The sequence below is a fragment of the Bacillus salipaludis genome (genome assembly GCF_030938565.1).
Taxonomy (GTDB): Bacteria; Bacillota; Bacilli; order Bacillales; family Cytobacillaceae; genus Neobacillus; species Neobacillus salipaludis_A.
In genome coordinates this window covers 565,001-680,343 of sequence record NZ_JAVGVR010000001.1, presented here as the reverse complement: position 1 = coordinate 680,343, position 115,343 = coordinate 565,001, and the positions used below count along the sequence as shown (strand labels likewise).

The 115,343-nt window shown below is 41.3% G+C and carries 114 protein-coding genes, 9 tRNA genes, 8 rRNA genes, 3 pseudogenes and 2 other annotated features (1 of these 136 cut by a window edge); of the genes and pseudogenes, 1 reads left to right on the top strand and 133 read right to left on the bottom strand.

Features of this window, described 5'->3' with window-relative positions; all coding sequences use genetic code 11:
• Positions 1–208: 208 nt before the first annotated feature.
• The 121 genes and pseudogenes from truA to metG form a co-directional block, all read right to left on the bottom strand.
• Positions 209–949: a tRNA pseudouridine(38-40) synthase TruA gene (gene truA / locus RCG21_RS03375; RefSeq protein WP_133339200.1), complete on the bottom strand. Its 741-nt coding sequence runs from the start codon at positions 947–949 to the stop codon at positions 209–211.
• Between the two features lie 14 nt (positions 950–963).
• Positions 964–1,761 (bottom strand): energy-coupling factor transporter transmembrane component T family protein, encoded by a 798-nt coding sequence (locus RCG21_RS03370; RefSeq protein WP_133339202.1) that lies wholly within the window; start codon positions 1,759–1,761, stop codon positions 964–966.
• Complete coding sequence (locus RCG21_RS03365; protein ID WP_133339204.1) at positions 1,758–2,627, bottom strand: energy-coupling factor ABC transporter ATP-binding protein; 870 nt, start codon at positions 2,625–2,627, stop codon at positions 1,758–1,760. Before RCG21_RS03365 ends, RCG21_RS03370 begins: the two co-directional genes overlap by 4 nt.
• Entirely contained in the window at positions 2,603–3,442 is an 840-nt protein-coding gene (locus RCG21_RS03360; protein ID WP_133339206.1) for an energy-coupling factor ABC transporter ATP-binding protein, read from the bottom strand. Before RCG21_RS03360 ends, RCG21_RS03365 begins: the two co-directional genes overlap by 25 nt.
• Positions 3,443–3,811: 369 nt before the next feature.
• Positions 3,812–4,174 carry a 50S ribosomal protein L17 gene (gene rplQ / locus RCG21_RS03355; protein WP_026574310.1) on the bottom strand — a complete coding sequence of 121 codons (363 nt, stop codon included), beginning with the start codon at positions 4,172–4,174 and terminating at the stop codon, positions 3,812–3,814.
• Between the two features lie 65 nt (positions 4,175–4,239).
• Positions 4,240–5,184, bottom strand: coding sequence for a DNA-directed RNA polymerase subunit alpha (locus RCG21_RS03350; RefSeq protein WP_133339208.1), 945 nt, complete (start codon positions 5,182–5,184; stop codon positions 4,240–4,242).
• Between the two features lie 177 nt (positions 5,185–5,361).
• On the bottom strand, positions 5,362–5,751 hold the full coding sequence (rpsK, locus tag RCG21_RS03345) for a 30S ribosomal protein S11 (protein WP_026574109.1): 390 nt from the start codon (positions 5,749–5,751) through the stop codon (positions 5,362–5,364).
• A gap of 21 nt (positions 5,752–5,772) precedes the next feature.
• A complete protein-coding gene (gene rpsM / locus RCG21_RS03340; protein ID WP_026574108.1) occupies positions 5,773–6,138 on the bottom strand; it encodes a 30S ribosomal protein S13 in 366 nt (121 codons plus the stop codon).
• A 24-nt stretch (positions 6,139–6,162) separates the two neighbouring features.
• Positions 6,163–6,276, bottom strand: coding sequence for a 50S ribosomal protein L36 (rpmJ, locus tag RCG21_RS03335; protein ID WP_000868344.1), 114 nt, complete (start codon positions 6,274–6,276; stop codon positions 6,163–6,165).
• A 36-nt stretch (positions 6,277–6,312) separates the two neighbouring features.
• Positions 6,313–6,531 carry a translation initiation factor IF-1 gene (infA, locus tag RCG21_RS03330; RefSeq protein ID WP_034676129.1) on the bottom strand — a complete coding sequence of 73 codons (219 nt, stop codon included), beginning with the start codon at positions 6,529–6,531 and terminating at the stop codon, positions 6,313–6,315.
• 303 nt (positions 6,532–6,834) lie between these two features.
• Positions 6,835–7,485, bottom strand: a complete 651-nt coding sequence (locus tag RCG21_RS03325) for an adenylate kinase (RefSeq protein ID WP_133339210.1) — start codon at positions 7,483–7,485, stop codon at positions 6,835–6,837.
• A gap of 56 nt (positions 7,486–7,541) precedes the next feature.
• Positions 7,542–8,837, bottom strand: coding sequence for a preprotein translocase subunit SecY (secY, locus tag RCG21_RS03320; RefSeq protein ID WP_133339212.1), 1,296 nt, complete (start codon positions 8,835–8,837; stop codon positions 7,542–7,544).
• The gene (gene rplO, locus RCG21_RS03315) at positions 8,837–9,277 is read right to left on the bottom strand and encodes a 50S ribosomal protein L15 (protein ID WP_026574105.1); all 441 of its coding nucleotides are present in this window, start codon (positions 9,275–9,277) and stop codon (positions 8,837–8,839) included. Before rplO ends, secY begins: the two co-directional genes overlap by 1 nt.
• Positions 9,278–9,309: 32 nt before the next feature.
• Complete coding sequence (rpmD, locus tag RCG21_RS03310; protein ID WP_026574104.1) at positions 9,310–9,489, bottom strand: 50S ribosomal protein L30; 180 nt, start codon at positions 9,487–9,489, stop codon at positions 9,310–9,312.
• A gap of 13 nt (positions 9,490–9,502) precedes the next feature.
• Positions 9,503–10,003, bottom strand: a complete 501-nt coding sequence (rpsE, locus tag RCG21_RS03305) for a 30S ribosomal protein S5 (RefSeq protein WP_026574103.1) — start codon at positions 10,001–10,003, stop codon at positions 9,503–9,505.
• 24 nt (positions 10,004–10,027) lie between these two features.
• Complete coding sequence (gene rplR, locus RCG21_RS03300; RefSeq protein ID WP_026574102.1) at positions 10,028–10,390, bottom strand: 50S ribosomal protein L18; 363 nt, start codon at positions 10,388–10,390, stop codon at positions 10,028–10,030.
• 33 nt (positions 10,391–10,423) lie between these two features.
• Positions 10,424–10,960, bottom strand: a complete 537-nt coding sequence (rplF, locus tag RCG21_RS03295; protein ID WP_133339214.1) for a 50S ribosomal protein L6 — start codon at positions 10,958–10,960, stop codon at positions 10,424–10,426.
• Positions 10,961–10,991: 31 nt separating this feature from the next.
• Positions 10,992–11,390, bottom strand: a complete 399-nt coding sequence (gene rpsH / locus RCG21_RS03290) for a 30S ribosomal protein S8 (protein ID WP_026574100.1) — start codon at positions 11,388–11,390, stop codon at positions 10,992–10,994.
• Between the two features lie 30 nt (positions 11,391–11,420).
• The gene (gene rpsN / locus RCG21_RS03285) at positions 11,421–11,606 is read right to left on the bottom strand and encodes a 30S ribosomal protein S14 (protein ID WP_009499044.1); all 186 of its coding nucleotides are present in this window, start codon (positions 11,604–11,606) and stop codon (positions 11,421–11,423) included.
• 24 nt (positions 11,607–11,630) lie between these two features.
• Entirely contained in the window at positions 11,631–12,170 is a 540-nt protein-coding gene (gene rplE, locus RCG21_RS03280; RefSeq protein ID WP_026574099.1) for a 50S ribosomal protein L5, read from the bottom strand.
• 27 nt (positions 12,171–12,197) lie between these two features.
• Positions 12,198–12,506, bottom strand: coding sequence for a 50S ribosomal protein L24 (gene rplX, locus RCG21_RS03275; protein WP_026574098.1), 309 nt, complete (start codon positions 12,504–12,506; stop codon positions 12,198–12,200).
• 36 nt (positions 12,507–12,542) lie between these two features.
• Positions 12,543–12,911 carry a 50S ribosomal protein L14 gene (gene rplN, locus RCG21_RS03270; protein WP_026574097.1) on the bottom strand — a complete coding sequence of 123 codons (369 nt, stop codon included), beginning with the start codon at positions 12,909–12,911 and terminating at the stop codon, positions 12,543–12,545.
• A gap of 39 nt (positions 12,912–12,950) precedes the next feature.
• Positions 12,951–13,214, bottom strand: coding sequence for a 30S ribosomal protein S17 (gene rpsQ / locus RCG21_RS03265; protein ID WP_026574096.1), 264 nt, complete (start codon positions 13,212–13,214; stop codon positions 12,951–12,953).
• 21 nt (positions 13,215–13,235) lie between these two features.
• A complete protein-coding gene (gene rpmC, locus RCG21_RS03260; protein ID WP_026574095.1) occupies positions 13,236–13,436 on the bottom strand; it encodes a 50S ribosomal protein L29 in 201 nt (66 codons plus the stop codon).
• Positions 13,426–13,860, bottom strand: coding sequence for a 50S ribosomal protein L16 (rplP, locus tag RCG21_RS03255; protein WP_026574094.1), 435 nt, complete (start codon positions 13,858–13,860; stop codon positions 13,426–13,428). Before rplP ends, rpmC begins: the two co-directional genes overlap by 11 nt.
• A 1-nt stretch (position 13,861) precedes the next feature.
• Positions 13,862–14,518: a 30S ribosomal protein S3 gene (gene rpsC, locus RCG21_RS03250; RefSeq protein WP_026574093.1), complete on the bottom strand. Its 657-nt coding sequence runs from the start codon at positions 14,516–14,518 to the stop codon at positions 13,862–13,864.
• A gap of 3 nt (positions 14,519–14,521) precedes the next feature.
• The gene (gene rplV, locus RCG21_RS03245; protein WP_042453964.1) at positions 14,522–14,863 is read right to left on the bottom strand and encodes a 50S ribosomal protein L22; all 342 of its coding nucleotides are present in this window, start codon (positions 14,861–14,863) and stop codon (positions 14,522–14,524) included.
• Positions 14,864–14,880: 17 nt separating this feature from the next.
• Positions 14,881–15,159: a 30S ribosomal protein S19 gene (rpsS, locus tag RCG21_RS03240; protein WP_026574091.1), complete on the bottom strand. Its 279-nt coding sequence runs from the start codon at positions 15,157–15,159 to the stop codon at positions 14,881–14,883.
• Positions 15,160–15,219: 60 nt separating this feature from the next.
• The gene (rplB, locus tag RCG21_RS03235) at positions 15,220–16,050 is read right to left on the bottom strand and encodes a 50S ribosomal protein L2 (RefSeq protein ID WP_133339216.1); all 831 of its coding nucleotides are present in this window, start codon (positions 16,048–16,050) and stop codon (positions 15,220–15,222) included.
• 29 nt (positions 16,051–16,079) lie between these two features.
• A complete protein-coding gene (gene rplW, locus RCG21_RS03230) occupies positions 16,080–16,367 on the bottom strand; it encodes a 50S ribosomal protein L23 (protein WP_208025423.1) in 288 nt (95 codons plus the stop codon).
• Positions 16,364–16,987: a 50S ribosomal protein L4 gene (gene rplD, locus RCG21_RS03225; protein ID WP_133339220.1), complete on the bottom strand. Its 624-nt coding sequence runs from the start codon at positions 16,985–16,987 to the stop codon at positions 16,364–16,366. Before rplD ends, rplW begins: the two co-directional genes overlap by 4 nt.
• Positions 16,988–17,016: 29 nt before the next feature.
• The gene (gene rplC, locus RCG21_RS03220) at positions 17,017–17,643 is read right to left on the bottom strand and encodes a 50S ribosomal protein L3 (protein ID WP_133339222.1); all 627 of its coding nucleotides are present in this window, start codon (positions 17,641–17,643) and stop codon (positions 17,017–17,019) included.
• Between the two features lie 39 nt (positions 17,644–17,682).
• Positions 17,683–17,991, bottom strand: a complete 309-nt coding sequence (gene rpsJ / locus RCG21_RS03215; RefSeq protein ID WP_007085291.1) for a 30S ribosomal protein S10 — start codon at positions 17,989–17,991, stop codon at positions 17,683–17,685.
• A 441-nt stretch (positions 17,992–18,432) separates the two neighbouring features.
• Positions 18,433–19,620, bottom strand: a complete 1,188-nt coding sequence (gene tuf / locus RCG21_RS03210; protein ID WP_133339224.1) for an elongation factor Tu — start codon at positions 19,618–19,620, stop codon at positions 18,433–18,435.
• Between the two features lie 125 nt (positions 19,621–19,745).
• Positions 19,746–21,827: an elongation factor G gene (gene fusA, locus RCG21_RS03205; protein ID WP_133339226.1), complete on the bottom strand. Its 2,082-nt coding sequence runs from the start codon at positions 21,825–21,827 to the stop codon at positions 19,746–19,748.
• Positions 21,828–21,875: 48 nt separating this feature from the next.
• A complete protein-coding gene (gene rpsG, locus RCG21_RS03200; protein ID WP_026574084.1) occupies positions 21,876–22,346 on the bottom strand; it encodes a 30S ribosomal protein S7 in 471 nt (156 codons plus the stop codon).
• 39 nt (positions 22,347–22,385) lie between these two features.
• Positions 22,386–22,808 (bottom strand): 30S ribosomal protein S12, encoded by a 423-nt coding sequence (rpsL, locus tag RCG21_RS03195; RefSeq protein ID WP_071355942.1) that lies wholly within the window; start codon positions 22,806–22,808, stop codon positions 22,386–22,388.
• A 104-nt stretch (positions 22,809–22,912) separates the two neighbouring features.
• Positions 22,913–23,161, bottom strand: a complete 249-nt coding sequence (locus RCG21_RS03190) for a 50S ribosomal protein L7ae-like protein (RefSeq protein ID WP_133339228.1) — start codon at positions 23,159–23,161, stop codon at positions 22,913–22,915.
• A 145-nt stretch (positions 23,162–23,306) separates the two neighbouring features.
• On the bottom strand, positions 23,307–26,906 hold the full coding sequence (gene rpoC, locus RCG21_RS03185; RefSeq protein WP_133339230.1) for a DNA-directed RNA polymerase subunit beta': 3,600 nt from the start codon (positions 26,904–26,906) through the stop codon (positions 23,307–23,309).
• 127 nt (positions 26,907–27,033) lie between these two features.
• Complete coding sequence (gene rpoB / locus RCG21_RS03180) at positions 27,034–30,594, bottom strand: DNA-directed RNA polymerase subunit beta (RefSeq protein ID WP_133339232.1); 3,561 nt, start codon at positions 30,592–30,594, stop codon at positions 27,034–27,036.
• 254 nt (positions 30,595–30,848) lie between these two features.
• Entirely contained in the window at positions 30,849–31,448 is a 600-nt protein-coding gene (locus RCG21_RS03175) for a class I SAM-dependent methyltransferase (protein WP_133339234.1), read from the bottom strand.
• 100 nt (positions 31,449–31,548) lie between these two features.
• Positions 31,549–31,911 (bottom strand): 50S ribosomal protein L7/L12, encoded by a 363-nt coding sequence (gene rplL, locus RCG21_RS03170; RefSeq protein WP_026574078.1) that lies wholly within the window; start codon positions 31,909–31,911, stop codon positions 31,549–31,551.
• Positions 31,912–31,966: 55 nt separating this feature from the next.
• Positions 31,967–32,467 carry a 50S ribosomal protein L10 gene (rplJ, locus tag RCG21_RS03165; protein WP_133339236.1) on the bottom strand — a complete coding sequence of 167 codons (501 nt, stop codon included), beginning with the start codon at positions 32,465–32,467 and terminating at the stop codon, positions 31,967–31,969.
• A 32-nt stretch (positions 32,468–32,499) separates the two neighbouring features.
• Positions 32,500–32,645 (bottom strand) — a sequence feature (ribosomal protein L10 leader region).
• 49 nt (positions 32,646–32,694) lie between these two features.
• Positions 32,695–33,393, bottom strand: coding sequence for a 50S ribosomal protein L1 (gene rplA / locus RCG21_RS03160; protein ID WP_133339238.1), 699 nt, complete (start codon positions 33,391–33,393; stop codon positions 32,695–32,697).
• A 113-nt stretch (positions 33,394–33,506) separates the two neighbouring features.
• Entirely contained in the window at positions 33,507–33,932 is a 426-nt protein-coding gene (rplK, locus tag RCG21_RS03155) for a 50S ribosomal protein L11 (RefSeq protein ID WP_026565509.1), read from the bottom strand.
• 193 nt (positions 33,933–34,125) lie between these two features.
• The gene (gene nusG, locus RCG21_RS03150; protein WP_026574075.1) at positions 34,126–34,659 is read right to left on the bottom strand and encodes a transcription termination/antitermination protein NusG; all 534 of its coding nucleotides are present in this window, start codon (positions 34,657–34,659) and stop codon (positions 34,126–34,128) included.
• Positions 34,660–34,885: 226 nt separating this feature from the next.
• Positions 34,886–35,068 carry a preprotein translocase subunit SecE gene (secE, locus tag RCG21_RS03145; RefSeq protein ID WP_133339240.1) on the bottom strand — a complete coding sequence of 61 codons (183 nt, stop codon included), beginning with the start codon at positions 35,066–35,068 and terminating at the stop codon, positions 34,886–34,888.
• Between the two features lie 44 nt (positions 35,069–35,112).
• Positions 35,113–35,259 carry a 50S ribosomal protein L33 gene (gene rpmG / locus RCG21_RS03140; RefSeq protein ID WP_081810729.1) on the bottom strand — a complete coding sequence of 49 codons (147 nt, stop codon included), beginning with the start codon at positions 35,257–35,259 and terminating at the stop codon, positions 35,113–35,115.
• A gap of 118 nt (positions 35,260–35,377) precedes the next feature.
• On the bottom strand, positions 35,378–36,028 hold the full coding sequence (gene sigH, locus RCG21_RS03135) for an RNA polymerase sporulation sigma factor SigH (protein ID WP_026574073.1): 651 nt from the start codon (positions 36,026–36,028) through the stop codon (positions 35,378–35,380).
• Between the two features lie 68 nt (positions 36,029–36,096).
• The gene (locus RCG21_RS03130) at positions 36,097–36,606 is read right to left on the bottom strand and encodes an NYN domain-containing protein (protein ID WP_133339242.1); all 510 of its coding nucleotides are present in this window, start codon (positions 36,604–36,606) and stop codon (positions 36,097–36,099) included.
• A gap of 2 nt (positions 36,607–36,608) precedes the next feature.
• Complete coding sequence (rlmB, locus tag RCG21_RS03125) at positions 36,609–37,352, bottom strand: 23S rRNA (guanosine(2251)-2'-O)-methyltransferase RlmB (RefSeq protein WP_133339244.1); 744 nt, start codon at positions 37,350–37,352, stop codon at positions 36,609–36,611.
• Positions 37,349–37,774 (bottom strand): Mini-ribonuclease 3, encoded by a 426-nt coding sequence (locus tag RCG21_RS03120; protein ID WP_133339246.1) that lies wholly within the window; start codon positions 37,772–37,774, stop codon positions 37,349–37,351. The genes rlmB and RCG21_RS03120 overlap by 4 nt, the downstream gene beginning before the upstream one ends.
• A gap of 3 nt (positions 37,775–37,777) precedes the next feature.
• Positions 37,778–39,175, bottom strand: a complete 1,398-nt coding sequence (cysS, locus tag RCG21_RS03115; protein WP_133339248.1) for a cysteine--tRNA ligase — start codon at positions 39,173–39,175, stop codon at positions 37,778–37,780.
• Positions 39,156–39,827, bottom strand: coding sequence for a serine O-acetyltransferase (gene cysE / locus RCG21_RS03110; RefSeq protein ID WP_197031409.1), 672 nt, complete (start codon positions 39,825–39,827; stop codon positions 39,156–39,158). Before cysE ends, cysS begins: the two co-directional genes overlap by 20 nt.
• Positions 39,828–39,897: 70 nt before the next feature.
• Positions 39,898–40,125, bottom strand: a binding site (T-box leader).
• Positions 40,126–40,174: 49 nt separating this feature from the next.
• Positions 40,175–41,632, bottom strand: coding sequence for a glutamate--tRNA ligase (gltX, locus tag RCG21_RS03105; protein WP_133339250.1), 1,458 nt, complete (start codon positions 41,630–41,632; stop codon positions 40,175–40,177).
• Positions 41,633–41,766: 134 nt separating this feature from the next.
• A complete protein-coding gene (ispF, locus tag RCG21_RS03100; protein ID WP_133339252.1) occupies positions 41,767–42,249 on the bottom strand; it encodes a 2-C-methyl-D-erythritol 2,4-cyclodiphosphate synthase in 483 nt (160 codons plus the stop codon).
• Between the two features lie 2 nt (positions 42,250–42,251).
• Positions 42,252–42,941, bottom strand: a complete 690-nt coding sequence (gene ispD, locus RCG21_RS03095) for a 2-C-methyl-D-erythritol 4-phosphate cytidylyltransferase (RefSeq protein ID WP_133339254.1) — start codon at positions 42,939–42,941, stop codon at positions 42,252–42,254.
• An 84-nt stretch (positions 42,942–43,025) separates the two neighbouring features.
• Positions 43,026–44,114 (bottom strand): PIN/TRAM domain-containing protein, encoded by a 1,089-nt coding sequence (locus RCG21_RS03090; RefSeq protein WP_133339256.1) that lies wholly within the window; start codon positions 44,112–44,114, stop codon positions 43,026–43,028.
• Positions 44,115–44,215: 101 nt separating this feature from the next.
• Positions 44,216–45,289 carry a DNA integrity scanning diadenylate cyclase DisA gene (disA, locus tag RCG21_RS03085; RefSeq protein WP_133339258.1) on the bottom strand — a complete coding sequence of 358 codons (1,074 nt, stop codon included), beginning with the start codon at positions 45,287–45,289 and terminating at the stop codon, positions 44,216–44,218.
• A gap of 3 nt (positions 45,290–45,292) precedes the next feature.
• The gene (radA, locus tag RCG21_RS03080; protein WP_133339260.1) at positions 45,293–46,675 is read right to left on the bottom strand and encodes a DNA repair protein RadA; all 1,383 of its coding nucleotides are present in this window, start codon (positions 46,673–46,675) and stop codon (positions 45,293–45,295) included.
• 150 nt (positions 46,676–46,825) lie between these two features.
• Positions 46,826–49,267 (bottom strand): ATP-dependent protease ATP-binding subunit ClpC, encoded by a 2,442-nt coding sequence (gene clpC / locus RCG21_RS03075; RefSeq protein WP_133339262.1) that lies wholly within the window; start codon positions 49,265–49,267, stop codon positions 46,826–46,828.
• Positions 49,268–49,280: 13 nt separating this feature from the next.
• Complete coding sequence (gene mcsB, locus RCG21_RS03070) at positions 49,281–50,354, bottom strand: protein-arginine kinase McsB (RefSeq protein ID WP_308914242.1); 1,074 nt, start codon at positions 50,352–50,354, stop codon at positions 49,281–49,283.
• 21 nt (positions 50,355–50,375) lie between these two features.
• Positions 50,376–50,903: pseudogene (gene mcsA, locus RCG21_RS33745) on the bottom strand (protein-arginine kinase activator protein McsA); the annotation flags it as partial.
• A 26-nt stretch (positions 50,904–50,929) separates the two neighbouring features.
• Complete coding sequence (locus RCG21_RS03060; RefSeq protein WP_026574058.1) at positions 50,930–51,391, bottom strand: CtsR family transcriptional regulator; 462 nt, start codon at positions 51,389–51,391, stop codon at positions 50,930–50,932.
• Positions 51,392–51,717: 326 nt separating this feature from the next.
• Positions 51,718–51,834: ribosomal RNA gene (gene rrf, locus RCG21_RS03055) — 5S ribosomal RNA — on the bottom strand.
• 81 nt (positions 51,835–51,915) lie between these two features.
• Positions 51,916–54,852, bottom strand: a 23S ribosomal RNA gene (locus RCG21_RS03050).
• A gap of 196 nt (positions 54,853–55,048) precedes the next feature.
• A 16S ribosomal RNA gene (locus RCG21_RS03045) occupies positions 55,049–56,598 on the bottom strand.
• 173 nt (positions 56,599–56,771) lie between these two features.
• A tRNA-Ala gene (locus tag RCG21_RS03040) sits at positions 56,772–56,847 on the bottom strand.
• Between the two features lie 22 nt (positions 56,848–56,869).
• A tRNA-Pro gene (locus RCG21_RS03035) sits at positions 56,870–56,946 on the bottom strand.
• A 5-nt stretch (positions 56,947–56,951) separates the two neighbouring features.
• Positions 56,952–57,028, bottom strand: a tRNA-Arg gene (locus RCG21_RS03030).
• Between the two features lie 21 nt (positions 57,029–57,049).
• Positions 57,050–57,138 (bottom strand) — tRNA-Leu (locus RCG21_RS03025).
• 5 nt (positions 57,139–57,143) lie between these two features.
• Positions 57,144–57,218: transfer RNA gene (locus RCG21_RS03020), tRNA-Gly, on the bottom strand.
• 16 nt (positions 57,219–57,234) lie between these two features.
• Positions 57,235–57,319: transfer RNA gene (locus RCG21_RS03015), tRNA-Leu, on the bottom strand.
• A 13-nt stretch (positions 57,320–57,332) separates the two neighbouring features.
• A tRNA-Lys gene (locus RCG21_RS03010) sits at positions 57,333–57,408 on the bottom strand.
• A 64-nt stretch (positions 57,409–57,472) separates the two neighbouring features.
• A tRNA-Thr gene (locus tag RCG21_RS03005) sits at positions 57,473–57,548 on the bottom strand.
• Positions 57,549–57,586: 38 nt separating this feature from the next.
• Positions 57,587–57,662: transfer RNA gene (locus tag RCG21_RS03000), tRNA-Val, on the bottom strand.
• A gap of 10 nt (positions 57,663–57,672) precedes the next feature.
• Positions 57,673–57,789 (bottom strand): 5S ribosomal RNA (gene rrf, locus RCG21_RS02995).
• An 81-nt stretch (positions 57,790–57,870) separates the two neighbouring features.
• A 23S ribosomal RNA gene (locus tag RCG21_RS02990) occupies positions 57,871–60,807 on the bottom strand.
• A 196-nt stretch (positions 60,808–61,003) separates the two neighbouring features.
• Positions 61,004–62,553, bottom strand: a 16S ribosomal RNA gene (locus RCG21_RS02985).
• The 16S, 23S and 5S rRNA genes sit together here with 9 tRNA genes alongside, the layout of an rRNA operon.
• A gap of 352 nt (positions 62,554–62,905) precedes the next feature.
• Positions 62,906–64,390: a lysine--tRNA ligase gene (gene lysS / locus RCG21_RS02980; protein ID WP_133339418.1), complete on the bottom strand. Its 1,485-nt coding sequence runs from the start codon at positions 64,388–64,390 to the stop codon at positions 62,906–62,908.
• A 191-nt stretch (positions 64,391–64,581) separates the two neighbouring features.
• Positions 64,582–65,574: a tRNA dihydrouridine synthase DusB gene (gene dusB / locus RCG21_RS02975; RefSeq protein WP_133339416.1), complete on the bottom strand. Its 993-nt coding sequence runs from the start codon at positions 65,572–65,574 to the stop codon at positions 64,582–64,584.
• 19 nt (positions 65,575–65,593) lie between these two features.
• Complete coding sequence (locus tag RCG21_RS02970; RefSeq protein WP_026574007.1) at positions 65,594–65,806, bottom strand: helix-turn-helix domain-containing protein; 213 nt, start codon at positions 65,804–65,806, stop codon at positions 65,594–65,596.
• Complete coding sequence (gene folK, locus RCG21_RS02965; protein ID WP_133339414.1) at positions 65,758–66,285, bottom strand: 2-amino-4-hydroxy-6-hydroxymethyldihydropteridine diphosphokinase; 528 nt, start codon at positions 66,283–66,285, stop codon at positions 65,758–65,760. The genes RCG21_RS02970 and folK overlap by 49 nt, the downstream gene beginning before the upstream one ends.
• Before the next feature lie 2 nt (positions 66,286–66,287).
• Complete coding sequence (gene folB / locus RCG21_RS02960) at positions 66,288–66,647, bottom strand: dihydroneopterin aldolase (RefSeq protein ID WP_133339412.1); 360 nt, start codon at positions 66,645–66,647, stop codon at positions 66,288–66,290.
• Positions 66,640–67,485, bottom strand: a complete 846-nt coding sequence (gene folP / locus RCG21_RS02955) for a dihydropteroate synthase (RefSeq protein WP_133339410.1) — start codon at positions 67,483–67,485, stop codon at positions 66,640–66,642. Before folP ends, folB begins: the two co-directional genes overlap by 8 nt.
• A gap of 130 nt (positions 67,486–67,615) precedes the next feature.
• The gene (gene cysK / locus RCG21_RS02950; RefSeq protein ID WP_133339408.1) at positions 67,616–68,539 is read right to left on the bottom strand and encodes a cysteine synthase A; all 924 of its coding nucleotides are present in this window, start codon (positions 68,537–68,539) and stop codon (positions 67,616–67,618) included.
• Between the two features lie 148 nt (positions 68,540–68,687).
• Entirely contained in the window at positions 68,688–69,587 is a 900-nt protein-coding gene (locus RCG21_RS02945; RefSeq protein ID WP_133339406.1) for a peptidyl-prolyl cis-trans isomerase, read from the bottom strand.
• 23 nt (positions 69,588–69,610) lie between these two features.
• A complete protein-coding gene (hslO, locus tag RCG21_RS02940) occupies positions 69,611–70,489 on the bottom strand; it encodes an Hsp33 family molecular chaperone HslO (protein WP_133339404.1) in 879 nt (292 codons plus the stop codon).
• 14 nt (positions 70,490–70,503) lie between these two features.
• Entirely contained in the window at positions 70,504–71,289 is a 786-nt protein-coding gene (locus RCG21_RS02935) for a type III pantothenate kinase (RefSeq protein WP_026574014.1), read from the bottom strand.
• 373 nt (positions 71,290–71,662) lie between these two features.
• On the bottom strand, positions 71,663–73,612 hold the full coding sequence (gene ftsH, locus RCG21_RS02930; RefSeq protein ID WP_133339402.1) for an ATP-dependent zinc metalloprotease FtsH: 1,950 nt from the start codon (positions 73,610–73,612) through the stop codon (positions 71,663–71,665).
• Positions 73,613–73,729: 117 nt separating this feature from the next.
• Positions 73,730–74,275, bottom strand: a complete 546-nt coding sequence (gene hpt / locus RCG21_RS02925) for a hypoxanthine phosphoribosyltransferase (protein WP_026574016.1) — start codon at positions 74,273–74,275, stop codon at positions 73,730–73,732.
• Between the two features lie 26 nt (positions 74,276–74,301).
• The gene (tilS, locus tag RCG21_RS02920; RefSeq protein WP_133339400.1) at positions 74,302–75,687 is read right to left on the bottom strand and encodes a tRNA lysidine(34) synthetase TilS; all 1,386 of its coding nucleotides are present in this window, start codon (positions 75,685–75,687) and stop codon (positions 74,302–74,304) included.
• A gap of 317 nt (positions 75,688–76,004) precedes the next feature.
• A complete protein-coding gene (gene prkT / locus RCG21_RS02915; protein ID WP_133339426.1) occupies positions 76,005–77,006 on the bottom strand; it encodes a serine/threonine protein kinase PrkT in 1,002 nt (333 codons plus the stop codon).
• On the bottom strand, positions 76,975–77,712 hold the full coding sequence (locus tag RCG21_RS02910) for a VWA domain-containing protein (protein ID WP_308914241.1): 738 nt from the start codon (positions 77,710–77,712) through the stop codon (positions 76,975–76,977). Before RCG21_RS02910 ends, prkT begins: the two co-directional genes overlap by 32 nt.
• 96 nt (positions 77,713–77,808) lie before the next feature.
• A complete protein-coding gene (spoIIE, locus tag RCG21_RS02905; RefSeq protein WP_133339396.1) occupies positions 77,809–80,283 on the bottom strand; it encodes a stage II sporulation protein E in 2,475 nt (824 codons plus the stop codon).
• Between the two features lie 449 nt (positions 80,284–80,732).
• Entirely contained in the window at positions 80,733–81,170 is a 438-nt protein-coding gene (locus RCG21_RS02900; RefSeq protein ID WP_133339394.1) for a S1 domain-containing RNA-binding protein, read from the bottom strand.
• Between the two features lie 83 nt (positions 81,171–81,253).
• Entirely contained in the window at positions 81,254–81,649 is a 396-nt protein-coding gene (locus RCG21_RS02895) for an FtsB family cell division protein (RefSeq protein ID WP_133339392.1), read from the bottom strand.
• A 12-nt stretch (positions 81,650–81,661) separates the two neighbouring features.
• Entirely contained in the window at positions 81,662–82,294 is a 633-nt protein-coding gene (gene yabQ, locus RCG21_RS02890; protein WP_133339390.1) for a spore cortex biosynthesis protein YabQ, read from the bottom strand.
• Entirely contained in the window at positions 82,291–82,593 is a 303-nt protein-coding gene (gene yabP, locus RCG21_RS02885; protein ID WP_026574024.1) for a sporulation protein YabP, read from the bottom strand. Before yabP ends, yabQ begins: the two co-directional genes overlap by 4 nt.
• A gap of 80 nt (positions 82,594–82,673) precedes the next feature.
• Entirely contained in the window at positions 82,674–82,940 is a 267-nt protein-coding gene (locus RCG21_RS02880) for an RNA-binding S4 domain-containing protein (protein ID WP_133339388.1), read from the bottom strand.
• A gap of 15 nt (positions 82,941–82,955) precedes the next feature.
• Positions 82,956–84,419, bottom strand: coding sequence for a bifunctional methyltransferase/pyrophosphohydrolase YabN (gene yabN, locus RCG21_RS02875; RefSeq protein ID WP_133339386.1), 1,464 nt, complete (start codon positions 84,417–84,419; stop codon positions 82,956–82,958).
• Positions 84,406–86,037 (bottom strand): putative polysaccharide biosynthesis protein, encoded by a 1,632-nt coding sequence (locus RCG21_RS02870; RefSeq protein WP_308914240.1) that lies wholly within the window; start codon positions 86,035–86,037, stop codon positions 84,406–84,408. The genes yabN and RCG21_RS02870 overlap by 14 nt, the downstream gene beginning before the upstream one ends.
• Before the next feature lie 161 nt (positions 86,038–86,198).
• Positions 86,199–86,735, bottom strand: a complete 537-nt coding sequence (gene spoVT, locus RCG21_RS02865) for a stage V sporulation protein T (protein WP_026574028.1) — start codon at positions 86,733–86,735, stop codon at positions 86,199–86,201.
• A 203-nt stretch (positions 86,736–86,938) separates the two neighbouring features.
• Positions 86,939–90,474, bottom strand: a pseudogene (gene mfd, locus RCG21_RS02860) (transcription-repair coupling factor).
• Between the two features lie 136 nt (positions 90,475–90,610).
• Positions 90,611–90,841: an anti-sigma-F factor Fin gene (gene fin / locus RCG21_RS02855; RefSeq protein WP_026574030.1), complete on the bottom strand. Its 231-nt coding sequence runs from the start codon at positions 90,839–90,841 to the stop codon at positions 90,611–90,613.
• Positions 90,842–90,991: 150 nt separating this feature from the next.
• Positions 90,992–91,552 (bottom strand): aminoacyl-tRNA hydrolase, encoded by a 561-nt coding sequence (pth, locus tag RCG21_RS02850; protein ID WP_133339422.1) that lies wholly within the window; start codon positions 91,550–91,552, stop codon positions 90,992–90,994.
• A gap of 128 nt (positions 91,553–91,680) precedes the next feature.
• Complete coding sequence (locus RCG21_RS02845) at positions 91,681–92,316, bottom strand: 50S ribosomal protein L25/general stress protein Ctc (protein ID WP_133339382.1); 636 nt, start codon at positions 92,314–92,316, stop codon at positions 91,681–91,683.
• A 103-nt stretch (positions 92,317–92,419) separates the two neighbouring features.
• A complete protein-coding gene (locus RCG21_RS02840; protein WP_026574033.1) occupies positions 92,420–93,376 on the bottom strand; it encodes a ribose-phosphate diphosphokinase in 957 nt (318 codons plus the stop codon).
• 22 nt (positions 93,377–93,398) lie between these two features.
• Entirely contained in the window at positions 93,399–94,772 is a 1,374-nt protein-coding gene (glmU, locus tag RCG21_RS02835; RefSeq protein ID WP_133339380.1) for a bifunctional UDP-N-acetylglucosamine diphosphorylase/glucosamine-1-phosphate N-acetyltransferase GlmU, read from the bottom strand.
• Between the two features lie 197 nt (positions 94,773–94,969).
• On the bottom strand, positions 94,970–95,260 hold the full coding sequence (spoVG, locus tag RCG21_RS02830) for a septation regulator SpoVG (RefSeq protein WP_026574035.1): 291 nt from the start codon (positions 95,258–95,260) through the stop codon (positions 94,970–94,972).
• 196 nt (positions 95,261–95,456) lie between these two features.
• On the bottom strand, positions 95,457–95,831 hold the full coding sequence (locus tag RCG21_RS02825; protein ID WP_133339378.1) for a RidA family protein: 375 nt from the start codon (positions 95,829–95,831) through the stop codon (positions 95,457–95,459).
• A gap of 17 nt (positions 95,832–95,848) precedes the next feature.
• The gene (gene purR, locus RCG21_RS02820; RefSeq protein ID WP_026574037.1) at positions 95,849–96,670 is read right to left on the bottom strand and encodes a pur operon repressor; all 822 of its coding nucleotides are present in this window, start codon (positions 96,668–96,670) and stop codon (positions 95,849–95,851) included.
• Positions 96,671–96,925: 255 nt separating this feature from the next.
• Positions 96,926–97,798, bottom strand: a complete 873-nt coding sequence (gene ispE / locus RCG21_RS02815; protein ID WP_133339376.1) for a 4-(cytidine 5'-diphospho)-2-C-methyl-D-erythritol kinase — start codon at positions 97,796–97,798, stop codon at positions 96,926–96,928.
• Positions 97,799–98,012: 214 nt separating this feature from the next.
• Positions 98,013–98,189 (bottom strand): small, acid-soluble spore protein, alpha/beta type, encoded by a 177-nt coding sequence (locus RCG21_RS02810; RefSeq protein ID WP_026574039.1) that lies wholly within the window; start codon positions 98,187–98,189, stop codon positions 98,013–98,015.
• A gap of 143 nt (positions 98,190–98,332) precedes the next feature.
• A complete protein-coding gene (gene veg / locus RCG21_RS02805; protein WP_026574040.1) occupies positions 98,333–98,593 on the bottom strand; it encodes a biofilm formation stimulator Veg in 261 nt (86 codons plus the stop codon).
• A 208-nt stretch (positions 98,594–98,801) separates the two neighbouring features.
• A complete protein-coding gene (gene yabG, locus RCG21_RS02800; protein ID WP_133339374.1) occupies positions 98,802–99,680 on the bottom strand; it encodes a sporulation peptidase YabG in 879 nt (292 codons plus the stop codon).
• A 147-nt stretch (positions 99,681–99,827) separates the two neighbouring features.
• Positions 99,828–100,706 (bottom strand): 16S rRNA (adenine(1518)-N(6)/adenine(1519)-N(6))-dimethyltransferase RsmA, encoded by an 879-nt coding sequence (rsmA, locus tag RCG21_RS02795; RefSeq protein WP_133339372.1) that lies wholly within the window; start codon positions 100,704–100,706, stop codon positions 99,828–99,830.
• Positions 100,699–101,259: a ribonuclease M5 gene (gene rnmV / locus RCG21_RS02790; RefSeq protein WP_133339370.1), complete on the bottom strand. Its 561-nt coding sequence runs from the start codon at positions 101,257–101,259 to the stop codon at positions 100,699–100,701. Before rnmV ends, rsmA begins: the two co-directional genes overlap by 8 nt.
• Positions 101,260–101,476: 217 nt before the next feature.
• Positions 101,477–102,658, bottom strand: coding sequence for a G5 and 3D domain-containing protein (locus RCG21_RS02785; protein ID WP_133339420.1), 1,182 nt, complete (start codon positions 102,656–102,658; stop codon positions 101,477–101,479).
• 237 nt (positions 102,659–102,895) lie between these two features.
• On the bottom strand, positions 102,896–103,663 hold the full coding sequence (locus tag RCG21_RS02780) for a TatD family hydrolase (RefSeq protein WP_133339368.1): 768 nt from the start codon (positions 103,661–103,663) through the stop codon (positions 102,896–102,898).
• Between the two features lie 114 nt (positions 103,664–103,777).
• Positions 103,778–105,736 (bottom strand): methionine--tRNA ligase, encoded by a 1,959-nt coding sequence (gene metG, locus RCG21_RS02775; RefSeq protein ID WP_133339366.1) that lies wholly within the window; start codon positions 105,734–105,736, stop codon positions 103,778–103,780.
• 483 nt (positions 105,737–106,219) lie between these two features.
• Here metG and abrB point away from each other — a divergent pair, with 483 nt between their 5' ends.
• Positions 106,220–106,504: a transition state genes transcriptional regulator AbrB gene (gene abrB, locus RCG21_RS02770; RefSeq protein ID WP_133339364.1), complete on the top strand. Its 285-nt coding sequence runs from the start codon at positions 106,220–106,222 to the stop codon at positions 106,502–106,504.
• A gap of 42 nt (positions 106,505–106,546) precedes the next feature.
• Here the strand turns inward: abrB and rsmI are convergent, their stop codons facing one another.
• The 12 genes and pseudogenes from rsmI to RCG21_RS02710 all read right to left on the bottom strand — a co-directional run.
• Positions 106,547–107,422 (bottom strand): 16S rRNA (cytidine(1402)-2'-O)-methyltransferase, encoded by an 876-nt coding sequence (gene rsmI, locus RCG21_RS02765; RefSeq protein ID WP_133339362.1) that lies wholly within the window; start codon positions 107,420–107,422, stop codon positions 106,547–106,549.
• Complete coding sequence (locus RCG21_RS02760) at positions 107,400–107,687, bottom strand: GIY-YIG nuclease family protein (protein ID WP_133339360.1); 288 nt, start codon at positions 107,685–107,687, stop codon at positions 107,400–107,402. Before RCG21_RS02760 ends, rsmI begins: the two co-directional genes overlap by 23 nt.
• Positions 107,674–108,417: a tRNA1(Val) (adenine(37)-N6)-methyltransferase gene (locus tag RCG21_RS02755; RefSeq protein WP_133339358.1), complete on the bottom strand. Its 744-nt coding sequence runs from the start codon at positions 108,415–108,417 to the stop codon at positions 107,674–107,676. The genes RCG21_RS02760 and RCG21_RS02755 overlap by 14 nt, the downstream gene beginning before the upstream one ends.
• Positions 108,418–108,470: 53 nt before the next feature.
• Positions 108,471–108,838, bottom strand: a pseudogene (gene yabA, locus RCG21_RS02750) (DNA replication initiation control protein YabA).
• A 13-nt stretch (positions 108,839–108,851) separates the two neighbouring features.
• The gene (locus RCG21_RS02745; RefSeq protein WP_133339356.1) at positions 108,852–109,679 is read right to left on the bottom strand and encodes a PSP1 domain-containing protein; all 828 of its coding nucleotides are present in this window, start codon (positions 109,677–109,679) and stop codon (positions 108,852–108,854) included.
• Positions 109,672–110,679 carry a DNA polymerase III subunit delta' gene (holB, locus tag RCG21_RS02740; protein WP_133339354.1) on the bottom strand — a complete coding sequence of 336 codons (1,008 nt, stop codon included), beginning with the start codon at positions 110,677–110,679 and terminating at the stop codon, positions 109,672–109,674. Before holB ends, RCG21_RS02745 begins: the two co-directional genes overlap by 8 nt.
• Positions 110,680–110,906: 227 nt before the next feature.
• Positions 110,907–111,236, bottom strand: coding sequence for a cyclic di-AMP receptor DarA (darA, locus tag RCG21_RS02735; protein WP_026574054.1), 330 nt, complete (start codon positions 111,234–111,236; stop codon positions 110,907–110,909).
• 124 nt (positions 111,237–111,360) lie between these two features.
• Entirely contained in the window at positions 111,361–111,990 is a 630-nt protein-coding gene (gene tmk, locus RCG21_RS02730; protein WP_133339352.1) for a dTMP kinase, read from the bottom strand.
• Positions 111,991–112,013: 23 nt separating this feature from the next.
• The gene (locus tag RCG21_RS02725) at positions 112,014–113,441 is read right to left on the bottom strand and encodes an aminotransferase class I/II-fold pyridoxal phosphate-dependent enzyme (RefSeq protein ID WP_133339350.1); all 1,428 of its coding nucleotides are present in this window, start codon (positions 113,439–113,441) and stop codon (positions 112,014–112,016) included.
• 96 nt (positions 113,442–113,537) lie between these two features.
• Positions 113,538–113,756: a sigma factor G inhibitor Gin gene (locus RCG21_RS02720; protein WP_197031408.1), complete on the bottom strand. Its 219-nt coding sequence runs from the start codon at positions 113,754–113,756 to the stop codon at positions 113,538–113,540.
• A 275-nt stretch (positions 113,757–114,031) separates the two neighbouring features.
• A 5S ribosomal RNA gene (gene rrf, locus RCG21_RS02715) occupies positions 114,032–114,148 on the bottom strand.
• Between the two features lie 92 nt (positions 114,149–114,240).
• Positions 114,241–115,343, bottom strand: a 23S ribosomal RNA gene (locus RCG21_RS02710); it runs 1,834 nt beyond the window's last position.

The window sequence follows — 115,343 nt, the reverse complement described above, 5'->3', positions numbered from 1 at the left end:
ACCTTCAAAGCCTTAGCGTCCATTCTGTTCCGGGAATGAACCTTTAAGACAGGCGTGCGGCTATTTTTTAAATCATATATTTTCAATCACGATGAAGACTTTCCGGGGCTTTATCGTGGGATTAAAAACACACACATATAATATAATAAATACTCTGGGGCTATATGTCAAGAAAATGTTACACCAGGATGGGTTGTTACTCGAATTTTTATTTGTAAAATACCTTCCATAAGTACAATCCGTGTGCTGGAGCTGTTTTTCCAGCAAACTTTCTATCCCTCGCCTCTAAAACTTGGGGCAGATCAGATGGCTTTCTATCGCCGGAACCGACCTCTAACAATGTTCCAACTAAAATTCTCACCATATTATATAAAAAACCATTTCCTACAAAATGAAGGATAAGCATATCCTGATCAACCGTAATCTCAATCGATTCAATCGTACGAGTTTTATCTTCTACCTCCGTCTTCGCGGAACAAAAGCTTGTAAAATCATGTGTCCCCAGTAAATAGGGAACAGCCTCTCTCATCGCATCCACATTTAATTTATAGGGATACTGATAGGCATACTTTCGCTGAAACGGGTCTCTCTTAGTAGACAGTTGAAGAACATAGCGATATTCTTTTCCGACAGCATCAAAACGCGCATGAAACGAATCATGCACCTTCTCAACCGATAACACTGCAAGATCCTCTGGTAATAAAGAATTAAGAGCTGCCTCCCACCTATTCACAGGAATTTGAAGCGGTGAATCAAAATGAATCACCTGGCCCTTAGCATGAACACCAGCATCTGTTCTACCTGAGGCAGCAACCTTCACAACATTTCCCTTATGGATTTTTGTTAGGACATTCTCCAGTACCAATTGGACTGTGCGTTTATTCGGCTGAATCTGGTAACCGGAAAAGTCAGAACCATCATATGAAATAATGCATTTATAGCGGTGCATTTCGATTCGCCCCATTACGAACGTAATAAAATTAAAAGAATACATAGTATAACAAGAATCACGATTTGGCTGGAATCAAGGTTATTCCAGCTCAACTGCCGGTATTTCGTTCTACCTTCACCGCCACGGTACCCTCTTGCCTCCATCGCAACAGCCAACTCTTCTGCTCGTTTAAAGGAACTAACGAATAATGGAATAAGTAAAGGAATAACAGCTTTCATACGTTCCTTAATGGGCCCGCTTGAAAACTCAACCCCTCTGGCAATTTGCGCTTTCATGATTTTATCCGTTTCCTGCATGAGAGTGGGGATGAATCGTAGTGCGATAGACATCATTAAAGCCATTTCGTGAACCGGAAAGCGGACCTTTTTCAAAGGATGCAAAAGCGTTTCAAGTCCATCTGTAATTTCAATTGGTGTCGTCGTTAACGTTAATAAGGATGTCATCAATATTAAGAAAAAAAACCTTAATGAAATGAAAATCCCCATCCTAAGACCTTCTTCATAAACCTTCACTGGACCTATATGAAAAAGAAGATTCCCTTCTTTCGTAAATAGAAGCTGCATGACAAAGGTAAATAAAACAAGCCAAATGATCGGTTTTAAACCGGTGTATAAAAAGCGAACGGGAATCTTTGATAACCCAATCATAAAAAAAGTATAAATTCCAATAAGTGCATAGGTCATCCAATTGTTTGCCAGAAAAATAATACAGACAAATAAAAATATAATGATTAACTTAGAACGTGGATCCATCCTATGAACAGCGGAATTTGCAGGTACAAATCGCCCAAAAATCATTTTTTCCATCATACCCGTTCACCTCTGCTTATTAAATCTATTACGGCAGAAGAAAGCTGTTCAATGGTTAAATAGGTTTTCCCAAGCTTTTTACCCATTGTTTTTTCAAGCTTAAGCTGAAAACGGACCACTTCTGGAACATCTAGTCCCATTTGGAGTAACTCTTCTGTAGCGGTAAAAATCTCTTCAGGGGTTCCCGTTTTAACAACCTTTCCTTGTTGCATAATCACGATTTGTTCTGCATATTGAGCAGCATCCTCCATACTATGGGTAACCAAAATCGTAGAGAGTCCTCTTTCCTTATGCAAACGATAAAACATATCCATAATTTCCTTGCGGCCCCTTGGATCTAAACCAGCGGTGGGCTCATCCAAGACAATTACGTCAGGTTCCATGGCAAGAACGCCTGCAATGGCTACCCGGCGCATTTGGCCACCTGATAGGTCAAATGGGGACTTTTCTAATATTTCTTCCGATAGTCCAACTTGTTTAAGTGCAGTCCTTGCTCTTTCTTTTGACTCTTGTTCAGAAACCCCAAAATTCATGGGGCCAAAAATAATATCCTTTTCGACGGTTTCTTCGAACAATTGATGTTCCGGGAACTGAAAGACAATTCCCACCTTTTGCCGAATAGGCTTAAGATTTTTATTTTTTTGCTTGGCTTTTATTTCATGGGTTCCTATTACTACCAAGCCTGCAGTCGGTTGTAAAAGGGCATTTAAATGCTGTAATACGGTCGACTTTCCAGAGCCGGTATGCCCAATAACTGCCAGGTAGGTTCCCGTTTTAATATCGATTGAAACATCTTCAATGGCCAGCCGCTCGAAGGGGGTATTCACTTGATAACGATATTCTACATTCTGCAGTGAGATGTCCATATCTCTGTCACCAACTCTTCTTCCGTTAAATAATGTTTCGATAATTCAATTCCTTTTTGGCGGAAAGCTTTACTCATTTTCACGGAAAAAGGGATATCTAAACCCAATTGAATTAACTCTTCATCCATCGAAAAAATTTCCTCAGGGGTCCCCTCACGGTATACTTCCCCACGATTCATGACAATCATCCGATCAGCTTTAGCTGCCTCTTCTAAATCATGTGTGATGGATATAACAGTCAGCTGTTTTTCGTCCTTCAACGATCGGACGGTCTCTAACACTTCTTCTCTACCTCTAGGGTCAAGCATGGATGTCGCTTCATCTAAGATAATAATAGAAGGTCTAAGAGCTAGTACACCCGCAATGGCCACACGTTGTTTCTGGCCGCCTGAAAGATGGTGGGGCTCTTGATTAAGAAATTGATCCATTTTGACCTTTCGTAAAGAATCTTCAACCCTCTGGACCATTTCATCCCTAGGTATTCCATGATTTTCTAAACCAAAAGCCACATCATCCTGAACAGTTGTCCCCACAAATTGATTATCTGGGTTCTGAAATACCATTCCTAATTTTTCCCGAATATCCCAAACAGATTCTTCCGTTAACTTCAACCCACAAACAGTAATCTCACCTTGCTGCGGAAATTGGAGACCATTTAAAAGTTTTGCAGTAGTAGACTTCCCAGAGCCATTATGGCCCACAATGGCCAGCCACTCCCCTTCGAAAATATCAAAGCTTACATTTTGGAGAGCATAGCGGTCCTGCGAATCATATTTAAAAGATACATTGTCAAGGGATACAATTGGTTTTTTCATGAGTGATTTCCCCCTACTCAACTAAAACAGAACTAAACTCAACTCATATTTTACTACATACAAAAAAAGCCTGCACCTCTTCCCTGGCAGGAACGAATTTCATCTGCCGATTTAACAGGAATTCCATAATGGAAATGGGAGAGGTGCATGAGCTAGACAAGACGTGAAAAGAATAATCTAATAAGGCCAATAGATATTCCTCCAGAGAGGCATTACTGCTTCATATGTGCTCCTAAAAATATAGGGGTCACGCTCATCGTAACGCTCTTTTTGGCTTGGTTCGTACGTATATAAGATATTGATACAGCAAAAGGGCAAAGAACAAGTTTCATTATAAACTGTCCAGCGCCCTTGTTGTCTGATAAGGAATTAAACTAACTCGATAATTACCATTGGCGCACCGTCACCGCGGCGAGGTCCAAGTTTCATAATACGAGTATATCCACCTTGGCGCTCTTGGTAACGAGGAGCGATATCAGTGAAAAGTTTTTGTAATGCGCTTGTATTGTTCTCAACATCAGCAACCTCATTACGAACGTATGAAGCAGCTTGACGGCGAGCATGTAAATCACCACGTTTACCTAAAGTGATCATTTTTTCAACAGTTGAACGAATTTCTTTCGCACGAGTTTCTGTTGTTTCAATACGCTCATTGATAATTAAATCAGTTGTTAAATCACGAAGCATAGCTTTACGCTGTGCACTTGTGCGTCCTAACTTTCTGTATGCCATGAAGGGTTCCCTCCTTTGTTGAAGTCATTAAAAAATCATCGCAATCAGACGAATGCTTGAATGAACTAGTCGTCTTTACGCAAGCCTAATCCTAGTTCTTCTAGTTTCGCTTTTACCTCTTCTAGAGATTTGCGACCTAGGTTTCGTACTTTCATCATATCCTCTTCAGTCTTATTAGCTAATTCTGAAACAGTATTAATGCCAGCACGCTTTAAGCAGTTATAAGAACGAACGGATAGATCAAGTTCTTCTATTGTCATCTCTAGAACTTTTTCTTTCTGATCTTCTTCTTTTTCAATCATAATTTCAGCATTTTGAGCTTCGTCAGTTAACCCAACGAATATATTCAAATGCTCGGTCAAAATCTTCGAACCAAGAGCAATCGCTTCTTTTGGCCCAGTGCTTCCATCTGTCCAAACATCAAGCGTTAGCTTATCATAATTTGTCATTTGACCTACACGAGTGTTTTCTACCTGATAGGACACCCTTGCTACCGGAGTATAAATAGAGTCAATCGGAATCACACCAATCGGTTGATCCTCACGCTTATTTTGTTCTGCCGGTGTATAACCGCGTCCGCGTCTAGCAGTTAAACGCATGCGAAGATGACCGCTTGAAGATAATGTTGCGATATGAAGGTCAGGATTTAAAATCTCAACATCACTGTCATGCGTAATATGACTACCCTTGACAGGACCTTCACCTTGAACGTCAATTTCAAGTGTTTTCTCTTCATCAGAGTAGATTTTAATAGCTAATTTTTTAATGTTTAAAATGATGGATGTTACATCCTCTACGACGCCTTCAATTGTTGAGAACTCATGAAGTACCCCATCGACCTGAATCGATGTAACAGCGGCACCTGGGAGTGAAGATAATAGGATACGACGTAAGGAGTTACCCAAAGTGGTACCATATCCACGCTCAAGTGGCTCTACGACGAACTTCCCGTACTTGGCATCATCGCTGATCTCAACCGTTTCGATTTTTGGTTTTTCTATTTCGATCATCAATTAACCCTCCTTCAAAACGTCGAAAACCTCGATTAGGTAAATGATCTAACCGAAATTCCCCCATGTATACGTTCCCGTTTTGTGCACAACAACTGGAATAAATCTTCTGTATGAACGGAAAAATTAGTATCATATCCCATTATAGACAGGGATACGAAAGTCTATACAGAAAAATTAAACACGACGACGTTTTGGTGGACGGCATCCATTATGAGGAACAGGAGTAACATCTTTAATTGCTGTTACTTCAAGACCAGCAGCTTGAAGAGCACGAATGGCAGCTTCACGTCCTGCACCTGGTCCTTTAACCGTTACTTCTAGCGTTTTCATACCGTGTTCGATAGATGTTTTTGCTGCTGTTTCAGCTGCCATTTGCGCTGCGAATGGAGTAGATTTACGAGAACCTTTAAATCCAAGCGCACCTGCACTTGACCATGAAATTGCATTACCATGAACATCAGTGATTGTTACAATTGTGTTGTTAAATGTTGAACGGATATGTGCAATACCTGATTCAATATTCTTTTTAACACGACGTTTACGTGTATTCGTCTTACGTGCCATTTAAATAACCTCCTTTGCCGATTACTTCTTCTTGTTCGCAACAGTCTTACGAGGACCTTTGCGTGTACGAGCGTTGTTTTTAGTATTTTGTCCACGAACCGGTAAACCACGACGATGACGTAATCCGCGGTAGCAGCCGATTTCCATTAAACGCTTAATGTTAAGAGAAATTTCACGGCGAAGATCACCTTCAACTTTTAGTTTGTCGATGATATCACGGATTTTGTTTAATTCGTCTTCAGTTAGATCACGCACACGTGTATCTTCAGAAACACCAGCTTCTGCTAAGATTTTTTGTGCTGTATTTTTACCAATACCATAAATGTAAGTTAACGAGATAACTACACGTTTTTCACGTGGAATATCTACACCAGCAATACGTGCCATATTTTAGCGCACCTCCTTCAAAAATTAACCTTGTTTTTGTTTATGTTTAGGGTTTTCACAGATAACCATAACTTTTCCGCGTCTACGGATAACTTTGCACTTTTCGCAGATCGGTTTAACAGATGGTCTTACTTTCATTATCCTAACCTCCTTAGTAGTACGGAGTGCAAGCAATTATTTAAAGCGGTAAGTAATTCTTCCGCGTGTCAAGTCATATGGAGAAAGCTCAACAGTCACTTTGTCACCCGGAAGGATTCGAATGAAGTGCATTCGAATTTTACCCGAAACATGAGCTAGCACAGTATGACCATTTTCTAATTCTACCTTAAACATTGCATTTGGCAAAGTTTCAAGGACTTTACCTTCTATTTCAATTACATCATCTTTGGCCATTGGACACGTCTCCCTTCTCTTTTCAGATTGTCATTTATTTAAAAACTAGTGCAAGTGCAAATCAAAGCTCAACCATATGATTATAGCATAATGAATCACACCACGTCTGCTAGTAACAATTAGAAATTAAAATTTCTATTCCAGGCTTTAGACGCGGTCATCTTTTAACTTCCATCATCATGTAAGTTTTGCCAAACACGATGTCCGGCATACTCATATAATTGAAAACCGCTTGCATCCACAAAAGTTAGAATCTTTTCGGAGATGTTCGAGAGACATTTAGCCTGGTTATGCATTTGATCATTAGATTAAATACCCTAGCAATCGCTCAATGTCAGCAAATACTACATTAATATCCTGCTGCCCGTTGATCATACGTAAATATCCCTTAGTTTCATAGAAATCTAATAATGGCTGGGATTGTTTAATATTTACATCCAAACGATTTTGTACAGTTTCTGCATTATCATCTGCCCGTTGGTACAATTCTCCGCCGCAGCGATCGCATTTCCCTTCATGAGCTGGTGGGTTAAACACAAGATGATAAGTAGCGCCACAATCCTTACAGATACGGCGCCCTGTTAAGCGCTCCATTAGGATATTCTTGTCAACATCAATGTTAATACAATAGTCAATTGACCTGTTTAGTTCAACAAGAAGTGTTTCCAATGCTTCAGCTTGAGGTACTGTTCTAGGAAAGCCGTCGAGTAAGAATCCTTTTTGACAGTCTTCTTTACTTAATCGCTCACGAACAATTCCGATTGTTACTTCGTCCGGAACAAGTTCACCTTTATCCATGAAGGATTTAGCTTTTAAACCTAGTTCTGTTCCTTCTTTCATCGCTGCACGGAACATATCTCCAGTAGAGATATGAGGGATGCCGTATTTTTCAACTATTCTTTCGGCCTGTGTGCCTTTACCGGCACCCGGAAGCCCCATTAATACTAAATTCACACGTATTCCCCCTCGTGCTATTGATAGGTTTTAAGGGGACTCGAGCCCCCAAACCTTTATTTTATAAAACCTTTATAATGACGCTTAACCAATTGAGCCTCAAGCTGTTTCATCGTATCAAGGGCGACCCCGATAACGATTAGCAGGCTTGTTCCTCCAATTTGAGCTGATTGCGGAAGATTCCCTATCTTAATAAAGATAACCGGAAGAACCGAAATAGCAGCTAAGAAGAGCGCACCAACAAAAGTTAAACGATATAATACGCGCGTTAGGTACTCTTGTGTGCTTTTTCCAGGACGAATACCAGGAATATAGCCGCTCTGCTTTTGTAAGTTTTCCGCAGCTTGTTCAGGATTCACTTGGATAAAAGCATAGAAGTAAGTAAACGCGATAATTAAAGCAGCATATAAGATCATCCCAATTGGATGAGAATAATCAAATATTTTGTTAATCCATATTGTTACATCGTTTTGCGGGAAGAAAGAAGCAACCGTCCTTGGTGTTACAATAAAGGAAATCGCAAAGATAACAGGAATAACCCCTGCTGCATTAACCTTTAAAGGCATATGAGTCGATTGTCCTCCTACAGGATTTCGGCCTGCCACAACACGCTTAGCATATTGGATTGGAATTTTACGATTTGCTTGTTGGATAAAAATAACACCCACAACAATAGCAATAACAGCAATCGCAATGATCACAACAGTTACAATTCGTAAAAATAACGCCTCACCGGCATTTTCAAACTGTTGAACAAAAATTTGTTTCACAGTGGTTGGGATCCCAGCAACAATACCTGCAAAGATGATTATAGAAATTCCATTTCCAACACCTTTTTCAGTAATTTGCTCACCAAGCCACATTAAGAATGATGTACCTGCAGTAAGAACAACTGCAATTAATAAATAGGTACCAATTCCTGGGTTTTCAATTAATTGCCCATTTGCAAGGTTATTGAAACCGTATGACATACCTAATGCTTGGATAAATCCAAGCACGACAGTAGCATAACGGGTAAACTGAGCAGTTTTCCGACGGCCGGCTTCTCCCTGCTTGGACCATTCTGTGAATTTTGGAACAACATCCATTTGTAAAAGCTGGATAATAATTGAAGCAGTAATATACGGCATAATACCCATTGCAAAGATGGAGAATTGTTTTAACGCTCCACCTCCAAAAGTATTTAAAACACCGAATACACTAAGTTTATCCTGCGCGCTAAGTACATCAGCATTTACATTAGGCACAGGAATAAATGTACCTAGACGAAAGATCACTAACATTAAAAGGGTGAATAGAATCTTTCGTCTTATATCACCCACGCGCATAAAATTGGAGATTGTTCGGAACATTAGATCACCTCAACGCTTCCACCGGCAGCTTCAATTGCTTCTTTGGCGGCAGAGGAGAATTTATGAGCTTTAACAGTCAACTTTTTCTCTACGTTCCCTTTTGCAAGAATTTTAATTCCTGCTCTTTCGTTCTTTACAACGCCTGATTCGATAAGAAGTTCTGGAGTAACTTCTGTACCTTCTTCAAAGCGATTAAGAGCATCAAGGTTTACAACCGCAAATTCTTTACGGCTGAAATTCGTAAAACCACGTTTTGGTAAACGACGGAATAATGGTGTTTGACCACCCTCGAATCCTAAGCGAACACCGCCGCCTGAACGAGCGTTTTGTCCTTTATGACCTTTACCAGCAGTTTTACCTTGACCAGAACCGATACCACGTCCTAAACGTTTACGTTCTTTACGTGAACCCTCTGCAGGTTTTAATTCATGAAGTTTCATATTGGCACCTCCTTATGAAAGAAAACAATTAATTATTGTTCTTTTACTGTTACAAGGTGAGCAACTTTATTAATCATACCGCGAATAGCAGCGTTATCTTGATGCTCAACTGTTTGATTTAATTTACGTAATCCAAGCGCAGTAACTGTCGCACGTTGGTCTTCAGGGCGACCAATTAGGCTACGGTTGAGGGTAATTAATAGTTTCGCCATTTGAATTCCCCCCTTATCCTAACAGTTCTTCTACTGATTTACCACGTAACTTTGCTACGTCCTCAGCACGTTTTAATTGTTTTAAACCATCTACAGTTGCACGAACCATATTAATTGGTGTATTTGTTCCTAAAGATTTTGAAAGGATATCAGCAACACCAGCTAATTCAAGAACCGCACGAACTGGTCCACCAGCGATAACTCCTGTACCTTCAGAAGCAGGTTTTAAAAGGATTTCGCCAGCACCGAAACGACCAATTACTTGGTGAGGAACAGTAGTTCCAACCATAGGTACTTCGACTAAGTTTTTCTTCGCATCTTCGATAGCTTTACGAATCGCATCCGGTACCTCTTGAGCTTTACCAGTACCGAATCCGACATGACCGTTTTTATCTCCAACTACTACAAGAGCAGTGAAACGGAAACGACGTCCACCTTTAACAACTTTCGCAACACGGTTAACCGTAACTACGCGTTCTTCTAGTTCAAGTTTGTTTGGATCAATACGACGCATCTTTTTGTGTCCCTCCTTTGTCTATTAAAATTGTAAGCCGTTTTCGCGAGCAGCATCAGCTAATGCTTGAATACGTCCATGATAAAGGTATCCTCCACGGTCAAAGACAACGTTTGAAATACCCTTTTCAGCTGCACGTTTCGCAACTAATTCTCCGACCTTTTGTGCTGCGTCAACATTGCTTGAAGACTCAAGATTTAATTCTTTATCTAAAGTTGAAGCACTTGCTAAAGTAACTCCATTCATGTCATCGATAATTTGAGCATAAATATGTTTATTAGAACGAAACACATTTAGACGTGGACGAGCTGAAGTTCCGCTAAGTTTCGCACGTACTCGAGCATGTCTTTTACGGCGAACAGCGTTTTTATCAAGCTTCGTAATCATTTACGTCACTCCTTTCGTTTACCCATAAGGCGATTACTTACCAGTTTTACCTTCTTTACGACGAACGAATTCACCTTCGTAGCGAATACCTTTGCCTTTATATGGCTCTGGCGGGCGAACTTGGCGAATGTTAGCAGCTAACGCACCAACGCGTTCTTTGTCAGTTCCCTTTACAATAACTTTGGTATTGGAAGGAACTTCAATTTCAAGTCCTTTTTCAGGTTCAATTTCTACAGGATGAGAATAACCAACGTTTAAAACAAGCTTGTTACCTTGTTTTTGCGCACGGTATCCAACCCCGATTAATTCTAAACCTCTTTCGAAACCTTTAGAAACACCTTCAACCATGTTGGCAATAACAGCACGAGTTGTACCATGTAATGCGCGGTGTTCTTTTACGTCTGATGGACGAGAAATGTTGATCACATTCTCTTCAACGTTAATTGTAATATCAGGATTAAAAGTACGAGTTAATTCGCCTTTAGGACCTTTTACAGTAACGGTTTGATTATTTAAAGTAATTGTAACTCCAGCTGGAATTTCAATTGGTTTTTTTCCTACGCGAGACATTTAGTGCACCTCCATTCTTTCAGAAACTCTATTACCAAACGTAAGCTAATACTTCTCCGCCAACTTGTTTTGCACGAGCTTCTTTATCAGTAATAACACCTGTTGAAGTTGAGACTAGTGCAATACCAAGACCATTAAGTACACGAGGTACCTCAGTAGATTTAGCGTAAACGCGAAGACCAGGCTTACTAATACGTTTAAGACCAGTAATAACACGTTCGTTATTTGTACCGTACTTAAGGAAGATACGGATAATACCTTGTTTGTTGTCATCGATAAATTCAACGTCACGTACGAAACCTTCGCGCTTTAGAATTTCAGCGATTTCTTTTTTGATATTAGAAGCAGGTACTTCTAACTTTTCGTGACGTACCATATTCGCATTTCGAATGCGAGTAAGCATATCAGCAATTGGATCTGTCATGACCATTATTTTTACCTCCTTCCCAAACCTTTAGTTTTACCAGCTGGCTTTTTTAACACCAGGAATTTGTCCTTTGTATGCTAATTCACGGAAACAAATACGGCAAAGCTTAAATTTACGATATACAGAGTGTGGACGTCCGCAACGTTCGCAACGTGTGTACTCTTGTACTTTGTATTTAGGCGTGCGCTTTTGTTTCGCAATCATTGACTTTTTAGCCACGTTTTCGCCTCCCTTATTTAGCGATTACTTTTGGAATGGCATTCCAACTTGAGTTAACAACTCACGAGCTTCTTCATCGGTGTTAGCAGTGGTAACGATAACGATATCCATACCACGAACCTTAGTTACTTTATCGTAATCAATTTCTGGGAAGATTAATTGTTCCTTAATACCTAAAGTATAGTTACCACGACCATCGAATGCCTTCTTAGAAACACCACGGAAGTCACGTACACGAGGTAATGATACAGAAACCAATTTATCCAAGAATTGGTACATGCGCTCTCCACGAAGAGTAACCTTTGCGCCGATTGGCATACCTTCACGAAGGCGGAAACCAGCGATTGATTTTTTCGCACGAGTTACGACAGGTTTTTGACCAGTAATTGTAGCAAGTTCTTCTACAGCATTATCAAGTGCTTTAGCATTTTGAACTGCGTCACCAACACCCATGTTAATAACGATCTTCTCAATTTTTGGTACTTGCATTACTGATTTATAATTAAATTTGCTCATTAGAGCAGGAGAAATTTCTTTTACAAATTTATCTTTTAGGCGGTTCACTTATTGTACCTCCCTTCTTAATTTAAACTATTTATCTAAAACTTCACCGGATTTTGCTACGCGTACTTTTTTGCCATCAACCGTTTTGTAACCTACACGAGTCGGGTTACCTGATTTAGGATCGATAGGCATAACGTTTGATACATGAATTGGAGCCTCTTGGCTGATGATTCCACCTTGTGGATTCAATTGAGAAGGCTTAGTGTGTTTTTTCACGATGTTTACACCTTCTACAAGCACACGGGCTTCTTTAGGGTAAGCAGCTAGAATCACACCAGTTTTTCCTTTATCCTTACCAGAGAGAACTCTTACTTTGTCACCTTTTTTCACATGCATCATTAAGCACCTCCTTAAAGGCATATTAATTTAAAATTATAATACTTCTGGAGCTAAAGAAACAATTTTCATGAAGTTGTTTTCGCGAAGTTCGCGGGCAACTGGTCCGAAGATACGAGTACCGCGTGGGCTCTTATCATCTTTGATAATTACACATGCGTTTTCGTCAAATTTAATGTAGGTACCATCAGTGCGACGTGCACCGCTTTTTGTACGTACAATAACAGCTTTAACCACATCACCTTTTTTAACAACGCCACCTGGTGTTGCTTGTTTTACTGTACATACGATAACATCACCGATACCAGCAGTTTTGCGACCAGAACCACCGAGAACTTTAATAGTAAGTACTTCACGAGCACCAGAGTTGTCAGCAACTTTTAAACGTGATTCTTGTTGAATCATGCGTGTAACCTCCCTTCGGAATGAACATAATCCGAACAATTAAATAATAACTGCTTTTTCTACTACTTCTACTAGACGGAAGCGCTTTGTAGCTGAAAGCGGGCGAGTTTCCATGATACGTACGATGTCGCCAACTTTTGCCTGATTTTGCTCATCATGAGCTTTATACTTTTTAGAGTACTTAACGCGTTTACCGTATAATGGATGCTTTTTGTATGTTTCGACTAAAACAGTAATAGTTTTATCCATTTTGTCTGAAACAACGCGTCCAGTGTAAACTTTGCGTTGGTTACGTTCACTCATTATGTGAACCTCCTCTCACTATTACTTGTTTACGCTGATTTCTCTTTCACGAATCACAGTCTTCATGCGAGCAATCGCTTTGCGTACTTCACGGATACGAGCCGTATTTTCAAGTTGTCCTGTCGCCAATTGAAAGCGAAGGTTGAAAAGCTCTTCTTTTAAAGATTTAACTTTTTGTTCAATTTCAGCAGTGGTTAGGTCACGAAGTTCATTAGCTTTCATTTGATTCACCACCAATTTCTTCACGTTTTACAAACTTACATTTTACAGGAAGTTTGTGCATTGCAAGACGAAGTGCTTCACGAGCGATCTCTTCAGAAACGCCTGCGATTTCAAACATAATTTTTCCCGGTTTAACTACGGCTACCCATCCTTCAGGTGCCCCTTTACCAGAACCCATCCGCACCTCTAGAGGCTTAGCAGTATAAGGCTTGTGTGGGAAAATTTTAATCCAAACTTTACCGCCACGTTTCATGTAACGAGTCATTGCAATACGAGCCGCTTCGATTTGACGGTTTGTAATCCAAGATGCTTCTAATGCTTGAAGACCGTATTCACCGAAAGTTACTTCAGTGCCGCCTTTTGCGTTTCCACGCATTTTTCCGCGGTGTTGACGGCGATATTTTACGCGTTTTGGCAATAACATATTATTTGCCTCCTTCCTCAGTTTTCTTCTTAGTAGGAAGGACTTCTCCACGATAGATCCATACTTTTACGCCAAGTTTACCATAGGTAGTATCTGCTTCAGCTGTTGCATAGTCGATGTCGGCGCGAAGTGTATGAAGTGGAACTGTTCCTTCGCTGTAGTGTTCTGAACGAGCAATATCTGCACCGCCTAAACGACCGGATACCATTGTTTTAATACCTTTCGCTCCAGCACGCATAGCACGTTGAATTGCTTGCTTTTGTGCACGACGGAAAGATACACGGTTTTCTAATTGACGAGCAATATTTTCAGCAACTAATTTAGCGTCAACATCAGCTTTCTTGATTTCAAGAATGTTGATGTGTACACGTTTGCCAGTTAATGCATTTAATGCTTTACGAAGTGCTTCAACTTCAGTACCGCCTTTACCGATAACCATACCTGGCTTAGCAGTATGAACAGTTACGTTTACACGGTTTGCAGCACGTTCGATTTCTACTTTAGAAACAGAAGCATCTTTTAAACGTTTTGTGATGTACTCACGAACCTTAAGGTCTTCGTGTAAAAGATCAGCAAAGTCTTTACCTGCGTACCACTTAGATTCCCAATCACGGATGATTCCGATACGCAAACCGACTGGATTTACTTTTTGACCCACTGATTATCCCTCCTTCTTTTCTGATAGAACGATTGTGATATGACTGGTGCGTTTGTTAATTTGGCTTGCACGGCCCATTGCGCGAGGACGGAAACGTTTTAATGTTGGTCCTTCGTCAACAAATGCTTGTGCAACTACCAAGTTATTTACGTCCATTTCATAGTTATGCTCGGCATTTGCCATAGCAGATTTTAATACTTTCTCAACGATTGGAGAAGCAGCCTTAGGAGTGAGATTTAAAATCGCCACAGCTTCACCAACTTGCTTACCTCGAATTAGATCGACGACTAAACGTGCTTTACGAGGAGCAATACGAACTGTTCTTGCAACAGCTTTAGCTTGCATTTGGATGCCCTCCTCTCTTAACGTCTGGTTTTCTTATCATCATTACCATGGCCTTTGTAAGCACGAGTTGGAGCGAATTCTCCAAGCTTGTGTCCAACCATGTCTTCAGTTACATATACAGGCACATGTTTACGACCATCATAAACTGCGATAGTGTGTCCGATAAATTGTGGGAAGATCGTAGAACGGCGTGACCAAGTTTTAACAACTTGTTTACCTTCAGTTTCATTTAACTTTTCGATCTTTACCATTAAATGATCATCAACGAATGGTCCTTTTTTTAAGCTGCGACCCATGAATGAACCTCCCTTCGTGACAGTTCTACGGTTCTTCTTTTGAACCGTAGTTCAATCACGTTATTTTTTACGACGACGAACAATAAATTTGTCCGATTTATTTTTCTTCTTACGAGTTTTGTATCCAAGAGTTGGTTTACCCCATGGAGACATTGGTGATTTACGTCCGATAGGAGCACGACCTTCACCACCACCGTGTGGGTGATCATTAGGGTTCATTACAGATCCACGAACAGTTGGACGCTTGCCTAACCAGCGAGAACGACCAGCTTTACCAATGTTGATTAATTCGTGTTGTTCGTTTCCAACTTGACCGATTGACGCACGGCATTCAGAAAGAATCATACGAACTTCACCAGAATTCAAACGTACAAGTACGTATTTGCCTTCTTTACCAAGAACTTGTGCAGATGTACCAGCAGCACGTACTAATTGTCCACCTTTTCCTGGTTTTAATTCAATGTTGTGTACTACAGTACCAACTGGAATGTTTACTAATGGAAGAGCATTACCTACTTTAATATCAGCCTCAGGGCCAGACATTACTTCCATGCCAACCTGTAGATTTTTAGGAGCTAAGATATAACGCTTTTCTCCATCTGCATAGTTGATTAGTGCAATATTTGCAGAACGGTTTGGATCATACTCAATTGTGGCAACGCGTCCAGGAATGCCATCTTTTGTACGTTTAAAGTCAATTAAACGATATTGACGCTTATGGCCGCCACCTTGATGACGAACAGTTAACTTACCTTGGTTATTACGGCCGCCTTTTCTCTTTAATGGAGCTAATAGAGATTTTTCTGGTGTGCTAGTTGTGATTTCTGCGAAATCAGAAGTAGTCATACCGCGACGACCATTGGAGGTAGGTTTGTACTTTTTAATCGCCATTTTGTTTCCCTCCTCTTCTAGATAGATTCTTATGCTTCAAAGAATTCAATTTCTTTGCTGTCAGCTGTTAATTTAACAATTGCCTTACGACGTTTATTTGTGTAACCACCGAATTTACCCATACGCTTGAACTTACCTTTGTAGTTCATGATGTTAACTTTTTCAACATCAACGCCAAAGATTGTTTCAACAGCATCTTTAACCTGAGTTTTATTCGCTCTAACATCCACTTCAAATGTATATTTCTTTTCAGCCATTAGGTCAGTAGAACGTTCAGTGATAACGGGGCGCTTAATGATATCGCGTGCATCCATTATGCAAGCACCTCCTCTACTTTTTCAACCGCTGCTTTAGTCATGATCAACTTATCATGATTTACAACGTCTAATACGTTGATTCCATCAGCTGTTACAACAGTTACACCAGGAATGTTACGAGCAGATAATGCTACGTTCTCATCTAGGTCAGCAGTAACAATAAGTGCCTTTTTCTCAACAGAAAGACCACCTAATACTGATTTAAATTCTTTTGTTTTTGGTGCATCGAAAATTAGGCTTTCAAGTACCAAAATATTTTCTTCTACCACTTTAGATGAAAGTGCTGATTTGATCGCTAAGCGACGCACTTTTTTCGGTAATTTATAACTGTAGCTGCGTGGTGTTGGACCAAATACAGTACCACCTCCGCGCCATTGTGGAGAACGGATAGACCCTTGACGAGCACGACCAGTTCCTTTTTGACGCCATGGTTTACGTCCACCGCCGCGTACTTCAGAACGCCCTTTTACTTTATGAGTTCCTTGACGTAATGAAGCGCGTTGCATAACAATCGCTTCAAATAAAACGTGTTGGTTTACCTCAATACCAAATACTGATTCATTAAGTTCGATTTCACCAACTTGTGACCCAGTTTGGTTTAATAATGCTACTTTAGGCATGCTTTTGTTCCTCCTTTCTTATGAAGTAATTATGCTTTTACCGCACTTTTAATTTTTAATAGTGATTTTTTAGCTCCTGGAACATTACCTTTAATCATTAGTAAGTTGCGTTCAACGTCAACTTTTACGATTTCAAGATTTTGTACAGTTACTTGTTCTCCACCCATACGTCCAGGTAAAGCTTTACCTTTAAATACACGGTTTGGAGCAACAGGTCCCATTGAACCAGGACGACGATGATAACGGGAACCGTGAGCCATAGGGCCGCGAGATTGTCCGTGGCGCTTAATTGAACCTTGGAAACCTTTACCTTTTGAAATTCCTGTTACATCTACAGTTTCACCTGCAGCGAAAATATCAACCTTGACTTCTTGACCAACTTCATACCCTGCAACATCAACTCCGCGAATTTCGCGAACGAAGCGCTTAGGAGCAGTATTAGCTTTTGCAGCATGGCCCTTTTCTGGTTTGTTAGCTAGTTTTTCACGTTTGTCATCAAATCCGATTTGGATTGCTTCATAGCCATCAGTTTCAACCGATTTCTTTTGAAGAACAACGTTTGCAGCAGCTTCAACAACAGTAACTGGGATTAAATTGCCGTTTTCAACAAATACTTGAGTCATACCAATCTTTCTTCCTAAGATTCCTTTGGTCATTTAGTCACACCTCCTATAATTTATGTTCATTTATTTTTATTAAAGTTTAATTTCGATATCAACACCAGATGGTAAATCTAAACGCATTAATGCATCAACTGTTTGTGGAGTTGGATTAACGATGTCGATTAGACGCTTATGTGTCCGCATTTCGAATTGCTCACGAGAATCTTTGTACTTATGAACCGCACGAAGAATTGTGTAAACAGATTTTTCAGTTGGTAGTGGGATTGGACCCGAAACTGCCGCACCTGAACGTTTTGCTGTTTCTACGATTTTTTCTGCAGATTGATCAAGAATTCTGTGATCATACGCTTTTAAACGGATACGAATTTTTTGTTTTGCCATTATTTTCCCTCCTTTATCGCCTATTTTCTTAAATAGACATACTCAGTGAAAATTTCCCACACACTCGCCATGGCAAAGCGGCCGGGTGTGTCAGCAACCTTCCACATCATCGCAGTCAAAGACCAACATTGTCTATTATACATAAAACATAAAGTAAACGCAACATTAATTACGAATTTCTTTAATGTTTCTTGTGCCTAGCACACTTTTAATATTATAACTGCACATATCATTAATTTCAATAGCAAAAATGAATCTCCAATAATATCCTATGTGGAATTCAGGATTAACTTAGAAAATGCAAAATTCATAAAAGTAACTATGTCTATTATAATAGAAGAAACTCGTTTTTTTGTAGTGAATAACGGTTTCCCGGCTCTGGGTCATTAACATAAAAAAAAGCAGATGGATCGTCACCCATCTGCTTTTACTATTATCTAATTATGCTTGAATTGAAGTAATAGTACCAGATCCTACAGTACGTCCGCCTTCACGGATTGAGAATTTAGTTCCTTCTTCAATCGCAACTGGAGCGATAAGCTCAACAGTCATTTCGATGTGGTCGCCAGGCATAACCATTTCTGTGCCTTCTGGAAGATTACAAATACCAGTAATATCAGAAGTACGGAAATAGAATTGTGGACGGTAGTTTGTGAAGAATGGAGTATGACGTCCACCTTCTTCTTTTGTTAAAACATATACTTGAGCTAAGAATTTAGTGTGTGGAGTGATTGACTTTGGTTTAGCCAATACTTGTCCACGTTCGATATCTTCACGTGCTACACCACGAAGAAGCGCACCAATGTTGTCTCCTGCTTCTGCAAAATCAAGAAGTTTACGGAACATTTCTACACCTGTTACAGTTGTAGATTTTGGTTCTTCAGTGAAACCAACGATTTCAACAACATCACCAACTTTTACTACACCACGCTCAACACGTCCTGTAGCAACAGTACCACGACCAGTGATTGAGAATACATCCTCAACTGGCATCATGAATGGCTTATCAGTATCACGAGTTGGAGTTGGGATAAACTCATCAACAGCGCTCATAAGTTCAAAGATTTTTTCTTCCCATGCAGCTTCGCCTTCTAATGCTTTAAGAGCAGAACCTTTGATAACTGGAGTGTCATCGCCAGGGAAATCGTATTCACTAAGAAGGTCACGAATTTCCATTTCTACAAGTTCAAGAAGCTCTTCGTCATCAACCATATCACACTTGTTCATGAAAACAACAAGGTAAGGTACACCTACTTGACGAGAAAGAAGAATGTGTTCACGAGTTTGTGGCATTGGACCATCAGTAGCAGAAACAACAAGGATACCGCCGTCCATTTGCGCAGCACCAGTGATCATGTTTTTAACATAGTCAGCGTGTCCTGGGCAGTCAACGTGTGCATAGTGACGATTATCAGTTTCATACTCAACGTGCGCTGTAGAGATTGTGATACCACGCTCTCTTTCTTCAGGAGCACCATCAATTTGATCATATGCACGTGCTTCTGCTTTACCGGATTTAGCAAGTACAGAAGTGATTGCAGCTGTTAAAGTAGTTTTACCATGGTCAACGTGACCAATTGTACCAATGTTAACGTGTGGCTTTGAACGGTCGAATTTAGCTTTACCCATTAGAAAATCCTCCTCTAAATTATAAAATTTAAGTATATTTTTTGGAAACCGCAAGGTGGTTGTCCCAATCTTACAGTTTCCTAGCTTACATTAGTAGTTATACTTTAAAGATAAGTTAAAATCAATTACTCACCTTTATTTTTTTTGATGATTTCTTCAGAAACAGATTTTGGTACTTCTTCATAGTGATCAAAGTGCATAGAGAATACTCCACGACCTTGTGTACTTGAACGAAGTGCTGTTGCGTATCCAAACATTTCTGAAAGTGGAACCATCGCACGAACTACTTGTGCGTTACCGCGAGCTTCCATACCTTCAACACGGCCGCGACGAGCAGTGATTTGACCCATGATATCCCCTAAATATTCTTCGGGGATAACAACTTCTACTCTCATCATAGGTTCAAGGATAACCGGCTGACACTTAGAAGCAGCATTTTTAAGAGCCATTGAAGCGGCAATCTTAAACGCCATTTCAGAGGAGTCAACATCATGGTATGATCCATCGAACAATCTTGCTTTAATATCAACTAATGGATATCCAGCAAGAACACCACGATTTAGAGCATCTTCAAGTCCAGCTTGAACTGGAGCGATGTATTCACGAGGAACAACACCACCGACAATGCCGTTTTCAAATTCGAATCCTTTACCTTCTTCGTTAGGTGAGAATTCGATCCAAACGTGACCGTATTGTCCACGACCACCAGACTGACGTGCAAACTTACCTTCTACTTGAGCAGAAGCGCGGAAAGTTTCACGATAAGCAACCTGTGGAGCACCTACGTTCGCTTCAACCTTGAATTCACGACGCATACGGTCAACGATGATATCAAGGTGAAGTTCACCCATTCCGGCAATGATAACCTGTCCAGTTTCCTGGTCAGTATGCGCGCGGAAGGTTGGATCTTCTTCTTGAAGCTTTTGAAGGGCAGTTGTCATTTTATCTTGGTCTGCTTTAGACTTAGGTTCAACTGAAAGTTGGATTACTGGTTCTGGGAATTGCATAGACTCTAAGATAACAAGGTTTTTGTCATCACATAAAGTATCACCAGTTGTTGTATCTTTTAGACCTACAGCAGCAGCAATGTCACCGGCATAAACCTTAGAGATCTCTTGACGGCTGTTTGCGTGCATTTGCAGAATACGTCCGATACGTTCGCGCTTTCCTTTAGTAGAGTTTTGGACATAGGATCCAGACTCTAAAGTACCAGAATACACGCGGAAGAACGTTAATTTACCAACATAAGGGTCAGTCATAACTTTGAATGCTAGAGCTGAGAATGGCTCTTCATCACTTGAGTGACGCTCGATTACATCATCTTCATCATCAATCGCATGACCTTTGATTGCAGGTACATCTAATGGTGATGGAAGGTAATCGATAACAGCATCCAACATTAATTGAACGCCTTTGTTTTTGAAGGCAGATCCACAGATTACTGGGTAGAATTCAACATTAACAGTACCTTTACGAATTCCTGCTTTGAGTTCTTCTTTAGTGATTTCTTCACCACCAAGGTATTTTTCCATTAATTCTTCATCTAATTCAGCTACTGCTTCAACTAACTTTTCACGATATTCTTCAGCTTGAGCACGAAATTCTTCAGGGATTTCGCGAACTTCAATATCAGTTCCTAAATCGTTCCCGTAGAATACGGCATTCATTTCAACTAGGTCAATGATTGCTTCAAACTGATCTTCAGCGCCGATTGGCAACTGAATAGCATGCGCATTCGCTTGTAGACGGTCATGAAGTGTTCCTAGCGAGTAAAGGAAGTCAGCTCCAATTTTGTCCATCTTGTTTACGAATACAACACGTGGTACTCCGTAGGTTGTTGCTTGACGCCAAACTGTTTCAGTTTGTGGTTCAACACCTGATTGTGCATCAAGGACGGCTACTGCACCATCAAGTACACGAAGTGAACGCTCAACTTCAACTGTGAAGTCTACGTGTCCTGGAGTGTCAATGATGTTTACGCGGTGACCGTGCCATTGCGCAGTTGTTGCAGCGGATGTAATGGTTATTCCGCGCTCCTGTTCTTGCTCCATCCAGTCCATCTGAGATGCACCTTCATGTGTTTCACCGATTTTATGAATCTTACCGGTGTAGTAAAGTACACGCTCAGTGGTGGTTGTTTTACCGGCATCGATGTGAGCCATGATGCCGATATTGCGAGTGTTTTCTAAGGAGAACTCTCTTGCCATTGGGTCTTTCTCCTTCCTAGTATGAAAGTTTTTATATTGAAGGTTAAATTACCAACGATAGTGAGCAAACGCTTTGTTTGCTTCAGCCATTTTGTGTGTATCTTCACGCTTCTTAACAGATGCACCAGTGTTGTTAGCTGCATCCATGATTTCGTTAGCTAAACGCTCTTCCATCGTTTTTTCACCGCGAAGACGTGAATAGTTAACTAACCAACGAAGACCTAAAGTTGTACGACGATCAGGGCGCACCTCAACTGGTACTTGGTAGTTCGCACCACCTACACGGCGTGCTCTAACTTCAAGTACAGGCATGATGTTCTTCATCGCTGCATCGAAAATTTCCATTGGTTCCTTACCAGTACGTTCACGAATCGTATCAAACGCAGAATAAAGAATTTCTTGGGATTTACCTCTTTTACCGTCAACCATCATTTTATTGATTAGACGAGTAACTAATTTAGAATTGTAAAGTGGATCTGGTAACACGTCTCTTTTTGCTACAGGACCTTTACGTGGCATTTTATTTCCTCCTTTCGAAAAAGCTGTTAGTTAATGTACTTATTTTTTAGCTGCTTTTGGTCTCTTAGTACCATATTTCGAACGACCTTGCATACGGTTGTTTACACCCGCAGTATCAAGCGCTCCACGTACGATGTGATAACGTACCCCTGGTAAGTCTTTTACACGTCCTCCACGAATAAGAACAACACTGTGCTCTTGAAGGTTGTGACCAATACCAGGAATGTATGCAGTCACCTCAATACCGTTTGTTAAGCGTACACGAGCATATTTACGTAACGCTGAGTTCGGTTTCTTCGGAGTCATTGTACCAACACGAGTACATACTCCGCGTTTTTGTGGTGAAGATACATTTGTTTGAGATTTTTTGAAGCTATTGTAACCTTTGTTTAGCGCAGGAGATTTTGACTTCTCAGTAGTAGCCTGACGAGGCTTGCGCACTAGTTGATTAATAGTAGGCATGTTGTGTTTCCTCCCTTCATTATTTGTAAGCCCACACATCCAGGTGGTTCATTTTTTTGCAAAAACAAAGTTTTTGCAGACTACTCTATCTACAAAAACAGTTTTTAACGGATAATCGCAACAGCTGAGGCTCCCACTTCAACCCTGCATGCTTTTCCAAGCTTTTTGTTTGAATCAACATAGAGGATTGGTACGTTCATTCGCAAGGCTTGATTTACCACAGAATCTGTAATCTTCGGATCAGCATCCAGTGCTATAACGAGCTCTTGTACTTGACCGTTTTTAAGTGCTTTCGCTGTTTGTTTTGTTCCTATAACAATTTTGTTTGCCCGTAATACTTTTTCATAAGACATTTTCATATCCTCCAAAGTACTAGGTGAATAGGAGCACCTTTGATATATTAACATCTTAATAATGCGATGTCAACAAATCTTTAAAAAAAGTATTTTTCTTTAAAATGCGGTACCTGTAATTAGATAACAGGTACCGCTTGCCATCTTAGTCAATCGTAACGGTTTCGTCAGATTCAGCTTCTGCAAAAACAGGTTCTGCTTTGCGGTATCGCTGCATTCCTGTTCCTGCTGGGACTAGCTTACCAATGATAACATTTTCCTTAAGACCAAGTAATTCATCGCGTTTGCCTTTAATTGCAGCATCCGTAAGTACCCTTGTTGTTTCTTGGAATGATGCAGCGGACAAGAATGAATCCGTTTCAAGGGATGCCTTGGTAATACCAAGTAATACAGGTCGTCCTGTTGCAGGTAATTTACCAGATAACAACGCCTTTTCATTGGCATCCGTAAACTGATGAATATCGAGTAATGTACCAGGAAGTACTTCTGTTTCACCTGCATCTACTACGCGCACCTTGCGAAGCATTTGACGAACCATTACCTCAACGTGTTTGTCGCCAATTTCTACCCCTTGCATACGGTAAACCTTTTGTACCTCACGCAATAAGTATTCTTGAACGGCATTTACGTCTTTTACTTTGATTAATTCTTTCGGGTCGATTGAACCTTCGGTTAATTCTTCACCGCGTTCTACACGATCATCGATTGCTACCTTTAAGCGGGCAGTATACGGTGCATTGTAAGTACGTGATTCCACTTCACCTTGAACAACAATTTCATGTTGACGGTCTCGCCCCTCATTAATACCGACAACAACACCATCAATTTCCGAAATAACGGCTTGACCTTTAGGGTTACGTGCTTCAAAAATCTCTTGAATACGCGGAAGACCCTGTGTGATATCGTCTCCGGCAACACCGCCTGTATGGAATGTACGCATGGTTAATTGTGTACCCGGCTCACCAATGGATTGGGCTGCAATAATACCAACTGCTTCGCCCACTTCCACTTCCTGACCAGTAGCCAAGTTACGGCCATAACACTTTTTACATACTCCATGGCGGGTATTACATGTAAATACAGAACGAATTTTTACTTCTTCAACTCCGGCACCGACAATGACCTCTGCAAGGTCTTCAGTAATTAGTCCATTTTCAGGAACAAGAACTTCCTTCGTTTCCGGATGTTTAATTGGGTTGCGGGCATAACGGCCAATTAGACGTTCTTCTAATGACTCGATCGTTTCATTTCCGTCTTTTAATGCACTAATGAGCAATCCACGGTCCGTTCCACAGTCATCATCACGAACGATAACATCCTGTGCAACGTCAACAAGACGACGTGTTAAATAACCAGAGTCCGCTGTTTTAAGCGCCGTATCGGCAAGACCTTTACGGGCACCATGAGTGGAGATAAAGTATTCCAACACGGTTAAACCTTCACGGAAACTTGATTTAATTGGTAACTCAATGATCCGTCCAGCCGGGTTGGCCATCAATCCACGCATACCAGCAAGCTGTGTAAAGTTCGATGCGTTACCACGCGCTCCGGAATCAGACATCATGAAGATTGGATTGGTTTTATTCAAGGATTTCATCAGTTTACCTTGAATCGTATCTTTAGCCGCACTCCAAATCGCAATGACACGATCGTAACGCTCATCTTCCGTAATTAAACCGCGTCTAAATTGCTTCATAACATTATCAACTTTTTCCTGTGCTTCGTGAAGGATTTGCTGTTTCTCACCTAATACGACGATATCAGCAACACCAACCGTAATGCCGGCCTTGGTTGAATGTTTAAATCCTAAATCCTTCATCCGGTCAAGCATTTTTGAGGTTTCAGTAATTTTGAAACGTTTGAATACTTCCGCAATGATATTTCCAAGGATTTTCTTTTTAAATGGATCGACGATCGGCATTTCTTTGATTCTTGCACGGACATCATCACCTTTTTCAACAAAATACTTCTCAGGGGTTTTAACCTCTAAGTTATCTCTTGTTGGTTCATTGATATAAGGGAATGATTTCGGCAAAATTTCGTTAAAAATTAATTTGCCCACTGTTGAAATCAACAGCATATTGTTTTGTTCTTCAGTAAAGGTTTCATTGCGAAGTGAACCTGCATGAACAGCCACACGAGTATGGTAATGAACAAAGCCATTTTGATAAGCAAGCAGCGCTTCGTTGGTGTCTTTGAAAATCATTCCTTCTCCGACAGTACCTTCTCTTTCCAGTGTTAAGTAATAGTTACCAAGCACCATATCCTGAGAAGGTGTAACAACAGGCTTACCATCTTTTGGATTCAAAATATTTTGGGCTGCAAGCATTAACAATCTTGCTTCTGCTTGTGCTTCTGAAGAAAGTGGAACGTGAACAGCCATTTGGTCCCCGTCAAAATCAGCGTTATATGCTGTACATACAAGCGGGTGCAATCGAATTGCCCGGCCTTCAACAAGGGTAGGTTCAAATGCCTGAATTCCAAGTCTGTGCAACGTAGGGGCACGGTTTAATAAAACTGGGTGCTCTCTAATTACATCTTCTAAAACATCCCAAACTTCAGGAGAAACTCGTTCAATTTTCCGTTTTGCAGATTTAATATTATGTGCTAAACCTTTTTCAACAAGCTCTTTCATAACAAATGGCTTGAACAATTCAAGCGCCATTTCTTTAGGAAGACCACATTGATACATTTTCAAATTCGGACCAACGACAATAACGGAACGTCCAGAATAGTCAACACGCTTTCCAAGCAAGTTTTGACGGAAGCGGCCTTGTTTCCCTTTTAACATGTGAGAAAGTGATTTTAATGGACGATTTCCCGGTCCAGTTACCGGACGGCCGCGTCGGCCGTTATCGATTAGTGCATCAACCGCCTCTTGCAGCATACGCTTTTCGTTTTGTACGATAATGCTTGGTGCTCCAAGGTCCAATAAACGCTTTAAACGGTTATTACGGTTAATCACGCGGCGATATAGGTCATTCAAGTCAGAAGTTGCAAATCTTCCTCCATCCAATTGGACCATTGGTCGTAATTCAGGTGGAATAACAGGAAGAACATCAAGAATCATCCAAGATGGTTCATTACCAGAACCACGGAAGGCTTCTAAAACTTCAAGGCGTTTGATTGCACGTGTACGGCGCTGGCCTTGTGCTGTTTTCAACTCTTCCTTTAGGCTATCTACTTCTTTATTTAAATCAATATCTGAGAGTAACTTCTTAATAGCTTCAGCACCCATGGCAGCTTGGAACTTATTGCCAAACTTTTCACGGTATGCACGGTATTCCTTTTCAGATAAAAGCTGCTTCTTATCAAGTGCAGTGTCACCAGAATCTGTTACAACATAAGAGGCAAAATAAATAACTTCCTCCAATGCACGTGGAGACATATCTAAAACGAGTCCCATTCTGCTTGGAATCCCTTTAAAATACCAAATATGTGAAACAGGTGCCGCAAGCTCAATATGCCCCATTCTTTCACGGCGAACTTTTGCGCGCGTTACTTCAACACCGCATCGGTCACAGACAACACCTTTATAACGGACACGCTTATATTTTCCGCAATGACATTCCCAGTCCTTAGTTGGACCAAAAATCCTTTCACAGAACAAGCCGTCCTTTTCAGGTTTTAATGTACGATAGTTAATGGTTTCTGGCTTCTTCACTTCTCCGAATGACCATGAACGGATCTTATCCGGTGAAGCAAGGCCGATTTTCATATACTCAAAATTATTAACGTCCAGCAAGGGGCCTACCTCCCTTTTGATCTCCAGGTTTTACCCTAATTGCTCAGAAAAACTAAAAGCGCATTGAGGAACAAGTTTGACTTGTTCCCATTTTACGTTTAAATGCACAATGCGCTTTAGCAGCTAATTACTCTTTTGAACCAACTTTTTCAGATTCAAGGTTCTGGGCTTCAGGAACTATATTTAATGTATCGACCTGCTGCAAGTCATCCTCATCTTCCAAATCACGCATTTCAATTTCTTCTTCATCACCGGAAAGGATTTTCACATCCATACCAAGACTTTGAAGCTCTTTTATTAAAACCTTGAATGATTCTGGAACGCCCGGCTCCGGAACATTTTCACCTTTTACAATCGCCTCATATGTTTTCACACGACCGACAACGTCGTCTGATTTAACAGTAAGGATTTCTTGAAGCGTATAAGCAGCACCATAGGCTTCAAGCGCCCAAACCTCCATCTCACCGAAACGCTGTCCGCCAAATTGCGCTTTACCGCCAAGTGGCTGCTGCGTAACAAGTGAGTAAGGTCCCGTTGAACGGGCATGCAATTTATCGTCAACCATGTGGGCAAGTTTAATCATATACATGACACCAACTGAAACCCGGTTGTCAAATGGTTCACCTGTACGGCCATCGTAAAGAACGGTTTTCGCATCGCGTGCCATTCCTGCCTCTTCAATCGTTGACCATACATCTTCTTCACGCGCTCCGTCAAATACCGGAGTTGCAACATGAATTCCTAAATATCTTGCAGCCATTCCTAAATGGAGCTCAAGCACCTGGCCGATATTCATACGAGAAGGTACCCCTAATGGGTTTAACATGATATCAACAGGTGTGCCATCTGGTAAATAAGGCATATCTTCTTCAGGTAAAATCCTTGAGATAACCCCTTTATTTCCGTGGCGTCCCGCCATTTTATCACCTTGGTGAATCTTACGCTTCTGTACGATATAAACACGAACAAGCTGGTTTACTCCAGGTGGAAGTTCGTCTCCGTCTTCACGGTTAAAGACTTTAACATCATGGACGATTCCTCCGCCGCCATGTGGTACCCGTAATGAAGTATCACGGACCTCACGGGCCTTTTCACCAAAAATAGCATGTAAGAGTCGTTCTTCAGCCGTTAGTTCAGTAACCCCTTTTGGCGTAACCTTACCAACAAGAAGGTCACCATCTTTTACCTCTGCACCTGTACGGATAATACCGCGCTCATCCAGATTACGAAGGGCATCTTCCCCAACATTCGGAATATCACGAGTAATTTCCTCTGGTCCAAGCTTTGTATCACGAGATTCAGATTCATACTCTTCAATATGAATAGATGTATAAACATCATCTTTTACAAGACGTTCACTCATGATAATTGCATCTTCATAGTTATAACCATCCCACGTCATAAACGCAACGAGAACATTACGTCCAAGAGCCAATTCCCCTAATTCCATTGAAGGACCATCAGCAAGAATTTCGCCTTTTTTCACACGGTTGCCTACTGCAACAATTGGACGCTGGTTGTAGCAAGTACCTTGGTTAGAACGGATAAACTTTAATAATCTGTATTTTTTCAGATCGCCCTTTACCTCTTGGCCATCTACTTCTTTAATTTCGCGAACCCAAACTTCGCGGGCTTCTACATGCTCGACAATTCCATCCTGCTTACAAATAACCGCTGCACCTGAGTCTTTCCCTGATACATATTCCATACCGGTTCCAACACGAGGAGCTTCCGGCTGCATAAGCGGTACTGCTTGACGCTGCATGTTCGCACCCATTAATGCACGGTTTGAGTCATCGTTTTCAAGGAATGGAATACAGGCAGTTGCTGCAGACACTACCTGTTTTGGTGAAACATCCATATAATCAATACGGTCACGATTTACAACTGTGTTCTCACCACGGAAACGAGCTACGATATCCGTATCAAGGAATGAACCATCGTCTCCTAAACGGGAATTCGCTTGTGCAACTACATAGTTATCTTCTTCATCTGCAGTAAGATAGTCAATTCGGCTTGTTACCTTTCCTGTGTCAGGATCAACACGGCGGTAAGGTGTTTCAATAAAGCCAAAACGGTTCACTTTTGCATAAGATGATAATGAGTTAATCAAACCAATGTTCGGACCCTCTGGTGTTTCAATCGGACACATACGGCCATAGTGGGAGTAGTGAACGTCACGGACTTCCATTCCAGCACGTTCACGCGTTAGTCCACCAGGTCCTAAGGCTGATAAACGGCGTTTATGTGTTAACTCTGCCAGTGGGTTCGTTTGATCCATGAATTGCGATAATTGCGAACTTCCGAAGAACTCTTTAATTGACGCAATAACTGGACGAATATTAATCAGCTGCTGCGGTGTGATTGTTGCTGTATCTTGAATAGACATTCTTTCACGAACAACGCGCTCCATCCGGGATAATCCAATTCGGAATTGATTTTGCAATAATTCACCAACAGAGCGAAGACGTCTGTTTCCTAGATGGTCAATATCATCTGTATCTCCCACACCATGCAGCAAATTAAAGAAATAGCTGATGGACGCAATAATATCTGCAGGAGTGATATTCTTAATCGGTTCAGCAACATAGGCATTACCTAATACGTTGATGACTTTTTCATTTTCATCATTAGGGGCATAAATTTTAATTCCCTGAAGAATGATATCATCCTCCACTACGCCGCCCGATGGATTAAAACTGTTAAAGTTAATATTTTTTTCAAGCGCAGGAATAATCCGATCAAGATTTCTGCGGTCAAGTAATGTCCCTTTTTCTGCAATAATTTCACCAGTTTCAGGATCCACAAGGGATTCTGCTAACCGTTGATTGAATAAGCGGTTTTTAATATGAAGCTTTTTATTGATCTTATAGCGACCAACATTAGCTAGGTCATATCGCTTAGGGTCAAAGAAACGGGAAACTAATAAACTTTTTGCATTTTCAACTGTCGGTGGTTCACCTGGACGCAGACGTTCATAAATTTCCAAAAGGGCTTTATCTACACCCTCAGTATTGTCCTTCTCCAGCGTATTGCGAATATACTCGTTGTCCCCAATCAATTCAATGATTTCTTGATCAGAGCCGAAGCCAAGTGCACGCAAAAGAACCGTAACGGGCAGTTTCCGAGTACGATCTATTCTTACATATACGACATCTTTGGCATCTGTTTCATACTCAAGCCAAGCGCCGCGGTTCGGAATTACCGTTGCTGTAAATCCTCTTTTTCCGTTTTTATCAACTTTCCCACTGAAGTATACGCTCGGTGAACGTACTAACTGAGAAACAATAACACGTTCAGCACCATTGATGACAAACGTACCCGTTTCTGTCATGAGCGGGAAATCACCCATAAAAACATCTTGGTCTTTTACTTCGCCTGTTTCTTTGTTCACAAGACGTACTTTTACACGTAATGGTGCTGAATATGTAACGTCCCGTTCTTTTGATTCTTCAACAGAATACTTTGGATCGCCAAGGCTGTAATCAATAAATTCTAGAGATAGGTTACCAGTAAAGTCTTCAATCGGTGAAATATCCTGGAACATTTCACGCAACCCCTCATCAAGAAACCATTGATATGAAGAGGTTTGGATTTCAATAAGATTTGGTAATTCTAAAACTTCACTGATTCGCGCGTAACTCCTCCGCTTCCGGTGTCGTCCATACTGAACTAGTTGACCTGTCAACTGATTCACCCCTCAAATCAAGCGTTATAATAAAAATGTATTAACGTCTTTTAAGAAGAAATAAACTCCCTCTCATCAGACAAAAAGAAAAAGGGTTTTACATAAAAACCACATTTTCACATTTTGACTATTATTTTGTCATCATTTCCGTCTTCATCCATTTTTATACAGTAAAATCAATTATTTTCAGGAATAATTCGGAAAATATTATGATGGCATTTTATAATGCTAACATAGTGGCATATTAGAGTCAACTATTTTTTAGCCTTAATAACAAAATAACCTTTTGATTTAACGACCGTCTCTACCTCAGAAAATAGTTCCTTTAATTTTTCTATTGCTGACGGCGCTCCTTGCTTCTTTTGAATCACTACCCAGAGCTCACCGCCATATGCGAGGTACTCATGACTTTGTTCAAAAATGTCGTGAACAACCTGTTTTCCGGCTCGAATCGGCGGATTCGTTAAAACAGCAGCAAAATCACTTGCCTTAACCCCCGTTAACCGATCACTTTCATAAATTACAACATTTTCAATTTGATTTAGTACGGCATTTTCTTTTGCTAATTCAATTGCCCGCTCATTTACATCAACCATATGAACCATTCGCTCAGGGTACGTCAATGCCAAAGTAAGACCAATCGGCCCATAACCACAGCCAACATCTAAAACGGAGCCTTCGACATCAGGCATTTCAAACGCCTCAATTAATACACGTGAGCCAAAGTCCACTTCACGCTTTGAAAAAACACCATTATCCGTTTTAAAGCGAAATCGGTGATTTCTTAATGTAAAATCCCAGTACTTCGGATCACTTTCAACTTTTTGGGTACGAGAATAGTAGTGTTCAGACAAAAGACAATTCCTCCCTGGAGAATGATTTTGAAGAAAAACGAGGATTTTTAAAAATAAGCCAAAAAAAGCCCGCTATACAGCGAGCTTTTTTATAGAAAAATTACTTAACTTCAACGTTCGCTCCAACTTCATCAAGCTTAGCTTTGATTGCTTCAGCATCTTCTTTAGATACGCCTTCTTTAACTGGCTTTGGAGTGTTATCAACAAGATCTTTTGCTTCTTTAAGACCAAGACCAGTGATTTCACGAACAACTTTAATAACTTTGATTTTTTGATCGCCAGCGCTAGCTAGGATTACATCAAATTCAGTTTTTTCTTCAACAGCAGCAGCACCAGCTCCGCCAACCATAGCTACAGGAGCAGCAGCAGTTACGCCGAATTCTTCTTCGATTGCTTTTACTAGATCGTTAAGTTCTAAAACAGTCATAGATTTAACTGCTTCAATGATTTGTTCTTTAGTCATTTTAAATTTCCTCCTTAGTTTTCATTCAATTTATTAATTACGCTTTTAAATTAACTTACGCGCCTTGTTCTTCTTTTTGATCTGCAACTGCTTTTGCAGCAAGAGCAAGATTGCGGATTGGAGCTTGTAGTACGGAAAGTAGCATAGAAAGTAAACCTTCGCGTGAAGGAAGTTCTGCAAGAGCTTTAACCTCTTCAACTGTAGCGATGCTTCCTTCGATTACACCTGCTTTAATTTCAAGAGCCTCATGTTTTTTCGCAAAATCATTAAGGATTTTAGCAGGAGCTACAACATCTTCGGTACTGAACGCAATTGCGTTTGGACCTGTTAGAGCTTCGTTTAAACCTGAAAGTTCAACAGCATCAGCCGCACGGCGAGCCATTGAGTTTTTGTAAACTTTGAAATCGACACCAGCTTCGCGAAGCTGCTTACGAAGTTCAGTTACTTCAGAAACAGTAAGACCACGGTAGTCAACAACAATCGTAGATTTGCTGGCTTTTAATTTATCAGCGATTTCATCAACGATCAATTTCTTTGATTCGATTGCACTGCTCATCTTTACACCTCCTGTAGTTATCTACATTTATACCAGGCAGATAAAAACCTCCATATCAATCGAAGACATGGAGGCAGCATAAAGCTGAAGCGTTTCAGCCAATTTATCGCATTACCTCGGCAGGATTATTAAGCGCATGTTGCGCCCCTGCTGTCTACAGTACAAATGTTTTTAATTTAAACAACAAAATATATTATATTAAATCTATAATTAATTGTCAATAAAAATTATTTTGCTGCAACAGAAGAAGGATCAACCTTCACGCCAGGTCCCATTGTTGAAGTAACGGTTACGTTCTTCATGTAAGTACCTTTTGCAGCAGCAGGCTTAACTTTCAACATTGTGTCGAAAATTGTTTTGAAGTTTTCAACAAGTTTTCCATCTTCAAAAGAAGCTTTACCGATTGGCACGTGGATATTACCAGCTTTGTCAACACGGTATTCAACTTTACCTGCTTTAATTTCATTGATTGCTCTTGTTACATCAAATGTAACTGTACCAGTTTTAGGGTTTGGCATTAAACCTTTAGGTCCTAATACACGACCAAGTTTACCAACTTCACCCATCATATCTGGAGTTGCGACGATTACATCAAATTCGAACCAACCTTGTTGGATTTTGTTGATGTATTCTGCATCGCCAACATAATCAGCACCAGCTGCTTCTGCTTCTTTTACTTTTTCACCCTTCGCGAAAACTAAAACGCGTTGAGTTTTACCAGTACCGTTCGGAAGTACAACTGCACCACGGATTTGTTGGTCAGCTTTCTTAGGATCAACGCCTAAGCGGAATGCAACTTCAAGAGTTGCGTCAAATTTTGCAAAGTTTGTCTTCTTTGCAAGTTCGATTGCTTCTGCAATTGGGTAAGCTTTTGTGCGATCTACAAGCTTCACAGCTTCTAGATACTTTTTACCTTTTTTAGCCATTTTGTTTTTCCTCCTAAATTGTGGTTTTAACGTTGAATAACTCCCACGAAAAAGGTTGCGAATATTTTAGAACTTCGCAACCCTCTCATTACATCATCAACAGTTTACATGGATTAATCTTCGATAACGATTCCCATGCTGCGTGCAGTACCTTCAACCATGCGCATTGCTGCTTCAACGCTAGCTGCGTTAAGATCAGGCATTTTCTGTTCCGCAATCTCGCGTACTGTGTTACGCTTAACTGTTGCTACTTTATTACGGTTTGGTTCACCAGAACCAGACTGGATTCCAGCTGCTACTTTCAAAAGAACGGCAGCAGGAGGAGTTTTCGTAATAAATGTAAATGAACGGTCTTCAAACACCGTAATTTCAACAGGAATAATTAATCCAGCTTGATCAGCTGTACGAGCGTTAAATTCCTTACAGAATCCCATGATATTAACACCGGCTTGACCTAGTGCAGGACCAACTGGTGGTGCAGGATTCGCTTTACCAGCAGGGATTTGCAATTTAACAACTTTAATTACTTTTTTAGCCACGAGACACACCTCCTTAAAGTCCGTGATGTGGTAATAGGGTATTCACCCTCCCACTCAAGGCATCTGTCTTTATATAAAGATAAAGAACTTGACAAAGTCTTGTCTCAAAAATCGAGACATACTGACCTATGAAATATTAACATTTTTTATAATTGATTTCAAGTTTTTTTACAATATCAATCAATTTTTCTTTTTAGAGCTTATCAATTTGCGTAAAATCTAACTCTACAGGCGTATCACGGCCAAACATATTAACAAGTACTTTAAGCTTAGCTTTATCCTTGTCCATTTCTTCTACAGTACCGGTAAAGTTAGCAAATGGGCCTTCTTTTACGCGTACGGTTTCACCAATTTCAAAATCCACATCCAAACGCTTTTCTTCTACTCCCATGCGTTTCAGTAATACCGTCACCTCTTCCGGAAGAAGCGGTGTCGGTTTTGAGCCTGAACCGGCAGAGCCAACGAATCCAGTTACTCCAGGTGTATTCCGTACGACGTACCAAGAATCATCGGTCATAACAATTTCAACTAGTACATATCCAGGGAAAACTTTTCGTTTTACGACTTTCTTTTTACCATTTTTAATTTCGGTTTCTTCTTCCTCAGGTACAACTACTCGGAAAATTTTATCCGCCATCCCCATTGATTCAACGCGCTTTTCCAGATTGGCTTTTACTTTATTTTCATAGCCTGAGTAAGTATGAACAACATACCAATTCTTTTCCATTTAAGAGGACTAGTGTCCGTCCCTCCCTGTATTTTTCAATTTAAAGCTGTGTTAAACTTGCTTGCTGATTTGCGCTCCAGACATTTCGCTTTCCGCGGGCGCTCCGCTCCAATTATCATAATTACAAATTCAACTACTGAACACAGCCAAAATAAAAAACCCGTTAAACGGGCTTTGCATAAAAATTTCCTGTATTAATCACCATTATACCATGAAATAACATCTATTATTCAAGAATTAAACGAATCAATTTAGAAATTCCTAAATCTATTACTTCAAAGAAAAGAGCAACAAACACAACGGTAGATAAAACAGTAACTGTATATCTTGTTAATTCACCGCGTTTTGGCCAGCTAACCTTTCTCATCTCGCGGAAAACATCACTGAAGAACTTCTTTATGCGCTGCATTCTGTAACCTCCAAAATCGGGATTGCCTACTAACTATATTAAAATTACTTTGTCTCACGGTGTAATGTATGCGAATTACAAGTTTTGCAGAATTTTTTCAATTCTAATCTCTCTGATTTTTCCTGCTTGCCGATCGTTGAATAATTCCTTGAACCACAGTCAACGCATGCAAGGATAACCTTTTTACTCATATTTGACACCTTCAATTGTCCTACTATTATATCCTAAAAATGTAACACGGTACATACTATATGTCAATAATAGTTGGGAACGCATTCACATAAATTCCATATTTATACTAGTTATAAATTACAAGGAAAACTCCCGGATTTCAAGGTATCTTTCAAGCTTTCGCTTTACGCGCTGCAACGCATTATCGATCGATTTAACATGGCGGTTTAGTTCCTCAGAAATCTCCTGATAGGATTGTCCATCAAGGTAGAGTGCCAGAACCTTCCTTTCTAAATCACTCAATAATTCAGTCATTTTTACCTCAATATGATCAAATTCTTCTTGATTAATGATTAATTCCTCTGGGTCAAGCACTTTTGCCCCAGATAAAATATCCATTAATGTTCGGTCTGATTCTTCATCATAAATAGGCTTGTCCAATGAGACATATGAATTTAACGGAATATGCTTTTGCCTTGTTGCTGTTTTTATTGCCGTAATAATTTGGCGGGTAATACAAAGCTCTGCAAACGCTTTAAATGAAGTGAGCTTGTCCTCCCGAAAATCACGTATCGCCTTATACAGCCCGATCATACCCTCCTGGACAATGTCTTCCTTATCTGCCCCAATTAAAAAGTAGGATCTTGCTTTTGCCCGTACAAAATTTCGATACTTGTGGATTAAATAATCCAACGCTTCACTTTCACCCTGGTGCACTAGATCCACAATTTCTTCATCTTCCATTGAAAAAAATTGTTCGTTGATTTTTATCCCGAAGTCTGTACTCACTAGATCCCCTCCACCGAACAAGCATAGATAATCTAAGTATACATGATGGTTTTTTTGACCGTCAATTCTTACTTTTCTCCCCTGCGCCATTTTTCAAAAATTTCTGCCATTTCATCACTAATTTGAATCTTTGCAGCAGGCCGTTTCTCTTGAATTTTCTTTACCCTCTTTTCTATGCCTTTTTCAATTGAAGACATTTCAATCAGTAATTCCCTAGCAGATTTCCTCAGTGCCCCTTGTCCAAAAATCGCCCATTGTTCTGTAAAATCAGATGTAGCTACGTGAATTTGCGTTTTTCGATTATTTAGGCTAATCGCCAATTTCTCAATCCGTTCATCCGCTGTTTCATTTTTCTTTGTAAAAATCACTTCTACTTTATGATTTTTATATTTTTTCTCGGTGCCCTGAACATACTGTGCATCAAAAACCACGATCACACGGTAACCGGAAAAGGCTTGGTATTCTGCCATTTTTTCCACCAAGCGATCCCGTGCGGCAGGTAAATCACGTTCCTTTAAACCCCTTAAATCGGGCCAGGCACCGATAATGTTATAGCCATCGACAAGCAGGATATCCATTTCTATCCCTCAAGAGGGTGCCTTTTTCGGAATACCTCATACATGAGTAATGCCGCTGCAACGGATGCATTCAAGGATGTAACCTTGCCGGCCATTGGCAAATGAATTAAGAAGTCACATTTATCTCGCACAAGCCTGCCCATTCCTTTTCCCTCACTGCCAATCACGAGGCCAAGTGGAAGCGTCCCATCAAATTGACGGTAATCCTCTTTCCCTTTGGCATCTGTTCCGGCAATCCATACACCCCGTTCCTTTAACTCATCAATGGTACGAGCCATATTTGTCACACGGACAACAGGTATATATTCAATTGCTCCAGTCGAGGCTTTTGCCACTGTCGCGGTTAGTCCAACAGCTCTTCGCTTTGGGATAATAATGCCATGTGCCCCTACCGAATCAGCTGTTCTCATAATGGAACCAAGGTTATGCGGGTCTTCAATTTCATCTAATAATAAAAAGAAAGGAGGTTCATTTTTCTTTTCTGCTGCAGCAAATAAATCATCCATTTCTGCATATTGGTAGGCTGCCACGTACGCAAGGACCCCTTGATGATTTTGATCTGTAATTTGATCAATTTTTTTCTTTGGAACAAATTGAACAATCACATTTCCCTCTTTAGCAAGCTGGGTAATTTGCTGCATTTGCCCCCGCTGTGAACCCTCGGCAATGAGAATTTTATTGATATCGCGATTTGACTTTAGTGCTTCAATTACTGGATTTTTTCCGATGATATATTCTTGGGTCATCCTGTTGTTCCTCCTTTCTTTTCGTCTACATAGGTAAATGCTTTTTGAATAAGTTCTTCTAACCGGATCAGTTCCCCCGTTAAATATAGATGTCCCATCAGTGCTTCAAACGCAGTGCTGTAACGGTACGTTTGCACATCCGTATTTTTGGGAACGGTTCCTGACTTTGCATTTCGGCCCCGCATGATGACAGCCGTTTCTTCTTCCGTAAGAAGATGGTCATCCATCATATGAAACAAAATTTGGCACTGCGCTTTTGCGGAAACATATTTCGTCCCGGCATGATGTAACTGGTTTGGCCTTACTTTTCCACTTTGCAGCAGGTGACGCCGTACGTAAATTTCAAATACAGCATCACCCATGTAAGCAAGTGCCAGACTATTTAATTGTTTTGCATCCACATGGTTCTCATAATCAAGCATGAATTATCCTCTTTTCCAGCGTGTACCCTGAGGTGTATCTTCTAAAATAATATTCAACGCTTTTAGCTGATCCCGAATTTGATCTGCTAACTGAAAATTACGATCCTTGCGGGCTTGAATTCTTTTTTCAAGTAAGGCATCAATTTCTTCGTCCAACATTTCTTCTTTTTCAAGTGTTAAACCTAAAACGCGGAACAATTGCTCAAATTCGTTGATAAATTCATCGATTACAATCTTCGCTGTATTTTTTTCGAGCAAATAATAGTTCGCCAATTTTGAAAGCTCGAATAGAACTGAAATGGCATTAGCTGTGTTAAAATCATCATCCATTTCCTTTATAAATTGGCCGCGCATTTCTGCTATTTTTTCAAGCCACTCCTGATTATTATTGGTTAAGTCTGTACTTGCCTCTTTGCGATGCTTTAAATTTTGGTAGGAGGTGGTCAACCTTTCGAATGCGGCCTTCGTACTTTCTAATAATTCCTCGCTATAATTGATTGGATTGCGGTAATGAACAGACAGCATAAAGAATCGTAATACTTGTGGGTTATGCTTTTTAATAATGTCATGGACTAACACAAAATTGCCAAGTGATTTTGACATTTTTTCATTATCAATATTAATATAGCCATTATGCATCCAGTAATTTGCAAATGTTTTTCCAGAAAGTGCTTCTGATTGGGCAATTTCATTTTCATGATGCGGGAAGGTTAAATCCTGTCCGCCGGCATGAATGTCAATGGTCTCACCCAGATATTTTTTCGCCATTGCCGAGCACTCAATATGCCAGCCTGGTCTGCCTATTCCCCACGGACTTTCCCAGAAGATTTCTCCTTCCTTTGCAGCTTTCCATAGAGCAAAGTCAAGATCATCTTGTTTCTTTTCGCCAACCTCAATCCTTGCCCCTACCCGAAGCTCATCAATTGATTGATGTGATAGTTTACCGTATTCATCAAACTTTCTTGTACGGAAGTAGACATCTCCCTCTGACTCATAGGCATAACCTTTTTCAATCAATTGGCTGATAAAGTCGATAATAATATCCATATTTTCCATTACACGCGGATGGACATCGGCTTTTTGGCAGCCTAATGCAGATACATCCTCAAAATAGGCATGGATGAAGCGATTGGCAATTGTCGGAACATCTTCACCCAATTGATTGGCTGCTCGAATCAGCTTATCGTCAACATCGGTAAAGTTTGATACGTATTTCACCTCAAAGCCTCGGTATTCCAAATAACGGCGGACGGTATCAAATACAATGGCCGGACGCGCATTGCCTATATGAATATAATTATAAACCGTTGGACCGCAGACATACATTTTTACCTTACCTTCTTCTAATGGAACGAATGTTTCCTTTTTTCGTGTAAGTGTATTATATAACTGAATGGTCATTAAGCTTGCTCCCTTCATCTTCCAGTTCATCTAAATGGTGCTGTAACCGATTGATCTCGTTTTGCATTTCCGATAACCGATCCGCAATTGGATCTGGCAGATCGCAATGGTTGAAGTCCTTATTAATTCGTTTTCCGTTCTGAATGACAACTCTGCCTGGAACACCTACAACGGTAGAGTTTGGCGGCACCTCTTTTAAAACAACAGAGCCGGCACCAATTTTTGAATTTTCCCCAACCGTAATTGATCCAAGTACCTTAGCCCCTGTAGCAATCAAGGCGTTGTCCTTAATGGTTGGATGACGTTTTCCCTTTTCTTTCCCAGTTCCGCCAAGCGTTACCCCTTGGAAAACTGTTACGTTATCCCCTATTTCACAGGTTTCCCCAATGACGACACCCATGCCATGGTCAATAAAAAATCTTCTGCCTATTTTTGCCCCCGGGTGAATTTCAATTCCGGTAAAAAAACGGCTGACCTGCGAAATCACCCTCGCGATAAAATAAAATTTTCGCTTATAGAAGGCATGAGCAATTCGATGTGCCCAAATGGCGTGTAAACCGGAATATGTTAATACCACCTCAAAATAACTTCGTGCCGCTGGATCCTGTTCAAATATAACCTCAACGTCCTCTTTAAATGTTTTAAACATGATGGTTTCCCCCCTTTTTTGAAAACACAGCCCAAAATTCCCCATTAATATAAAAAAGCGTCCCTGTCTATACGACAGAGACGCTTAAGCGCGGTTCCACTCTGATTAGACCAAAACTCTATTTCGGTCTCACTCTACCTGTTAACGGATAGGTTCCGCCCATATCTACTCTGGAATCCTCCTTTTCGAAATGGGGCTCAGAGGTGCATTTCAAAAAATGAGCGGCCTGAACCACTTTCAGCCGGTGATGGTTCTCTCTTTAAAACATCATTTTTTTACTTATCCTCTTCTTCACTTTCATGCATATGGAATTTATTTAATTTTACTATATTATTTTTTTATTTCAATTGTTAACTGATAATTTTATTAATTCTTGCTTGAATTTTTTCTTTTCCTAAAAGCTCAATCGCCTGCGGCAAATCCGGCCCATGTGTTTGACCCGTTACGGCTGCACGAATCGGCATAAAAAGATTTTTCCCTTTTTGTCCTGTTGACTTTTGAACAGCTTTCATTGCAGCTTTAATTCCATTTGCTTCAAAGCTTGGAAGCTGGTCAAGTTCATGGGAAAATGCCTTCAACACTTCCGGAACCTGTTCACCGGAAAGAATCTCTTTTGCCTCTTCTTCATATTCTGCCTCATCCTTGAAAAATAACTCGGTAAGCTCGACGATTTCTGCGCCAAAGCTCATTTTTTCTTGGAAAAGAGCAACAAGACTTTTAGCCCAGTGCTGCTCGGCCTCCGTCATTTTTTCAGGCAAACGGCCTGCTTTGATTAAATGTGGAACCGCAAGTTGATAAACGCGGTCAAGCTCCACCTTTTTCATGTACTGATTGTTCATCCAAGCAAGTTTTTGCTTGTCAAATAATGCAGGTGATTTGGAAAGTCGTTCCGCATCAAACAATTCAATAAATTCCGCTTTCGAATAAATTTCTTCTTCCCCTGCAGGTGACCAACCGAGCAATGTAATAAAATTAAATAATGCCTCCGGCAGATAACCTAAATCCTCATATTGCTCAATAAATTGAATAATTGATTCATCGCGCTTACTTAATTTTCTTCGACTCTCATTGACGATTAAGGTCATATGTCCAAAAATTGGCGGTTCCCAGCCTAATGCTTCATAAACTACAAGCTGTTTCGGGGTATTTGAAATATGGTCATCCCCACGTAAAACATGGGAGATTTCCATTAAATGATCATCTACTGCAACAGCAAAATTATAGGTTGGAGTTCCGTCCTTCTTCACGATTACATAGTCGCCGATCCCTTCGGATTCGAAAGATACAACACCTTTTACCATATCATCAAATGTATAGGTTGTTTCTTGGGGAACCGCAATCCGGATGCTTGGCTGACGGCCTTCGCCCTCAAGCTGGCTGCGCTGTTCCGCTGTTAAATGGCGGCACTTTCCTGAATATTGAGGATTTTCCCCTCTAGCGATCTGTCCTTCACGTTCAGCCTCTAACTCTTCTTCGGTGCAGTAGCATTTATAAGCTTTACCGTTTTCTAATAATTGCTTGTAATAGACTTCATAAATATCATTCCGTTCCGATTGACGGTATGGACCATATTCACCGCCGATATCAACACTTTCGTCCCAATCCATTCCAAGCCATTTTAAATATTTTAATTGGCTTTCTTCTCCACCGGCAATGTTCCGCTTTTTATCAGTATCCTCAATCCGGATGATAAATTTCCCGCCCTTATTGCGTGCAAACAAATAATTAAATAACGCAGTACGAGCATTCCCAATATGTAAATGTCCAGTTGGACTTGGAGCATACCTTACACGAACTTCATTTGACATGATATATAGTGCCTCCTAAGAAAAGCAAAAGCGCCTTGCCCAGGGGCTTGTGACCTCAAGCCCCTAGGCGCTGCAGCTAGACATCTTTTCGGAATTGTTTTCACCTGATATTTTACCACTGTAAAGTATAAAGATTAAGCATTTATTTTCTTTAATAACACAACAGCCTGGGCTGCAATTCCCTCTTCTCTTCCGGTAAAGCCGAGTTTTTCTGTAGTGGTAGCTTTTACATTGACCTGGTCCGGTGCTGCTTCAAGTAATTCAGCAATCCGGCCTTTCATCTGCTCAATATAAGGAGCCATTTTTGGCTTTTGCGCAATGATAGTGCAATCGGCATTTACGAGCTCATAGCCTTTTTCTTTCACGAGCTTCCATACGTGCTCCATCAACTTAGCAGAATCAGCATCCTTAAAATTTGGATCGGTATCCGGAAAGTGCCTGCCGATGTCCCCTTCTCCAATTGCGCCAAGACAGGCATCCGAAACGGTATGTAATAATACATCGGCATCAGAATGGCCCAACAGCCCTTTTTCGTAAGGGATTTTTATACCACCGATAATGAGCGGGCGTCCTTCCGTTAATTGGTGAACATCAAAGCCTTGTCCAATTCGAAACATCTTTAAAAACTCCCTTTTCTTTTTTTCAATATTGCTTCGGCAAAAAATAAATCCTCCGGTGTTGTTAGCTTAATATTATCATAATCTCCTTCCACCACTGTAACGGGGTGGGGGATTCGCTCCACTAAGCTTGCATCATCCGTCCCTAAAAAGTTTTCACTTTCTGCATTTTCATAGGCTTCAAGCAAAATGGACATGCGAAAAGCTTGTGGGGTTTGTACTGCCCACAAGCTAGATCGTTCGACTGTTCCCAGCACCGTTCGATTGCGCACTGTTTTCATCGTGTCTTTTGCCGGTACGCCAATAATCGCCGCACCAGTTTCTTCCGCTGCCTTTATCAGACGGTGAATATATTCTTTTCTAATAAAGGGGCGGGCGGCATCATGAACAAGAATCATTTCGCCATCCTTCACTGTTTTCAATGCATGATGGATACTGTGCTGACGTTCTTTTCCACCCGGTACCAGGCCTTTTACTTTCTCAATCTGATATTGTTTAAGCAAGACATTAAATTCAGCTTCATCCTGGGGATGTATCGCTAATATTATGCCATCACATTTTTCGTCCTCTTCGAACACCCTTAATGTATGGATCAATATAGGAATAGCGCTTAACTCAAGCAACAGCTTATTTTTCCCTGCACCCATTCTTTTTCCCTGACCTGCTGCCGGGAGAATGACCTGGTAGCCCATCTTATAACCCCAATTCTATCTAACATACTCTGCCGTTTTTAGTGTCAATTCCAACGCCTGGCAAAAGCACTTTCGCTTTTCTTGTTACAAAGCCTTTTCTAATAATTTTGGTTTCGCAAAAATCATCCTTCCCGCAGATGTTTGCAGTACACTAGTAACAAGAACCTCAATTCTTTTTCCGATATACTCTCGTCCTTCTTCGACCACAATCATAGTCCCGTCATCAAGGTAAGCAACTCCCTGATGGTATTCTTTTCCGTCCTTAATAACCTGCACCGTTAATTCTTCACCCGGAAGAACAACCGGTTTAACCGCATTCGCCAAATCATTGATATTTAACACCGTTACGTTCTGTAATTCACAAACCTTGTTTAAATTAAAATCATTGGTCACAAGAATGCCATTGGTCAACTTGGCAAGCTTGACCAATTTGCTGTCTACCTCTTGAATTTCTTCAAAGTCTCCCTCGTAAATCTCAACCTTTATCGCAAGCTCTTTTTGAATACGATTGAGAATATCCAAACCTCTCCGACCGCGATTTCGTTTTAAAACATCGGATGAATCAGCAATATGCTGGAGCTCTTCCAGCACAAATTGGGGGATGACAATGGTTCCTTCCAAAAATCCTGTCTGGCAAATATCAGCAACCCGTCCATCAATAATGACGCTAGTATCGAGAATTTTTAATTGCTGGAATGCTGCCTTTTCGGGTTCTTCCTCTCCTGACTTTTTCTTTCCAATTCGGTTTGTAAAGAGATTTAATAACTCATCCCTTTTCTTAAACCCAACTTGAAAACCGAGATAACCAAATAGTAAGGTCAGTAGAATGGGAGCGACTGCATTCAAAATTGGCACCTTTACCGCATTTAGGGCAAAGCCAATTAAAAAGGCCACCAATAATCCAAAAATTAACCCAATACTGCCGAAAAGTACATCCGTTACCGGGATTTTAATTAAAGAATCCTCAGTCCATTTAATAAATTCATGTACATAATCAACTGCCCAAAAGGTAATAAGATAAAAAATAATTGCACCTATAATAGCAGTGACATATGAGTTACTGACAATCGGAATGTCATTCATGTTGATTAATTTAAGTAATTCAGGGATTAATAAGATTCCAAGCGTACCTCCGGTAATGAGGAAGCAAGCTTGAACAATTCGTTTTAACATTCCTTCACCTCCTCTATTTCATTATAAACATTTTCATCAATTTGAAACCTTCGTTTCATGATTATTTTTCCAAATTGTAACCATTTTGAAATGTATTCCTTTTAAAGTTGTCTCTCTGTATACAGACGTTCTTTTAACAATCTCAGACCCTCTTTAATCTTCTTAGCACGTACTTCTCCAATTCCCTCCACATCATCGAGCTCCTCTACCGTTGCAAAAATAATTTTAGGGAGCGTACCAAAACGTGTTACGAGATTTTCAACAATTACCGCAGGCAGCCGCGGAATTTTATTTAGAATCCGGTATCCCCTTGGGTTCTTATTTTCATCGAGATGTACATATCCTTGATAGCCCATCATTTTTAATAATACCATATCTTCCATGGTTTCATGATTCGCCATGACTTGCAACCGGCCCAGGACCTCCTGCGCTTTCGTCTCCCGGTCAAACGCATAATCCTTAAGGATTAACATCATTTCCTCTTCCAGTTCTGTTAAAATTTCATTGATTTGCAGTCGGATCAGCCTTCCTTCTGTTCCGAGTTCATTTAAATAAGTTAGTAATTCATTTTTTATTTTTAACACCATCTCAAACCGATGAAGAACTAGTAAAAAGTCTGTATAGGTAACAGATTCCTCAAACTCTAAAATGCTTAAGTTTGTAATACTTTCTTCTAAGACAGCCTTATATTTTTCAAGCGTTTGTACTGCTTGATTGGCCTTCGTTAAAATCACACCGATATCCCTAAGTGCATAGCGTAAATTCCCTTGATAAAGAGTAATGACATTTCTTCTTTGGGAAATTGCAATCACAAGCGCTTTTGTTTGTTTGGCCACCCGTTCAGCAGTCCGGTGGCGCATCCCTGTTTCTGAGGAGGGCACCGTGGAGTCCGGAGCAAGATGGGCATTCGCAAAGAGAATTTTCGTGCCCAATTCATTAAGAATAATCGCGCCATCCATCTTTGCAAGTTCATATAAAAAGCTTGGTGAAAATGGACAGTTCACTTGAAAGCCGCCATCCACAAGACTTTTCACCTTATCATTATAACCAACTACAATCAGTCCCCCGGTGTTAGCCCGAAGCACATTATCGATTCCTTCACGAAGGGGTGTTCCTGGTGCAATGAATGGTAATACTTCACTTACAGATTGCTCACCAAGCCTTTTTACTTCCATCTACTACCCTCCCAACGCTGCTTTAAGGGCTTCACTTACAGATGAAACCCCAATTAATTGAATATCTTTTGGTCCAGTCCATCCACTTAAATTATTAGCGGGTAAAATCACACGTTCAAATCCAAGCTTTGCTGCCTCTTGAACACGCTGCTCAATTCTAGATACCCTTCTGACCTCACCGGTTAACCCTACTTCCCCAATAATACAGTCCGTTGGTCTTGTCGGCTGATCACGAAAGCTTGAGGCAATGCTGACCGCAATCGCTAAGTCAATCGCCGGTTCATCCAGCTTCACTCCGCCAGCTACCTTTAGATAGGCATCTTGATTGGCGAGCAGCATACCGACACGCTTTTCCAATACAGCCATTAAAAGCGGAACCCGGTTATGGTCGATTCCTGTGGCCATTCTTCTCGGATTCCCGAAGCTTGTAGGAGAAATAAGTGCTTGGATTTCCACTAATACTGGCCGTGTCCCCTCCATCGAAGCGACAACCGTTGAACCTGCCGCCCCCCTTGAACGCTCTTCTAGAAAAATTTCCGAAGGGTTCGCCACTTCCTCAAGGCCAGCCTCTTTCATTTCAAAAATTCCCATTTCATTCGTGGAGCCAAAGCGGTTTTTCACGGCACGTAAAATCCGGTACGTATGATGCCGTTCCCCTTCGAAATATAAAACAGTGTCAACCATATGCTCTAATAATCTTGGACCGGCAATCGAACCTTCTTTCGTTACATGCCCAACAATAAAAATCGCAATTCCCTTCGTCTTTCCAATTCTCATTAACTCGGCCGTACATTCACGAACCTGTGAAACGCTGCCCGGGGCTGAAGTAACCTCGGGATGGTAAATGGTTTGAATCGAATCAATAATGACAAAGGCCGGATTCGCAGCTTCGATCGTGCGGTTAATTTCCTCTAGGCTTGTTTCCGAATACACAAATAAATTTTCAGAAGATACCCCTAAGCGCTCGGCACGAAGCTTGGTCTGCCTTAGCGATTCTTCACCGGATATGTATAAAACTTTATTCCCATTATGGGCGAGCTGTGATGATACCTGCAAAAGAAGTGTGGATTTACCAATACCTGGATCACCGCCAATCAGGACCAATGATCCCCTGACAATTCCACCACCCAGTACTCGGTTAAGCTCACTCAAATTGGTTAAAATCCTTGGTTCACTGCCTGTTTCAATGGACGTGATCGGCATAGCCTTTGAAAGAATCTCCGCACCGCCCTGGGCATGTGCAAAGGCTCCTCTTCGATTTCCACCCGTTACCTCTACCTCTTCGACCATCTTATTCCACTGACCGCATCCCGGACATTTCCCCATCCATTTGGGAGATTCATATCCACATTCCTGACACATGAACTTAGTTTTTCGCTTTACCATTACTTCTACCTCTTTTGCCTTTAAGTAATCTACACACCTATTGTACAACAAATAATCAATTGGATAAATATGTAAAAATAAAGAGGCACACGATCAACGATATTCACGTGTACCTCTACTTGTGTTTTTCCGATTGTACCTTTTATAAATCTATTTTGCTAGACTAGTTTTTTCCGCCGTCCTTACGGTAAATTCACCATTATCAACATCAATGATCACATTCTGGCCTGTTAGCACTGTACCTTTTAGCAACTCTTCAGATAGGCGATCTTCAATATGCTTCTGAATGGCGCGGCGCAGTGGTCTTGCCCCATATTCCGGATCATATCCTTCCAGGCAGATCTTATCCTTCGCTGCCTCCGTTAACTCAAGCTCAATATTTTGTTCTTTCAAGCGTTTTGTTAACTGATCAGACAATAATGTAACAATTTCCTGCAAATGCTTTCTCTCCAATGCATGGAAGACAATGATTTCATCAATCCGGTTCAAGAACTCTGGACGGAAGGCCTTCTTCAATTCTTCCATCACTTTCCCTTTCATGTCTTTGTAATCCTGCTCACCATCCTGGATATTAAAGCCGACATATTTATTGCGTTTCAATGCCTCGGCACCCACGTTTGATGTCATGATCAAGACGGTATTACGGAAATCAACCGTTCTTCCTTTTGAGTCAGTTAAGCGCCCATCTTCAAGAACCTGCAAGAGAATATTGAAAACATCAGGATGTGCCTTTTCAATTTCATCCAGCAAAATAACCGAATAAGGTTTTCTTCTTACTTTTTCCGTTAATTGTCCGCCTTCCTCATAGCCGACATATCCCGGAGGGGAACCGACAAGACGGGAAGTGGAGTGTTTCTCCATGTATTCAGACATATCAATCCGAATCATTGCCTCTTCATCACCAAACATTGCTTCCGCAAGTGCTCTTGCCAACTCTGTTTTCCCGACACCTGTAGGTCCAAGGAAAACAAAGGAACCGATTGGGCGTTTTGGATCCTTTAATCCTGCCCGTGCACGACGGACTGCTTTCGAAACCGCCTTAACAGCTTCTTCCTGGCCAATTACGCGAGAATGTAAAATTTCTTCTAAATTAAGAAGCTTTTCTGTTTCTGTTTGAGCCAGTCTTGAGACCGGAACTCCCGTCCAACTGGAAACAACATTCGCGATATCTTCAACTGTAACTTCATTATTTTCTTTTCCTTGTTTTTCTTTCCATGTCTTTTTCGTTTCTTCGAGCTGTTCACGCAGGCGCTGCTCCGTATCCCTTAAAGATGCTGCTTTTTCAAATTCCTGGCTTTGTACTGAAGCATCTTTTTCCTTTCGGACATCCTCAAGCTTTACTTCTAGTTCTTTTAAGTTTGGAGGAGTCGTATAGGAACGTAAGCGTACTTTCGAACCTGCTTCATCAATCAAGTCAATCGCCTTATCCGGCAGGAAGCGATCAGAAATATAACGGTCCGATAATTTTACAGCTGCTTCAATTGCTTCATCTGTAATTGATACACGGTGATGTGCCTCGTAGCGATCGCGCAATCCTTGTAAAATTTGAATCGATTCTTCAGCTGTCGGTTCATCGACACGAATCGGTTGGAAACGTCGCTCTAACGCTGCATCCTTTTCAATGTATTTACGGTACTCATCCAGAGTCGTTGCACCGATACACTGAAGCTCGCCGCGTGCAAGGGAAGGTTTTAAAATATTGGAGGCGTCAATAGCACCTTCCGCACCACCGGCTCCAATTAATGTGTGTAGTTCATCAATAAATAGAATGATATTACCTGCTTGGCGGATTTCATCCATTACCTTTTTCAAACGGTCCTCAAACTCACCGCGATACTTTGTACCGGCAACAACCGTTCCCATATCTAACGTCATGACCCGTTTATCCCGGAGAATCTCAGGAACTTCATTATTAACAATTTGCTGGGCAAGCCCTTCCGCTATTGCAGTTTTACCAACACCAGGTTCCCCGATTAAAACTGGGTTGTTTTTTGTCCGGCGGCTTAATACCTCAATAACACGCTGGATTTCTTTACTTCGGCCAATCACTGGGTCAAGGCTTCCTTCCCTTGCGATTGCCGTTAAATCTCTAGCAAGACTGTCCAGTGTTGGGGTATTGGCGCTGGCAGAAGCACTCCCCTGATGACCGCCTGACTCATTGCTGCCCAGTAATTGCAACACTTGCTGGCGTGCTTTATTTAGGCTAACACCTAGATTATTAAGAACCCGTGCCGCAACTCCTTCACCTTCACGAATGAGACCAAGGAGAATATGTTCCGTTCCAACGTATGAATGGCCCAGCTTTCTCGCCTCATCCATTGATAATTCAATTACTTTTTTCGCTCTTGGTGTATAGTGAATGGTTTGCGGAACTTCCTGTCCTTTGCCAATTAAGTTTTCAACTTCTTTTTGAATTTTATCAGAGCCTAAACCAAGTCCATAAAGTGCTTTTGCTGCAATCCCTTCCCCTTCACGAACCAGTCCTAATAAAATATGCTCTGTTCCAATATTATTATGGCCAAGACGGATTGCTTCCTCTTGGGCTAACGCTAATACCTTTTGAGCTCTTTCTGTAAAACGTCCGAACATCATATTCTCTTCCTCCTCACCTTTTATCGGTTTCCATTTTTATTCGTTCTCGAATTAAAGCCGCACGCCTTATATCCCTTTCATGCGGCCTTAGTGGCCCGCCTGCATATTGCTGCAAGAATCCCGGCTGGGTTGAAATCATTAATTCCGTTAACATATTCTTGGGCATATTCGTGATATATCCCATATCAATTCCAAGCTGAACGTCGGATAAACATTTCGCAGCTTCCTTCGATTCGATAATCCGGCTATTGGATAATACACCGAACGATCTGAATACCCTGTCTTCTAATTGTATGTTTGAAGTTTTGCGTAATGCTTCACGAGCCGACCTTTCTTGTGAAATTAGCTGACTAACAACCCCCTTTAAATCACGGCAGATATCTTCTTCTGATTTCCCAAGAGTAATTTGATTGGATATTTGAAAAATATTTCCTAATGCTTCACTGCCCTCTCCATAAATCCCTCTAACTACAAGACCTAATTGGTTAATCGCCGGGATAATCCGATTCATTTGCTGCGTTAGGATTAGTCCAGGCAAATGCATCATGACGGAAGCACGGAGACCGGTTCCCACATTTGTGGGACAGCTTGTTAAATAACCATGTTTTTCATCAAATGCATATTGAATCCGGCTTTCAAGCCAGTCATCAATTTCATTCGCTGCTTCAAGTGCTTCTTTTAGCTGCAAACCGGGGAACAGGCACTGAATACGGATATGATCCTCTTCATTAACCATAATACTAACTTCTTCATTTTCGGTTAAAAGAACAGCTCCATAGGGTGAATCTTCTGCAAGAAGAGGACTGATTAAATGTTTTTCAACTAAAACTAATTTTTGAAGAGGCTGTAGGTCATTGATCTTTAATAATTCCATTTGCCCAAACTTTGTGATATCCGCCGTATTTAAAACTTCCTCTAGATTGGCAATAATCTCTTTTGCCTCTTCATGCGAAAATAATGTCGGAAATTTATATTTCTCAAAGTTTCGAGCTAAACGGATTCGCGAACTAAGTACTATATCTGAATCAGGCCCTACCTGCCTCATCCATGAACTAAGGGCTTGGTTAATAAATCGTTCAAGCGGCATTTTATTCCCCTCCCCCTGACTGCCCGTTAACTGTTTTTCAAGTGTACGAATCTCATCACGTACTTCTGCTGCTTTTTCAAACTCTTCATGGGTAATCAAATCTCTTAATTCATTTTTTAATTCGTCGATTTGCTTTCGAAGATGAATGCCACCACCGATTCTTTTGGGAATCTTTCCACTATGGGACCAGTTTCCGCTGTGAAGACGTTTTAAAACAGGCTTTAGCTGGTCCTTAAAAGTTTCATAACAATGCGCACATCCGAAGCGTCCAATTTTTAAGAATTGTGGAAACGTCATTGAGCAATGGCTGCATTGAAGAATTTCCTCCTGATGAAATGGGCTCTTTTCCTGTTTTTGATAGGAAGGATCAATATTCAAAAGTCCAGCTAATAAATTATTAAAGGCAAAACTTGAGCCTCCATTTAACATAAACATATTCCCTTTTTCCTGTGCACATTTCTCACAAAGATGAACCTCTGTTTTTTCACCATTAATAATTTTTGTGAAGTGGAGTGCTGCAGGCCTTTGATTACATTCCTGGCAAATCATCCTCATCACCCCTCCAGCTAGTATCATTATTTATATTTTAAGGTAGTTAACATTGCCTTTAACATTCTTGCCCGCAATTCGTCACGGTACGGAAGTTCAATATATAAAACGGAACGATCAATTACACTTAACATGATTTTTGCTTCTCGATTTGTAATAATTTCTTCATGTACAAGTCTTAGAATAACATCTTCAGCACTTGCCTGGCTGATTCGTTCCTCTACAAGTGAGATCAAATGATGGATTAGATCGGCAAATTCGTGGGATTGTACTTTCGTAATTCTTATATACCCTCCACCGCCGCGTTTACTCTCAACAATATATCCTCTTTCTATTGTAAACCGGGTATTAATTACGTAATTTATTTGTGATGGTACACATTGAAATTTATCTGCAATTTCACTTCGTTTAATTTCAACGAGGTCTTGTTCGCTTTTTTCTAACACTGCTTTTAAATAATTTTCAATAATGTCGGAGATGTTTCTCATCTTCCCAACTGGCTGCAGCTTATTTGATTTTTTTCAATATTTTGCCGCTGCCAGGATTCACCTCCTTTTGCTTGATTTTATTTAAATTATTGTTTAGCTGGTGTTTCTGACTTTGACTATATTTGACATTAATTATACTGAAAAGCGTTTGAAGTTTCAACAATCAGATACTAATGATTTTCTCCAAATCTCGTCATTGTGAAACATGGTGGTGGTAAAATGTTTGGGGATATTTGTCTGTAATTAGATATAGGAGGGGGTGATTACTGTAATTACGTCCACAAAACACAAAAAAGGACAACCCTCATCAGGTTGTCCCTCATTATGCCTGGCAACGTCCTACTCTCACAGGGGGACAGCCCCCAACTACCATCGGCGCTGAGAAGCTTAACTTCCGTGTTCGGTATGGGAACGGGTGTGACCTTCTCGCCATTATTGCCAGACTATTAAGTTTGAGGTATCATTCCCTCAAAACTAGATAATACAGAAGAAGTTTTTAGTAAAAACGAGTTCACCTTAAGACTATGGTTAAGTCCTCGATCGATTAGTATCAGTCAGCTCCACATGTCGCCACGCTTCCACCTCTGACCTATCAACCTGATCATCTTTCAGGGATCTTACTAGCTTGACGCTATGGGAAATCTCATCTTGAGGGGGGCTTCATGCTTAGATGCTTTCAGCACTTATCCCGTCCGCACATAGCTACCCAGCGATGCCTTTGGCAAGACAACTGGTACACCAGCGGTGCGTCCATCCCGGTCCTCTCGTACTAAGGACAGCTCCTCTCAAATTTCCTGCGCCCACGACGGATAGGGACCGAACTGTCTCACGACGTTCTGAACCCAGCTCGCGTACCGCTTTAATGGGCGAACAGCCCAACCCTTGGGACCGACTACAGCCCCAGGATGCGATGAGCCGACATCGAGGTGCCAAACCTCCCCGTCGATGTGGACTCTTGGGGGAGATAAGCCTGTTATCCCCAGGGTAGCTTTTATCCGTTGAGCGATGGCCCTTCCATGCGGAACCACCGGATCACTAAGCCCGACTTTCGTCCCTGCTCGACTTGTAGGTCTCGCAGTCAAGCTCCCTTATGCCTTTACACTCTGCGAATGATTTCCAACCATTCTGAGGGAACCTTTGGGCGCCTCCGTTACTCTTTAGGAGGCGACCGCCCCAGTCAAACTGCCCACCTGACACTGTCTCCCACCCCGATAAGGGGTGCGGGTTAGAATTTCAATACAGCCAGGGTAGTATCCCACCGACGCCTCCACCGAAGCTAGCGCTCCGGCTTCTACGGCTCCTACCTATCCTGTACAAGCTGTACCAAAATTCAATATCAGGCTACAGTAAAGCTCCATGGGGTCTTTCCGTCCTGTCGCGGGTAACCTGCATCTTCACAGGTACTATAATTTCACCGAGTCTCTCGTTGAGACAGTGCCCAGATCGTTACGCCTTTCGTGCGGGTCGGAACTTACCCGACAAGGAATTTCGCTACCTTAGGACCGTTATAGTTACGGCCGCCGTTTACTGGGGCTTCGATTCAGAGCTTCGCTTGCGCTAACCCCTCCTCTTAACCTTCCAGCACCGGGCAGGCGTCAGCCCCTATACTTCGCCTTGCGGCTTCGCAGAGACCTGTGTTTTTGCTAAACAGTCGCCTGGGCCTATTCACTGCGGCTCTTCGAGGCTATTCACCTCAAAGAGCACCCCTTCTCCCGAAGTTACGGGGTCATTTTGCCGAGTTCCTTAACGAGAGTTCTCTCGCTCACCTTAGGATTCTCTCCTCGCCTACCTGTGTCGGTTTGCGGTACGGGCACCTTTTATCTCGCTAGAGGCTTTTCTTGGCAGTGTGGAATCAGGAACTTCGGTACTAAATTTCCCTCGCCGTCACAGCTCAGCCTTCGCGAGAAGCGGATTTTCCTACTTCTCAGCCTAACTGCTTGGACGCGCATATCCAATAGCGCGCTTTCCCTATCCTCCTGCGTCCCCCCATCACTCAAACGATAAAGAGGTGGTACAGGAATATCAACCTGTTGTCCATCGCCTACGCCTTTCGGCCTCGGCTTAGGTCCCGACTAACCCTGAGCGGACGAGCCTTCCTCAGGAAACCTTAGGCATTCGGTGGATGAGATTCTCACTCATCTTTCGCTACTCATACCGGCATTCTCACTTCTAAGCGCTCCACCAGTCCTTACGGTCTAGCTTCAACGCCCTTAGAACGCTCTCCTACCGCGGACACCTAATGGTGTCCACCCACAGCTTCGGTGATACGTTTAGCCCCGGTACATTTTCGGCGCAGAGTCACTCGACCAGTGAGCTATTACGCACTCTTTAAATGGTGGCTGCTTCTAAGCCAACATCCTGGTTGTCTAAGCAACTCCACATCCTTTTCCACTTAACGTATACTTTGGGACCTTAGCTGGTGGTCTGGGCTGTTTCCCTTTTGACTACGGATCTTATCACTCGCAGTCTGACTCCCACGGATAAGTCATTGGCATTCGGAGTTTGTCTGAATTCGGTAACCCGATGAGGGCCCCTAGTCCAAACAGTGCTCTACCTCCAAGACTCTTACTTCGTGAGGCTAGCCCTAAAGCTATTTCGGAGAGAACCAGCTATCTCCAAGTTCGATTGGAATTTCTCCGCTACCCACACCTCATCCCCGCACTTTTCAACGTGCGTGGGTTCGGGCCTCCATCCAGTGTTACCTGGACTTCACCCTGGACATGGGTAGATCACCTGGTTTCGGGTCTACGACCACATACTAAATTCGCCCTATTCAGACTCGCTTTCGCTGCGGCTCCGTCTCATCAACTTAACCTTGCATGTAATCGTAACTCGCCGGTTCATTCTACAAAAGGCACGCCATCACCCATAAACGGGCTCTGACTACTTGTAGGCACACGGTTTCAGGAACTATTTCACTCCCCTTCCGGGGTGCTTTTCACCTTTCCCTCACGGTACTGGTTCACTATCGGTCACTAGGGAGTATTTAGCCTTGGGAGATGGTCCTCCCTGCTTCCGACCGGATTTCACGTGTCCGGCCGTACTCAGGATCCACTCAGGAGGGAACGAAGTTTCAACTACAGGGTTTTTACCTTCTATGACGGACCTTTCCAGATCGCTTCATCTACCCCGTTCCTTTGTAACTCCATGTTGAGTGTCCTACAACCCCGAAAGGCAAGCCTTTCGGTTTGGGCTGTTCCCGTTTCGCTCGCCGCTACTCAGGGAATCGCGTTTGCTTTCTCTTCCTCCGGGTACTTAGATGTTTCAGTTCCCCGGGTCTGCCTTCATTATCCTATGTATTCAGATAAAGATACTGCTCCATTACGAACAGTGGGTTCCCCCATTCGGAAATCTCCGGATCAAAGCTTACTTACAGCTCCCCGAAGCATATCGGTGTTAGTCCCGTCCTTCATCGGCTCCTAGTGCCAAGGCATTCACCGTGCGCCCTTTCTAACTTAACCTAAAAGGTTTTACTCTAAAATTAGAGAGAAAAACTAAAATGGCGATTACTCGGTTTTTACTTGGTTACTTCTTCTTACGATTATCTAGTTTTCAAAGAACGATTTAAAAAAGCTTTGAGAGAATTGCTCCCTCAAAACTAAACAAACAAGAAACGGTCAACATCTTATCAGTCCATAAGGACTGCATTATCCTTAGAAAGGAGGTGATCCAGCCGCACCTTCCGATACGGCTACCTTGTTACGACTTCACCCCAATCATCTGTCCCACCTTAGGCGGCTGGCTCCTTACGGTTACCCCACCGACTTCGGGTGTTACAAACTCTCGTGGTGTGACGGGCGGTGTGTACAAGGCCCGGGAACGTATTCACCGCGGCATGCTGATCCGCGATTACTAGCGATTCCGGCTTCATGTAGGCGAGTTGCAGCCTACAATCCGAACTGAGAATGGTTTTATGGGATTGGCTAAACCTCGCGGTTTCGCAGCCCTTTGTACCATCCATTGTAGCACGTGTGTAGCCCAGGTCATAAGGGGCATGATGATTTGACGTCATCCCCACCTTCCTCCGGTTTGTCACCGGCAGTCACCTTAGAGTGCCCAACTGAATGCTGGCAACTAAGATCAAGGGTTGCGCTCGTTGCGGGACTTAACCCAACATCTCACGACACGAGCTGACGACAACCATGCACCACCTGTCACTCTGTCCCCCGAAGGGGAAAGTCCTATCTCTAGGAGTGTCAGAGGATGTCAAGACCTGGTAAGGTTCTTCGCGTTGCTTCGAATTAAACCACATGCTCCACCGCTTGTGCGGGCCCCCGTCAATTCCTTTGAGTTTCAGCCTTGCGGCCGTACTCCCCAGGCGGAGTGCTTAATGCGTTAGCTGCAGCACTAAAGGGCGGAAACCCTCTAACACTTAGCACTCATCGTTTACGGCGTGGACTACCAGGGTATCTAATCCTGTTTGCTCCCCACGCTTTCGCGCCTCAGCGTCAGTTACAGACCAGAAAGCCGCCTTCGCCACTGGTGTTCCTCCACATCTCTACGCATTTCACCGCTACACGTGGAATTCCGCTTTCCTCTTCTGCACTCAAGTCCCCCAGTTTCCAATGACCCTCCACGGTTGAGCCGTGGGCTTTCACATCAGACTTAAAGGACCGCCTGCGCGCGCTTTACGCCCAATAATTCCGGACAACGCTTGCCACCTACGTATTACCGCGGCTGCTGGCACGTAGTTAGCCGTGGCTTTCTGGTTAGGTACCGTCAAGGCACCGGCAGTTACTCCGATACTTGTTCTTCCCTAACAACAGAGCTTTACGACCCGAAGGCCTTCATCGCTCACGCGGCGTTGCTCCGTCAGACTTTCGTCCATTGCGGAAGATTCCCTACTGCTGCCTCCCGTAGGAGTCTGGGCCGTGTCTCAGTCCCAGTGTGGCCGATCACCCTCTCAGGTCGGCTACGCATCGTCGCCTTGGTGAGCCGTTACCTCACCAACTAGCTAATGCGCCGCGGGCCCATCTGTAAGTGTCAGCCGAAACCGACTTTCAGCTTTTCCTCATGAGAGGAAAAGGATTATCCGGTATTAGCTCCGGTTTCCCGAAGTTATCCCAGTCTTACAGGCAGGTTGCCCACGTGTTACTCACCCGTCCGCCGCTAACCAACAGGAGCAAGCTCCTGTTGATTCGCTCGACTTGCATGTATTAGGCACGCCGCCAGCGTTCGTCCTGAGCCAGGATCAAACTCTCCAAGAAAGTTGATTTAGCTCGAATGTTACGTTGGCTTCATTTCAAAAGAAATGAATATTATTGTTTGTTGACGTTTTTGTTTGTTTAGTTTTCAAAGAACAAATTTCACTGTCGCTCAAAGGCGACTTAATCATCTTACCAAGTTACTAACTTAAAGTCAACAACTTTTTTATCTTTTTTGGTGGAGTCTAGGGGGATCGAACCCCTGACCTCCTGCGTGCAAAGCAGGCGCTCTCCCAGCTGAGCTAAGACCCCGTGATCATTAAATAAGAAGTACTGGTCGGGAAGACAGGATTCGAACCTGCGACCCCTTGGTCCCAAACCAAGTGCTCTACCAAGCTGAGCTACTTCCCGAAATGTGGCGCGCCCGAAAGGAGTCGAACCCATAACCTTTTGATCCGTAGTCAAACGCTCTATCCAATTGAGCTACGGGCGCATTTTGAATTATCAAAAACTCTGGTGCCGAGGACCGGAATCGAACCGGTACGGTAGTCACCTACCGCAGGATTTTAAGTCCTGTGCGTCTGCCAGTTCCGCCACCCCGGCAAGAGTGGAGCGGAAGACGGGATTCGAACCCGCGACCCCCACCTTGGCAAGGTGGTGTTCTACCACTGAACTACTTCCGCATATATTAAACTTAAATGGTGCGGGTGAAGGGAGTCGAACCCCCACGCCTTGCGGCGCCAGATCCTAAGTCTGGTGCGTCTGCCAATTCCGCCACACCCGCATATCCAATTAAATGGTGAGCCATGAAGGACTCGAACCTTCGACCCTCTGATTAAAAGTCAGATGCTCTACCAACTGAGCTAATGGCTCAAAATAATTTCCAAAAAAAGCAATTAGTTTCTTTTGCTGATATTATTCAGAAAAGCAAGAAACATGGTGCCGGCTAGAGGACTTGAACCCCCAACCTACTGATTACAAGTCAGTTGCTCTACCAATTGAGCTAAACCGGCATTTATTGAAGAATATTTTCACTTTCGTGAAAAAATCATGGTGGAGGATGACGGGATCGAACCGCCGACCCTCTGCTTGTAAGGCAGATGCTCTCCCAGCTGAGCTAATCCTCCATTATACAAAGCCTGGCAACGTCCTACTCTCACAGGGGGACAGCCCCCAACTACCATCGGCGCTGAGAAGCTTAACTTCCGTGTTCGGTATGGGAACGGGTGTGACCTTCTCGCCATTATTGCCAGACTATTAAGTTTGAGGTATCATTCCCTCAAAACTAGATAATACAGAAGAAGTTTTTAGTAAAAACGAGTTCACCTTAAGACTATGGTTAAGTCCTCGATCGATTAGTATCAGTCAGCTCCACATGTCGCCACGCTTCCACCTCTGACCTATCAACCTGATCATCTTTCAGGGATCTTACTAGCTTGACGCTATGGGAAATCTCATCTTGAGGGGGGCTTCATGCTTAGATGCTTTCAGCACTTATCCCGTCCGCACATAGCTACCCAGCGATGCCTTTGGCAAGACAACTGGTACACCAGCGGTGCGTCCATCCCGGTCCTCTCGTACTAAGGACAGCTCCTCTCAAATTTCCTGCGCCCACGACGGATAGGGACCGAACTGTCTCACGACGTTCTGAACCCAGCTCGCGTACCGCTTTAATGGGCGAACAGCCCAACCCTTGGGACCGACTACAGCCCCAGGATGCGATGAGCCGACATCGAGGTGCCAAACCTCCCCGTCGATGTGGACTCTTGGGGGAGATAAGCCTGTTATCCCCAGGGTAGCTTTTATCCGTTGAGCGATGGCCCTTCCATGCGGAACCACCGGATCACTAAGCCCGACTTTCGTCCCTGCTCGACTTGTAGGTCTCGCAGTCAAGCTCCCTTATGCCTTTACACTCTGCGAATGATTTCCAACCATTCTGAGGGAACCTTTGGGCGCCTCCGTTACTCTTTAGGAGGCGACCGCCCCAGTCAAACTGCCCACCTGACACTGTCTCCCACCCCGATAAGGGGTGCGGGTTAGAATTTCAATACAGCCAGGGTAGTATCCCACCGACGCCTCCACCGAAGCTAGCGCTCCGGCTTCTACGGCTCCTACCTATCCTGTACAAGCTGTACCAAAATTCAATATCAGGCTACAGTAAAGCTCCATGGGGTCTTTCCGTCCTGTCGCGGGTAACCTGCATCTTCACAGGTACTATAATTTCACCGAGTCTCTCGTTGAGACAGTGCCCAGATCGTTACGCCTTTCGTGCGGGTCGGAACTTACCCGACAAGGAATTTCGCTACCTTAGGACCGTTATAGTTACGGCCGCCGTTTACTGGGGCTTCGATTCAGAGCTTCGCTTGCGCTAACCCCTCCTCTTAACCTTCCAGCACCGGGCAGGCGTCAGCCCCTATACTTCGCCTTGCGGCTTCGCAGAGACCTGTGTTTTTGCTAAACAGTCGCCTGGGCCTATTCACTGCGGCTCTTCGAGGCTATTCACCTCAAAGAGCACCCCTTCTCCCGAAGTTACGGGGTCATTTTGCCGAGTTCCTTAACGAGAGTTCTCTCGCTCACCTTAGGATTCTCTCCTCGCCTACCTGTGTCGGTTTGCGGTACGGGCACCTTTTATCTCGCTAGAGGCTTTTCTTGGCAGTGTGGAATCAGGAACTTCGGTACTAAATTTCCCTCGCCGTCACAGCTCAGCCTTCGCGAGAAGCGGATTTTCCTACTTCTCAGCCTAACTGCTTGGACGCGCATATCCAATAGCGCGCTTTCCCTATCCTCCTGCGTCCCCCCATCACTCAAACGATAAAGAGGTGGTACAGGAATATCAACCTGTTGTCCATCGCCTACGCCTTTCGGCCTCGGCTTAGGTCCCGACTAACCCTGAGCGGACGAGCCTTCCTCAGGAAACCTTAGGCATTCGGTGGATGAGATTCTCACTCATCTTTCGCTACTCATACCGGCATTCTCACTTCTAAGCGCTCCACCAGTCCTTACGGTCTAGCTTCAACGCCCTTAGAACGCTCTCCTACCGCGGACACCTAATGGTGTCCACCCACAGCTTCGGTGATACGTTTAGCCCCGGTACATTTTCGGCGCAGAGTCACTCGACCAGTGAGCTATTACGCACTCTTTAAATGGTGGCTGCTTCTAAGCCAACATCCTGGTTGTCTAAGCAACTCCACATCCTTTTCCACTTAACGTATACTTTGGGACCTTAGCTGGTGGTCTGGGCTGTTTCCCTTTTGACTACGGATCTTATCACTCGCAGTCTGACTCCCACGGATAAGTCATTGGCATTCGGAGTTTGTCTGAATTCGGTAACCCGATGAGGGCCCCTAGTCCAAACAGTGCTCTACCTCCAAGACTCTTACTTCGTGAGGCTAGCCCTAAAGCTATTTCGGAGAGAACCAGCTATCTCCAAGTTCGATTGGAATTTCTCCGCTACCCACACCTCATCCCCGCACTTTTCAACGTGCGTGGGTTCGGGCCTCCATCCAGTGTTACCTGGACTTCACCCTGGACATGGGTAGATCACCTGGTTTCGGGTCTACGACCACATACTAAATTCGCCCTATTCAGACTCGCTTTCGCTGCGGCTCCGTCTCATCAACTTAACCTTGCATGTAATCGTAACTCGCCGGTTCATTCTACAAAAGGCACGCCATCACCCATAAACGGGCTCTGACTACTTGTAGGCACACGGTTTCAGGAACTATTTCACTCCCCTTCCGGGGTGCTTTTCACCTTTCCCTCACGGTACTGGTTCACTATCGGTCACTAGGGAGTATTTAGCCTTGGGAGATGGTCCTCCCTGCTTCCGACCGGATTTCACGTGTCCGGCCGTACTCAGGATCCACTCAGGAGGGAACGAAGTTTCAACTACAGGGTTTTTACCTTCTATGACGGACCTTTCCAGATCGCTTCATCTACCCCGTTCCTTTGTAACTCCATGTTGAGTGTCCTACAACCCCGAAAGGCAAGCCTTTCGGTTTGGGCTGTTCCCGTTTCGCTCGCCGCTACTCAGGGAATCGCGTTTGCTTTCTCTTCCTCCGGGTACTTAGATGTTTCAGTTCCCCGGGTCTGCCTTCATTATCCTATGTATTCAGATAAAGATACTGCTCCATTACGAACAGTGGGTTCCCCCATTCGGAAATCTCCGGATCAAAGCTTACTTACAGCTCCCCGAAGCATATCGGTGTTAGTCCCGTCCTTCATCGGCTCCTAGTGCCAAGGCATTCACCGTGCGCCCTTTCTAACTTAACCTAAAAGGTTTTACTCTAAAATTAGAGAGAAAAACTAAAATGGCGATTACTCGGTTTTTACTTGGTTACTTCTTCTTACGATTATCTAGTTTTCAAAGAACGATTTAAAAAAGCTTTGAGAGAATTGCTCCCTCAAAACTAAACAAACAAGAAACGGTCAACATCTTATCAGTCCATAAGGACTGCATTATCCTTAGAAAGGAGGTGATCCAGCCGCACCTTCCGATACGGCTACCTTGTTACGACTTCACCCCAATCATCTGTCCCACCTTAGGCGGCTGGCTCCTTACGGTTACCCCACCGACTTCGGGTGTTACAAACTCTCGTGGTGTGACGGGCGGTGTGTACAAGGCCCGGGAACGTATTCACCGCGGCATGCTGATCCGCGATTACTAGCGATTCCGGCTTCATGTAGGCGAGTTGCAGCCTACAATCCGAACTGAGAATGGTTTTATGGGATTGGCTAAACCTCGCGGTTTCGCAGCCCTTTGTACCATCCATTGTAGCACGTGTGTAGCCCAGGTCATAAGGGGCATGATGATTTGACGTCATCCCCACCTTCCTCCGGTTTGTCACCGGCAGTCACCTTAGAGTGCCCAACTGAATGCTGGCAACTAAGATCAAGGGTTGCGCTCGTTGCGGGACTTAACCCAACATCTCACGACACGAGCTGACGACAACCATGCACCACCTGTCACTCTGTCCCCCGAAGGGGAAAGTCCTATCTCTAGGAGTGTCAGAGGATGTCAAGACCTGGTAAGGTTCTTCGCGTTGCTTCGAATTAAACCACATGCTCCACCGCTTGTGCGGGCCCCCGTCAATTCCTTTGAGTTTCAGCCTTGCGGCCGTACTCCCCAGGCGGAGTGCTTAATGCGTTAGCTGCAGCACTAAAGGGCGGAAACCCTCTAACACTTAGCACTCATCGTTTACGGCGTGGACTACCAGGGTATCTAATCCTGTTTGCTCCCCACGCTTTCGCGCCTCAGCGTCAGTTACAGACCAGAAAGCCGCCTTCGCCACTGGTGTTCCTCCACATCTCTACGCATTTCACCGCTACACGTGGAATTCCGCTTTCCTCTTCTGCACTCAAGTCCCCCAGTTTCCAATGACCCTCCACGGTTGAGCCGTGGGCTTTCACATCAGACTTAAAGGACCGCCTGCGCGCGCTTTACGCCCAATAATTCCGGACAACGCTTGCCACCTACGTATTACCGCGGCTGCTGGCACGTAGTTAGCCGTGGCTTTCTGGTTAGGTACCGTCAAGGCACCGGCAGTTACTCCGATACTTGTTCTTCCCTAACAACAGAGCTTTACGACCCGAAGGCCTTCATCGCTCACGCGGCGTTGCTCCGTCAGACTTTCGTCCATTGCGGAAGATTCCCTACTGCTGCCTCCCGTAGGAGTCTGGGCCGTGTCTCAGTCCCAGTGTGGCCGATCACCCTCTCAGGTCGGCTACGCATCGTCGCCTTGGTGAGCCGTTACCTCACCAACTAGCTAATGCGCCGCGGGCCCATCTGTAAGTGTCAGCCGAAACCGACTTTCAGCTTTTCCTCATGAGAGGAAAAGGATTATCCGGTATTAGCTCCGGTTTCCCGAAGTTATCCCAGTCTTACAGGCAGGTTGCCCACGTGTTACTCACCCGTCCGCCGCTAACCAACAGGAGCAAGCTCCTGTTGATTCGCTCGACTTGCATGTATTAGGCACGCCGCCAGCGTTCGTCCTGAGCCAGGATCAAACTCTCCAAGAAAGTTGATTTAGCTCGAATGTTACGTTGGCTTCATTTCAAAAGAAATGAATATTATTGTTTGTTGACGTTTTTGTTTGTTTAGTTTTCAAAGAACAAATTTCTTTGTCGCTCAAAGGCGACTTAATCATCTTACCAAGTTACCAACTTAAAGTCAACAACTTTTTTAATTATTTTTTCTTGCATGTTGTTGTCTCGCAACAACGAATATAAATATACCACCATTGGACTCAGCACGCAATAGTCTTTTTAAATTTTTATTCATCAAATTTAAAATAAAAATATTCACATTCTTCGATTTTAAACTTCTAAATAAAAAGTGCCAGGCAGGACCCGGCACTAGTTTTAAGAAATATTAGCGTTGGCGCATTAATGGGAATAATAATACATCGCGAATGGAAGGCGAATTGGTTAAAAGCATGACCAAACGGTCGATTCCGATCCCTAAGCCGCCTGTTGGTGGCATACCATATTCAAGTGCTTCTACGAAGTCTTCATCCATTTCGTGTGCTTCATCATTGCCTTGTTCTTTTTCCTTTAATTGAGCTTCAAAACGCTCCCGCTGATCAATTGGATCATTTAGTTCCGTAAAGGCATTCGCATGTTCACGAGCAACAATAAATAATTCAAAGCGATCCGTAAATCGTGGATCCTCATCGTTTTTCTTTGCCAGCGGCGATATCTCAACTGGATGTCCATAAATAAAGGTTGGCTGAATCAGTTTCTCCTCTACTTTTTGTTCAAAGAATTCATTAACGATATGGCCGTATAACATATGTTCGGTAATTTCCACACCATGCTCTTTCGCCAGTGCACGTGCTTCATCGACACTCATCTCTTTCCAGAAATCCACACCTGTGTATTCCTTAATTGAATCTACCATATGAAGTCTTTTCCATTCTGGTTTTAGGTCTACCTCATAATCACCATATTGAACAGTTGTTGTCCCTAAGACTTCTTGAGCAATATGAGCAACTAGATTCTCTGTAAGACTCATAATATCTCTGTAGTCAGCATACGCTTCATACAGTTCAATCATTGTAAACTCCGGATTATGGCGCGTTGATACTCCTTCATTACGGAAAACACGGCCAATTTCATAGACTTTTTCAAGTCCGCCGACGATTAGTCTCTTCAAATGAAGCTCAATCGCGATGCGCATATATAACGGCATATCAAGAGCATTGTGATGTGTGATGAACGGACGAGCAGACGCCCCCCCGGCAATAGCATGCATCATCGGAGTTTCAACTTCTAAATAGCCATGGTTATCTAAATAACGGCGCATCTCCTGGATAATACGACTGCGCATGATGAAGGTCTTTTTACTTTCTTCGCTCATAATTAAATCTAAGTAACGCTGACGGTAGCGCTGTTCTACGTCCTTAAGACCATGGAATTTATCTGGAAGCGGTCGTAATGCTTTCGTTAAAAACTCAAAACCTTGTACTTTAATAGACAATTCGCCAACTTTTGTTTTAAATAGGGTACCGGATACCCCAATAATGTCACCTAAATCAGCCGAATCAAAAATCTCATACTTTTCTTCTCCCACTGCATCTTGCCTAACATATACTTGAATTTGGCCTGTTAAATCTTGAATGTGGGCAAATCCAGCTTTTCCTTTACCGCGCTTTGTCATAATTCTTCCCGCAAGAGTAACAGTTACATTTTTAGCTTCAATAACTTCCTTTTCAAGCTCTCCGTACTGTTCAATCAATTCCATCGCATTATGCGTGCGGTCAAAGCGTTTTCCAAATGGGTCTAGACCTTTTTCACGCATGGAATTCATTTTATCCCGTCTGACCACTAGTTGGTCATTTAATTCTTCTTGACTCATGCAAATCAACTCCAATTATCTCTTTTTATGTAAATAGCATTCTAAATCCGCATTTTTATACATACTATATTATTTTACACAAACTTAGGAATTCAGACATTAAAAATGTTTAAAACATAGATAAAAACTGCCAGCATATTACTGGCAGCTACAAAGCAATTATAGATAAGCCAAATTGGAAACTCAAGCTTTTATCCGACTGTCACTTCTTTTTCTTCCGCTTCTGCTACTAAACCATTTAAAAGAGTGACCAATTCTTCACGGGTATTACACTCATTGACGCCATTTCGCGCCTTACCGTTTCCTCGGATTCCTTTTAAATACCAAGCTGCATGCTTGCGCATTTCACGGACAGCGATATTCTCATTCTTGAGGGCAATTAAGCGATCTAAGTGAAGAATACAAACATCAATTTTTTCCCGAACAGATGGTTCACCCAAAAGCTTGCCTGTTTCAAGAAATTGGACCGTACGGTAAATCATCCAAGGGTTACCTAGTGCTGCTCGTCCAATCATCACTCCGTCACAGCCGGTTTCCTCAAGCATTTTTTTCGCATCCTGTGGCGTCTGGACATCACCATTTCCTATAAGCGGAATAGTTATCGATTGTTTTACCTCACGAATAATATCCCAGTTTGCTTTTCCTTCATACATTTGGACACGCGTACGGCCATGAAGCGAAACAGCCTTTCCACCGGCACGTTCAACTGCCTGGGCGTTTTGAACAGCATAAATATGCTCTTCATCCCAGCCCATCCGCATTTTAACCGTTACCGGCTTTTCAACTGCATCAACCACAGCAGCAACCATTTCATAAATTTTATTAGGATCTAAAAGCCATTTTGCCCCTGCATCACACTTTGTAATTTTCGGAACTGGACATCCCATATTAATATCAATAATGTCTGCATTGGTATTTTTATCAACAAATTGAGCTGCTTCTACGAGCGATTCCTTTTCCCCTCCAAAAATTTGCAGGCTTAACGGTTTCTCCCGCTCGTCGATGTAAAGCATATTCATCGTTTTTTCGTTTCTAAAATTAATTCCTTTATCACTAACCATTTCAGCACATACTAATCCTGCGCCAAACTCTTTAACGGTCAGACGGAATGCAGAGTTACAAACACCGGCCATTGGTGCTAAAACTACCTGGTTTTTCATTTCAATATCGCCAATTTTCAACATGTAAAAGTACCTCCATTTCCTATGTCTCTTTTGGCGGCGCTAATTCATCAATCGTTATATTTAAGGATTGAGCAATTCTGGTCAGCAAATCGCTTGGCGGAAGCCGATTGCCCCTCTCAATCTCTCCCAAAATTGATACTGAAACACCTAATTCCTTCGAAAAGCTCTCCTGTGTAAATCCCTTTAGCTTCCGATAGGCTCGAATGCGTCTTCCCCATTTTTCCGCTTCCATATCCGGACTCCTTCTTTATCAGGTAATTCATCTAATGATGTTTGAAGTGGTTTTTCCATCCCTGGAATGATCATGTCTGGCTGAATCTCCAATAACGGTACGATAACAAATGCCCTTTCATGCATTCGGGGATGAGGGACGATGAGGTTCTCTGTTTCAATATTTTCTTGATTATACATGAGAATGTCAAGGTCTATTGTTCTTGGCCCCCATTTTATCTCCCGCTTTCTTCCAAGTTGCTGCTCTGTTTTTAAACAGATATCTAATAGTTCATAGGCGTTGAACTCAGTCTTTATCTCGATTACCATATTCAAAAATAAATCCTGATCCTCATAGCCAACCGGATCTGTTTCATAAACAGAGGAACAATTTACTAACTCTATTTTTGGAACATCTGACAAAAGCTTAATAGCTTGTCCTAAATAATCATATCGGTTTCCCATGTTTGAGCCAAGGGCAATAAATGCTGTATTTTCCACCATTATCTTCTCCTTGTAATTTCTACTGCAACAGACTTGTAATGGCCTGGAATTGGTGGGTCAGGTTTTATCATTTTTACCGTTACATCATTAACAAGGACGAACTCCTTTAACACACTCGCTGCAATGTTTTCCGCAACAGTTTCCAAAAGCTTATAGGGCTCTCCCTCAACGATTTTTTGGCATAATTGAAAAAGCTCACCATAATGGACCGAATACTCTAGTTCATCCGTTTCCCCAGCCTTTTTTAAATCCAAGGAAATGATTAAATCAACGATGAAACGCTGACCGAGCCGATTTTCTTCGGGAAAAACGCCATGATAACCATAAAACTCCATTTGATTTAAATATATTTTATCCAAGGACATTCCCCTTTCCCATGAGCACATCCATCATTTTTGCCATCCTGCTCATTTCTTTTACATCATGAACCCTGACAATATGACACCCTTTCTGAATTCCAAAACAAACGGTTGCTCCAGTGCCTTCCAGTCTTTCATTAACTGGCAAATCCAAGGCTTCTCCAATCATTCTTTTTCGTGAGGTTCCCAATAAGACTGGATATCCGATGGATGTTAATGTTTCTAGTTCCCTCATCATCTCTAGATTTTCTTGGTAATTCTTCGCAAAACCTATACCGGGATCCAAAATAATCATCTCATCACGAACCCCTGCTTTTTTTACAATTGAAATGCTTTCAAATAGATCGTTCATAACATCCCGAATAAAATTATTATAATTCCGTTCATTGCGATTATGTTGCAGAATGATAGGTACATCAAACTGTGCAGCTACCCCAGCCATTTTTTCATCAGCCTTTGCTCCCCAAATATCATTAATGATATGAGCTCCTGCTTTAAGGGCCTGCTCAGCTACTCTTGCTTTATACGTATCGATGGAGATCGGAACAGGAATCTGCTTGGATATCGCATCAATAATAGGAACGACTCTTTCAATTTCTTCATCTTCAGAAATGACTTCATAACCAGGGCGTGTTGATTCACCGCCAATATCAATGATATCTGCTCCATTTTGGACCATTTCATAAGCATGCTCTAATGCCTTATTCAGATCATTAAATTTTCCGCCATCAGAGAATGAATCGGGTGTAATATTTAAAACACCCATGATCATGGTTTTTTGACCAAAGTCTAGTGTATGCTTTCCACATTCAATTTTTTGTATCCCAGCTTTATTCATTCTGTTATCCTCCATGATGATTCTCATTTCTTTGGTTTAATATGCTGTCATTATCATACACGAATTTTTAATATCAGTGCAAAAAAATAAGGTGTGGCTAATGTAGCCATCACCTTATTGGATTTAACAGTTAGTCAAGCTGGTAAAGTGGTGTACTTAGGTAGCGCTCCCCATTATCAGGAATAATTGCTAAAACCTTTTTCCCTTTTCCAAGCTCTTTTGCAGCTTTGACCGCCGCAGCGATTGCCGCACCTGAAGAAATACCACCAAGGATGCCTTCTTCTCTGGCCGCACGGCGAGCATATTCGAATGCCTCTTCTGTTGTAATTTGAATCACTTCATCATAAATATCTGTGTTTAATGTGTCAGGTACAAATCCGGCACCAAGACCTTGAAGCTTGTGAGGCCCTGGTTTTCCACCTGATAAAATAGCTGAATCTTTTGGTTCAACCGCATAAATTTTAATATTTGGATAATGTTCACGAAGAACGCTTCCAGCACCAGTGATGGTTCCGCCAGTACCAATTCCAGAAACGAAGCCATCTAACTGCTCCATTTGCGCTACGATTTCAGGTCCTGTAGTACGTTTGTGAACCTCTGGATTTGCTTGATTTTGGAATTGCTGCGGCACAAAATATCCGTGTTCTGCAGCGAGCGCTTCAGCTCTTGCGATAGCACCTTTCATTCCTTCCGGCCCAGGTGTTAATACAAGCTCTGCACCGTATGCACGAAGAAGATTTCTTCTTTCTAAACTCATTGTCTCAGGCATTACAAAAATAGCTTTATATCCTTTTGCAGCAGCAACCATCGCAAGACCAATACCAGTGTTTCCACTTGTTGGTTCGATAATAGTATCTCTTCCTGGTGCAATAAGACCTTGTTCTTCTGCAGCCTCAATCATCGCTAAACCAATACGATCTTTAACGCTGCTTCCAGGGTTAAAATACTCTAATTTCAGATAAACTTCTGCACTGTTCTCATCTACTAATCTGTTTAATTTTACAATTGGTGTTTGACCGATTAATCCGGCAACTGAATTTGCAACACGAACCATTATACTTACCCCCAGCTCTCTATTCCGAGTATTTTTATTGGATTTATAAACAATTTAACAGTTTCAGGCTCCTTTTGTCAATTGATTTCATTCACGAAATTGTTAAAATTTTATGAATGCAAAAACCACAGAAAATTATTTTCTGTGGTTAGTCGTTTGATTTTTCTTTTCCGTAGAACCAGCTTACCTTCGCCTCATCCCAAAAAGTTCTAGCTGATGCTGGCACCTTCATTTGTTCGAGGGCAATTTGCCGGCGGATTTCCTCTTTTACTTCTTGATAAGAATACGATTCCCCTTTTATTTTACCTTCTAACTTAATGATTGCATAACCTTGTTCCACCTTAACAGGCTTACTCCATTCCCCGGCTTTTAATGTTTTCGCGGTTAGAACATATTCCAAAGGATAACGGTCATCATCCTCTGTTATGTACCCAATATCTCCACCATCATTAGCAGAGAATTCATCGATAGAGCGCTCCATTGCCATCGTTGAAAAGCTTGACCCCTGCGAAAGCTCCTTTAATGATTTTTCTGCTTCCGCTTCTGTTTTTACGATAATCTGAGACAAATGAAAGGCAGACGGGATATCAAACAGGTCTTTATTCTGGTTAAAATAGTTTTTCCTTTCCTGATCAGAAACGGCAACGTCCTTTGTCAAGATTTCTTCGAGCAATAAACTATTCCGAATTTGTTCTTTCCACCTTTTCTCGTCTTCCTGCTTTTTTTCGTTGGATGAACGATAAGTGGTTTGAATCATTCTAAATTCCCTTTCGACATCCTGATTAGAAACCGTTATTTTATACTTTTTTGCCATTTCTTTAATGACCTTTTGATCAATCATATCTTTTAGCACATCTTTACCATACCGTGCTTCTAATTCATTCAGCCAATCCTGCCTTAAAATCCCCTTTTTCCCTACCGTTGCCACGACATCTTTTTTTAAGCCGGCTCCATTTGCCGTATTCCCTTTTGCGAGAAAAAAGGCTATTGTTAAGCAATTAACCATAATTAGGGCAGCGATTAAAAACCAGAGTTGCTTTCTCCTCAACTTTTTTCCCCCAATGCCCCTGCTTATTTTGCCCGCCTGTTTAGTTCTTCCAATTCTTCTTTTGTAAAAAGATACTTTTCATTGCAGAAATGACAATGTGCTTCAGCTTGTCCATCTTCTTCAATCATTGCAGTAATTTCAGCAGTACCTAATCCGAGTATGGCATTAGAGAATCGCTCTTTTGAGCATGTACATTGGAATTTTACTGGCATATTTTCCAGGATATTAACGGGCTCATCACCAAAGAGTTCTCCTAAGATTTCTTCAGGGGTAAGCCCCTTTTCAATTAATTTAGAAACAGGCGGTATCGTTTTTAATCGTTCTTCCATTTTTGTTATCGCTGCATCTTCAATTCCTGGCATTAATTGAAGAATAAACCCTCCAGCAGCTAAAATCGAGTCGTCCGGATTCACCAAAACGCCTACACCGACTGAAGATGGAATTTGCTCGGAAGTAGCAAAGTAGTAGGTGAAATCCTCCCCTAATTCTCCTGAAACAAGCGGAACCTGTCCAGAGAAAAAGTCGCGGAGACCAATATCCTTAATAACCGTTAATGACCCTGCAGTGCCGACCGCACGGCGGACATCAAGCTTTCCATGGGCATTCGCTTCAAAGTCAACATGGGGATGCGTTACATATCCGCGGACCTCTCCTTTGGCATTACTGTCAACAAGAATTGGTCCTAACGGGCCGTCCCCTTCAATTTTAATGGTTAATTTTTCTTCGCCCTTTAGCATCGCCCCCATCATGACTCCAGCTGTAAGGGATCTCCCTAATGCTGCAGAGGCAGTTCTCCATGTATCGTGCCGGCGCTGTGCTTCACTCACAATGTCCGTTGTACGAACAGCATATGCACGTACGTGCCCGTCAAAGGCAAGTGCTTTTACAAGATAATCGTTCATTTTCAGACTCCCCTCTAGTTGTTATGGTGAAACGAATCTATATTTCGTTTATAGATTAACTGCAGTCCCTTTAAAGTTAAAAATGGGTCAACAATGTCAATAATCTTTGATTCCTGAGCAATTAAATTAGATAACCCCCCAGTAGCAATAACCGTTGGCTTTTTTTCACTTTGCTCGATCATCCTTCTTACAATACCCTCAACTTGACCAACATACCCATAAACAATACCAGCCTGCATGGCTGCAACTGTATTTTTCCCAATAACCCCTTCCGGACGTGCTATTTCAATTCTCGGAAGCTTCGCAGCTCTTGAGTAAAGGGCCTCTGTTGAAATACCTACTCCAGGAGCAATCGCCCCTCCCATATATTGACGCTCTTCATTTACATAGCAATAAGTAGTTGCCGTTCCAAAATCAACAATAATAAGTGGACTTCCATATTCGTGAATCGCCGCAACTGCATTTACAATCCTGTCAGCTCCTACTTCCCTTGGGTTTTCATATTTAATATTAAGCCCAGTTTTGATTCCCGGCCCCACTACAAGCGGCTTTATATGGAAATATTTTTGACACATCCGCTCTAATGCAAACATAATTGGTGGAACAACAGAAGAGATAATGATTCCGTCAATTTTTGAAAAACTTAATTTTGAGTGGTCAAACAAGGATTTGATGATCATTCCGAATTCATCTTCTGTACGATTGCGATTCGTTTCAATCCGCCAGTGATATTTTAGTTCATCCTCCTCATAAACACCCAATACAATATTTGTATTCCCCACATCAAAGACAAAAATCAAATCTATCACTCACTTTACAGATTTATCATTTCTCACACTGAAAACATAATAACATAATTATGTTAGGTCATGTAAAGAAAACTCGTCGTTTGCGAGTCCTTATGGACGTTTCAAGAGGCTTGGTTGACTTACCTAAAGTTATAACAAAAAGGCTCTGTTAAACTTGGTTGTTGATTTCCACTCCAGGCACAAGCGGTTCGTGGACGGTCTAGGGAGCCTCCTCGTCGCTTTGCTCCTGTGGGGTCTCCTCTACCCCGTACTCCCACAGGGTCTTCGTGCCTTCCGCTCCAATCAACTTTGTTTAAAAATCAACATTGTTCTTTTACATAGCCAACAAAAAAGAGTGCTTCATAGGAAGCACTCTTTTTCTTATTTACTTTTGCTCGTTATCAGGATCATCTGTTTTTGTTAGGTCAACTTGTTCGTCCTTTTTGGTGTTGATGTTTACTTTTACATCCTCCACTTTTTTCGGACCAATATGAACACTTTCAAGAGCCACGGAACTATCAGGCATCTTTCCGTTTTCAACCAAATATTTGATTTGTTCAGCAACAAGGGTTTCGACCTCAAGAAGAGTATTGGCAATAAGATTTAACTTATCACGATTTTCCGTTAGAATCGTTCTCGCTCTCTCATAACACTCTTTAATAATTCGTTGAATTTCAAGGTCGATTTCGTAAGCAATTGCGTCAGAATAATTTTGCTCATTGTGCAGGTCACGCCCCAAGAATACCTGTCCTTGCGCTTGACCAAATTGCAATGGACCGAGCTTATCACTCATTCCAAACTCAGTAACCATTCTTCGCGCAATCCCTGTAGCACGTTGGAAGTCATTGTGCGCGCCTGTACTTACCTCACCAAATACAATCTCTTCAGCAACTCGGCCACCCAACAAACCGGTAATTTTATCAAGCAACTCAGGCTTTGTCATAAAGTAGCGGTCTTCTCGTGGAAGCATTACAGCATAGCCGCCAGCTTGCCCACGTGGAACAATTGTAACCTTATGGACCATGTCTGCTTCATCTAAAACTAAACCAATCACTGTATGACCACTCTCATGGAATGCTACAATATTGCGTTCTTTTTCAGAAATAACACGGCTCTTTTTAGCAGGACCAGCAATTACCCGATCCGTTGCTTCATCGATATCTTCCATATCGATTTTTTTCTTATTTGCACGGGCTGCAACTAAGGCGGCCTCATTTAATAAATTCTCTAAATCTGCACCTGAAAAGCCCGGTGTACGCATAGCAATGTTTTTCAAGTTTACAGAATCATCTAATGGTTTATTGCGTGCATGGACTTTAAGTACTGCCTCACGTCCAATAACATCCGGACGATCAACAGTAATTTGACGGTCAAAACGGCCTGGACGAAGTAACGCAGGGTCCAAAATATCTGCACGGTTTGTTGCAGCAATAATTATAATTCCTTCATTTGCACCAAAGCCGTCCATTTCAACAAGCAATTGGTTCAAGGTTTGCTCACGCTCGTCATGGCCACCGCCTAATCCAGCACCACGCTGACGGCCTACCGCATCAATCTCGTCAATGAAAATGATACACGGAGCATTTTTCTTCGCATTTTCAAACAAATCACGAACACGAGATGCACCGACCCCAACAAACATTTCAACAAAGTCAGAACCACTTATTGAAAAGAATGGTACGCCGGCTTCACCAGCTGTTGCCCTTGCAAGAAGCGTTTTACCTGTCCCTGGAGGTCCGACAAGCAATACCCCTTTTGGAATACGGGCACCAAGTTCGGCAAATCTACGAGGGTCTTTTAAAAACTCAACTACTTCGACTAATTCTTGTTTTTCTTCATCTGCACCGGCTACATCTCTAAAACGAACCTTTTTCTTATCATCGTTATAGAGCTTGGCTTTGCTCTTACCAAAATTCATAACTCGGCTGCCGCCGCCCTGTGCCTGGTTCAATAAAAAGAAAAATAAGATAAAAATAATCACAAACGGAATAATGGAAGTGAAGAAGGTAACCCATCCGCTAGTTTCTTTAGCTGGCAACACATCCACATTTGTTGTTTTTGCACGGTCAATTCGATCAAGAATTTTTTCACTGTTTGGTATATAGGTTAAGAAGTTTTTATCTTTTCCATCGTTAAACTGTCCCCGAACTTCAAAAACACCTCGTTCAGGCTGCATGGAGAATGACTTAACTTCACCCTTCTCTAATTGGGAAACGAACTTATCATATGAAATATGATCAGTCGGCTCGTTGCTTCCATTAAAGAAGCTGACAACACCAATGATGACTAAAAATATTAATAAATAAAAGATGGTATTACGGAAAATCCGATTCATCCCTTACCTCCTCCCACGGGTAAACAAACTATATTAAATAGTATCATAGAAAATCATTCCAATTCAAGGAATTACACTTTCTTCAGGACATTGAAGAATGTCTTCCTTAAGTTTTGCTTAAAGGTTGTTACTGTATACTTCAGGTTTCAAAACCCCAATATATGGAAGGTTCCGGTATTTCTCGGCATAGTCCAATCCGTAGCCCACAACAAAGGCATCCGGGACAATAAATCCGACATAATCTGCCTGAATATCACTTTTCCTTCCTGTTGGTTTATCAAGCAAAGTGACAATTTTAATGGACTTCGCCTTCCGATAACGGAAAAGATCGACTAAATAGCTTAATGTAAGTCCACTATCGATAATATCTTCAATAATTAAGATATCTCTTCCTTCAACTGAAGTATCTAAGTCCTTAAGGATTTTCACTTCTCCTGAGGAAGTCATTGAGTTACCGTAGCTGGATACATCCAGGAAATCCATTTCAAGGTAGCAATCCATATGTTTTAATAAGTCCGCCATAAAAGGCATAGCACCTTTCAAAACACCGATGGCAAGCGGGAAACGATCTTTGTATTCTTCGGTAAGCTCTGCCCCTAATCCCCTGACTTTTTCCTGAATTTCTTCTTCTGAAATTAACACCTTTTCAATATCTTGTTTCATTCTTCTTGTGCCCCCTAGAAAAATCATTACGTTTTATATGTGAGTAGTAAATATTGTTTTGCAGAGGAATCGGTGCCTTCCATTGCTGATTTTTTTAAACCAGGAAGCCAGATAATGGAATGGTCTCCATCTGTAATAACCGGCCAAGTGTCCCGTTCTTGAAGGGGAACTTTATAATCAATGAATATATCCTTTAATTTCCTCGTTCCTGACATTCCTTTTAAAGACATTCGGTCTCCATTTTTCCTTGTCCGAATCACAATCGGCCACTTAATCCTTGCTGCATTAAAGATTGCCGAGTTAGAGTCATATTCTGAAGGTTCTTTATGAACAAGCTTAACCCTGATACTCCCCCCATCTGGTAAATCAATCTTTGAATCATCGTGTACTACATAGTAATAATTCTGTACACTTGAATCCTCAAATTGGAAGGACATGGTCTGATAGGACCTAATAACCATCAGTCCGTTTGGGAAATTCAGTTTTCCTGATGGTCCTGAATGGTAAATGATTGAGAAAATCTGTTCAATATGTACAGCAGAAAGAGATGCAGGTTTTTCTTTGTAAAGATAGTTTAATATTAGTTGAATACCTCTCCTTTGTAAAGGTAAAGGCATATCAAGAAACGGTTTTATGTCCATGCTAATTTTGGACTTTTCCCTTATTGTCATTACTTTATTCATGTTTTGGACAGTTAATTCCTGAAGAAATGCCTCGTCACTTTGTAAATCTTCACTAAAACGTTGAAAATGTTCATGAACATTTGGATTTTCCATCTTTAAAAACGGTAGAACTTCTTTTCGAAATCTATTTCTGCTATAAATACTTTTTTTATTACTTGGGTCTATACGCGGTGTGAGTTGATTTTCCCTGCAGTACTGTTCAATCTCCTCCTTTGTCAAGGTTAGAAAGGGGCGAAAAATCATACCTCTATGAAAAGGACGGGTAAAGGGGATACCAGCCCGCGCTTTTCCAGTACTCCCCCTTGTCATTCGCATGAGCATCGTTTCAATTTGATCATCACCATGGTGCGCAAGTGCCAAATAAGGATAGTCGTATTTTTCCATGATGGTTTCAAAAAATTTATATCGTTCCTCTCTAGCCGCGACCTGTGAGCTATTCCCTGTTCTTTCCATTATCAGTGGAATATTGATTCGGGACATTTCAAAGGGAATATCGTGCTGCTTACAATAATCCTTGACAAATAAAGCATCATCGAGGGATTCTTGCCCGCGAAACATATGGTCGACATGGGCCGCAACAATCGAAAGGTTTCTTTTATCCTTTTGCCCCCAAAGGAAATGTAGTAGCGCAAGAGAATCAGGTCCCCCTGAAACACCAACAATGATTTTTTTACTTTTTAATGAAAAGAAGTGGCGGCTAAGAAACTCCATTACCTTCGGTTCCAACATATTGCTTCTTCCTCTTTTTTTAACTTTGATAACCGTCTAGCTACAGCGCCTAGGGACTCGAGGTTGCTTCGGTTCTACCGATGAAGTCAAGAACAAACTTCACCGTCAGGCCCTCCAGCACTTGTCGCCCCTGAACACTAAAGAAAGCTTCTTCGAATAACCATCGCAGGAACAAACTCTGCTTGTTCCGAAGGCGCTTTCGCTTTTCTTATTAGCTTACCACTTTTGTATTTGAACTATCAAAAACAATGTCTTCATTAACTGCTGTATTTTCTTAATTTGTTACATTTTAATTACGAATGAAACTCTCAATAGTTTCAAAAAAATTTAAAAATAATGACCACATAGAAAATAATAAATACTGCTGCTATAACTCCTGTTTCAATCCAGCCTGTTTTTTTCTTTTTCTTTCGATATTGCTGCCTTGTTTTTGGATTGTTTTTATTAAGATCAGGTACTGGGCTCGAACTATTGTTGGCAGCTGCTTTTGACACTTTTCGGTTCTTAGGGAGCGGCTCATCCGTTAATAAAGCCAACAGATCCTGTCTCATTTGTCTCGCATTTGTATATTGTCCTTTTAGTGCATTTACCATTACTTTTTCCAAGGAATGAAGCTCAGGCTTCTGCCGGATTGCCTCTGTTAATTGTGATAGTCCCCCTGTCGTTTTTGTAAAGCGCTTCGGATAGGCGGTATTAATCATAATCATTGCCAATGAAAAAAGGTCGTAAGAAGGCTCGGCTACTCTTGAACCAAGGCCCCAGTATCCACGATCATAAAATTCCGTAAACTCTTTAATAGCCCTTCCAGCAATGGTTGTACCACCCACATCAATACATCTAATTTTTGGAGGGGGGCCGGTAACAATTAAGTTTTCAGGCTTTAAATCCCCGAACACCCATCCATTTTGGTGCAGCTTCTCAAGATCGCTTAAGAGCTGTAACATTAATACTACAATCCATGATTTCCCTTTCTGTTCAATAAACGTTAGTAAATCAGGTCCCTTTATAAACTCCATTACATAAAAGGACACCTGTCCGCGATTTGACTTCCAATCATCAACATCAAGCAAAGAAGGCCCGAGGGCAGACCCTTGGACCTTTGCAAAGGATTTTAAAACATTTACCTCAGAGGTAATCGACAATCCATTATCACTCATTTTCAAAGCTACCTGAGTGTTTTTATGATTCGCGAGATAAACCACTCCGTTTGCTCCATATCCCAGTTCCTTCAAAATGGTATATTGATTTGAATGCCATTTACCTGAAATGACTGTGCCAGGGCTAACCTTACATTGACTCTTCAAAGTATGATTCATCATCACGAGAAAGCAGGCTCCTTAATGATTGTTTTTGATTAAAGGCAGATAAAGCTGTCCTGAGTGCCGGCCCTGTTGGCGTAATGCCACCAGTAGACAGCTGTGAAAAGATGCTTGTCAAAGATTGTAGTTTTGGCGTCCAATCCAGCAACATTTCGACATTATTCTTTTTCCCAGGAAATACGTAAACGGAATAATAATTATCTCCCGTTCTTGCATTTAAGCTGATGGATAGGTCTAGAATCGCTTCTTTAACGGTCGGAAGCTTGTGTTTCATGCTTGCGCTTGTATCGACAAGAATCAACACCTCTAATTCGACAGTCTCACCTAATTCATCGACAACCTCCATTACCTCGCCGCGCTTTTCTGGAGGCAGATCTTCAATCGTATGTGAGTTACCCAAAATCTGTTTTAGCTCTTTGTTGATAACTCCTTGGAGAGTTTGGGTCATCGCTTTCCTCGTTACCATTTGCACGGTATGGGCCAGCCGTTCTGCATAGACGATTTGGCTGACTCCACCGCCAGATAAGGCAATACCTTCAATTTCTGTCATACCCTTTTCATCAATCACGTCATGGTCCATAACACCGATTACATTCACCGTAATTCCTTCTTCTTTTGCAAGTGCTGCCATGGCAATTGGATCTTCACCATGATTGGAGCACCCATAAGTTATCAATAATATTTGGCGGATTTTCCCTGAATACATAACCATTCTCCCTCCACATCATGAATTGTTACCATTTTCGACGGGAAGGAGATGAATTATACATATTTAGGGACTTAGTTGTGCAAATTAAGCCGTTTAGGCTCGTTTTTTCATTTTTTGCACAGGGATGCTGGCCCATTTAGGAGTATTATGTTTTATTTTGGCCACTGTTACGGTCATATCATCATCAATAAATCCAGAGCTTGTGCGAATAACTTCTTCCATGATTAAATCCGCTACTTCCTGTGGATCGTCCGTTTGTAATTCCTGAATTTTCCGTTTCATCCAAAGCTCATAATTTTCGACATGCCTTGGTCCTTCAAAAACTCCATCGCTCATCATAATTAACAAATCGCCTGCCTTTAGCTGTTCACTGACAACATCGACTTCGAATTCCTCAAGCATCCCAATTGGCAAATTGCTGGCTTGAATTTTGATAATTTTATTCCCCCGTTTAATAAAACTTGGTGTTGAACCAATCTTCAAAAATTTTGCTGATGCATTCTGCAGATCTATCATGGCAAGGTCTAATGTTGAAAAAATTTCATCTGTTGTCCTTAGGGATAGAATTGAGTTAATTGATTTAATTGCTACTTGTTCCTCAATACCTGTTTGCAGGATTTTTTGCAAAAGTTGAATCGTCTCATTACTTTCATAATGTGCCCTTTCGCCATTTCCCATTCCATCACTAATGGCAATAGCGTACTTACCTAAGCCAAGTTCAATTTCTGAGTAACTATCGCCTGAAATAAAGCCGCCATCCTTAGCCGCATGGGCTACCCCCGTTTGTACAATAAACTTTTTTGAAGAACGGAAATTCGCATGACAAAGCCCATTTAAGTACTCTGTGGAATCTTCCTTTTGGACAACAATGGTTTCACCAAGAATATCCGACAGCATCGGGGCAATCAATTTTTCGCACTCCCCATGGCTATTGTAAAAAGGAATGGTCATTTCAATATCAACATTTCCTTGTTCAAGGCTGTAAATTTCAACCTGTTCAATTTGTATGCCAAAATCCTGAAGTGCCTCCATGATTTGCTCTTCCTGCCTATAATGGTTTTCCCGCTCACGCTGAATTTCCTTCGAAAAATTCTCCATTACCTCGGAAACACCTTGAAGCTGGTCAGCCACTAATCTTCTGCTTTCTCTTACTTGTTTCTTTAATTTTTGATTAGCCTGGAAGAAAGTAAGCTCGGTCTGTATGACATCATAAACTCTTTTCGACCTGGTACAATACTTGTCCCACTCTCTCGTAAGTTTTGTTGGAATAGACCCCTCGTTTTGATCCATTTCATGAATAATTTCTTCCATATATGAATAGGTTGTATTAAAATTCTTTGCCCAGCATTGTTCTTTTTTAAAGCAGGTTTGGCACGTTTTTTCCGTTACATTACTCATAAAGTAATCCATCTCTCTCATATTCTCTTCTTCGCTTGACTCTACATCCATTTGTGAAAAACTATTGGATAAGGCGGAAAAAACATTAGAAAATTGGGAGACGCGCTGTGCCGTAACATCCCGCATCTTTCTCATGTATTTTTGTTGTTCAGCTGTGTATTCCGAAGTTCCCGGAATATACTTAGCTAGTCTTGAGGTGAAAACCTGTGGTGTTAAGAGGAATAAAAGAATGGCTGCTGCTGACTCCAATAAAGTTTGCGATAAAGACCCGCCTCCTTCTCCGTACATACCGATTAAGAGAGTAGCAATTAATAATCCTATCGATACACCGATTTTTTTCCCCTCTTTTAATAAACCGCCTAATACACCCGAGAATGCTAGTAAACTCATATGGGTAAAGCTAGACACACTTGCCAGGCTAAAAATTAACCCAGTTACCACCCCAACGGTTGAACCCACCGTTGCACCGGCAATAAAAGAAAAGACTAAAACAAGATATCTCGACATAATATGTTCAACAGAAAGATCATATACCTGCCAGCCAATGGTTCCGGTCATAATCGAAGCCAGCATAATAATTAAACCGATAATTTCCTCCGTTTTTAATAACTGCCTGCGTTTGGTTACAGTTAATAACGGAATGCTTTGCAAAAAGATCAACGTTAAAATAAATGATAGGCTGGCCTGCACAGCGGCCATCATTCCATCATAAAATGTCAATTGCCCTGTCATCAGGAAGGATTCAATTAATTTTCCTAGGCCTAAGATAATTCCGACAAAAAACGGCAAGGATTTTATTCCGCTCTTTACCCATTTTTCTCCTATCCGGAAAACGACTAGAAATAGCAGGACCGCTACAAAAGTAAAACCGGCATTTTCAATCGATAATGTCGCAGCTCCTGCAATTAATCCAACTAACGCAAGCGGTGCGCGATCCCTTTTGATTAAATATACGGCTGCGAAAAAAGGGAGACTGAATGGAGTAAGTTTGGACAAGATTAAAGCTCGTCCAAGCAAAAATCCTACTAATAACAGGAGGTATCCCTTTTTAATAAAAAAGGACTCCAAATAGTTTTGGAGTTTTCTCACTCCCTTCTCCCACTCCCATTTGGATGAATGTAGGTTGACTTCTCCGATCGGCTCTATTAAACTAGCGTTTGGCTTTTCCATATCTCACACTCCCCTATTAATTCATCGTTGCCAACTATTATAAAGTTGATAGGGTTAAAAGTTTGTCAAAAGATTGAACGAATATATAAGTTTCGTTCGACGGTATCCACTAAATTTATCCAAATAATCTGAAATATTATAATAATTGTCGGAATTTTGCATAAACAGGGAATTCGACTGTATTAATGGTCAGTGTTAATTTACTAACTAAGTTGATTGGAGTGGAAGGCGCTTCGCTCCTGCGGGAGTACGGGTCAGGGGAGACCCCACAGGAGCGAAGCGATGAGGAGGCTCCCCGAAACCGCCCGCGGAAAGCGAAGCACATGGAGCGGAAATCAACGGGCAAGCGTAACAAAACCTAAACAAAAAGACAAGTCATAATGACTTGTCATTGTTGATCTATATTTTAAATGAACCTGCTCTTTATTCTTCAATAAACAAGCAGCAAGTTATCCTCGTCTAGCTCCTCTTCCTCCACGTTTTGACTCTGTGTGTCGTTTTAGGGAAGATAAACGATCCTCGCTATCTTTTAAAAATTTAGCCATTTTTGTTTCAAAGTTTTCTGGTCTAGAGTTATTGCGATCGTTCGTTCTACCCTGACGAGGACGTTGTGAATGCGAATTTGAATGAGATCTTTGAGGTGCCTCTGGTCTATCTTTTGCTTTTTTGATGGATAGTCCAATTTTTCCATCCTTTTCAACATTAATGACTTTGACCTCAACTTGGTCTCCAACCTTAAGATGATCATTGATATCTTTTACATAGTTGTCTGCAACCTCACTAATGTGTACGAGCCCTGTTGATCCATCCGGCAGCTCCACAAACGCTCCGAAATTTGTAATCCCTGTTACCTTTCCTTGTAACTTGCTGCCTACTTCAATTGACATAAAAAAAATGTTCCTCCTTAAAAAAATAAAAAATCAATCTTACCTTATATTATACAGAAAGTAAAAAAACAGTGTCAATAAGACTAGTTACCGGTTGATTTTTCCTTTTTGTTTTCCGGAATATTAAAGATAATTTCATTTTTCTTTGAGAAAAAATATTCTTTTCTCGCTAATTTAGCAATGTAATCATCATCATTTAATTTCACAATATCCTCCTTAAGGATATCCTGCTGTTTTTTTAATTCAGCAAGCTTATGACCAAGCTGTTTTTTTTGTGCCTTTTTTGCATCTATCATGGAAGCCTGCGTTAGAATGCTGGAAATCATGAAATAAGAAACGAAAATCGCAAAAACTAAAAACAACGAAAGGCGGCGTACGACTAACTTTCTTTTTCTAGCTGTTGCAATTTCAGCAAACTCTTGCTGCTCTACATACGTTGATTGAATCTTTGCTACATTTTTTTTGCGTACCGCGCTCATTTCATAACCTCCTTACTGTTTACGCTTTTTCCACTTATCTATCCACTTAACAATATAATTCTTTAATTTCTTGAATTTTCCTGCTGTTCTATTATATAACTTATCGACGGATTTTTTAAGACCTTTCGGCAAAAGTCTCCAAATTAATAGCAATATTTTTTGAACGGGTATGACAATGACTTTTATAACCAACCATACAACCTTTAAAATAAATTTGACAAGGGTATAAAGGCCCCTGCCAAGGAAAATAACCATAAAAATGACTAGTTTTATAAGACCCACAATAGGCTTATAGATTACCATCAAAAATGAATGTTTAAGGAAGCGGTAAATGGAAATAACGGCTTTGATCAGTAATTCCAGTAGGCGGAGATATGGCCCTTTAAAAAGCCCTTGATATCCAGCAAAGCCACAAAGAAGGGCAATAAAGATATAAAAGCGAATTTCTCCATTATTCACCTGGAATAAAGTGTAAAATATGAGTAATGCTTGAATAATCCAAAATAGGACGTCATTTACAAATACGATGAAGCGATTCCTCCTTGGCCGATCTAAAAACCGCTGATAGGTATCAAACATTACTCCAAATAATGCACCCATTCCAATCATGGAGAGCATCGTTAGAAATTGAGTGGAAAGTGTCATCGGAATAACTTGCTAAAGAATCCTTTAGCTTTCTCCCCATGCTGTTCATCTAAATAGACTAAATCAAAGATTTTGCCCTTAATTGAAACAATCCCCTTTTCCACATCGAGATTTTTCATTTGCAGATTTTGTCCTTTGATGGCCAAAAACCCCATGACAGTTTCTAATAAAAATTCTTCGTTATCAAAACTTTCCACCTGTTTTACGCCTGTAATGTCTAAAAGCTTTCTTCCCCGCATAATCACATCATGTTCTGGAACGCTGCTCTTTGTTGTATTGACATCATAATATTGGCTCATCTTCATCCCTCACAGTCAGTTGTACAAACCTTTTTGTACATGTTATGTGAGAGATAAAAGAAATAGAACAAGCACCTACTCTATTCTTGCGAGCCTATTTTTTCTTCTTTTAGGATTGTATACATCTCAGCTGCTTCTTCTTTACGGGATGTTTCCTGGATTCGATCAATTCTTGCCGTTACTATTCTTTGACCCAAGCGAATGGTTAACTCATCCCCCGCCTTAACGGTTGAGCTGGCTTTTGCCTCTTTTCCATTAATCTCAATTCTCCCCTGATCTGATACTTCTTTTGCTAATGTCCGTCTTTTAATCAATCTTGAAACTTTCAAAAATTTATCTAAACGCATTATTACTCCCCCATTCTATAATCCCTTGGCTTTCGCTTCATCCCAAAATAGGTCAAGCTCTTCAAGAGTAAATTCCTCAAATGATTTCCCGCTTTCCTTTACTTTTTCTTCAATAAACCGAAAACGGCGGATGAATTTCTCATTTGTTTCAAATAAAGCCTCTTCTGGATGAATGTCTAAAAACCTAGCTACATTAACAAAAGCAAACAATAAGTCACCAAACTCTCGTTTGGCTAACTTTAGCTCTTTATCCTTACCATTCAACTCATCTTCAAATTCCTGAAGCTCTTCTTTCACTTTCTCGAAAGCTGGGGCAATATCCTGCCAGTCAAACCCAACCTTTGCTGCTTTCTTTTGCAGCTCATAGGCCCGAATCAAATTGGGTATGGATTTTGAAACTCCTGAAAGGATGGAATCCGGCTGTTCCCCCTTTTCCTGCTTTTTAATTTCCTGCCAATTTTGTAGTACTTCCTTTGAGTTTTCTGCCTTCACATTTCCAAAAACATGGGGATGTCGTCGAACCATTTTTGCTGAAATCCCTTCAATCACATCGTCGATGGAAAAGTAACCTTCATCCTCGCCTATTTGGGCATGCAACAGGACCTGCAGGAGAACGTCACCCAATTCTTCAATTAAATGATCAAAATCCTCTTCATCAATCGCTTCAATCACTTCGTAGGATTCTTCAATTAAATATTTCTTAAGTGATTCATGTGTTTGTTCCTTATCCCATGGACAGCCATTCGGCCCGCGTAACTCCGCAATTATATCCCGAAGCTTTGAAAAGGTCTTAAATAAGATCTTTTCGTCTTGTACAGGCGGTACATAAACGGATGTAAGGTTATTGATGCCAACATTGCGGTCAAGCTCATATAATGGCAGTTTCTCAATCTTTTCCTGACTGCTCCCTGCAGCTGTAACAAGATATACCTCATATTCATCCGGCAAACATTCCATTAAAGATAATTTTACATTTGAAGCAACAAATTGATCATAAACCTGACTTATGATCATATGCTGTCCCATTTGGAGCTGACCGCTGCTGAGTGCCGTTCCATCGAGCAATTGAAATCCATCGATTGGATCAATTCTTAATGATTGAAATAAGGCATCAATAAAACTCTGGCCCCCGCCAATTACAATTTCAATCCCCTCTTCTGGACCTTGCTCTAATAAAAGTTGAACAGCACGCTCCGCGACAAGCGGATGTCCAGGAACAGCATATACGACCGGATCTGTTTTAGCCTTACTTAACAAGGATGCAGTAATCTCCTGATATACTTCCTCAAATTGATCATGTTTTTCATAGATAGAATCAAATGAAATATATTGAAAACCCTCTTTTTCCAATTCAGCCACAACCGGGTGCTCTTTTGTCCGTAAATAAACATGTTCAGATTGAATTAATTTTTTATACACACCTAACGGGAGCTGCTCCAAATCCCCGGCACCCAAACCCAGTATCTCAATTTTTTTCATATCTTAACCCCTCACCTTTTCTAGGCAATAACCGAATTAATTTACTTCCAAACGGGAAAAACGCTAAATCTTCTACTAAAAAGACCTTCCCGCGGATCACAATCACCAAAAATAAAATTCCTCCCAATAAAACTCCGCTTAAAGCTTGAAAGGCGGACCCAACTCGTACCTCCATATGGGAAAGAAATAGAAAATTAGTTAAATATAAATATCCTTTTAAAAAGCCTGCCATCACGATGGCCGCAGTCAGAATCGTTCGAACAAAACGGATGGTAAAAACAGGAGCATTCATCAAGTTTTTAAACTTTAAATATAGCAGGAAATTAATTATGAACAGTGTAATAATTGTTGAAATCGCTGCCCCCATGATGCCAAACAAGGGACAAAAAATCAAATTTAGTCCATATTTTATCGGAAATGAAAGAACAACTATTAAGGCGGGAAAAAGCAAGACTCCCATTCCCTGCATAATCGCAATCATGGTCGAAATGAGCGAAGTAAATAAAATAACAAAACTTAGGACTCCTAATACCGATGAGCCGGATCCATTTTCAAAAAGCATCGTATTCGTTGGTTTAATAATAGCCCATAGACCTGCAGAAGCTCCTATTCCAATGACAAGACTAATCCTCATTGCCAGCTGAATTTTTTGATGTAAAAGGCCAGGCTGCTCTTTTAATCTCCCGCTAGTAATTAGCGGCACAAGTGATAATGACAAGGATGAGGCCGCAACAGTCCCCAATTGGATTAGCGGCTGTCCTCGGTCAAAGATGCCTTTTAAGCTTTTCGCCAAACTTTCTTCCGTACCGTTTGAAACAAGTAGAGAGTATAGGTTTAAGGAGTCACCTAATTGTATAAAGATCATCAACATTCCACTGATACAGATGGTCAGTCCTTGAAACAGTAACTCCTTGAAAATCCATTTTGTTTCCCTTTTTAGACTTCCAGCAGCTCTCTGTTTTGGCCCTACTTGTTTCCATTCTTTGCGAAACTTTAGAAATGTAAACAAAATAAGGGCGGAAACAATACTCCCTGTAATCGATCCAAACATCGCACCCCCGCCGACGAGGTAGAGGGAGTAGCCTTTCCGTGTAAAAAGATAGGCAAGGAAAATGATCGTAACCACTCGTGCAATTTGTTCCCCTACCTGTGATAAGGCGGTTGGAACCATATCTCCATTCCCTTGATAATAGCCTCTTAATACTGCTACAATCGGAAAAGTCAAAAATACAATCGAAACGACCCTTAAAAGAATCGATAGCTTTGGGTCATTCATTAACAGGGCAATCGGCTGGGCCCCTGTATAAAGGATTAAAAAACAAAGGAAACCAAAAATCTGCAAATATAGAAATGATCCAAGGAGCAAAAGCCGCGGCTTCCCATTGTCACCTGCTTCTTTTTGCTCCGTATATAATTTTGAAATAACGACTGGAAATCCTGTGGTTGCAAGAACCATGGCAATGCCATAAAACGGGTACACCTGCTGGTATATGTAAAAACCAACATCACCGACAATATTTTGAAACGGGATGCGGTAAAAGGCACTCAGAATTTTGGTAACCAGGGCCGCAATCGTTAAAATGAAAGCCCCTCGAAAAAGGGCCTTTGATTGATTCACGGGCTTCAATATTTTTTCCTCCAAACAGAAATGCACATACGCCATAATCAGCGCTGGAGCTAGACAAAAATAAACTCCCATGTATTATAGCATAGGATGCGCCCTCATTTGGTGCATGAAAAAAGACAGCAAGCGCTGTCCTTTCGTTAAAAAAACTAAAATTATGACTCCATTTGTCTTGCTAAGAATCCAGCTGCTGTTTCAACAGCTTTTTGTTCAACTTCTCCAACTGTTCCTTCTTTAGAGAAAATAATAACTGCTCCAATCGGATCTCCATTTGCAATAATCGGCCCAATTGTATATGATGAAATCGCTTCCGGACTTCCATCTGACAAGGCTACATCACCTTGTTGAGTGACAAGAACGGAATTACGGTCCTCCATCGTCTTTTCAACCAAATCACTGATATTTTTATTTAAATAATCCTTTTTGGAACCTCCAGCAACAGCGATATAGGCATCTCTATCACAAATTAGTACTGGATTTCCAAGGCTGTCAAAAAGGGCTTCCGCATATTCTTTTGCAAAATCGCTTAATTCGCTAATTGGAGAATACTTCTTTAAAATCACTTCTCCGTCTCGATCCACAAAGATCTCTAACGGGTCCCCCTCACGAATTCTTAATGTTCTGCGAATTTCCTTCGGTATGACAACACGACCCAAATCATCGATTCGACGAACTATTCCAGTTGCTTTCATCCAATGTTGCCTCACTTTCATCTGATGATTTAAACTAACTTGGTAATGATGCTTATGTAATAATCACCACCAACTTTGAACTTAGTATCTTTCATCTGGAAAGTTCTATACACAATCGTTATATTTTTTCACATATGTGAGAAAATTTCCTTTTAGGTACAGGATTAACCACTGGATTGAAACCTAATGGATTGAAAAAAAGATTAAGTAACTGGATTTTCTTCGCCCTTTTTCGAATCTTCAAGCCCCTTTATCATTTCAAAAGCAATATGAAGCCATTTTGCTATTTCGCACCCTTTGACATTGAGGGTCATTTTTAATTTATTGCCCTCCATTCCTGGGGTAACCATTCTTCCAAACTGACTGCTGATTTTAAACAGCTTATGGCCATCAATCGTGCTGCTTACTTTTTCATTCACTAACAATGTTACTTCCTGCTTCACTTGCTTTATTTGTTCAACACCATTTAGAAGGGCATAAACCTTCATTTCTGCAATTTGGAAGAGGTATGCTACTTCATTTGGATATTCGCCAAAACGGTCAATCATTTCCTCTTGAAGCTCCTGTACATCTTCTAATGCCTGAATACCCCTGAAGCGCTTATACATTTCTATTTTTTGATGCCCATCCTTAATGTAGGAATCCGGAATATACGCATCAATTTCCAGATCAATTTCAACCGTTTTCCTTTCAGCTTCCTTAAGGTCGCCTCTCTTTTCCTCAATGGCTTCCTTCAGCATTTGTGAGTACAAATCAAATCCAACCGAATCAATAAAACCATGCTGCTGTGCCCCTAATAAATTGCCGGCACCCCTGATGGATAGATCCCGCATCGCAATTTTAAATCCGGAACCGAGCTCCGTAAATTCCTTAATCGCCTGTAAACGTTTCTCAGCAACTTCCGTTAAAACTTTATCCTTTCGATACGTAAAATAGGCATAGGCAACTCGATTGGATCTTCCAACCCGGCCGCGCAGCTGATAGAGCTGTGAGAGTCCCATTCGATCAGCATCAAAGACGATTAACGTATTGACATTGGGAATATCTACACCAGTTTCAATAATCGTTGTACTGACGAGAACGTCAAATTCTCCAGATAAAAAGCTCAACATTACAGACTCTAATTCATTTTCCGACATCTGCCCATGGGCAAAAGTTACACGGGCATCCGGTACAAGCATAGAAATTTCTTCTGCCTTCCGTTCAATATCCTCTACCCGGTTATATAAAAAGTATACTTGTCCGTCACGGGCGAGTTCCCGTTCAATGGCCTCTCTGACAAGCGATCCATTATACTCCATAACATAGGTTTGCACAGGGAAACGATTTTCAGGTGGTGTTTCGATCACCGACAAATCTCGAACTCCCAGCATGGACATATGCAGAGTTCTTGGAATTGGTGTGGCTGTTAACGTTAAAACATCCACATTTGTTTTTAACCGCTTTATCTTTTCCTTATGTGTAACCCCGAACCTTTGTTCTTCATCGATAATTAACAGCCCTAAGTCACGATAAATAACATCTTTTGACAGCAGGCGGTGTGTTCCAACGACAATATCAACAGTCCCCGCCTTCAGCCCTTTTATCGTTTCCGTCTGTTGCTTTTTTGAACGAAAACGGCTTAACAAACCAATATTAATGGGGAAGTCCTGAAATCTTTCCCTTAATGTTTCAAAATGCTGTTGAGCTAGAATGGTTGTTGGCACAAGGAAAGCAACCTGCTTGCCATCGGTAATGGCTTTAAAGGCCGCGCGAATAGCAACCTCCGTTTTTCCATAACCAACATCCCCGCAGAGGAGCCGGTCCATTGGACGCAATCTTTCCATATCCTTTTTAATCTCACGAATAGACCGTAACTGATCTTCTGTTTCTTGGTAGGCAAAGTTTGTTTCGAATTCTCTTTGCATGTCTCCATCAGGTGAGAAAGCATAACCAACAGCTGCTTCACGTTCGGCATACAGCTTAATTAAATCATCCGCAATATCTTGGACAGAGGATTGAACTTTCTTTTTCACTTTTTTCCAATCACTGCCGCCAAGCTTATAGACTTTTGGCTCTTTTCCTTCAGACCCAACATATTTCTGGATTAAATCAATTTGTTCAACGGGAACATACAGTTTATCCGTCCCTTGATAACGAATATGTAAATAATCCTTATGGATTCCATTAATTACAAGTGTTTCGATACCAAGGTATTTCCCAATCCCATGGTTTACATGAACAACGTAGTCACCAACCCGGAGTTCGGAATAGCTTTTAATTCTTTCTGCATTCGATAGTTTTTGCCGGCTAGAAGATTTTTTCACTCGTTTATTAAATAATTCTTCCTCGGTAATCACGGCAATTTTTTGAATGGATAATTCAAATCCGGTTTGGAGATTTCCTCTCATAATTTGAACTTTACCAGGTAATGGCTCCTGCCCTTCACCTAAAAGTGAGGATTCAATTTCATAATCCTCTAAAACCCGCTCCAGTTTTTTTACCCGTTCTTCATCGGGTCCGAGTACAAGAATAGAATAGTTGCTTTTTTTCCAACGGTCTACTTCTGCTTTAAGCAAATGCATTTGTCCGTGGAAGTTTTGCATAGGCTTACAAGAAACATTAATAATATTTTGCGGACTGGTATTTGAGACATGACGGAGAAATAGAGACATATAAAGGACCGGGAAATTCTTTTTTTGTAAAAGCCCGTGTAGGTCATGTGAAATAACCAGGTCATGGATAATTTCTCCCTCACCTAATAAAGAGGTATACCAGTCTGCTTCCTCCTTAACTAGAGATTCATTCATTTCATGAACCCTGCTGATTTCATCAATAAATACTAAACCGTTATGCGGAAGATAATCTAGTAAACTACCAGCATTTTCGTAGGCAAGTGATAAGTATTTATAGACTTGGTCAGGCTTTTGCTGGTTTTTTAGCAGTTCTAATTCATATCCAATATTTTGTGCGAGTTGGATTTTAGCCTTTTCGTCCTTTAATTTTTTTAAGCTTTTCGCTAAGCCTTCTTCTAATCTTTCAACGATTCGACTGTAATTTACATCCTCAAGAAGAATTTCTGTTGCAGGGCCAATTAAGATTTCTGAAATCTTTTCCTTGGAACGCTGGTCCTCAAGAGAGAAATAACGGATAGAATCAATTTCGGTATCAAAAAGTTCAATCCGAAGCGGGTCTGATTCTGTAAGAGGATAAATATCAATAATTCCGCCCCGTACACTAAATTCTCCAGGAGTAGACACCATTTCTACTCTTACATACCCCATCTTAACAAAAGTTGTAAGCGTTCTCTCTATATCTAAGTCTTCCCCAGCTTTAAGGAAAGCTGATAGTTTTTCCACATAGCCTTTGGCGGAGTAATTTTTTTTAAGCCAGAAATAGGGGCTATTAAAATTCCGCGACTATTTTTACTCCAATGATTCAAAGCTTCAATTCTTTGAGCCTTCAATTCCGGGCTGGCGATACTCATTTCTGCAGCGATCAGTTCATTTGCAGGGAAAAGAAAAACATCCTTTTCGTTTACTAGATTGACAAGGTCATCATATAGCTTTTGTGCTTGCAGCAAATTATAGGTAACGAACATAATCGGCCTTTTCATTTTTTCATAAATGGATGCTGCAAAGATGGTCCTAGATGAGCCTGATAACCCTGCAATTAACTGTTCCTTTAGACCTTCTTCCATTCCGGATATAACAGAATGAATGTCTTCCTGTCGAAGGAATAATGATGTTAAACTGTTCAACCTAAATCCTCCTCTCTCAACCGAAAAGCTAAGCGCCCTTTTCAGGGGCTGGAGCTAGACAGTATACAAATTTCATATATTATAAAAGTTTAAATTATCAAAACAGAAAAATGCTTTGGAGTACATCCAAAGCTAGTTAATGAATAAGAAAATCATATTGATGGTATTCTGGAGTTCGCTCCAAAGCTTCCTGGCAGTCTTCACAAATCGAGGTTATGTGAATATCCCCAGATGGATCGTACGCAACCATTTCTTGTCTTTCCCGTTCAGTTAACTTATTAAGACCAAGCGTTTCGCTGTGTATGGATGATTGTTCGATAGAGCCTAATTTTGTACCGCAATGCCTGCAATGATAATGGATGGCCACGCCTGTCCCTCCCTAATCTTCGATTTAATATTAGTATATTAACCCAAACAGGGGGAAACTATTCACATCTAAAATCACTTCTCAAACTGCAGACATTCAGTTTAGGATATACGCTTTATAATATGAAAGGATGGCCTATCTCATGTACATTTACTGATTAAAATCATTCATTACTTGTATAAAAGGCCTCTCCAGACAGGCTTCACATGCATCGGCACTTTTTTGAACAACATCTTGAATCTGTAACTGCTCTTCTTTATGAAATTTCCCTAGAACATAATCAGGCACGCTCATCCCATTTTGTGGGCGGTCAATGCCGATTCGAATTCTGTTAAATGCTTGAGTCCCAAGATGGGCTACTGTGGACTTAATTCCATTATGTCCGCCTGCGCTTCCCTTTTGACGAAGTCGAATTTTCCCAACAGGTAAATCAAGGTCATCATAAATCACCAAGAGGTCTTCTAAACCGATATCATAATAATCCATTACGGCGCGAATGGATTCTCCGGATAGGTTCATATAGGTCAGAGGTTTTAACAATAAGACCTTTTCCCCTTTGTAGAATCCAATTCCATACAAGCCTTTTAATTTGGATTGGTCTAACGGAATATTAAATCGGCGTGAGAGCTCTTCAATGACATCAAAACCTACATTGTGCCTCGTATGTTCATATTGCTTCCCCGGGTTTCCTAAACCAACCATTATTTTCATATTTCCCACCTCTTCCTGTCCAGACCACCTTCTAAAAACTTTTCGAAGCATAAATTCCTCACCATTATTTTCGCTATAATTAAGAACTGCAAAAGACGTAACCTTTGTTTAGGTTACGTCTATTACTATTAGTCTCCAATTGGTTCTGTTTCTCTTCCTTCTTCTTGATCTGGATGACCGCCATCTTGCTGTTCACCTGCATTAATTTCTTCTTCCTGTTTAGGAGGAAGAATCGAGGCAACCACTTCTTCCGCATCATGATTAATCGAAAATGACCCTTGATAGAGGATATCTGCAATGGTTACATTTTCACCAACCTGCAGGTTCGTAACATCTACTTCAATCTGAGCCGGAATATTGTCAGGAGTAGATGTGATTGACAATTCATGGACTGGCTGCTGTAGAACCCCGCCGTCTTTCACACCTGCGGCCTCACCGGTAAGTACAAGTCTGACCGATACATTGATTTTTGAAGACTTATCAACTGCTAAAAAATCAACATGTGTAATTTCCTTTTTAATACAATCCTCTTGATAATCCTTTAAGACAACATCATGCTGATTTCCACTGATATCAAGAGAAAAGACACCATTCCTGCCTACAGAACGAATGGTTTTCGTTAAATCAGCAGAACTAATATAAACAGGCTTACTTTCAACCTTTGCACCATAAATAACAGCTGGAATGTTTCCAGTGTCCCGAATTTTCTTTAAAGCAGAATGACGGAATTGATTGCGTTCTTTTGCTTGTAAAACAGTACTCATTGAAAAGTCACCTTCCTATTTAAGTTCACTTTATAAAATTACCCCAAAACAGGAAGGTCTAAACATTTTAATTCAGCTAAATTCGGGTGGTTCCTTGCACGGTTTAATCAAATAATGTACTTACGGACTGTTCCTCATGTACACGGATAATAGCTTCACCGATTAGTGGTGCAACAGAAAGATTAATAATTTTATCAATCTTTTTCTCTTCCGGAAGTTCAATTGAGTTCGTAACAACTAATTCTTTAATTTTTGAATTTTGAATTCTTTCAATGGCTGGACCACTCAATACAGGGTGTGTACAGGAGGCATAAACCTCTAAAGCACCGTTTTCCACTAATGCATTTGCAGCAAGTGTAATGGTTCCAGCTGTATCAATAATATCATCAATGAGAATAGCTACCTTTCCATCAATGTTACCCACAATATTCATAACCTCGGCAACATTTGGACGCGGACGGCGTTTATCAATAATCGCGATTGGAGCTTTTAGGCGCTCCGCCATTTTTCTAGCTCGTGTTACCCCGCCATGGTCTGGGGATACAACGACAAGATCACCGTCTAGTGCTTTGTTCTTAAAGTATTCTGATAAAATTGGCACACCCATAAGGTGGTCAATTGGAATATCAAAGAACCCTTGAATTTGCGGTGCGTGCAAATCAAGACAAATCACACGGGTAGCTCCTGCTGTTTCAAGCAAATTTGCTACTAATTTTGCAGTAATTGGCTCACGGGCACGTGCTTTACGATCTTGACGAGCATAACCATAATAAGGCATAACAATATTAATCGTTTTTGCAGATGCTCTTTTTAATGCGTCAATCATAATTAATAATTCCATGAGATTCTCATTAATCGGATTGCTCGTTGACTGGATTACGTACACATCACATCCGCGGATACTTTCTTCAATATTAATTTGAATTTCCCCGTCACTAAATCTTGTTACTGAGCACTTTCCAAGCTCTACACCGATTACTTTTGCAATTTCTCTTGCCAAGGGAAGATTAGAATTTAAACTGAATACCTTTAAATTTGGATCTAAATATTGATTTGACATGATGGTCCTCCATTATTTTTGCTTATTTTTTCAAATTAAGCTTTTGAACGTAGTTTTCCTTATTTACTTGCTTCGCACGGGCAATGGACAATGCCTCCCCAGGTACATCCATGGTGATGGTAGAACCTGCAGCAACATATGCACCCTTCCCAACTGTAACAGGAGCAACAAGATTTGAATTACAGCCAACAAAGACATCATCTTCTATTTTGGTTAAATATTTATTTTTACCATCATAGTTAACCGTGATGGAACCACAGCCGATGTTTACATTATTACCCACTTCTGCATCTCCGATATAACTTAAATGAGAGGCTTTGCTTCCCTTACCAAATACAGCTTTCTTAATTTCAACGAAGTTTCCAATCTTCACTTCATCTTGAATGGCTGAATCAGGCCGAATATGGGCAAACGGCCCAATATTGACATTTGCGCCAATTGAACTTTTATTAGCAGTAGATTGACGGATAACTGTTCCATTCCCGATTTCACAAGTATCAATCTCAGAATGCGGGCCAATTTGGCAATCAGAACCAATGATCGTTCTACCCTTCAGGATGGTCCCCGGATAAATCACAGTATCCTGGCCAATTTGTACATCTGTCTCAATATAGGTGTTATCGGGATCGATGAGTGTTACACCATTCCTCATATGTTCTTCATTAATCCGGTTTCGCATAATTCGCTCTGCAGTGCTAAGAGCGATTCTGTCATTCACGCCAATCGTTTCTTCAAACTTATCCGTTTGGAAAGCGGTAACAATTTCACCTTGTTCCTTTAGAATCTCGATAACATCCGGTAAATAGTATTCCCCTTGAACATTATCATTTGAGACCTTTGTTAATGCCTCAAAAAGAGCTTCATTGTCGAAACAATATGTTCCAGTATTAATTTCCTTAATGGCCCGCTCTGCATCTGTGGCATCTTTGTGTTCAACGATTTTTTCAACCAATCCGCTTTCGTTTCGAATGATCCGGCCATAGCCTGTTGGGTCTTCAATCCTCGCAGTCAGAATGGTTGCCTTTGCAGCTAGTTCTTGATGATGGTTAAATAAGGCTTCCATCGTTTCTGCGCGAATTAATGGAGTATCACCGCAGACAACAATGGTTGTTCCTTTTTTACCAGCGAGCATTTCTTGAGCTTGAATGACCGCATGTGCTGTTCCAAGCTGTTGTTCTTGAAGAGCATAAAGGCTTTTATCGCCTATTTGGGCTTTTACCATTTCTGCTCCATGCCCGATAATCGTGACCATTTCTTCTATATCCAGCTTTGTTATTTGATCCACCACATGCTGAACCATTGGTTTTCCACAAACCTGGTGCAACACTTTATAGAGCTTTGATTTCATCCGCGTTCCTTGTCCAGCGGCTAAAATCACAGCATAACGATTAGACATGAACATGCCTCCAATTTACCTTTTTATCCATTAAAAATATTAACGCAAATTGCTTGCCTTTTCAAGGAATGTTCCGAAAGTGTCTTAATTTGTTATTTGGAGTGCTGCTTAGAGGACTGATAGAGGGGGCAATTAGCGAAGAATCTAAAAAATAAAAAGAGCCTTACGTGGAAGAAAGGCCCTAGTTGTCAAAATCCTTAGGAAGCTCCGGCTTCTTCAAATTCAATTTCCAATTCACCTAAGCGGTGGTACTCTGCCAAAACAGCTTCTTGGATTTTTCCGCGTGTTCCTGAATTGATTGGATGCGCAATGTCACGAAATTCTCCGTCTGGAGTACGTTTACTTGGCATAGCTACAAATAAACCGTTGTTTCCATCGATAACACGGATGTCATGAACAACAAACTCATTGTCTAATGTGATTGATGCAATCGCTCTCATTCTTCCATCCGTATTAACGCGGCGTAATCTTACGTCAGTTACTTCCATGTGCTCACACCCTTTTCTTCTAGATAAAAAGCTAGATTAATAAATTCAACAGAAATCTTGGTTTTCCTTCTTTAATTTTAAAATTTTTTAGAAAAATTAGGGCAAAAAAGTGAACTTCTGTAAAAAACGGTAATTTTCTTACATTTTAAGACAAAATAATAAATATTTTCCTCCGTACAAATAAAAAAGCACTCGTCTATTTCACGAGCGCTACTACTTCGATCTCAACTAATACATCTTTAGGTAATCTGGCTACTTCGACACATGAGCGTGCAGGTTTATGCGTGTGGAAGTACTCTCCATACACTTCATTAAGCTGTGCAAATTCTTCCATATTTTTAATAAAAACAGTGGCTTTTACAACTGTCTCTAATGATGCACCAGCAGCTTCTAGTACTGCTTGTAAATTTTTAAATACCTGGTGGGTTTGTACCTTAATATCTCCTTCAGCCAAAGTACCTTCCGCTGTTAGTGGAATTTGACCAGAGCTGTAGAACAAATTATTGACAACAATACCTTGAGAATATGGACCAATTGCTGCTGGGGCTTGATTTGTTTGAACGATTTCCATATGTAAAACCCTCCTATTTATTCAAGTGTAAAATAGTTACCTTCTTTAACATTAATCTTTTTTTCCTTTAAATCAACATCCGATAATTGAACAAGAGATAAATAGTTATCAACCAGGCGCTCTTCAATTTTTTCCGCTTCAACTAAAACAGCAATCCCGGCTACTGTAGCATTAAATTCCTCTAATAAACTAATCATGCCGATAACTGTTCCGCCAGCTTTCATGAAATCATCGACAATCAAGACCCGGGAGCCTTCTGTTAGGCTTCTCTTGGAAAGAACCATTGTTTGAATTCTTTTGGTTGAACCAGAGACATAATTAATGCTTACCGTCGGTCCCTCCGTCACTTTGCTGTCCCTTCTGACAATTACAACAGGAGCATTTAATTGACTTGCCACTGCATAGGCAAGCGGAATCCCTTTTGTTGCCACAGTCATGATGACATCTATTTTAGCTTCAGAATAAGCAGAAGCAATAATCCTTCCTGCTTTTTGTACAATTTGAGGGTCCCCCAAGATATCCGTCAAATATAAATAGCCTCCAGGCAATAACCGATCAGGAGTAGCGATTAATTCACAAAGTTCTTGAACAAAAGGCCTCGCATTTTCTTTACTTATTTGCACTAAGAATTTAACGCCTCCAGCTGCACCAGGTACCGTCTGCAAGGTTCCAAATCCTTTTTGCTCAAATGTTTCTTTGACTATCGCTAAATCTTCACTAATAGATGATTTTGCTGATTCATAACGATCGGCGAAAAATGTCAGCGGCACGAGCTGGCGAGGATGGTCCAGTAAATAATTCGTCATATCAATCAACCGTTCACTTCGACGAAACTTCATAATAACCTCCAAAAGACGAAAATTCTAATTAAAATATATCACTAACGTACGCATTTAATCAAGAAAAGCGTAAGCGCCTTGTTCAGCCCCGACAAGGCTTTAGGTCCTGGCGGTGAAGTCGTTCTTTGACTTCATCGACATGCAAGCATCACTGAATTTTCTTCCTTGCAGGCATGCGACGAGGTGAACAGTACTACCTTGAATAAGCTTTGCCGCAGGAGCAGGATAGCAACCTCGAGGGGCAGGACGCTTGCGCTAGACATCAAGGAAGTGGCGTTCTCCTAACATCCTCACTGCAAAAACCTGGTCACAAAATCCTCTTAAGCCGTTATAGATTCTATGCATTCTCGAATCATGCTGAACTAAGCCAAAAACCGTCGGCCCACTGCCACTCATTAGTACAGCATCAGCACCAAAGCGCTTCATTTGATCCTTGATGAGGGCTACCTCCGGATGCAGGTTTAATGTAACATCTTCTAAAACGTTCCCAACGTTTTGACAAACCTGCTGATAATCATTATTTTTTATTGCGTCAACCATTCCATTTGTGTTTGGGTGCTTCATTCCATTTAAGTCAAGGCGACGATAGACCTCTGCTGTCGATACACCAATAAAGGGTTTCGCTAAAATCACCCAGCATGTGGGAGGAGCCGGGAGATCGGTGATAAATTCTCCTCTACCCTTCGCTATGGCTGTTCCTCCATATACACAGAAGGAAACATCTGACCCAATTTCAGACCCGAGTTCAGCCAACTCATCTAGTGTTAGTCCAAGCCCCCATATCTTATTTAAACCTCTTAATGTTGCGGCTGCATCACTGCTGCCGCCGGCAAGGCCTGCAGCAACTGGGATTGTCTTTTCAATGGAGATCACAACCCCTTTTTTGACCTGAAAACGGTCCTTTAACAGCTGCGCAGCCTGATAGGCTAAATTTCGCTGGTCATCCGGAACGTAACGGTTATGGGAAAGAATATGTATTTTATCTTGATTTAATAAACTTAGCTCAACTCGATCGGCCAAATCAATTGTTGTCATAATCATTTCAACTTCATGATATCCATCAGGACGTTTGTACAAAACATCTAATGATAAATTAATCTTGGCCGGTGCTTTTACTAAAAGCTTCACAACGTCCACCTACTTTAAAAATTGACAGTTCCATATTTTGTCCTATTTTACCACAAAACGGCCAATGTAAGACGTGATAGATAAATAATCCTATCAAATATAACATTTTAACAAAGAATAGTGCAGAAATGAAAGGCCAGGGGGTTTATTCCCTGGCCTGACCGTGGTGAATCTATCGGTTTAAACTGACTTCAGAAAGATATCGATCTCTTGGTTAACGTTTGTTCAACAACTGTTGCTCAGCAAGCTCTATGGCACGCTTTACCATATTCCCTGCGTCACGGGCTTTAATCCCGCCCCAGCCTTCTTTTTGAACCACATCATAAAAGCCAAGCTCTTTAGCGAGCTCCTCTTTAAATTGACCGGACATGACACCTCTTCTTCTGCCCATCTAAACAACCCCTTTCTTCACACACGGTATTTATAGTATGTATGAATTTAATCTTTTCATGTTATCTATAATCATCCATGTCGATTTTTGAAGAAAGCAAAAAGCAGTAAACAACCGTTTACCGCCCAAACATTGCTTATATGTTAGCTTAAAGCTAAGTGTCCTGATGCATCTTCAAAGGTGATTTGAACGGTTTCAGTCAATACATCTGCATAGCTGTATGAAACACGCTCAAAAGCATTCTCATCTTGATCCAACTCAATGACAAATACTGAAGGGTATGTTTCCGCTAAAACACCGGAGCGCTCAATCGTTTTTCTGCGTCCTCCGTTTGCCTTAAGTAACAATCTTTTCCCTAAATTTGAGTCAAGAGCCTTTTTAATATCGGCTAAGGTTTTTGGCATTCGGTCCACCTCACTATGTAAAAGTATACCACGCGTATAACATTTTGTCAAACAAAATATAAAATTATATCAGTCCGATAAAAAGATTGTCAATATTTTTTCTTCTACTTTTTCTTCTAAATTTCAACATTTCTATGGTTACCTTAACTTCCCTTAAATATGTATCAATCATAAAAAAAAAGCCCCTTTGAGTAAAAAAGGCTTTCAATTATTCCTCAGGAACCGGATTATACGGCATTCCAGTCCGTAAAACTCCCCTTGTTTCGATTCCTCCTAATCCTTTTTCGCCCGTCAATGTATTTCTTAATACATCCCAAACATTTATCCGTTCCATAAAGGGAGTAAAGCTAATTTTAGCTACGATATATACAGGGTCGAGTGCATGGATATTGATCCTTGATGGTGAACTTGCAAAATTGGCTCCTGCATGAATGAGCGATTCAAAATGGGATTGGCAGGCACCGGCGAAAATCACCAATTGATCCAAATGCGGTACTTTTCGGCGGGCTTCCCGAACGGTTTGGACAAAATGTTTAGAATGACGGTATGCATTGATATCGGTCATTTTTCCTTTTGCTTTTGAATAGGCATCATGTCCTGTGATGACAAGGATGTCGGGACGGTAATAATCAATTAATTGACCGATTTTTTCGGGCATTTCTTTTTCATTACAATGTATACCTGTGACAGGTATTCCGATTTTGTCGTATAAGTCCATACATTTCTTCAAGTAATTTGGGTCTCCATCTAAATGAAGGACCTTACCGGGAATTTGGAAGTAATTAAATGATTTGACATACCCGTCTGTTGCTTCATATTCCTGTCTGTGCTTCAATAAATCAACATCTTGTGTAAAAAGCCGGTACGATTGTTCCTCCAGGGTTCGAAATTCCTGTGTCATCCTCATTCTGTCTGTTTGGTTAATTGGAATTAAATCGTAATAGGGTGCATCTGCAATTAAGCGAAAGTCTTCACCGTAGAGGATGGCGATCTTTTGACCGTTGATTTCCCGAATATCTATAATTCGGAAGAGAATATCGCAATTATGTGATTGTCTGCCGACAACATCCATTAATTTTAAATCCATTGCTGTCACTCCAATAAGACCAGCAAATAAGGCCTTTCAAATAAAGTTCCTTTCATAGGCTATGCAGAATACGGAAGATTTGTGACGGAATGGGGGTAAGGCTTGAAACACCCTTCTAAACCAAAAAAAGACCCCCTAAGAGGTCTTCTACTTGAAATATGGATATAATGCATCACTGAGCCTTCCGAACTCCTCTAGGGAGAGTGTTTCCCCTCTTCTGGTCGGATCAACCCCGCATCCGCCTAAAGCTTCGAGGATTTGTTCCTTTTTCTGCTTGCCATCCGGCAGCTGGCTAGTTAAATTATTCAACAATGTCTTTCTTCTCTGGGCAAAGCTTGCCCTTGTTACTTGAAAAAAGAAACCTTCATCTTTCACCGTAACCGCAGGAGTAGTCCGCCTCGTCAGCCTGATCACAGCTGAATCGACATTAGGCTGAGGAACAAACACAGTTTTCGGAACAATCATTACCGTTTCGGCTTCCGTATAGTACTGAACAGCTATTGAAAGTGACCCGTAATCCTTTGTACCTGGAGAAGCTGAAATTCGGTCCGCCACTTCCTTTTGGAGCATGACAACAATTCCGCGAATCGGCAGATGCTCCTCGAGGATCTTCATAATAATCGGAGTTGTTACGTAATAAGGTAAATTTGCAACCACCATCAAATCATCAATAGTTTGAAACTCATCCTTAATGACCTCCTTAACATCTGCTTTTAAAACATCCTGATGAATCACCTTTACGTTGGAATAAGGGTCAAGAGTATCTTTTAAAATAGGCAGCAAGCGCTGATCAATTTCAAAGGCAACTACCTTATTACTGCTGCGGGCAAGCTGCTCGGTTAAGGCACCAATCCCCGGTCCGATTTCAATGGTACCCGTATCTTCTGTAATATTGGCAAATTCAACGATTTTTTTTAATATGTTTGTATCAATCAAAAAGTTTTGCCCTAGGCTTTTCTTAAACGAAAAACCGTATTTCTCCAATATAGCCCTTGTTCTAACAGGGGTCGCGATATCTTTATTCATTTTGTTCCTCCTGAAGCACGACTGAAAGTGCCTGTGCGAATTCCTGCTTACTGATTTGAAACATCATTAAGCGTTTATGTAACTGTTTTCCATTTGTATAGCCAATTTTTAAAAGCATCCCCAGCTTGATTCGGCGTTCCTTCGACCCTTCACCGCCAATTAGACCTGCTGTGACTAAATCCTCTTGGGAGATTTCTTCGACAATCGTTTCACGCATCATTTGGGCATCCTTTAAAGCCTCAACAATTGCCTCCGGATGGGCATGTTCCACTCCAACCCCTTTCCCATTCTTGGCAATTGCCACTTCCTTTGGTAAAAAGGCATGTTTGCACCCCGATACCTTTTCTGTAATGGTCTTTCTAATTTTTTCGCCGGGAAAATCCGGGTCGGTAAAAATAATAACCCCTCTCGTTTCTTGGGCACGTCTTACCTTCTCAATTGTTGCCTGATTTACTGCTGAACCGTTTGTTTCAATTGTATCTGCATCTACAGCCCTTTTAATGGCGGTCGTATCATCCTTGCCCTCTACCACAATAATTTCTTTAATCTTCATTATTTCCTCCAAAAAACATAAAAAATAAAAAATTGAAAAAAACTTGAAACATTTTTGTAATGTCCATCGTCTATATAAATGAAAAACATCATACATTAGAATAAGAATCTATAAATGGTTCAGATGGTGCCCTAAAAGGCGCTTACGCTTTCCTTAGTATAAAGAAATTTAGGAAAAAAGCAAAATGCAGAGGAAGGAATCCTCTGCACAAAAAAGCTTAATTTAGGACTTTAATTTTCACCTTCCGAACACCCCAGCGAAACGCCTGCGATCTGGATGGAAAGAAAACATCTATTTTGTAACCATTAATAGCTGAGCCAGTATCAGCTGCTACAGCATAGCCATAGCCTTCCACAAAAACCTTTGTTCCAAGCGGAATGATATTCGGATCAACAGCAATTACTTTTACATTTGGATTGGCCCGAAGATTAATCCCTGTAGCCGTCCTTCCCGAACAGCCGTTACAATCTGCTGTATATGCAGTTGTACTCACATAGAACTCTTTACCGGTATCACGCTCACCACGGGAAACTTGTAAATCCAACTCTTTCGTTCCGACAGCCACAATCTTATCCTGTTTCTCTTTAAGCTTCTGCTCATTAATTAGTTCTCTCGAAACTTCTTTGCCATTTTCATAGAAAACTTCATATTCTCTTGAAACAAGTCCTTTCTGGCCTTCCTTGACAGTCTTTTCTTTACCTTTAGCGAGGCTCTCATCTTTTTTTGTTATTACAGCAAAATGAACTGGTTCTTCCACTACATCGGTGACTTTTTCTACTCGAATAACGTGAATCACATTATTCTTTTTGACTGTCGCAGTTAATGACGGTTCAACTCGGTCTAATGATTTTAGCTTAATCCCCTGTTGTGTTAAAAAGTCAGCGACCGTAGTCGAAGTGGACCATACTTTCTTCTTCTTTCCACCATCTACATATGTAAGATGAAAGGCAGCCTTAATATTAATTTTCATCTTGTTTCTAATCTGTTTCTGTGGATTTGGAAAAACTTGATCATGTTCCTTAATCGAAAATTTCTGATTCCTTAGAAGCTCAGCAACCGTATCGGCTGTTGTCCATACCGTTTTCTTCTCGTTGTCTTTCACAATAGTAACCTGTTTTGCTTGTTTCCAGACAATCTTTTGATCGTCTTTTACATTGCTATTTGTAGACGGAAACAAGTAGTCTTGAGAGCGAATCTTTAACCCTAGCTCGTCGAATACTTCTTTGACGGTATCTGCATGTGTTTTTACGATTCTTTCTTGGCCATTAAGCGTCATTGCCACTGTTTTCTTCGACCCCTCAAACACAAGGAAACTAAGAGCACCGGCAAAAACTAATAAACTAGTGAATACAATGGGCCATTTCTTCTTGCTCACAGACCTGGAAATCAGGTTTTTCATGTTTTTGAATACGATGAAAAACGCCTCCTTCTTGTTGGAGTAAATAATAAGAACCACGCTGTCGGCTGTCAACCCTTGCATTCCTGTGAACGTATTTCTAATTATGCATAATGTTGGATGGAATGCAAAGGAAAACTTATCGACATGGTAATCCTATTCCTGAAAGGAGACGTGTAGAACTTTTTGTTTTTCGAAAAAATTCGGACAAGTTTCTCGGTACTACGACAGCATTTTCTGTCAGTTTATGCCGAATAATTTTTTTGCATTTTTGGTGGTTGTATTAGCTACTTCTTCTAGGGTTATGCCTTTTATTTCGGCAATTTGCTCAGCGACCAGCTTCACATACCCCGGTTCATTTCTTTTTCCGCGATAAGGATGGGGTGCTAAATATGGGCAATCGGTTTCAATTAACAGTTTATCTAAAGGAATTTCAGCAGCCACTTCTTTTGGCCTTTTTGCGTTTTTAAAAGTGACCGGACCTCCAAGTGAAATATAAAAGTTCATTTTCACACATTCCTTCGCAACCTCTGTGCTGCCGCTAAAACAATGCATGATGCCCCCGACTTCCTCTGCTCCCTCCTCTTTTAAGATTTCAACAATATCTGCCGTTGCTTCACGATTGTGAATGACAATTGGAAGCTTTACCTTTTTCGCTAGTCTGATTTGTTTGCGGAATACCTCTTTCTGGATGTCCTTAGGAGACTTATCCCAATGATAGTCCAGCCCCATTTCACCTATTGCCACAACCTTTGGATGTGCAGTTAAATCCTCGATCCATTGTAAGTCCTCTTCTGTCATATCAATGGCATCAACCGGGTGCCAGCCGACACAGGCATAGATAAAATCAAATGTATCAGCCAAAACCATTGCTTTTTCAATTGTTGGTCGATCAAAACCGACAACAACAAGATTGGATACTCCTGCTTCTTGTGCCCTTATAATAACCTCCTGCAAATCCTCGTTGTATTGTTCATCATTTAAATGTGCATGTGTGTCGAATAACATTTTAAAACTCCCTGTCATTAAAGGTTTAAAAACACCGAAATATCTCGAAAATTGTTTCACGTGAAACTTTTTTAAAGCAAAAGAGCCTGTTAAAGGCTCTTTTTGTATGAAACTTTATTTCACTTTTGATCCATTTGGCAATGTTTGGTCTACAGTAGCAAGTGATAATTGCCCGTCTTTTGAACCTGCCAAGATCATTCCTTGGGAAAGTTCACCGCGAAGTTTCACAGGCTTTAGGTTCGTAATGCAAATCACCTTTTGACCTACTAATTCCTCCGCCTTATAGTATTGAGCGATTCCTGAAACCACTTGGCGCTTTTCATACCCCAAATCAAGCTGCAGCTTTAGAAGTTTATCCGCCTTTTTAACTGGTTCCGCCTGAATAACCTCTGCCACCCGTAAATCAATTTTCATAAAATCATCAATGGCAATCTCAGCAAGTTCTTCTGGTTTTTCTTCTTTCTTTTCCTCTACAGCTGGTGTAGTGCCGCCTTGCATTTTTGTTTTAATAAACTCAACTTCCTCCGCAATCTCAAGCCGAGGGAAAAGTGGAGCATCTTTTTGAACCTTTGTTCCACTTGGAATTAAACCGAACTTTTCAAGGCTATCCCATGCCTTAAGTCCGACATCCGTAATCCCTAATTGATTAAAAATACCATTCGGAGTCCGGGTTAAAAATGGCTGAAGAAGAATCGCAGTTCTGCATAATGACTCAGCGAGGTGCACCATTACACTTGCAAGTTCACCTTTACGATTTTCATCCTTCGCTAGTGCCCACGGTTGTGTTTCATCAATATATTTATTCGTCCGGCTTACCAATTGCCAAATGGATGCTAAGGCAACTGAAAATTCCATTTTCTCCATAGCCTCTTCATATTTTGTTACTGTTTCCTGATTTACTTGAAGTAATGCCTCATCAAATTCACCAACAGATCCGGCATAATCAGGAATGACTCCTGCAAAATATTTTTCAATCATTGCAACGGTGCGGTTTAATAGATTTCCTAAATCATTCGCTAGGTCAAAATTAATTCTTTCGACAAATCCCTCAGGTGTGAAAACTCCGTCAGCACCAAATGGAACTTCCCTTAATAAGTAATAACGAAGTGCATCTAGCCCGTAGCGGTCAATTAAGGTTACAGGGTCTACTACATTTCCTTTTGACTTAGACATTTTCCCATCTTTCATTAAAAGCCATCCATGAGCAAAAACTTTCTTCGGAAGTGGAATATCCAGTGCCATTAACATAATGGGCCAATAAATCGTATGGAAACGGACAATTTCTTTACCGACTAGGTGTACATCTGCCGGCCAGTAATTTAAATATTTACTGTCATTGTCAGTTCCATAACCAAGTGCCGTAATATAATTGGATAAGGCATCAATCCAAACATAAATGACATGCTTCGGATCCCCTGGTACTTTTACTCCCCAATCAAACGTCGTTCTAGATACCGCTAAATCCTCTAAACCAGGTTTAATAAAGTTGTTAACCATTTCATTTTTTCGGGACTCTGGCTGAATAAAATCAGGATTTTCTTCATAGTATCGCAGAAGTCTGTCAACATATTTACCCATTCTGAAAAAGTATGACTCTTCTTTAACCTTTTCCACCGGTCGGCCACAGTCCGGACAGTTTCCATTCACTAGTTGACGGTCAGTAAAAAAGGATTCACAAGGTGTACAGTACCAGCCTTCGTATTGATCTAAATAGATATCTCCCTGCTCAAGCAGCCGAGCAAATATTTTTTCGACAATTTGCTTATGCCTCTCCTGTGTTGTCCGTATGAAATCATCATAAGAGATATCGAGTTTTTTCCATAGTTCTTGGATTCCTCCGACAATTTCATCCACATACGCTTGAGGCGTGATTCCCTTTTCTTCAGCTTTACGCTGAATTTTTTGACCATGTTCATCTGTTCCCGTTAAGTACATGACATCATAACCGCGCATCCGCTTATAGCGTGCCATTGCATCACCCGCAACTGTGGTATACGCATGTCCAATATGTAAATTTCCGCTTGGATAATAAATTGGTGTTGTAATATAAAACGTTTTTAATTTTTCCTCCATCTTTACCCCTCCTATGATCGGCAAAACTTAAACTCTACTTAACCATTATTGCCCCATTTTTATCCTCTTATATCATCAAAATATACCGAAAAACTTTGTATTGTGCAACAAACCTATAACTAGAGAAAATTTACTAATTACATTATCCCAAATGGCGGACGTAAAAGTCGAACTTTCTGCGAAGGTTATGAGGAATAAAAGTAGGTTTATATAGAAATTTGTAGAAATTTGTCGAATTATAAGAGCTGAAATTATGATTTGTGATCAGCATCAAAATAAAAGTGAAAACCAAAAAACTGAATATTAATTCAGGCAAAACCTTGTTATATCAACCTTTTTACAACATGAAAAAATTCCCTTTTATTTATTTAATAAAATAATTGACGAATATGGGAATGGCTGGTATTATTGAGTTGTGAAAATATTGTCGAATAATGGCGAAGAAAAAATAGAGATAAACAAGTTGAGAGGAGATTATAACACATGAAATCTACAGGAATTGTTCGTAAAGTTGATGAATTAGGACGCGTAGTTATTCCAATCGAATTAAGACGTACATTAGGTATTGCAGAAAAGGATGCTCTCGAAATCTATGTGGATGACGATCGCATTATCCTTAAGAAATACAAGCCAAACATGACTTGCCAAGTAACAGGGGAAGTTTCTGATGATAACTTAGCACTTGCCGGCGGTAAATTAATTCTTAGCCGTGAAGGTGCAGAAGTATTATTAAAAGAAATCCAAGACTCTTTTGAATTAGTAAAATAAATTGACGAAAGCTCCAGACAATATAGTCTGGAGCTTTTTTAATTAATGCTCAATATGATACGCCTGGTACACTTCTCGTTTATTCACTCCGCGATCCTTTGCTGTTTGTTTAATGGCCTCTTTGGATGGTATATTTTTTAGCGTGATGTAGTGATTCACATGTTCCTCAATCGTTAAATCCTCCCACCAGCTGCTTGTTTCTTCATCAACTCGGTTCCCGCCTTCTACTATTAAACAAAATTCACCGCGGACTTCCTCTTGATTTGACCATTCCACCGCCTCTTGAATACTGCCTCTGATAAATTCTTCATACCTTTTTGTTAATTCTCTGCATAAGGAAATTTTTCGATCGCCGAGGATTTCCAGCATAATGGACAGGGTTTCTTTTAAACGGTGTGGTGATTCATAGAAAATCATTGTTGCTTCCTGATGTTTCAAGCTTTCTAATTCCTTGCGTTTGTCCTTCTTATTACGATTTAAAAAACCATAAAAATAGAAGGGCTGGGTTACAAGTCCGGAAGCAATCAAGGAAGTGAGTGCTGCATTTGCACCGGGTAATGGAACAACCGTTAACTCCTCGGCGATTGCCGCCGTAACGAGCTCATAGCCAGGGTCGGAGATAGTGGGCATTCCTGCATCGCTAACAAGAGCAATTTTTAAGCCGTCCTTTACCTTCAAAATCAACTTCTCCCCACTCGTCTCCTTATTATGCTCGTGATAACTTACCACAGGGGTCGTAATTTCAAAGTAATTACATAGTTTTTTTGTATTTCGGGTATCTTCAGCAGCAATTAAGTCCGCTTCTTTTAAAATTCTAATTGCCCGAACGCTCATGTCTTCCAGATTTCCGATAGGGGTTGGAACGAGATAAAGAATCCCCTTTTGCTCCTCGTTTTCAAAACTCTTCTGCTGCCACATCATTACCACCCGTTTCCCTAGTTAAAAACTCCAATTTCTTCTTTCTCGTTAACTGTTTAAATTGATACTCTGCTTTTAGGGCATCAGTCTTATTGTCATAGGTTTTGAAAAATGTTAATGATAACGGTCCTCTTCCTCGGGTATATTTTGCCCCTTTCCCATCATTATGGAGCTTTAGCCGCCGGTCAAGATTAATTGTATATCCTCCGTAGAAGCTTCCATCCCCGCATGTTAATACATAAAAGAAGTGATTATTTTTCTCCATATAAAATCCCTCTTATTTCAGGAGTATATTCATTGTCTTCATTATAGACAATGATCGGAGGTAATATCTTCAAGTCTGGGCTTCCATCCTTTATGGCTTCTACTAATAAAGTATTGGCCTCTTTTCCTATCTTCGGATACACAAACTGAATCCTTTTTGGCTCAAGACGATATTTACGCATTAAAGAAATGATATCCAATAATCGACCTGGCCGGTGAACAAATGCCACCTTCCCTCCCTGCCTTACTAACTGACTTGAAACGCTGATTGCATCCTCTAACGTGCAATGGATTTCATGGCGGGCAATGGCCAAGTGCTCATTTAAATTAATTTCACCCGTTGATGGAGTTACAAAATAAGGTGGATTGCAGGTAACCACATCAAAATTCCCATGGCCCAAAAGCTTTGGCATGTTCTTAATGTCACCGTGAATCATTTTTAGCCGGTCCTGCAGTCCATTATATTCAATACTTCTTACTGCCATATCGTATAACCGTTCCTGGATTTCCACTCCGGTAATCGTGCCTTTTGTTCTTACGCTTAAAAATAAAGGAATTACGCCATTCCCGCTGCAAAGGTCTACTAAGTTCCCCTTTTGAATGGGGACATAGACAAACCGTGCCAGCAAAACGGCATCGAGCGAAAAGGCAAAGACAGAGGGACTCTGAATAATTCGTAAGTCCTCTGCTAATAAATAATCAAGCCGTTCATCATCTTTTAAAAAAACCAAATATATCACCTGACTTATAAAAATAGCCTTCCTTTTGGAAGGAAGGCCGATTCTTATTTTTTATTTAGAAAAGAAAGGCAGAACAAGCAATCCCCTTCCTTACGTAAGCTCCCAAAATGAAGATTGCAAATATGAAACCCTTCATGGTAAAGACGAGCAAGGTTATCATATCCTTCACCAATATCAAAGGGTTTATCACTCGGTTGTACTTGAGCTGCCCCTTTTTTCGTGGTGACATCCTTCTTTTCCTTTTCCGTGGTCACATCTAAACGGCGCCTTAGATGCTCATTTTCCAGCTTTAAATAATGATTTTCTTCTATTATTTCAGCCAGATGCTGCTTTAATTCCCCAGCTGTTGGTAAAGCTGGCCAATTTGTGTTTCCATATTACTAACTGAATCAAATATCTCTTTTTTATCCACGTATTCCACCTCGTTAATCTGTGGATTGTATCGAAAAGGCACCTTCTTTAATGATTTCATCCAAAGTATACTCGAGAACCCGATCGTGTTCCTTTAGCTCCACCTGAAGGACCCGCTCTAAGATATTTAATCCTACCACTTTTCCTTCTCCAAGAGGAGTAACAATGATTTCACCAATATCCGGCAACTGCTCCTTGGCTGATTCATATTCATCATTTTCATATTTTAAACAGCACATGAGCCTGCCGCATAGTCCAGATATTTTCGTTGGATTTAATGACAGATTTTGATCCTTCGCCATTTTAATCGAAACGGGATCAAAGTCACCGAGAAAGGTTGAACAGCAAAGCATTCTTCCGCAAGGCCCAATTCCACCAAGCATTTTTGCTTCATCGCGAACACCAATTTGCCTGAGTTCAATTCTCGTACGGAAAATCGCTGCTAAATCCTTTACGAGCTCCCGGAAATCAACTCTTCCGTCAGCGGTAAAATAAAAAATGATTTTGTTACGGTCAAATGTATATTCAACATCCACTAGTTTCATATCCAGCTGATGTTCATTGACTTTATCATTACATGTTTCGTATGCTTCCTGTGCTGCCTGTTTGTTTTCCTCAACAATCATTCGATCCTTTTGATCAGCAATTCTTACTACCTTTTTAAGCGGAAGAACGACATCGTGTTCCTCTACTGTTTTTCTGGCAATAACCGCTTTGCCATATTCGACACCACGAACCGTTTCAACAATCACAAAGTCATCCTTCTGAACCTGCAGCTCTCCAGGATCAAAATAATAGATTTTCCCCGCTTTTTTAAATCGTACTCCTACAACATCATACAAACGAAGATCCCTCCTGCAATTTTAGCACAAGCTGTTCCATCATAAGCTGAGGATTCATATTAGCCGCAAGCTTTTTCTTTGCTTCAAGAATAGCTGACATTTGATCGGTTAAGCGCCGCCTAGATGCTTGCAAGGCAAATTGTTTTAGCCGTTCACTATCTTCGAGATAAACAATCTGCTCCTGCTTGTCTAGCTGAATATATAGTAAATCTTTAAAAATAAGAAGTAATAGATCTAAACCACGATTAATCTGTTCTTTCTCTTTGAAGTGAGGAAACCAATCCCCTTGGAGCATAATCATCGCCTCCAATGGATTTTTTTTCAACACCTCATATAATTTTACCACGACTTTTTGGGCTTGTGCAAACCAATCATCGCCATTTAATGACAATGCGTCTTCCAGACTATTCGTTAATTGGGCAAGAAGTGGTGCCTTTATTGGATCAACACCATTTTCTATTAATTGTTCCACCATTGCATGTGGTGATAACGGCTGGAATGTTAATACCTGACACCTTGAAAGAATGGTAGGTAAGATTTTCTGTGGCTGCTCCGTTAGCAGGAAGGCTGTCGTTTGCGAACTTGGCTCCTCAAGGAACTTTAGCAAGCTATTGGAGGCACTGACGCTCATTTTATCAGCATGTGCCAGAATATAGACCTTTTTTAGGGATTCAACTCCCTTTTTTGAAAACTCCGCCTGGAGGTTTCTGATTTGCTCTACTTTAATGGATTGACCATCCGGTTCAACTATATGCACATCAGGGTGGTTGCCATGATTAATTCGCTTACAGTTTGAACAGGCTTCACATGGTTTATACCCACTCATCGGGGATTCACAAAAAAGAGCTTTTGTATATAAAAGTGCAATATCTTTTTTGCTTGTCCCCCTAATGCCTTCAAGTAGGTATGCATGGGCAACTCGGTGTTTCTGTATACTGTTTTTTATCATTTTTAATACAGTTGGCTGTACCACTTCCAGCTGATCCCATGTTTTAACCAAAATCATCACTCACTTCTATTATTTAGGCTCTGTTAAACCTGGTTGTTGATTTCCGCTCCAGGCACAAGCGGTTCGTGGGCGTTTCGGGGAGCCTCCTCGTCGCTTCGCTTCTGCGGGTCTCCCCTGTCCCGTACTCCCACAGGAGTCTTCGTGCCTTCCGCTGCAATCAACTTTGTTTAAAAATCAACATTGTCCTTTAACTTAGCCATTATTTGAAACCTCTTCTATTAAAAATGCATAAATTGTTCAATTGGCAGAACGAAGACTGTTGCTCCTCCTACTTCTACCTCAACGGGATAGGGAACATAGGAGTCTGCGTTTCCACCCATGGGAGAAACCGGGGCTACTAACTGATCTCGGGCCCTGCAGTTGTCCTTAATAATTTGAAGAGCTCGATCAACACGAATATCTTCTGTACCAATCATAAACGTAGTATTGCCGGATTTTAAAAATCCACCTGTACTCGCAAGTTTAGTAGCGCGAAAATTATTCTCTACCAAAGCCTTTGATAACCGATTGCTATCTTGGTCCTGAACAACTGCAATGATTAGTTTCATTCGTTTCACCCTTTCAATTATCGATACCGACTTCCGTTTCTATAATTATAACAGGTATTATGTGTCTTTACATACTAGAAAAGGGATTGTTTTCTTTTTGAAAGATAGAAAAAAAGCCTTAAGTTCAAGGCTTTGTCTCTTCTAATTTATCCTTTATAATCTGAATTGTTTTTTGGAATACCTCATCTAGCGTTCCCGAAGCATCTATTTTAACAATCCTATCTGCAAAACGCTTCAAAATATGATAATACCCTTCCCTTACCTTTTGGTGAAATTCAAGATTTTCTAAATCTAAGCGATTAATTTCCCGTCCTTTATTTTTATTAATTCGCTTTAACCCTTCCTCAGGCTCAATATCAAAGTAAATCGTTAAATTAGGCATCATATTCTCGATGGCAAACTGGTTAATGTTCAGTACCTCATCTATTCCCAATCCTCGTGCATATCCTTGATATGCTAAAGAGCTATCAACAAACCGATCACAAAAGACCACTTTTCCTTCCTCTAATGCAGGCTTTACCTTTTCAATTAAATGTTGTCTTCTAGCAGCAGCATACAGCAAAGCTTCTGTCCGCGGATCCATAGCCGTATTTTCCTTATTCAGGATTACACTTCTAATTTGTTCTGCTATATCAATACCGCCAGGCTCTCTTGTCAGTATTGCACCCTCAAATTGCCTCGCAACCATACTAATGATGGTTGTCTTCCCTGCACCATCTGGGCCTTCAAATGTAATAAACATTCCATTCTTCATTTAATAAACCTCCAAAACCAATCTTAAGATGTCCTATATACGCTTATTAGACCATTTTGTAAAAAGCTTCCGCCCTGAAACCGTGCACCGCTCTCTATTAATTTCACAAGATTTTGTATTTGTCCGTCCGTAATTCGTTCCCCTTTTAGCAGCAGCGGAATACCTGGGGGATAGGGAATGATGGTTTCCGCAGACACTTGGTCAACTGAATCCAAGAGTGGGATTTTTCTTTCCTTCAAATCTTCCATTTTTCTATAAGGGATGGCCAGTCCCGAGATTTTTTTTTCAATCTTCTTAGTTTCTATATTTATCTCATTATCTGTAATACCCTCTAAAACTTTTTGAATTCTCCCCGCCGTTTCTTCAAAAGTATAGATTTGATTTTCCTTAAGCAAAGGGAGAATCATCAGTACGTTATATGGGTCTGCAAGTTCCGTAAAAATCCCCTGCTCCTCCAATTTGCTTTGAAGGTCAAATCCACTAAGATGGCTGGTAGACTGGATCGTTATTTTCAACGGGTCACCTAAATGATTCGGATAAGTTAAGACTTTTATACCCGAAATCTTTTTGAGTAATTCCTTAAATCGATTTCTTTCCTTTAAAAGATATAGTACATCCTCCTGTTGGTAGGAGGATAGATAATGCCTTGCTATATCTAATGACGCCATAATCGGATAGGATGGGCTGCTCGATTGAAGAATTTGCAAGTAATCTTTGACCCTATCCATTTCAATTCGATTTCCATTTACATGCAAATAAGATCCCATCGTCATAGCAGGAAGTGTTTTATGTGCAGATTGAACTACGATATCAGCCCCTAATTGTACAGCTGAAGGCGGAAAAGGACTGCCTACAATAAAATGAGGTCCATGTGCCTCATCTACTAATACAGGAATATTATGTATATGCGCATAGTTTATAATACTTTCTAAATCGTAAGCCATCCCGTAGTAATTAGGATAGGTTAAGATCAATGCACGAGCATTAGGATATAAATCAATTGCTTCCTTTACTGTTTGTAAATGAACACCTGAAGCAACTTTCCACTCATTATCTATCTCTGGTTCTAAAAAAATCGGATTTACCTTCGCTAACTGTAACCCATTTACTACCGATTTATGACAATTCCTTTGAACAAGCACACAATCATTTTCGCTGCAAGCCGCCATGACCATCGCCAAATTTCCAACTGTCGATCCATTAATAAGAAAAAAACTGCTTCTGGTTTGATATAAATCTTGCAGAAGCTGTTCAGCCTCCAAAATGGCTCCCTCAGGTGAATGCAAATCATCTAATCCTGAGAGTTCTGTCGCATCGAGCTTAAGGATTTGCTCGAAATAATCCTTTGCGATTGTTCCATATTTGTGCCCCGGTACATGAAAGGAAATTGGACTTTTGTTGATGTGTTCTACTAATGCTTGATAAAGTGGGATTTTTTGTTGGTTTTTCATTTACGTTACATCCTTAAAAGAGTCTTATCTATTTTATCAAAAGATTGATTTCTTTCCCATTTGTTTGCAAAAAAATAAAGTCCTAAAAGGACTTGGCTAAGAAAATATCTCCGGTGTAGTGATCTTTTTTAGTTGTTTTAAAAAGTATTTATATTTTGGGTCACTGGTTTCTGTATTAATTAAGTCTTTTTCACATTCCATGCAGATAAATGACGTGTATAGATGTATACCTTTCGGTTTTAGCTGATCACAAATAACACATGTTTCCTCATGATATTTTTGTGCAAAAATTGAACTCAATTTGTCCACCTCCATACACCCATTCTTCCCTAAATAAGCAATTGTATACAATTTTTTGAATAGTCTTTTTCAGGGGTTCCTGTTTCTTAGTTTATGCCCTCTTTCGGAATTGGGTGTATGTCTATACACGATTTCTTTTCAAATACTTCGTACTTTTTTGGAGTTTTTTACTTTAGCCGGGTTTACCTTCTGATTTTGGGCATCTACATTCCATATCCATACCCTTTGCCCCAGTACTCTCTTAATTCCAATGCAAAAAGGACAAACCTTATCAGGTTGTCCTTCATTATGCCTGGCAACGTCCTACTCTCACAGGGGGACAGCCCCCAACTACCATCGGCGCTGAGAAGCTTAACTTCCGTGTTCGGTATGGGAACGGGTGTGACCTTCTCGCCATTATTGCCAGACTATTAAGTTTGAGGTATCATTCCCTCAAAACTAGATAATACAGAAGAAGTTTTTAGTAAAAACGAGTTCACCTTCATATAATACATATGACTTGGTTAAGTCCTCGATCGATTAGTATCAGTCAGCTCCACATGTCGCCACGCTTCCACCTCTGACCTATCAACCTGATCATCTTTCAGGGATCTTACTAGCTTGACGCTATGGGAAATCTCATCTTGAGGGGGGCTTCATGCTTAGATGCTTTCAGCACTTATCCCGTCCGCACATAGCTACCCAGCGATGCCTTTGGCAAGACAACTGGTACACCAGCGGTGCGTCCATCCCGGTCCTCTCGTACTAAGGACAGCTCCTCTCAAATTTCCTGCGCCCACGACGGATAGGGACCGAACTGTCTCACGACGTTCTGAACCCAGCTCGCGTACCGCTTTAATGGGCGAACAGCCCAACCCTTGGGACCGACTACAGCCCCAGGATGCGATGAGCCGACATCGAGGTGCCAAACCTCCCCGTCGATGTGGACTCTTGGGGGAGATAAGCCTGTTATCCCCAGGGTAGCTTTTATCCGTTGAGCGATGGCCCTTCCATGCGGAACCACCGGATCACTAAGCCCGACTTTCGTCCCTGCTCGACTTGTAGGTCTCGCAGTCAAGCTCCCTTATGCCTTTACACTCTGCGAATGATTTCCAACCATTCTGAGGGAACCTTTGGGCGCCTCCGTTACTCTTTAGGAGGCGACCGCCCCAGTCAAACTGCCCACCTGACACTGTCTCCCACCCCGATAAGGGGTGCGGGTTAGAATTTCAATACAGCCAGGGTAGTATCCCACCGACGCCTCCACCGAAGCTAGCGCTCCGGCTTCTACGGCTCCTACCTATCCTGTACAAGCTGTACCAAAATTCAATATCAGGCTACAGTAAAGCTCCATGGGGTCTTTCCGTCCTGTCGCGGGTAACCTGCATCTTCACAGGTACTATAATTTCACCGAGTCTCTCGTTGAGACAGTGCCCAGATCGTTACGCCTTTCGTGCGGGTCGGAACTTACCCGACAAGGAATTTCGCTACCTTAGGACCGTTATAGTTACGGCCGCCGTTTACTGGGGCTTCGATTCAGAGCTTCGCTTGCGCTAACCCCTCCTCTTAACCTTCCAGCACCGGGCAGGCGTCAGCCCCTATACTTCGCCTTGCGGCTTCGCA

Coding starts and splice junctions, on each gene's coding strand:
- veg (WP_026574040.1), bottom strand. CDS start 98,593: ATGCCAAAAACCTTAGCCGATATTAAAAAGGCTCTTGACTCAAATTTA.
- glmU (WP_133339380.1), bottom strand. CDS start 94,772: ATGTCTAATCGTTATGCTGTGATTTTAGCCGCTGGACAAGGAACGCGG.
- tilS (WP_133339400.1), bottom strand. CDS start 75,687: ATGTTGGAACCGAAGGTAATGGAGTTTCTTAGCCGCCACTTCTTTTCA.
- RCG21_RS02840 (WP_026574033.1), bottom strand. CDS start 93,376: ATGTCAAATCAATATTTAGATCCAAATTTAAAGGTATTCAGTTTAAAT.
- rplP (WP_026574094.1), bottom strand. CDS start 13,860: ATGTTATTGCCAAAACGCGTAAAATATCGCCGTCAACACCGCGGAAAA.
- dusB (WP_133339416.1), bottom strand. CDS start 65,574: ATGTTGAAAATTGGCGATATTGAAATGAAAAACCAGGTAGTTTTAGCA.
- RCG21_RS02720 (WP_197031408.1), bottom strand. CDS start 113,756: ATGGAGGTGGACAAATTGAGTTCAATTTTTGCACAAAAATATCATGAG.
- spoIIE (WP_133339396.1), bottom strand. CDS start 80,283: ATGGAAAAGCCAAACGCTAGTTTAATAGAGCCGATCGGAGAAGTCAAC.
- RCG21_RS03365 (WP_133339204.1), bottom strand. CDS start 2,627: ATGGACATCTCACTGCAGAATGTAGAATATCGTTATCAAGTGAATACC.
- rpsE (WP_026574103.1), bottom strand. CDS start 10,003: ATGCGTCGTATTGATCCAAACAAACTTGAACTAGAAGAACGCGTAGTT.
- RCG21_RS02845 (WP_133339382.1), bottom strand. CDS start 92,316: ATGAGTACTGTTTTACAAGCAAAAGAACGCAATCAATTCCGTCATTCT.
- rlmB (WP_133339244.1), bottom strand. CDS start 37,352: ATGACCCAAGAATATATCATCGGAAAAAATCCAGTAATTGAAGCACTA.
- yabG (WP_133339374.1), bottom strand. CDS start 99,680: ATGGATTTAAAATTAATGGATGTTGTCGGCAGACAATCACATAATTGC.
- RCG21_RS03060 (WP_026574058.1), bottom strand. CDS start 51,391: ATGAGAAACATCTCCGACATTATTGAAAATTATTTAAAAGCAGTGTTA.
- truA (WP_133339200.1), bottom strand. CDS start 949: ATGCACCGCTATAAATGCATTATTTCATATGATGGTTCTGACTTTTCC.
- RCG21_RS03370 (WP_133339202.1), bottom strand. CDS start 1,761: ATGATGGAAAAAATGATTTTTGGGCGATTTGTACCTGCAAATTCCGCT.
- RCG21_RS02900 (WP_133339394.1), bottom strand. CDS start 81,170: ATGTCAATTGAAGTAGGCAGCAAGTTACAAGGAAAGGTAACAGGGATT.
- yabN (WP_133339386.1), bottom strand. CDS start 84,419: ATGAAAAAAATTGAGATACTGGGTTTGGGTGCCGGGGATTTGGAGCAG.
- hslO (WP_133339404.1), bottom strand. CDS start 70,489: ATGAACGATTATCTTGTAAAAGCACTTGCCTTTGACGGGCACGTACGT.
- rpsS (WP_026574091.1), bottom strand. CDS start 15,159: ATGGGTCGCAGCTTAAAAAAAGGACCATTCGTTGATGATCATTTAATG.
- infA (WP_034676129.1), bottom strand. CDS start 6,531: ATGGCCAAAGATGATGTAATTGAAATAGAAGGTAAAGTCCTTGAAACT.
- fusA (WP_133339226.1), bottom strand. CDS start 21,827: ATGGCAAGAGAGTTCTCCTTAGAAAACACTCGCAATATCGGCATCATG.
- rplA (WP_133339238.1), bottom strand. CDS start 33,393: ATGGCTAAAAAAGGTAAAAAGTATCTAGAAGCTGTGAAGCTTGTAGAT.
- rplN (WP_026574097.1), bottom strand. CDS start 12,911: ATGATTCAACAAGAATCACGTTTAAAAGTTGCTGACAACTCTGGTGCT.
- rplD (WP_133339220.1), bottom strand. CDS start 16,987: ATGCCTAAAGTAGCATTATTAAACCAAACTGGGTCACAAGTTGGTGAA.
- spoVG (WP_026574035.1), bottom strand. CDS start 95,260: ATGGAAGTAACTGACGTAAGATTACGCCGCGTTAATACGGATGGAAGA.
- rsmA (WP_133339372.1), bottom strand. CDS start 100,706: ATGAATAAAGATATCGCGACCCCTGTTAGAACAAGGGCTATATTGGAG.
- RCG21_RS02895 (WP_133339392.1), bottom strand. CDS start 81,649: ATGAGCGCGGTACGCAAAAAAAATGTAGCAAAGATTCAATCAACGTAT.
- pth (WP_133339422.1), bottom strand. CDS start 91,552: ATGAAAATAATGGTTGGTTTAGGAAACCCGGGGAAGCAATATGAACAT.
- rpsH (WP_026574100.1), bottom strand. CDS start 11,390: ATGGTCATGACAGATCCAATTGCTGATATGCTTACTCGCATTCGAAAT.
- RCG21_RS03350 (WP_133339208.1), bottom strand. CDS start 5,184: ATGATCGAAATAGAAAAACCAAAAATCGAAACGGTTGAGATCAGCGAT.
- metG (WP_133339366.1), bottom strand. CDS start 105,736: ATGGAGGAAAAATTAAAAACGTTTTATATTACAACACCAATTTATTAT.
- secY (WP_133339212.1), bottom strand. CDS start 8,837: ATGTTCCGAACAATCTCCAATTTTATGCGCGTGGGTGATATAAGACGA.
- rpsJ (WP_007085291.1), bottom strand. CDS start 17,991: ATGGCAAAACAAAAAATTCGTATCCGTTTAAAAGCGTATGATCACAGA.
- cysK (WP_133339408.1), bottom strand. CDS start 68,539: ATGGTTCGTGTTGCAAATTCAGTTGCCGGATTAATCGGTCAAACACCA.
- RCG21_RS02810 (WP_026574039.1), bottom strand. CDS start 98,189: ATGGGCAGAAGAAGAGGTGTCATGTCCGGTCAATTTAAAGAGGAGCTC.
- folP (WP_133339410.1), bottom strand. CDS start 67,485: ATGAATAAAGCTGGGATACAAAAAATTGAATGTGGAAAGCATACACTA.
- RCG21_RS02880 (WP_133339388.1), bottom strand. CDS start 82,940: ATGCGTTTAGATAAATTTTTGAAAGTTTCAAGATTGATTAAAAGACGG.
- ispD (WP_133339254.1), bottom strand. CDS start 42,941: ATGGGCTACCAGGTCATTCTCCCGGCAGCAGGTCAGGGAAAAAGAATG.
- RCG21_RS02825 (WP_133339378.1), bottom strand. CDS start 95,831: ATGGAAATCGTTCAAACAAATCAAGCCCCAGCAGCAATTGGTCCATAT.
- lysS (WP_133339418.1), bottom strand. CDS start 64,390: ATGAGTCAAGAAGAATTAAATGACCAACTAGTGGTCAGACGGGATAAA.
- yabP (WP_026574024.1), bottom strand. CDS start 82,593: ATGAGCCAATATTATGATGTCAATACAACAAAGAGCAGCGTTCCAGAA.
- rpmG (WP_081810729.1), bottom strand. CDS start 35,259: ATGAGTAAAAAGGTTATCCTTGCATGCGTTGACTGTGGTTCAAGGAAT.
- tuf (WP_133339224.1), bottom strand. CDS start 19,620: ATGGGTAAAGCTAAATTCGACCGTTCAAAGCCACACGTTAACATTGGT.
- rplR (WP_026574102.1), bottom strand. CDS start 10,390: ATGATTACGAAGCTTGATAAAAACGCTGTTCGCCGTAAAAGACATGCT.
- rplC (WP_133339222.1), bottom strand. CDS start 17,643: ATGACCAAAGGAATCTTAGGAAGAAAGATTGGTATGACTCAAGTATTT.
- secE (WP_133339240.1), bottom strand. CDS start 35,068: ATGCAGCGCATAAAGAAGTTCTTCAGTGATGTTTTCCGCGAGATGAGA.
- rpsQ (WP_026574096.1), bottom strand. CDS start 13,214: ATGAGTGAACGTAACCAACGCAAAGTTTACACTGGACGCGTTGTTTCA.
- RCG21_RS03120 (WP_133339246.1), bottom strand. CDS start 37,774: ATGCTTGATTATGAGAACCATGTGGATGCAAAACAATTAAATAGTCTG.
- nusG (WP_026574075.1), bottom strand. CDS start 34,659: ATGGAAAAGAATTGGTATGTTGTTCATACTTACTCAGGCTATGAAAAT.
- ispF (WP_133339252.1), bottom strand. CDS start 42,249: ATGTTTCGAATTGGACAAGGCTTTGATGTTCACCAATTAACGGAAGGA.
- rpsL (WP_071355942.1), bottom strand. CDS start 22,808: ATGCCTACTATTAATCAACTAGTGCGCAAGCCTCGTCAGGCTACTACT.
- RCG21_RS03130 (WP_133339242.1), bottom strand. CDS start 36,606: ATGGATATCCTGCTTGTCGATGGCTATAACATTATCGGTGCCTGGCCC.
- purR (WP_026574037.1), bottom strand. CDS start 96,670: ATGAAGTTTCGTCGAAGTGAACGGTTGATTGATATGACGAATTATTTA.
- RCG21_RS02970 (WP_026574007.1), bottom strand. CDS start 65,806: ATGGAAGCGGAAAAATGGGGAAGACGCATTCGAGCCTATCGGAAGCTA.
- darA (WP_026574054.1), bottom strand. CDS start 111,236: ATGAAACTAATCATTGCAGTTGTTCAGGACCAAGATAGCAATCGGTTA.
- RCG21_RS03190 (WP_133339228.1), bottom strand. CDS start 23,161: ATGTCTTATGAAAAAGTATTACGGGCAAACAAAATTGTTATAGGAACA.
- rpmJ (WP_000868344.1), bottom strand. CDS start 6,276: ATGAAAGTAAGACCATCTGTTAAACCGATCTGCGAAAAGTGCAAAGTT.
- rpsG (WP_026574084.1), bottom strand. CDS start 22,346: ATGCCACGTAAAGGTCCTGTAGCAAAAAGAGACGTGTTACCAGATCCA.
- ftsH (WP_133339402.1), bottom strand. CDS start 73,612: ATGAATCGGATTTTCCGTAATACCATCTTTTATTTATTAATATTTTTA.
- prkT (WP_133339426.1), bottom strand. CDS start 77,006: ATGATGAATCATACTTTGAAGAGTCAATGTAAGGTTAGCCCTGGCACA.
- rpsM (WP_026574108.1), bottom strand. CDS start 6,138: ATGGCACGTATTGCTGGTGTAGATATTCCACGTGAAAAACGTGTAGTT.
- abrB (WP_133339364.1), top strand. CDS start 106,220: ATGAAATCTACAGGAATTGTTCGTAAAGTTGATGAATTAGGACGCGTA.
- RCG21_RS02760 (WP_133339360.1), bottom strand. CDS start 107,687: ATGGAGAAAAATAATCACTTCTTTTATGTATTAACATGCGGGGATGGA.
- rplJ (WP_133339236.1), bottom strand. CDS start 32,467: ATGAGCAGTGCAATCGAATCAAAGAAATTGATCGTTGATGAAATCGCT.
- rplO (WP_026574105.1), bottom strand. CDS start 9,277: ATGAAACTTCATGAATTAAAACCTGCAGAGGGTTCACGTAAAGAACGT.
- RCG21_RS02780 (WP_133339368.1), bottom strand. CDS start 103,663: ATGTTATTCGACACACATGCACATTTAAATGATGAACAATACAACGAG.
- rnmV (WP_133339370.1), bottom strand. CDS start 101,259: ATGAAGATTAAAGAAATTATTGTGGTAGAGGGCAAGGATGATACGACC.
- spoVT (WP_026574028.1), bottom strand. CDS start 86,735: ATGAAAGCAACTGGAATAGTTCGTCGAATCGATGATTTGGGTCGTGTT.
- tmk (WP_133339352.1), bottom strand. CDS start 111,990: ATGAAGAATGGAATGTTTATTACATTTGAAGGCCCAGATGGTGCAGGG.
- rplV (WP_042453964.1), bottom strand. CDS start 14,863: ATGCAAGCTAAAGCTGTTGCAAGAACAGTTCGTATTGCTCCTCGTAAA.
- gltX (WP_133339250.1), bottom strand. CDS start 41,632: ATGTCAAATGAAGTTCGTGTAAGGTATGCTCCAAGTCCAACTGGACAT.
- RCG21_RS03360 (WP_133339206.1), bottom strand. CDS start 3,442: ATGAAAAAACCAATTGTATCCCTTGACAATGTATCTTTTAAATATGAT.
- RCG21_RS02910 (WP_308914241.1), bottom strand. CDS start 77,712: ATGTATTCAGGGAAAATCCGCCAAATATTATTGATAACTTATGGGTGC.
- radA (WP_133339260.1), bottom strand. CDS start 46,675: ATGGTAAAGCGAAAAACTAAGTTCATGTGTCAGGAATGTGGATATGAA.
- rpmD (WP_026574104.1), bottom strand. CDS start 9,489: ATGGCGAAACTATTAATTACCCTCAACCGTAGCCTAATTGGTCGCCCT.
- rplX (WP_026574098.1), bottom strand. CDS start 12,506: ATGCATGTGAAAAAAGGTGACAAAGTAAGAGTTCTCTCTGGTAAGGAT.
- hpt (WP_026574016.1), bottom strand. CDS start 74,275: ATGAAACAAGATATTGAAAAGGTGTTAATTTCAGAAGAAGAAATTCAG.
- rpsK (WP_026574109.1), bottom strand. CDS start 5,751: ATGGCACGTAAGACGAATACACGTAAACGTCGTGTTAAAAAGAATATT.
- RCG21_RS02725 (WP_133339350.1), bottom strand. CDS start 113,441: ATGAAAAACCAACAAAAAATCCCACTTTATCAAGCATTAGTAGAACAC.
- rpmC (WP_026574095.1), bottom strand. CDS start 13,436: ATGAAAGCTAATGAACTTCGTGACCTAACCACTGCTGAAATTGAACAA.
- RCG21_RS02785 (WP_133339420.1), bottom strand. CDS start 102,658: ATGAAAAACCTGATTTCCAGGTCTGTGAGCAAGAAGAAATGGCCCATT.
- disA (WP_133339258.1), bottom strand. CDS start 45,289: ATGGAAGTAAAAAGGCTTGGTGAGCAATCTGTAAGTGAAGTATTACCA.
- yabQ (WP_133339390.1), bottom strand. CDS start 82,294: ATGACACTTTCCACTCAATTTCTAACGATGCTCTCCATGATTGGAATG.
- cysS (WP_133339248.1), bottom strand. CDS start 39,175: ATGACCATTCAGTTATATAATACACTTACACGAAAAAAGGAAACATTC.
- RCG21_RS03090 (WP_133339256.1), bottom strand. CDS start 44,114: ATGTTAAAACGAATTGTTCAAGCTTGCTTCCTCATTACCGGAGGTACG.
- rsmI (WP_133339362.1), bottom strand. CDS start 107,422: ATGTGGCAGCAGAAGAGTTTTGAAAACGAGGAGCAAAAGGGGATTCTT.
- rplQ (WP_026574310.1), bottom strand. CDS start 4,174: ATGGCATACAGAAAGTTAGGACGCACAAGTGCACAGCGTAAAGCTATG.
- rplB (WP_133339216.1), bottom strand. CDS start 16,050: ATGGCGATTAAAAAGTACAAACCTACCTCCAATGGTCGTCGCGGTATG.
- rplF (WP_133339214.1), bottom strand. CDS start 10,960: ATGTCTCGCGTAGGAAAAAAACCAATTGAAATTCCAGCTGGAGTTACA.
- clpC (WP_133339262.1), bottom strand. CDS start 49,267: ATGATGTTCGGACGTTTTACAGAAAGAGCTCAAAAGGTATTAGCGTTA.
- rplL (WP_026574078.1), bottom strand. CDS start 31,911: ATGACTAAAGAACAAATCATTGAAGCAGTTAAATCTATGACTGTTTTA.
- mcsB (WP_308914242.1), bottom strand. CDS start 50,354: ATGCCGCTTGAACGATTTATTAACCAAGCCCTTAGTTCATGGATGAGG.